The 115,343-nt window shown below is 68.0% G+C and carries 95 protein-coding genes, 2 tRNA genes and 1 pseudogene (1 of these 98 cut by a window edge); 58 read left to right on the plus strand and 40 right to left on the minus strand.

Annotated elements, in window-relative coordinates; all coding sequences use genetic code 11:
- Positions 1-90 precede the first annotated feature (90 nt).
- Together ppk2 and CGZ91_RS05190 are read left to right on the plus strand one after the other, a co-directional pair.
- Positions 91-987 carry a polyphosphate kinase 2 gene (gene ppk2 / locus CGZ91_RS05185; protein WP_094453180.1) on the plus strand — a complete coding sequence of 299 codons (897 nt, stop codon included), beginning with the start codon at positions 91-93 and terminating at the stop codon, positions 985-987.
- A gap of 110 nt (positions 988-1,097) precedes the next feature.
- Positions 1,098-1,535: a hypothetical protein gene (locus tag CGZ91_RS05190; RefSeq protein ID WP_094453182.1), complete on the plus strand. Its 438-nt coding sequence runs from the start codon at positions 1,098-1,100 to the stop codon at positions 1,533-1,535.
- Between the two features lies 1 nt (position 1,536).
- Here the strand turns inward: CGZ91_RS05190 and CGZ91_RS05195 are convergent, their stop codons facing one another.
- Complete coding sequence (locus tag CGZ91_RS05195; RefSeq protein ID WP_179229230.1) at positions 1,537-2,211, minus strand: TetR/AcrR family transcriptional regulator; 675 nt, start codon at positions 2,209-2,211, stop codon at positions 1,537-1,539.
- A gap of 147 nt (positions 2,212-2,358) precedes the next feature.
- Here CGZ91_RS05195 and CGZ91_RS05200 point away from each other — a divergent pair, with 147 nt between their 5' ends.
- Entirely contained in the window at positions 2,359-3,360 is a 1,002-nt protein-coding gene (locus tag CGZ91_RS05200) for an NAD-dependent epimerase/dehydratase family protein (protein ID WP_179229231.1), read from the plus strand.
- Between the two features lie 8 nt (positions 3,361-3,368).
- On the opposite strand, the gene CGZ91_RS05205 is transcribed toward CGZ91_RS05200, so the two are convergent.
- Together CGZ91_RS05205 and gndA are read right to left on the minus strand one after the other, a co-directional pair.
- Positions 3,369-4,091, minus strand: a complete 723-nt coding sequence (locus CGZ91_RS05205; RefSeq protein WP_094453188.1) for a class I SAM-dependent methyltransferase — start codon at positions 4,089-4,091, stop codon at positions 3,369-3,371.
- A 202-nt stretch (positions 4,092-4,293) separates the two neighbouring features.
- Entirely contained in the window at positions 4,294-5,727 is a 1,434-nt protein-coding gene (gene gndA, locus CGZ91_RS05210) for an NADP-dependent phosphogluconate dehydrogenase (RefSeq protein ID WP_094453190.1), read from the minus strand.
- Positions 5,728-5,883: 156 nt separating this feature from the next.
- Here gndA and CGZ91_RS05215 point away from each other — a divergent pair, with 156 nt between their 5' ends.
- The 4 genes from CGZ91_RS05215 to secA all read left to right on the plus strand — a co-directional run bounded on the left by CGZ91_RS05215 (position 5,884) and on the right by secA (position 12,798).
- Positions 5,884-7,266: a mannitol dehydrogenase family protein gene (locus CGZ91_RS05215; protein WP_094453192.1), complete on the plus strand. Its 1,383-nt coding sequence runs from the start codon at positions 5,884-5,886 to the stop codon at positions 7,264-7,266.
- A 35-nt stretch (positions 7,267-7,301) separates the two neighbouring features.
- A complete protein-coding gene (locus CGZ91_RS05220) occupies positions 7,302-8,375 on the plus strand; it encodes a sugar kinase (RefSeq protein WP_094453194.1) in 1,074 nt (357 codons plus the stop codon).
- A 119-nt stretch (positions 8,376-8,494) separates the two neighbouring features.
- Positions 8,495-9,619 carry a winged helix-turn-helix domain-containing protein gene (locus CGZ91_RS05225; RefSeq protein WP_229116445.1) on the plus strand — a complete coding sequence of 375 codons (1,125 nt, stop codon included), beginning with the start codon at positions 8,495-8,497 and terminating at the stop codon, positions 9,617-9,619.
- 164 nt (positions 9,620-9,783) lie between these two features.
- Positions 9,784-12,798 (plus strand): preprotein translocase subunit SecA, encoded by a 3,015-nt coding sequence (secA, locus tag CGZ91_RS05230; RefSeq protein ID WP_456095293.1) that lies wholly within the window; start codon positions 9,784-9,786, stop codon positions 12,796-12,798.
- A gap of 74 nt (positions 12,799-12,872) precedes the next feature.
- Here the strand turns inward: secA and CGZ91_RS05235 are convergent, their stop codons facing one another.
- Together CGZ91_RS05235 and CGZ91_RS05240 are read right to left on the minus strand one after the other, a co-directional pair.
- Complete coding sequence (locus CGZ91_RS05235) at positions 12,873-13,388, minus strand: hypothetical protein (RefSeq protein ID WP_094453196.1); 516 nt, start codon at positions 13,386-13,388, stop codon at positions 12,873-12,875.
- A gap of 31 nt (positions 13,389-13,419) precedes the next feature.
- Complete coding sequence (locus CGZ91_RS05240; protein WP_144276793.1) at positions 13,420-13,932, minus strand: Rv3235 family protein; 513 nt, start codon at positions 13,930-13,932, stop codon at positions 13,420-13,422.
- 292 nt (positions 13,933-14,224) lie between these two features.
- Here CGZ91_RS05240 and CGZ91_RS05245 point away from each other — a divergent pair, with 292 nt between their 5' ends.
- From CGZ91_RS05245 to ku, 4 genes are all read left to right on the plus strand, one after another.
- The gene (locus CGZ91_RS05245; RefSeq protein WP_229116446.1) at positions 14,225-14,890 is read left to right on the plus strand and encodes a class I SAM-dependent methyltransferase; all 666 of its coding nucleotides are present in this window, start codon (positions 14,225-14,227) and stop codon (positions 14,888-14,890) included.
- Positions 14,891-15,039: 149 nt separating this feature from the next.
- Positions 15,040-16,242, plus strand: a complete 1,203-nt coding sequence (locus tag CGZ91_RS05250; protein WP_144276794.1) for a wax ester/triacylglycerol synthase domain-containing protein — start codon at positions 15,040-15,042, stop codon at positions 16,240-16,242.
- 26 nt (positions 16,243-16,268) lie between these two features.
- Complete coding sequence (locus tag CGZ91_RS05255; protein ID WP_094453202.1) at positions 16,269-16,718, plus strand: DUF6912 family protein; 450 nt, start codon at positions 16,269-16,271, stop codon at positions 16,716-16,718.
- Positions 16,719-16,736: 18 nt separating this feature from the next.
- On the plus strand, positions 16,737-17,528 hold the full coding sequence (gene ku / locus CGZ91_RS05260; RefSeq protein WP_094453204.1) for a non-homologous end joining protein Ku: 792 nt from the start codon (positions 16,737-16,739) through the stop codon (positions 17,526-17,528).
- Positions 17,529-17,553: 25 nt separating this feature from the next.
- On the opposite strand, the gene CGZ91_RS05265 is transcribed toward ku, so the two are convergent.
- Complete coding sequence (locus CGZ91_RS05265) at positions 17,554-18,030, minus strand: DUF2505 domain-containing protein (protein WP_179229232.1); 477 nt, start codon at positions 18,028-18,030, stop codon at positions 17,554-17,556.
- Between the two features lie 121 nt (positions 18,031-18,151).
- Between CGZ91_RS05265 and CGZ91_RS05270 the strand changes: the two genes are divergently transcribed.
- The 3 genes from CGZ91_RS05270 to trpS all read left to right on the plus strand — a co-directional run bounded on the left by CGZ91_RS05270 (position 18,152) and on the right by trpS (position 25,152).
- Positions 18,152-23,017 carry an NAD-glutamate dehydrogenase gene (locus tag CGZ91_RS05270; RefSeq protein ID WP_094453207.1) on the plus strand — a complete coding sequence of 1,622 codons (4,866 nt, stop codon included), beginning with the start codon at positions 18,152-18,154 and terminating at the stop codon, positions 23,015-23,017.
- Positions 23,018-23,027: 10 nt separating this feature from the next.
- On the plus strand, positions 23,028-23,912 hold the full coding sequence (locus CGZ91_RS05275) for a PHP domain-containing protein (RefSeq protein WP_094453209.1): 885 nt from the start codon (positions 23,028-23,030) through the stop codon (positions 23,910-23,912).
- 133 nt (positions 23,913-24,045) lie between these two features.
- On the plus strand, positions 24,046-25,152 hold the full coding sequence (trpS, locus tag CGZ91_RS05280) for a tryptophan--tRNA ligase (protein WP_094453211.1): 1,107 nt from the start codon (positions 24,046-24,048) through the stop codon (positions 25,150-25,152).
- Positions 25,153-25,225: 73 nt separating this feature from the next.
- Here trpS and CGZ91_RS14760 read toward each other — a convergent pair whose 3' ends face one another.
- Positions 25,226-25,348, minus strand: coding sequence for a hypothetical protein (locus tag CGZ91_RS14760; RefSeq protein ID WP_267490230.1), 123 nt, complete (start codon positions 25,346-25,348; stop codon positions 25,226-25,228).
- A gap of 90 nt (positions 25,349-25,438) precedes the next feature.
- Here CGZ91_RS14760 and CGZ91_RS05285 point away from each other — a divergent pair, with 90 nt between their 5' ends.
- On the plus strand, positions 25,439-25,942 hold the full coding sequence (locus CGZ91_RS05285) for a hypothetical protein (protein WP_144276795.1): 504 nt from the start codon (positions 25,439-25,441) through the stop codon (positions 25,940-25,942).
- A 14-nt stretch (positions 25,943-25,956) separates the two neighbouring features.
- On the opposite strand, the gene CGZ91_RS05290 is transcribed toward CGZ91_RS05285, so the two are convergent.
- From CGZ91_RS05290 to CGZ91_RS05330, 9 genes and pseudogenes are all read right to left on the minus strand, one after another.
- The gene (locus CGZ91_RS05290) at positions 25,957-26,820 is read right to left on the minus strand and encodes an alpha/beta fold hydrolase (RefSeq protein WP_094453215.1); all 864 of its coding nucleotides are present in this window, start codon (positions 26,818-26,820) and stop codon (positions 25,957-25,959) included.
- Positions 26,821-26,844: 24 nt separating this feature from the next.
- Positions 26,845-28,254, minus strand: a pseudogene (locus CGZ91_RS05295) (DEAD/DEAH box helicase); the annotation flags it as partial.
- A 172-nt stretch (positions 28,255-28,426) separates the two neighbouring features.
- A complete protein-coding gene (locus CGZ91_RS05300) occupies positions 28,427-28,657 on the minus strand; it encodes a DUF3107 domain-containing protein (RefSeq protein WP_229116103.1) in 231 nt (76 codons plus the stop codon).
- Between the two features lie 36 nt (positions 28,658-28,693).
- A complete protein-coding gene (locus CGZ91_RS05305; protein ID WP_179229233.1) occupies positions 28,694-29,542 on the minus strand; it encodes a PP2C family protein-serine/threonine phosphatase in 849 nt (282 codons plus the stop codon).
- A 52-nt stretch (positions 29,543-29,594) separates the two neighbouring features.
- A complete protein-coding gene (locus tag CGZ91_RS05310) occupies positions 29,595-30,527 on the minus strand; it encodes a DNA polymerase domain-containing protein (RefSeq protein WP_094453221.1) in 933 nt (310 codons plus the stop codon).
- A 209-nt stretch (positions 30,528-30,736) separates the two neighbouring features.
- Entirely contained in the window at positions 30,737-34,162 is a 3,426-nt protein-coding gene (locus CGZ91_RS05315) for an error-prone DNA polymerase (RefSeq protein ID WP_094453223.1), read from the minus strand.
- Between the two features lie 92 nt (positions 34,163-34,254).
- Positions 34,255-35,931: a DNA polymerase Y family protein gene (locus CGZ91_RS05320; RefSeq protein WP_094453225.1), complete on the minus strand. Its 1,677-nt coding sequence runs from the start codon at positions 35,929-35,931 to the stop codon at positions 34,255-34,257.
- The gene (locus CGZ91_RS05325; protein WP_094453227.1) at positions 35,928-36,533 is read right to left on the minus strand and encodes a hypothetical protein; all 606 of its coding nucleotides are present in this window, start codon (positions 36,531-36,533) and stop codon (positions 35,928-35,930) included. The genes CGZ91_RS05320 and CGZ91_RS05325 overlap by 4 nt, the downstream gene beginning before the upstream one ends.
- 137 nt (positions 36,534-36,670) lie before the next feature.
- Positions 36,671-36,874, minus strand: a complete 204-nt coding sequence (locus tag CGZ91_RS05330) for a cold-shock protein (RefSeq protein WP_094451221.1) — start codon at positions 36,872-36,874, stop codon at positions 36,671-36,673.
- 207 nt (positions 36,875-37,081) lie between these two features.
- Between CGZ91_RS05330 and CGZ91_RS05335 the strand changes: the two genes are divergently transcribed.
- The 3 genes from CGZ91_RS05335 to nudC are packed head-to-tail and all read left to right on the plus strand — an operon-like array spanning position 37,082 to position 44,470.
- Positions 37,082-40,279: an ATP-dependent helicase gene (locus CGZ91_RS05335; protein ID WP_179229234.1), complete on the plus strand. Its 3,198-nt coding sequence runs from the start codon at positions 37,082-37,084 to the stop codon at positions 40,277-40,279.
- Entirely contained in the window at positions 40,276-43,557 is a 3,282-nt protein-coding gene (locus tag CGZ91_RS05340) for an ATP-dependent DNA helicase (RefSeq protein ID WP_094453231.1), read from the plus strand. Before CGZ91_RS05335 ends, CGZ91_RS05340 begins: the two co-directional genes overlap by 4 nt.
- A gap of 4 nt (positions 43,558-43,561) precedes the next feature.
- Entirely contained in the window at positions 43,562-44,470 is a 909-nt protein-coding gene (gene nudC / locus CGZ91_RS05345; protein WP_229116447.1) for an NAD(+) diphosphatase, read from the plus strand.
- A gap of 15 nt (positions 44,471-44,485) precedes the next feature.
- Here the strand turns inward: nudC and recD are convergent, their stop codons facing one another.
- The 3 genes from recD to CGZ91_RS05360 are packed head-to-tail and all read right to left on the minus strand — an operon-like array spanning position 44,486 to position 52,994.
- A complete protein-coding gene (gene recD / locus CGZ91_RS05350; protein WP_094453235.1) occupies positions 44,486-46,390 on the minus strand; it encodes an exodeoxyribonuclease V subunit alpha in 1,905 nt (634 codons plus the stop codon).
- Positions 46,387-49,725 carry a UvrD-helicase domain-containing protein gene (locus CGZ91_RS05355; RefSeq protein WP_094453237.1) on the minus strand — a complete coding sequence of 1,113 codons (3,339 nt, stop codon included), beginning with the start codon at positions 49,723-49,725 and terminating at the stop codon, positions 46,387-46,389. The genes recD and CGZ91_RS05355 overlap by 4 nt, the downstream gene beginning before the upstream one ends.
- On the minus strand, positions 49,722-52,994 hold the full coding sequence (locus CGZ91_RS05360) for an exodeoxyribonuclease V subunit gamma (protein ID WP_094453239.1): 3,273 nt from the start codon (positions 52,992-52,994) through the stop codon (positions 49,722-49,724). Before CGZ91_RS05360 ends, CGZ91_RS05355 begins: the two co-directional genes overlap by 4 nt.
- A 108-nt stretch (positions 52,995-53,102) precedes the next feature.
- Here CGZ91_RS05360 and CGZ91_RS05365 point away from each other — a divergent pair, with 108 nt between their 5' ends.
- From CGZ91_RS05365 to CGZ91_RS05375, 3 genes are all read left to right on the plus strand, one after another.
- Complete coding sequence (locus CGZ91_RS05365) at positions 53,103-55,172, plus strand: ATP-dependent DNA helicase UvrD2 (protein ID WP_144276796.1); 2,070 nt, start codon at positions 53,103-53,105, stop codon at positions 55,170-55,172.
- A 161-nt stretch (positions 55,173-55,333) separates the two neighbouring features.
- Positions 55,334-55,516 (plus strand): hypothetical protein, encoded by a 183-nt coding sequence (locus CGZ91_RS05370; RefSeq protein ID WP_144276797.1) that lies wholly within the window; start codon positions 55,334-55,336, stop codon positions 55,514-55,516.
- A 105-nt stretch (positions 55,517-55,621) separates the two neighbouring features.
- On the plus strand, positions 55,622-55,963 hold the full coding sequence (locus CGZ91_RS05375; RefSeq protein ID WP_094451213.1) for a WhiB family transcriptional regulator: 342 nt from the start codon (positions 55,622-55,624) through the stop codon (positions 55,961-55,963).
- 175 nt (positions 55,964-56,138) lie between these two features.
- Here CGZ91_RS05375 and CGZ91_RS05380 read toward each other — a convergent pair whose 3' ends face one another.
- The 3 genes from CGZ91_RS05380 to CGZ91_RS05390 form a co-directional block, all read right to left on the minus strand.
- Positions 56,139-57,479: an ABC1 kinase family protein gene (locus CGZ91_RS05380; RefSeq protein WP_094453243.1), complete on the minus strand. Its 1,341-nt coding sequence runs from the start codon at positions 57,477-57,479 to the stop codon at positions 56,139-56,141.
- A 76-nt stretch (positions 57,480-57,555) separates the two neighbouring features.
- Positions 57,556-58,281: a hypothetical protein gene (locus CGZ91_RS05385; RefSeq protein WP_144276798.1), complete on the minus strand. Its 726-nt coding sequence runs from the start codon at positions 58,279-58,281 to the stop codon at positions 57,556-57,558.
- 345 nt (positions 58,282-58,626) lie between these two features.
- Positions 58,627-60,015 (minus strand): zinc-dependent metalloprotease, encoded by a 1,389-nt coding sequence (locus tag CGZ91_RS05390; RefSeq protein ID WP_094453247.1) that lies wholly within the window; start codon positions 60,013-60,015, stop codon positions 58,627-58,629.
- 191 nt (positions 60,016-60,206) lie between these two features.
- Between CGZ91_RS05390 and CGZ91_RS05395 the strand changes: the two genes are divergently transcribed.
- Genes CGZ91_RS05395 through CGZ91_RS05405 form a run of 3 tightly spaced genes read left to right on the plus strand, consistent with a single transcriptional unit; the run spans position 60,207 to position 64,631 of the window.
- Positions 60,207-61,265 (plus strand): YlbL family protein, encoded by a 1,059-nt coding sequence (locus CGZ91_RS05395; RefSeq protein WP_144276799.1) that lies wholly within the window; start codon positions 60,207-60,209, stop codon positions 61,263-61,265.
- A complete protein-coding gene (locus CGZ91_RS05400; RefSeq protein WP_229116448.1) occupies positions 61,258-61,818 on the plus strand; it encodes a PPA1309 family protein in 561 nt (186 codons plus the stop codon). Before CGZ91_RS05395 ends, CGZ91_RS05400 begins: the two co-directional genes overlap by 8 nt.
- Before the next feature lie 2 nt (positions 61,819-61,820).
- On the plus strand, positions 61,821-64,631 hold the full coding sequence (locus CGZ91_RS05405) for a UPF0182 family membrane protein (protein ID WP_094453251.1): 2,811 nt from the start codon (positions 61,821-61,823) through the stop codon (positions 64,629-64,631).
- 74 nt (positions 64,632-64,705) lie between these two features.
- Here the strand turns inward: CGZ91_RS05405 and CGZ91_RS05410 are convergent, their stop codons facing one another.
- The 4 genes from CGZ91_RS05410 to CGZ91_RS05425 form a co-directional block, all read right to left on the minus strand.
- Positions 64,706-66,061, minus strand: coding sequence for a M16 family metallopeptidase (locus tag CGZ91_RS05410; protein WP_094453253.1), 1,356 nt, complete (start codon positions 66,059-66,061; stop codon positions 64,706-64,708).
- Positions 66,058-67,329 carry a M16 family metallopeptidase gene (locus CGZ91_RS05415; RefSeq protein WP_094454084.1) on the minus strand — a complete coding sequence of 424 codons (1,272 nt, stop codon included), beginning with the start codon at positions 67,327-67,329 and terminating at the stop codon, positions 66,058-66,060. Before CGZ91_RS05415 ends, CGZ91_RS05410 begins: the two co-directional genes overlap by 4 nt.
- 114 nt (positions 67,330-67,443) lie before the next feature.
- Positions 67,444-67,866 carry a VOC family protein gene (locus CGZ91_RS05420; protein ID WP_094453255.1) on the minus strand — a complete coding sequence of 141 codons (423 nt, stop codon included), beginning with the start codon at positions 67,864-67,866 and terminating at the stop codon, positions 67,444-67,446.
- Between the two features lie 190 nt (positions 67,867-68,056).
- Positions 68,057-68,130, minus strand: a tRNA-Met gene (locus CGZ91_RS05425).
- A gap of 147 nt (positions 68,131-68,277) precedes the next feature.
- On the opposite strand from CGZ91_RS05425, the gene CGZ91_RS05430 reads away from it, so the two are divergent.
- From CGZ91_RS05430 to serA, 7 genes are all read left to right on the plus strand, one after another.
- Positions 68,278-70,005, plus strand: a complete 1,728-nt coding sequence (locus CGZ91_RS05430; protein WP_094453257.1) for a hypothetical protein — start codon at positions 68,278-68,280, stop codon at positions 70,003-70,005.
- A gap of 204 nt (positions 70,006-70,209) precedes the next feature.
- The gene (locus tag CGZ91_RS05435; RefSeq protein WP_094454086.1) at positions 70,210-71,664 is read left to right on the plus strand and encodes an ABC transporter substrate-binding protein; all 1,455 of its coding nucleotides are present in this window, start codon (positions 70,210-70,212) and stop codon (positions 71,662-71,664) included.
- An 11-nt stretch (positions 71,665-71,675) separates the two neighbouring features.
- Positions 71,676-72,635 (plus strand): ABC transporter permease, encoded by a 960-nt coding sequence (locus tag CGZ91_RS05440; protein ID WP_094453259.1) that lies wholly within the window; start codon positions 71,676-71,678, stop codon positions 72,633-72,635.
- Complete coding sequence (locus CGZ91_RS05445; RefSeq protein WP_094451199.1) at positions 72,632-73,456, plus strand: ABC transporter permease; 825 nt, start codon at positions 72,632-72,634, stop codon at positions 73,454-73,456. Before CGZ91_RS05440 ends, CGZ91_RS05445 begins: the two co-directional genes overlap by 4 nt.
- A complete protein-coding gene (locus CGZ91_RS05450; RefSeq protein ID WP_094453261.1) occupies positions 73,453-74,322 on the plus strand; it encodes an ABC transporter ATP-binding protein in 870 nt (289 codons plus the stop codon). The genes CGZ91_RS05445 and CGZ91_RS05450 overlap by 4 nt, the downstream gene beginning before the upstream one ends.
- Positions 74,322-75,071: an ABC transporter ATP-binding protein gene (locus tag CGZ91_RS05455; RefSeq protein ID WP_094453263.1), complete on the plus strand. Its 750-nt coding sequence runs from the start codon at positions 74,322-74,324 to the stop codon at positions 75,069-75,071. The genes CGZ91_RS05450 and CGZ91_RS05455 overlap by 1 nt, the downstream gene beginning before the upstream one ends.
- Positions 75,072-75,125: 54 nt before the next feature.
- The gene (gene serA, locus CGZ91_RS05460) at positions 75,126-76,319 is read left to right on the plus strand and encodes a phosphoglycerate dehydrogenase (RefSeq protein ID WP_094453265.1); all 1,194 of its coding nucleotides are present in this window, start codon (positions 75,126-75,128) and stop codon (positions 76,317-76,319) included.
- A gap of 13 nt (positions 76,320-76,332) precedes the next feature.
- Here serA and CGZ91_RS05465 read toward each other — a convergent pair whose 3' ends face one another.
- The 5 genes from CGZ91_RS05465 to CGZ91_RS05485 all read right to left on the minus strand — a co-directional run bounded on the left by CGZ91_RS05465 (position 76,333) and on the right by CGZ91_RS05485 (position 81,021).
- The gene (locus tag CGZ91_RS05465) at positions 76,333-77,154 is read right to left on the minus strand and encodes an inositol monophosphatase family protein (RefSeq protein WP_094453267.1); all 822 of its coding nucleotides are present in this window, start codon (positions 77,152-77,154) and stop codon (positions 76,333-76,335) included.
- A gap of 63 nt (positions 77,155-77,217) precedes the next feature.
- Complete coding sequence (gene rsgA / locus CGZ91_RS05470; RefSeq protein ID WP_094453269.1) at positions 77,218-78,204, minus strand: ribosome small subunit-dependent GTPase A; 987 nt, start codon at positions 78,202-78,204, stop codon at positions 77,218-77,220.
- 10 nt (positions 78,205-78,214) lie between these two features.
- Positions 78,215-79,504 carry a 3-phosphoshikimate 1-carboxyvinyltransferase gene (aroA, locus tag CGZ91_RS05475; protein ID WP_094453271.1) on the minus strand — a complete coding sequence of 430 codons (1,290 nt, stop codon included), beginning with the start codon at positions 79,502-79,504 and terminating at the stop codon, positions 78,215-78,217.
- Complete coding sequence (locus CGZ91_RS05480) at positions 79,501-80,091, minus strand: DoxX family membrane protein (RefSeq protein WP_094451192.1); 591 nt, start codon at positions 80,089-80,091, stop codon at positions 79,501-79,503. Before CGZ91_RS05480 ends, aroA begins: the two co-directional genes overlap by 4 nt.
- A gap of 189 nt (positions 80,092-80,280) precedes the next feature.
- Positions 80,281-81,021, minus strand: a complete 741-nt coding sequence (locus CGZ91_RS05485) for an SOS response-associated peptidase (protein WP_094453273.1) — start codon at positions 81,019-81,021, stop codon at positions 80,281-80,283.
- 122 nt (positions 81,022-81,143) lie between these two features.
- Between CGZ91_RS05485 and CGZ91_RS05490 the strand changes: the two genes are divergently transcribed.
- Positions 81,144-81,845, plus strand: coding sequence for a sigma-70 family RNA polymerase sigma factor (locus tag CGZ91_RS05490; protein ID WP_407670847.1), 702 nt, complete (start codon positions 81,144-81,146; stop codon positions 81,843-81,845).
- 3 nt (positions 81,846-81,848) lie between these two features.
- Complete coding sequence (gene rsrA, locus CGZ91_RS05495) at positions 81,849-82,124, plus strand: mycothiol system anti-sigma-R factor (protein WP_094453275.1); 276 nt, start codon at positions 81,849-81,851, stop codon at positions 82,122-82,124.
- Positions 82,125-82,192: 68 nt separating this feature from the next.
- Here rsrA and CGZ91_RS14945 read toward each other — a convergent pair whose 3' ends face one another.
- The gene (locus tag CGZ91_RS14945) at positions 82,193-82,267 is read right to left on the minus strand and encodes a 50S ribosomal protein bL37 (RefSeq protein WP_373887156.1); all 75 of its coding nucleotides are present in this window, start codon (positions 82,265-82,267) and stop codon (positions 82,193-82,195) included.
- Between the two features lie 154 nt (positions 82,268-82,421).
- On the opposite strand from CGZ91_RS14945, the gene CGZ91_RS05500 reads away from it, so the two are divergent.
- Positions 82,422-83,990, plus strand: a complete 1,569-nt coding sequence (locus CGZ91_RS05500) for a sensor histidine kinase (protein WP_094453277.1) — start codon at positions 82,422-82,424, stop codon at positions 83,988-83,990.
- Between the two features lie 11 nt (positions 83,991-84,001).
- On the opposite strand, the gene CGZ91_RS05505 is transcribed toward CGZ91_RS05500, so the two are convergent.
- Positions 84,002-84,250, minus strand: coding sequence for a WhiB family transcriptional regulator (locus CGZ91_RS05505; protein WP_094451188.1), 249 nt, complete (start codon positions 84,248-84,250; stop codon positions 84,002-84,004).
- Positions 84,251-84,534: 284 nt separating this feature from the next.
- Here CGZ91_RS05505 and CGZ91_RS05510 point away from each other — a divergent pair, with 284 nt between their 5' ends.
- Positions 84,535-84,906 (plus strand): hypothetical protein, encoded by a 372-nt coding sequence (locus CGZ91_RS05510; RefSeq protein ID WP_094451187.1) that lies wholly within the window; start codon positions 84,535-84,537, stop codon positions 84,904-84,906.
- On the opposite strand, the gene galK is transcribed toward CGZ91_RS05510, so the two are convergent.
- The 4 genes from galK to CGZ91_RS05530 all read right to left on the minus strand — a co-directional run bounded on the left by galK (position 84,872) and on the right by CGZ91_RS05530 (position 91,458).
- Positions 84,872-86,038 (minus strand): galactokinase, encoded by a 1,167-nt coding sequence (gene galK / locus CGZ91_RS05515; RefSeq protein WP_229116450.1) that lies wholly within the window; start codon positions 86,036-86,038, stop codon positions 84,872-84,874. The two genes, CGZ91_RS05510 and galK, sit on opposite strands and share 35 nt — an antisense overlap.
- A 10-nt stretch (positions 86,039-86,048) precedes the next feature.
- The gene (locus CGZ91_RS05520; protein ID WP_094454092.1) at positions 86,049-89,894 is read right to left on the minus strand and encodes a multifunctional oxoglutarate decarboxylase/oxoglutarate dehydrogenase thiamine pyrophosphate-binding subunit/dihydrolipoyllysine-residue succinyltransferase subunit; all 3,846 of its coding nucleotides are present in this window, start codon (positions 89,892-89,894) and stop codon (positions 86,049-86,051) included.
- Between the two features lie 20 nt (positions 89,895-89,914).
- Positions 89,915-91,240: a glycosyltransferase family 87 protein gene (locus CGZ91_RS05525; protein WP_144276800.1), complete on the minus strand. Its 1,326-nt coding sequence runs from the start codon at positions 91,238-91,240 to the stop codon at positions 89,915-89,917.
- Positions 91,241-91,386: 146 nt separating this feature from the next.
- Positions 91,387-91,458: transfer RNA gene (locus CGZ91_RS05530), tRNA-Arg, on the minus strand.
- A 46-nt stretch (positions 91,459-91,504) separates the two neighbouring features.
- Here CGZ91_RS05530 and lysA point away from each other — a divergent pair.
- The 21 genes from lysA (at position 91,505) to CGZ91_RS05635 (ending at position 111,116) form a co-directional block, all read left to right on the plus strand.
- Positions 91,505-92,962 carry a diaminopimelate decarboxylase gene (gene lysA, locus CGZ91_RS05535; RefSeq protein ID WP_094453281.1) on the plus strand — a complete coding sequence of 486 codons (1,458 nt, stop codon included), beginning with the start codon at positions 91,505-91,507 and terminating at the stop codon, positions 92,960-92,962.
- A gap of 6 nt (positions 92,963-92,968) precedes the next feature.
- Positions 92,969-94,285 (plus strand): homoserine dehydrogenase, encoded by a 1,317-nt coding sequence (locus CGZ91_RS05540; RefSeq protein ID WP_094453283.1) that lies wholly within the window; start codon positions 92,969-92,971, stop codon positions 94,283-94,285.
- A complete protein-coding gene (gene thrB, locus CGZ91_RS05545) occupies positions 94,282-95,184 on the plus strand; it encodes a homoserine kinase (protein ID WP_094453285.1) in 903 nt (300 codons plus the stop codon). Before CGZ91_RS05540 ends, thrB begins: the two co-directional genes overlap by 4 nt.
- 379 nt (positions 95,185-95,563) lie before the next feature.
- Positions 95,564-97,561, plus strand: coding sequence for a transcription termination factor Rho (gene rho, locus CGZ91_RS05550; protein WP_179229236.1), 1,998 nt, complete (start codon positions 95,564-95,566; stop codon positions 97,559-97,561).
- A 170-nt stretch (positions 97,562-97,731) separates the two neighbouring features.
- Positions 97,732-97,938, plus strand: a complete 207-nt coding sequence (rpmE, locus tag CGZ91_RS05555) for a 50S ribosomal protein L31 (RefSeq protein WP_094451180.1) — start codon at positions 97,732-97,734, stop codon at positions 97,936-97,938.
- 81 nt (positions 97,939-98,019) lie between these two features.
- Complete coding sequence (gene prfA / locus CGZ91_RS05560) at positions 98,020-99,135, plus strand: peptide chain release factor 1 (RefSeq protein ID WP_094453289.1); 1,116 nt, start codon at positions 98,020-98,022, stop codon at positions 99,133-99,135.
- 101 nt (positions 99,136-99,236) lie between these two features.
- Entirely contained in the window at positions 99,237-99,614 is a 378-nt protein-coding gene (locus CGZ91_RS05565; RefSeq protein WP_094453291.1) for a hypothetical protein, read from the plus strand.
- Positions 99,611-100,465, plus strand: a complete 855-nt coding sequence (gene prmC, locus CGZ91_RS05570; protein ID WP_094453293.1) for a peptide chain release factor N(5)-glutamine methyltransferase — start codon at positions 99,611-99,613, stop codon at positions 100,463-100,465. Before CGZ91_RS05565 ends, prmC begins: the two co-directional genes overlap by 4 nt.
- 94 nt (positions 100,466-100,559) lie before the next feature.
- Positions 100,560-101,594, plus strand: coding sequence for an L-threonylcarbamoyladenylate synthase (locus CGZ91_RS05575; RefSeq protein ID WP_179229237.1), 1,035 nt, complete (start codon positions 100,560-100,562; stop codon positions 101,592-101,594).
- Between the two features lie 3 nt (positions 101,595-101,597).
- Positions 101,598-102,716, plus strand: coding sequence for an MraY family glycosyltransferase (locus CGZ91_RS05580; protein WP_094453297.1), 1,119 nt, complete (start codon positions 101,598-101,600; stop codon positions 102,714-102,716).
- 102 nt (positions 102,717-102,818) lie between these two features.
- The gene (locus CGZ91_RS05585; protein ID WP_094453299.1) at positions 102,819-103,319 is read left to right on the plus strand and encodes a hypothetical protein; all 501 of its coding nucleotides are present in this window, start codon (positions 102,819-102,821) and stop codon (positions 103,317-103,319) included.
- Entirely contained in the window at positions 103,316-103,630 is a 315-nt protein-coding gene (locus CGZ91_RS05590) for an AtpZ/AtpI family protein (protein WP_094453301.1), read from the plus strand. Before CGZ91_RS05585 ends, CGZ91_RS05590 begins: the two co-directional genes overlap by 4 nt.
- On the plus strand, positions 103,631-104,425 hold the full coding sequence (atpB, locus tag CGZ91_RS05595; protein WP_229116451.1) for a F0F1 ATP synthase subunit A: 795 nt from the start codon (positions 103,631-103,633) through the stop codon (positions 104,423-104,425).
- A gap of 78 nt (positions 104,426-104,503) precedes the next feature.
- A complete protein-coding gene (gene atpE, locus CGZ91_RS05600) occupies positions 104,504-104,740 on the plus strand; it encodes an ATP synthase F0 subunit C (RefSeq protein ID WP_094451171.1) in 237 nt (78 codons plus the stop codon).
- A gap of 20 nt (positions 104,741-104,760) precedes the next feature.
- Positions 104,761-105,288, plus strand: a complete 528-nt coding sequence (locus tag CGZ91_RS05605; RefSeq protein WP_407670848.1) for a F0F1 ATP synthase subunit B — start codon at positions 104,761-104,763, stop codon at positions 105,286-105,288.
- Positions 105,285-106,082, plus strand: coding sequence for a F0F1 ATP synthase subunit delta (locus tag CGZ91_RS05610; protein ID WP_094453303.1), 798 nt, complete (start codon positions 105,285-105,287; stop codon positions 106,080-106,082). Before CGZ91_RS05605 ends, CGZ91_RS05610 begins: the two co-directional genes overlap by 4 nt.
- A gap of 46 nt (positions 106,083-106,128) precedes the next feature.
- The gene (gene atpA / locus CGZ91_RS05615) at positions 106,129-107,766 is read left to right on the plus strand and encodes a F0F1 ATP synthase subunit alpha (RefSeq protein ID WP_094451168.1); all 1,638 of its coding nucleotides are present in this window, start codon (positions 106,129-106,131) and stop codon (positions 107,764-107,766) included.
- A 2-nt stretch (positions 107,767-107,768) separates the two neighbouring features.
- A complete protein-coding gene (locus tag CGZ91_RS05620) occupies positions 107,769-108,680 on the plus strand; it encodes a F0F1 ATP synthase subunit gamma (RefSeq protein ID WP_094453305.1) in 912 nt (303 codons plus the stop codon).
- Positions 108,681-108,695: 15 nt separating this feature from the next.
- Entirely contained in the window at positions 108,696-110,141 is a 1,446-nt protein-coding gene (gene atpD / locus CGZ91_RS05625; RefSeq protein WP_229116452.1) for a F0F1 ATP synthase subunit beta, read from the plus strand.
- A gap of 1 nt (position 110,142) precedes the next feature.
- Positions 110,143-110,541 (plus strand): F0F1 ATP synthase subunit epsilon, encoded by a 399-nt coding sequence (locus tag CGZ91_RS05630; RefSeq protein WP_094453307.1) that lies wholly within the window; start codon positions 110,143-110,145, stop codon positions 110,539-110,541.
- A gap of 68 nt (positions 110,542-110,609) precedes the next feature.
- Positions 110,610-111,116 (plus strand): DUF2550 family protein, encoded by a 507-nt coding sequence (locus CGZ91_RS05635; RefSeq protein WP_094453309.1) that lies wholly within the window; start codon positions 110,610-110,612, stop codon positions 111,114-111,116.
- Here CGZ91_RS05635 and CGZ91_RS05640 read toward each other — a convergent pair.
- Positions 111,053-111,763 carry a cob(I)yrinic acid a,c-diamide adenosyltransferase gene (locus CGZ91_RS05640; RefSeq protein WP_094453311.1) on the minus strand — a complete coding sequence of 237 codons (711 nt, stop codon included), beginning with the start codon at positions 111,761-111,763 and terminating at the stop codon, positions 111,053-111,055. The two genes, CGZ91_RS05635 and CGZ91_RS05640, sit on opposite strands and share 64 nt — an antisense overlap.
- Positions 111,764-111,829: 66 nt before the next feature.
- Between CGZ91_RS05640 and CGZ91_RS05645 the strand changes: the two genes are divergently transcribed.
- A complete protein-coding gene (locus CGZ91_RS05645) occupies positions 111,830-112,486 on the plus strand; it encodes a peptidylprolyl isomerase (RefSeq protein WP_229116453.1) in 657 nt (218 codons plus the stop codon).
- Between the two features lie 133 nt (positions 112,487-112,619).
- On the opposite strand, the gene CGZ91_RS05650 is transcribed toward CGZ91_RS05645, so the two are convergent.
- The gene (locus CGZ91_RS05650) at positions 112,620-113,396 is read right to left on the minus strand and encodes an alpha/beta fold hydrolase (RefSeq protein ID WP_094453313.1); all 777 of its coding nucleotides are present in this window, start codon (positions 113,394-113,396) and stop codon (positions 112,620-112,622) included.
- 272 nt (positions 113,397-113,668) lie between these two features.
- On the opposite strand from CGZ91_RS05650, the gene nucS reads away from it, so the two are divergent.
- Positions 113,669-114,373, plus strand: coding sequence for an endonuclease NucS (nucS, locus tag CGZ91_RS05660; protein ID WP_094453315.1), 705 nt, complete (start codon positions 113,669-113,671; stop codon positions 114,371-114,373).
- Positions 114,374-114,394: 21 nt separating this feature from the next.
- Here the strand turns inward: nucS and CGZ91_RS05665 are convergent, their stop codons facing one another.
- Positions 114,395-115,343: the 3' portion of an AI-2E family transporter gene (locus CGZ91_RS05665; protein WP_144276801.1), read on the minus strand. 101 nt of this gene lie beyond the right edge of the window; 949 of the gene's 1,050 nt are visible here — the last part of the coding sequence; its start codon lies off the right edge, out of view; the stop codon is at positions 114,395-114,397.

Below are 115,343 nucleotides of genomic sequence, written 5' to 3' on the forward strand. Positions count from 1 at the left end.
CGTGAGGGGGCCGCCGGCTGTGTGGCTCCGGCCCACAGTGTTTGCCGGTATGTCACCCAGCAGCCCGACAGGAACGGTAAGAATGGGGCCATGCCACAACGCATGAGCCTTCGCGAGTACATCGACCACCTCAAGGAGAGGGGCTATCGGATCTCCGGGGCCGAGAGCGAGGACCCGGTCCTCATCGCTCCTGATGGCAAGGCGTCGGAGACCTGGCGCGATGACTACCCCTACGACGAGCTCATGACCCGCGAGGAGTACGAACGCGAGAAGTACGCCCTGCAGGTCGAACTGCTGAAGTTCCAGTACTGGAGCCAGGACGTCGGCGCCAAGCACGTGATCGTCTTCGAGGGCCGCGACGCAGCGGGCAAGGGGAGCACCATCAAGCGGTTCGCCGAACACCTCAACCCGCGCGCCGCGCGTACGGTGGCGCTCGCCAAGCCCTCAGACACCGAGCGGGGCCAGTGGTACTTCCAGCGCTACATCCGGCACCTGCCCACCGACGGCGAGATCGTGATGTTCGACCGGTCCTGGTACAACCGGGCCGGCGTGGAGCGGGTGATGGGGTTCAGCACCGACGAGGAGTACGAGCTCTTCATCAAGCAGGCCCCGCAGTTCGAGCGGATGATCGTCGACGCCGGCATCTCGCTGACGAAGTTCTGGTTCTCCGTCACCCAGGACGAGCAGCGGACCCGCTTTGCGTTGCGCCAGATCGACCCCGTACGCCGGTGGAAGCTGTCGCCGATGGACCTCGAGTCGCTGGACCGCTGGGAGGCGTACACCGCCGCCAAGGAAGCGATGTTCGACCGGACCGACAAGACGTACGCCCCGTGGACCACGGTGAAGTCGAACGACAAGCGCCGGGCCCGGATCAATGCCATGCGGGCCTTCCTCAACCAGTTCGACTACGAGGACAAGGACCACAAGATCGTCCACGCTCCCGACCGCAAGATCGTGCGCCGCGCGAAGCACAGCACCGGCGACTGAGTGGCATCACCGAGGTATCATCCAGTCAGCTGTTCCACGCTGAAGGAATGTGCCCATGTACATCACTGCTTGCCCGCCGTTCACCGGAGATCTCCCAGGCGATTCCGCCAGTGCCCTCTGAGGCAACGTGGTATTCGCCCGAGCACCACTGGGCCGCGTGGATCCAGGATGAGAGCGCGTGGCTGCGGGTCCTGACGGCGACCGGTCTCTCGATTCACGGATCGTCCGAACAGAACATGCGGGGCCACGCCATGGACGACGGCCTGTCAGCGCTCATGGATGTCAGGGGCGCCAAGCTCGCGAACGACGAGTTGCATGCCCGGATTGATGCGGCTCGGGCGGCTGCCTGGGAGACGGTGACGATTCCGATTGACGGCCACCCGCACGAGTTCCGGGCCCACCTCGTGGGGCCCGGCGCGGACCAGAGCGGTGGCTTCCCGGAGGGACCCGTGTCCTGCGCGTACGCCGAGCTGGACCAGCACTGGGTCTACCTGGGGCTGTGCGGTGCCGACCTCGCCAGCCTGGAACTCGTCACCGTCGAGGACTGACTCAGCCGAAGAGCAGCCGCTCGGCGGTGTTGAAGGCGTGGTCGGCGATGGAGGCGGGGGCGTCGGCGCCGAGCTGGCCGAAGACCTCGGCGCTCACGGCGCCCAGCACCAGCAGCCAGACGGTGATCCCCGCCGCGATCGCCCCGGACGGCAGGCCCAGGTCGGCGAGCAGCGGATCGTTCGCCATCTCACCCAGATCGGCATCGTCGGGGAAGGCCACGGTCTCGCCGGCGGCGTACGCGTCGGACAGGGCTCCGAGCATCAGGGCCGACACGGCGGTGCCCGGGCCGGTGGTGCGGTCGCTGGGGGCGTGGTAGTCGGGGACCGGCGAGCCATAGAGCAGCGCCCAGTCGTGCGGGTGGTCCAGGGCCCAGGCCCGGACCGCCTCGACGATGGCCCGCACCCGTGCTCGCGGCTGAGGTCCGGCGGCGTCATGGGCGGCCCGCGCGGCGTCGTTGAGCTGTCCGTAGGACTCGACGATGAGGCGGGTGAGCAACTCGTCGCGGTCGGCGACATAGCGATAGATCGCCGATGAGGTCATGCCCAGGTCGCGGGCAATCCGGCGTACCGACAGCGAGGCGGCGCCCACCTCGGCCAGTTGTCGACGAGCCAGTACCGGGATCGCCTGCTCGACTTCGGCGCGGCGCCGCGCGCGCTTGCCCTCGGGTTGGTTCACCACTCCAGCGTGGGGTGGCCCGGAGCGGGTGTCAAGGACGCCGGCGAGAAACAGTGAGCAGCGCTCTTGTATTACGCGAGAGATGGTGTCATTCTAAAACGAGAGCGGTGCTCACACATGGCACCGCGAGACCCAGGAGAACCCACCATGAACAAGCACATCGTCATCGGAGCCGGACCCATCGGGCGCAGTGTCGCCGCCGAACTCGCCGCCCGCGACCAAGAGGTCGTCATCCTCTCCCGCCGCGGCCGGGACCCGCAGATCCCCGGCGTACGCGCCGCGGCAGTGGACGTCCTCGACGCTGCGGCGCTGGGTCGGGCCTGCCGGGGTGCCGACGTCCTGGTCAACGCCATGAATCCCGCGAAGTACTGGCGATGGCAGCGGGACTGGCCGCCGATGCTGGAGGCGATCATCGCCGCGGCACGGCAGGAGTGCGCGGCCATCGTCCAGATCGGCAACCTCTACTCCTACGGTCCCGTGACCGAACCCATGACCGAACAGACGCCCGAGCGTCCGGCGGGTGCCAAGGGCCGGGTCCGCGCGGCAATGTGGGCCAGGCTGCGTGACCTCAGCGACCAAGGCGTCATCCGCGCCACCGAGGTGCGGGCCAGCGACTACATCGGCGGCACCACCCTGGACTCGAGCGTGGCGGCCCAGATGGTGGTCGCCCCTGTGCTGAAGGGCGCCACCCCACGCCCGCCGACCGGTCGGGCGGATGTCGCCCACTCCTGGACCAATGGCGCTGACGTGGCGCGGCTGGCGGCGGCCATCGCGGCCAGCGACGACGACCAGGACTGGGGTCGGCTCTGGCACGTCCCCACCGCGCCGGCCGCGAGCATGCAGGAGCTGGCCGACCAGGCTGCCGACCTCGCCGAGGTGGACCGGCGTCGGGTACGGCCCCTGCCCGGCGGGGTCCTCAGGGTGGGCGGACTGGTGATGCCGCTGCTGCATGCGCTGCAGGAGACGGCCCATCAGTTCCAGTCGCCGTTCATCCTCGACTCCTTGCAGGCCCAGCAGCGCTTCGGCCTGGCGCCGACGCCGTGGGTCGAGACCGTGCGCAGCACCATCGAGGCGATTCGGGCACAGCGGGCGTCCGGCGCCAAGGCCGAGGGGGCGGCGGCATCGAGGGGGCCAGTGGCGGCTCCCTGAGCCGCGCGTCAGCGAACAGCGCGAAAAACCACAGTGCGATAGGGGAGGTCGATGCGGTCGGGGTCGCCGAGGTTGGGATGGTCGTGCACCAGCTCGGCGATCCCGGCCAGGATCGCCTTCCGCCGCTCCTCGGTTGCGGTGATGATCGGGCTGCGGGACTTCGCGAGCTCCAGCAGCCCGGCCAGCGAGGTGGGCGAGGTCCATTCGGTCTCGAACTTCTCCAGCTCGCCGAAGGGCGCGGCGACCGGCGGATCACCGGCGTCGAGCACCTCCTCGGAGCGGCTGGCACCCATGATCTCGGTGAGCGACGCCACCCAGTCAATCCGCTGGTCGCGCATGTTCCAGACCAGACCCAGAATCCCTTCGGGGCGCAGCACACGGTCCATCTCAGCACAGGCGGCAACCGGATCGACCCAGTGCCAGGACTGCCCGAAGACGCAGGCGTCCACGCTCGCATCGGGCAATCCGGTCGATTCGCCGGTGCCCACCAGGGTGGCCACGCCGGGCAGGTCCTGCCGCAGCACCGCCAGCATCGCCTCGTCGGGCTCAACGGCCGTCACCTGGTGGCCGGCAGCGACCAGCGCGGCGGTCAGCTTGCCGGTGCCGGCGCCGACATCGGCGACGGTGCGGGGCTCGTCACCGAGCAGCCACTGCACGGCCGCCGCGGGATAGTCGGGGCGGGCGGTGCGATACACGTCGGCGGCCTGGCCGAAGGAGCGAGACAGATCCATGCCCCGACCCTAGTGCGTCCGCCGCGCCGTGCATCAGCTCACACTCGATCGCGACAACGCGGGCTCAAGGTCGCCCGGACGAGATCGAGTGTGAGTTGATGCATGACCGCGACCCGACCAACGACGACCACGGGCGGGCCTCCCCGGAGGGAGACCCGCCCGTGGCGGCCGAATCTGAGACGAACTCAGTCCTGCTGTGAGCTCAGGCCTGCTGGGTCTGCGAACCGTCGGCGGTCCACTCGATGTGGAAGGTGCCGGGGCCGTCGACGCGCTGGTAGGTGTGCGCGCCGAAGTAGTCGCGCTGCGCCTGGATCAGCGCGGCGGGCAGCCGCTCGGCACGCACCGAGTCGTAGTAGCCCAGCGCCGCGGAGAAACCCGGGGTCGGGATGCCGGCTTGGACGGCCTGGGCAACCGTACGACGCCAGCCGTCCTGAGCTGCGCCCATGCCCTCGACGATGCTGGGAGCTTCCAGCAGCGTGGTGAGGTTGTTCTCGGCGTACTCGGAGCGGATCCGCTCCAGCAGCCGGGCCCGGATGATGCAGCCGGCGCGCCAGATCTTGGCCACCTCGGCGATGTTGATCTCCCAGCCGTACTCCTTGGCGGCGGTTCGGATCTGGTCCAGGCCCTGGGCGTAGGCGACGACCTTGGAGGCCCACAGGGCCTGGCGTACGTCCTCGACCAGCGTCGACTGCTCGGCGGTCAGGTCCCGGCTCGGGCCCGGCAGGTTGCGGCAGGCCTCGCGCAGGTCGGGGTGCGAGGAGGTGGAGCGGGCGAAGACCGACTCACCGATGGTGTTGACCGGTACACCGAGCTCCAGGGCGATCTGCACGGTCCAGCGGCCGGTGCCCTTCTGGCCGGCCTGGTCGAGGATGACGTCGACCAGCGGCTTCCCGGTGACCGGGTCGGCCTTGCGCAGCACCTTGGCGGTGATCTCGATCAGGAAGGAGTCGAGGTCGCCGGTGTTCCACTCGGCGAAGACGTCGGCGATCTGGGTGGTGTCCAGGCCAGCGGCGCGGAGCACGTCGTATGCCTCGGCGATGAACTGCATGTCGGCGTACTCGATGCCGTTGTGCACCATCTTCACGAAGTGGCCCGCACCGTCGGTGCCGATGTAGGCGCAGCAGGGCTCGCCGTCGTACTTGGCGGAGATGTTCTCCAGCAGCGGGCCGAGCGCGGCGTAGGACTCCGGCGAGCCGCCGGGCATGATCGAGGGGCCGTTGAGGGCACCTTCCTCGCCACCGGAGATGCCGGCGCCGACGAAGTGCAAGCCCTTGCCGCGCAGGTATTCCTCGCGGCGGCGGGTGTCGGCGTAGTGGGCGTTGCCGCCGTCCACGACGATGTCGCCCTCTTCGAGGTGGGGCAGCAGCGACTCGATGGTCTTGTCGGTGGCGTCGCCGGCCTTGACCATGATGATGATCCGACGGGGGCGCTCCAGGCTCGCGACGAACTCCTCCACGGTGGTGGCAGGACGGAAATCGCCGTCCTGGCCGTGGTCAGCCATCAGCTCGTCGGTACGCGCCTGGGTGCGGTTGAACAGTGCAACGGAATGGCCCTTGCTCGCGAAGTTGCGGGCCAGGTTGCTGCCCATCACAGCAAGGCCGACAACACCGACTTGGGCGAGATCAGAATTCGACATGGCCGCATTCTTCCACCTCCCTCGCTTCCTGCGCAGCCTCATCCACACCGGAGTTTCGCGGGACAACCCACCATCGCGCTCGGGGCCCCGGACTGGCAGACTGACCGCTACACCGTTGCCGTGGTGGCAGCGCCGGTCATCCAGGAGGGATCACCCGTGAGGTTGAGTCGCAAGGTCGAGAACGCCGGTCGTCCGGCCGCTCCGATTCGCATCGTCCACATCGGGTTGGGAAACTTCCATCGGGCCCATCAGGCCTTCTACACCGAACACGCCAGCGACGCTGACGAGTGGGGCATTGCCGCCTTCACCGGGCGCAGCGCCGGCGCCGCCGAGGAACTGGCACCCCAGGACGGACTGTTCACCCTGATCGTGCGCGGCCCCGAGGGCGACGCGCCCGAGGTGATCTCCAGCCTGTCGGCGGTGCACGCCGCGGCCGACCACGAGGCCTACCTGACCTACCTGGCCGATCCGCAGGTGGTCATCCTCACCTCGACGGTGACCGAGCACGGCTACTGCCGGGGCGCCGACGGCAACCTCGATCAGGACGCCGTCGCCGACGACGTGGCTGCGCTGAAGGCGGACCCGCGGCAGCGGGTCGCGAGCCTTCCGGCCCGGCTGGTGGCCGGTTTCCTGGCACGGCGGGAGACGCTCGGCGAGGGTGACCAGGCCCGCTTCACCGTGTTGCCGTGCGACAACCTGCCCAGCAACGGTGCGGTCACCGCGGCACTGGTGCGTGAGCTCGCCGAGCTGGTCGATCCCAGCTTGGTGGGTTGGATTGACGCCCATGTGGAGTTTGCAACCTGCATGGTGGACCGGATCACCCCGGCGACCACCGACGAGGACCGCGCCTCGGTCGAAGAGCAGTGCGGCTGGCAGGACATCTCGCCGGTGCCGACCGAACCCTTCACCGAATGGGTCATCGAGGGCGACTTCGCCGCTGGCCGACCTGACTGGGAATCGGCCGGTGTCGAGATCGTCGAGGACGTTGAACCCTTCGAACAGCGCAAGCTGTGGCTGCTCAACGGCTCCCACACCCTGATGGCGTACGCCGGCTCGGTGCTGGGGCATCGCACCATCGACGAGGCGATCGCCGACGAGCGGGTACGCGGCTGGGTGCAGGACTACTGGGCCGAGGCGTCGGCCCATCTGAGCCTGCCTGCCGATTCGGTGACCGCCTATCAGCTGGCCCTGCTGGAACGCTACGAAAACCCGCGGATCCGACACCTGCTGGCCCAGATCGCCCACGACGGTTCGGCCAAGTTGCCGATCCGGATCATCCCGACCGCCCGTGCCGAACGCGCCGCCGGGAACAGCGCCCAGGGCTGCCAGCGGGCGATCGCGGCGTGGGTGCTGCATCTGCGCGGTGTCGGCGCGCCGGTCAAGGACCCCGGTGCGCCGTTGGGGGCCGCCAACGACAAGCCCTTGGCCGACGCCGTCGCCGCTGTGGTGGCGAGCCTGGACGCCGAGCTCGGCGCCGATGAGGAGTTCGTCTCCGCCGTGGTCGCCGCTGCGGAAGAGTTGGAGACGCTTGCCGGCTGAGCCGGTGGCAACAGAAGAATCAGGAGAGGAAACACATGAAGCTGCGTGAAGACGCCCAGTGGTCGCTCGTGGTGCCGACGTCGATGGGCATCCGGATCACCCCGGAGAACCGTCAGCCGGTCCACGTCGCCGACCGGTTCACGATGCAGGTCACCTCCGCGGAGACCAACGTCGCCTCGGTGCCCAGCTACCTCGGCCTGCCGGTCAAGGTGCTGACGAACTTCGTCGAGGGATCGCCGATCTCGGCCATGATCAAGGCCAACCTTCGGGCCCGCAACATGGCCTACGAGGGTCCGGACGTTCCCCAGGGTGACCCGTGGGGTTACCGCCACCAGATCAACATCGCCGACTCCGGCTTCGGTGGCCGCGGCCCCCGCGTCTGGAATGACCGCGCCGGTGAGGTCGGGCGTACGCTCAAGGTCGAGGACTTCGACCTGGACCGCATCTTCGGCGAGGAGGGTGTGAAGATCCTCCACATCTCCGGGCTGGTCGCCGCCCTGTCGCCCGACACCAGTAAGTTCTGCGTGGAGCTGGCCCAAGCCGCCAAGAAGCACGGCACCCTGGTCTCGATGGACCTCAACTATCGCGCCTCCTTCTGGGAGGGTCGCCAGGAGGAGTTGTCGGCCGCCTTCCATGCCATCGCCAACGAGTGCAACATCCTGATCGGCAACGAGGAGGACTTCCAGCTCGCGCTCGGCATCGAGGGCCCGCCTGCCGGTGGTGCCGGCATCGACGCCAAGATCGAGGGCTTCAAGGAGATGATCGGCCGGATCCGGCAGGCCTTCCCGAATGCCGAGTTCTTCGCCACCACGCTGCGTGAGGTCGTCTCGGCCAATGAGCACGAGTGGGGCATGATCGTCTACGGCGACGGGGGCTTCCACGTCGCCGACCTCCGCCCGATCCAGGTGCTGGACCGCATCGGCGGCGGCGACGGCTCAGTCGGCGGCATGCTCTACGGCATCCTGCAGGGCTGGCCGGCCGAGAAGTGCATGCAGTTCGGCTGGGCGACCGGCGCGCTGGCAGCCACCTCGGCCACCGACTACGGCGCACCCGCCGACGAGGACCAGGTCTGGTCGATCTGGTCGGGCAATGCCCGAGTGAAGCGCTGACCGCTTCGCTGCAGCTCAGTTCCTCCCGCGCCCGCCGCATCGCGCTCGACGCCCAGTTCGTCGCGCGCGGTCGGCGGGCGCGGTCGTCTGCGGGCCCCGGCAACCGGCAGCTGCAGCAGGTGATCGACCGGCTGGCCCAGTTTCAGATCGACTCGATCAATGTGGTGCAGCGAGCCCACTACCTGCCGTTGTTCACCCGGTTGGGGGCTTACGACACTGGCTTGCTGGACCGGGCCCGCGACCGGGCGCCCCGACGGCTGTTCGAGTACTGGGGCCACGCCGCCAGCCTGATTGATGTGAAGCTGGCCCCGGCCTTGCGGTTTCGGATGGACAATGCCGCGGCCGAGGCGTGGGGGAGCATGCGGCGGATCGCCGAGGACAAGCCCGACATGCTGGACCGGCTCGTCGCCGACGTCGGGACCAACGGCCCCGCCACGGCTCGCGAGCTTGAGGTACGCCTGGAGCATGCCGACGAGCGCCGCCGCGACCACTGGGGCTGGAACTGGTCGGAGATCAAGACCGCCTGCGAATGGCTGCTGACCGCGGGCCGGCTGGCGTCGGCGCGCCGCAACGCCCAGTTCGAGCGGGTCTTCGACCTGCCCGAGCGGGTGTTTCCGCCGGCCGTGCGGGACCTGCCGCCGCTGGACGTCGAGGCGGCCCACGTGGCCCTGGTACGCCGCGCCGCGGCCGCGCTGGGCGTCGCCTCCGCTGGCTGCCTGGCCGACTACTTCCGCACCCGCCGGGACCGGACCCAACCCGCCATCGACACGCTGGTCGCGAGCGGGGAGTTGATGGCGGCGACCGTGGCCGGCTGGAAGGCGCCGGCGTACGTGTGGCACGAGTGGACCGACGGCACCCGAGCGGTGCCGCGCCAATCGGTGGCGAGCTGCCTCGTCAACCCGTTTGATCCGCTGATCTTCCACCGGCCGCGGGCCGCAGCCCTGTTCGGCTTCGACTACACCATCGAGATCTACGTCCCGGAGGCGAAACGTCGCCACGGTTACTATGTGCTGCCCTTCCTGCTGGGGGAGCAGTTCGCGGCACGAGTGGACCTCAAAGCCGATCGGTCCCAGGACCGGTTGGTGGTCCGGTCGGCGTGGCGGGAGGATCATCCGGCGCCCGAACCCACCATCGCGCAGGCACTCGCACAGGAGCTCGAGCTGTTGGCTGGGTGGCTGGGACTTGGCGGGGTTGAGGTGATCGACAAGGGTGATCTGGCGCCGCCGCTGGCGCGCTGTTGGTGAGCCGACCGCGGTGCCGGGCTCACAGACGTGCTGCGAGGTGGGCGCGAATGGAACTGGCCACCAACTGTGCCTAGGATGGAATTCGGTGCCGTGTCGGTGCCGCAGCCCGCTGTTGGATCTGGTGGGTCGTACTTGGAACCGTTGACAAGGGAGCACACGAGCTCGTGGGCGTACTGAACAAGATGCTTCATGTGGGCGAGGGGCGTACCCTCCGACGCCTGGAAAGCCTTGCCGCACAGGTCAATTCCATCGAAGAAGACTTCGAGGAGATGGACGACGACGAGCTCCGCGGCCAGACGGCGGACTTCAAGCAGCGGCTCGAGAACGGCGAACCCCTGGACGACCTGTTGCCCGAGGCCTTCGCGACCGTGCGTGAGGCCTCCTGGCGCGTTATCGGCAAGCGCCACTTCGACGTCCAGATGGTCGGCGCTGCCGCCCTCCACTTCGGCAACATCGCCGAGATGAAGACCGGTGAGGGCAAGACCCTCGTCGCAACCCCGGCCTCCTACCTCAATGCGCTGACCGGCAAGGGCGTCCACGTCGTCACCGTCAACGACTACCTGGTCAAGCTGCAGGCCGAACAGATGGGCCGCATCCACCGCTTCCTCGGTCTGGATGTCGGCACCATCCTCACCAACATGACCCCGGCCGAGCGACGCGAGGCGTACGCCGCCGACATCACCTACGGCACCAACAACGAGTTCGGCTTCGACTACCTGCGCGACAACATGGCGCTGACGTTGGATGCCACGGTGCAGCGCGGCCATCACTTCGCGATCGTCGACGAGGTCGACTCGATCCTGGTGGACGAGGCACGTACGCCGCTGATCATCTCCGGTCCCAGCGAGGACAGCCCCGAGTGGTATCCGGTCTTCGCCCAGTTGGTGAACCGGATGACCGTTGATCGCGACTATGACGTGGACGAGAAGAAGCGCACCGTCTCGGTGAAGGAGTCCGGCATCGAACTGGTCGAGGACCGGCTCGGCATCGAGAACCTCTACGAAGCTGCGAACACGCCGCTGATCTCCTACCTCAACAACGCGATCAAGGCCAAGGAACTCTTCAAGCGCGACAAGCAGTACGTCGTCATCGACGGCGAGGTCCTCATCGTCGACGAGCACACCGGGCGTACGCTGGCCGGTCGTCGCTACAACGAGGGGCTGCACCAGGCGCTGGAGGCCAAGGAGAAGGTCAAGATCCAGCAGGAATACCAGACGCTGGCCACGATCACGCTGCAGAACTACTTCCGCATGTACGACAAGTTGTCGGGCATGACCGGCACCGCCAAGACCGAGGAGTCGGAGTTCCAGAAGATCTACGGTCTGTCGGTCGTGGTGATTCCGACCAACAAGCCGATGGTTCGCGAGGACAAGTCCGACCTGATCTATCGCACCGAGAAGGCCAAGATCGAGGCGATTGTCAAGGACGTCGTCAAGCGTCACAAGAAGGGCCAGCCGGTCCTGATCGGTACCGCTTCGGTGACCAAGTCCGAGGTGATCAGCAAGGCGCTGACCCGGGCCGGAGTCACGCACGAGGTCCTCAACGCCAAGAACCACGAGCGCGAAGCGGCGATCGTTGCCGAGGCTGGTCGTAAGGGCAAGGTCACCGTCGCCACCAACATGGCCGGTCGAGGCACCGACATCATGCTCGGCGGCAACCCCGAATTCCTCGCCGAGCAGGAGTTGGCCCGTCGTGGGCTGGACCCGGTCGAGGACGAGGAGGCCTACCAGGCCGCTTGGGAGGAGGCCATCGAGGCCTTCGAGGCGCAGGTCGAGGACGAGCACGAAGAGGTCGTCGAGCTCGGTGGCCTTTACGTCATCGGCTCCGAGCGGCACGAGTCGCGCCGGATCGACAACCAGTTGCGTGGTCGTTCCGGCCGTCAGGGCGACCCGGGCGAATCCCGCTTCTATCTGTCGCTGGGCGATGACCTGATGCGGCTGTTCAAGTCCGAAATGGTCGAGTGGGTGCTGACCGCCCTCAAGATCCCCGACGACGAGCCCATCGAGATGAAGCGGGTCACCAAGTCGATCGCTTCGGCGCAGGAACAGGTCGAGGCGCAGAACTTCGAGACCCGTAAGAACGTGCTCCGCTATGACGACGTGATGAACCGGCAGCGGTTCGCGATCTACGGTGACCGGCGTCGGGTGCTGGAAGGCGTCGACGTCAGCGAGCAGCTGCGGCGTACCACTGAACGCGTCGTGGCCCAGACCGTCCGCGCCCACACCGAGGGCTTCTCCGAGGACTGGGACTGGCAGAAGATCTGGGACGAGGTCGGCCGGCTCTATCCGGTGGGCCTGGAGCTGGACGACTACGAGGGCACGGACATCCCGGTCGAAGACCTGGTCGAGGACTTCGTCGAGGACGCGCTGGAGGCGTACGACAACCGCGAGGAAGACCTCGGCGCCGACGTCATGCGCGACCTGGAACGTCAGGTGCTGCTGACGGTGCTGGACCGCAAGTGGCGCGAGCACCTCTACGAGATGGACTACCTGCGCGAAGGCATCGGCCTGCGCGCGATGGCGCAGCGCGACCCGCTGGTGGAATACCAGCGTGAGGGCGGCGAGATGTTCAACTCGATGATGGAGGCCTTCATGGAGGAGGTCGTCGAGTACCTCTTCCACATGGAAGCCCCGGACAAGCCGAAGTTCCAGCTGCTCGGCAAGGGTGCGTCATTGAAGCTGACCTCCGATGTCGATCCCACCGGCGACGGCGCTGCTGCCAAGGACGTCCCCGCCCCGGCGGTCGACGACGAGGACACTGAGGACGAGGCTGAGGCGGAGTCCGAGGAGGACGAGCCGGCTGCGAAGTCGACCCGACGCTCCCGGCGCGCCGCTGCTCGGGGCGGCAACTCCCGTACCGCGTCCAGCAAGGCGTCGGCGACCCTGGTGGTCGATGAGGCCGAGGACGAGGAGCCGGAGCCGGAGGCCAAGGCTTCCCGCCGGCCGCGACGCCGTGGCGGCGCCTCGCGTGGGCAGGGCAACCAGCGCAGCTCGACGATCGAGGGCCGCCAGCTGAGCTACTCGGCCCCCAGCGAGGACGGCGAGGCGGAGGAGCGCAAGGTCACCCCGACCCAGACCAAGAAGCGCGACGATCCGTACGCCGGTGTCGGCCGCAACGCCCAGTGCCCGTGTGGCTCGGGCAAGAAGTTCAAGTTCTGCCACGGCAAGGCGTCAGCCTGAGCCAACGACAGCCGCCCCGCACCTGACCGGTGCGGGGCGGCTGCGTATCTGGGATGTCCTGCTGAGCGCCGTGGTCAGCGCTGGGTCGCGCCCTTGTCCTCGCCCTGGCGGTAGCGCTGCAGCTGCTGCTTGGCGAGTTCCCCCACGGTGAGACCGGTCCAGGACTCGATCCTGGCCCAGATCTGTTCGCTGGGGGCGGCCTCGGCGTCGAGCTGGAGTATGCCATCAGCCTGAGCCACCTTGCCCTCGGCCATGGCAGACAGGCCGGTGAGCTTGCCGTCGGTGGCGACCCCCACCGCGTACGTCTGCGCGACGTCCATGTGCATGACCAGCATGAACTGACCCGGGATCTGGGCGGCCTTGCCGGCGCTCATCGCCTGGGCCATGGCAGCGGCGAGCTCCATGTCGATGAAGGCGAACGCTGACGTGGGCAGGCTCAGCACGTCCAGGGTGGCGCGGGGCCGCTTCGGGGACAGCGCGTCGACGAAGCTCACCTGCTCGGTTGCGGTGACCGGGCCGCCGGTGACCTTGGTCAGGTCTGCCTCGGTGATCGGTCGATCGAGCAGGAAGCCGGTGAAGTCGAAGGCCATGTCATTCCTCAACAGTCGGTGGTCGGTTCGGTCAGTCTAGGGATGCTCGGGGTCCCGATGGCCGTCCGGTTCCCTGCGGTTGGGGGCGGATCGGTCCCAACTCCCAGGCCGTGCACCACCAGCGCTGCCGGCGTCTGGTCAACCGGAAGGCCATCGGCACGCTGCGCTGCCCGATGCGCAGGTGGGCGTGAGCCTCGATGATGTGCTGATCGACGCTCTGGCCGCCCACCGAGACCAGTCGGAGCGCCGCGCGGTCGCGTCGTTGCGCCAGCAGTGCCTGCTGGACCCGCAGGTCGGCCTGGACCGAACCGGTGACCCAGCCGCCGAACTGCTCCGGGGTGCGCTGCCCGTTGATCACTTCAAGCAGCCGGTGCACCAACGCCGTCAAGGTGGTCAGATGAGCCGGGGTGAGTGGCATCGGCGCCGGGCCGCTGGCCACCTGGAGCCTGGGCATACCGAACAGCGCCGGTTGGGCGGTGAGGATCGGATCGGGCGTGCGGCCGAAGGCCAGCGGGGGCAACGATCTGGACGAGGTGGAGGTCATGACCTGAGCCTGCGTCGGCGAACTGGCCGATCGCCATGGTTGCGGCCCAGGTCCTGTGGACAACTCGGCGTACGGACAACACTTCAGCCAAACGGACAACACCGCGGCAGCATCGTTGGTTTCCGGCGGGTCCAGGGGGCGGCGTCCCGCCCACCTGCGCGGGCCCCGGCTCCGCCGGGTACCGCTCCGGTACGCCCGACCACACCCCGACGCCGCCCCCAGCACCCACCTTTGAGGCGCGGCGTACGCGCTGGGTCGTCGGCTAGGGTCGAGCCGACCCCAGGAGGCGTACATGACTGGTCCTGACCTCAGCACCCGCGCGCTGCTCGCCATGCACCGCCTGAACCAGCGCCATCCGTGGAGCCACAACGACCACTTCCATCCGTGGATTCTGGGCCGGTTGCCCGAGTTTCGGGGCCGCGCCCTGGATGTCGGCTGTGGTCGCGGCGAGTTGGTGGCGGCATTGGCGCCGCACTTCGCCTCGGTTGAGGGCATTGACCGGGATCCGGGCATGCGTCGGGTGGCCAGCGCCCGCTGTGCCGGTGTGGCGGAGGTCAGCATTGGCGATACACCGCTGGGCGCGCTGACCGGACCGTACGACCTCATCACGATGGTCGCCGTGCTGCATCACCTGCCGCTGGGGGAGACCTTCGGCCAGGTACGCCGGCTGCTGGCGCCGGGCGGCCGCTTCCTCGTGGTGGGGCTCGCGCAGTCGCGGAGCCGGAGCGACCTGGCATGGGAGGGCGTGTGCGCGCTCACCAACCCCCTCATCGGGCTGGTGAAACATCCCTGGCCCGCACCACCGGCTCCGCCCGCGACGGATGCTCGGCCGGAGATGCCGACCGCCGATCCGGTCGAGACCCTCGCCGAGATCGACGCTGCCGCGCGGCGCGTGCTGCCCGGCGTACGCCTGCATCGCCGCCTCGGTTTTCGCTACACGCTGGAGTGGACAGCCTGAGCGTGCAAAAGCGACGTGGATTCAGCGCGATCGGCACCTGAGGCGCTGTTCGCGACGAATCACCGTCGGTTCTGCACGGATGTCGCTCGCCGCCCGAGCCCCTCGGGGTGGCTCCTCCGGTTCGGCGTACGAGGCGTTAGTCTGGCGCCGTGGCTGAACGGGTGACGAGTGTGGAGATGGACCTGCTGGCGAGGTCCGCGCACCGTCCCGCCTCGGTGCTGACCGCCATGCTGCTCGACGAGATTCCCACCGACCTGACGCCGCGGATCAGTCAGCGGCTGGACTACGTGCCGCGTTATCGCCAACTGCCGCGTTCAGCGGGTTTGGGCGTACACCGGTGGCGCGACGATCCGGATTTCACCGTCTCCCGACAACTGCACCGCGCCGAGATCGGGACAGCGGAGGACCTGCGTACCGAACTGCAGGAGATGCTGGGCCGACCCTGGCCCACCGACCGGCCGCTGTGGCGCGCCGAAGTGGTCAAGGGCGAGGGAACCGCCGCGCTGGTGTTGGACAGCCACCCGGCGCTGGTGGACGGGCACGACACCGTCGAACTGAGCCAGGTGTTGCTGGAGACCGAACCGGCCCCGGGCGTCGCGATCCCGTCGGCCTGGGAGCCGGAGCCGATGCCGGAGGGGGAGACCGAGTTCACTGCTTCGCTGATCGGTGGCTGGCGCGACCCGGAGACCTTGATGGCCACCGCCGCGTCGGGGCTGCGTGGGCTGGCGGGCAGGCTCCGCGGCACTCCGCCGCCCGTCGCTGAGGTACGCCCGCGACTCAGCCTGGCCGGGGTGCCGAAGGCCACCCTCGCCGCGGCCTGCAAGGCGACCGGCGCCACCGCCGAACAGGTGTTGCTGGCCTCGGTGACTGCTGCCGGAGGTCGTGGCCGCAGACTGAACTTCCCGCGCAGCCACGCCGATGATGGCTCCACGAGCGCGCTCGGGCTCGACCTGGCTCCCCAGGTGGTGGTGCTGCCGGACGAATCAATGCCTCATGCCGCGCTGCGTCAGGTACGCCCACTGCGCCCGACCGGGATCGACGTCGATGCGCTCCGCGCGCTGCCCGGTTGCGTTGCCGGCACGGTGCACGCGATGGCACTGCGCAGCGATGTGACCGGACCCCGATCCGACATCCTGCTCAGTTGGGCGCCGTCCGGGGACGCCGAACGGTGGTACCTGGGCCGACAGAAGGTCCGCGCCATGTACGCCGCTCCGGTGGTCGGCGGGCGTACCGGGATCGGGATCTGCGAGGATCACCGCCGGCTCACCGTCACGGTGGTCTCCTCGGATGACATCGACCTGGAAGCCGACGACGTGGTCGCCGCGGTACGGCGACTGGCCGAACCCGAGTGACGCGACAGCCGACAGAGGAGAGTGGCATGAAGCAGATGGCGTTCTTTCCGGTGCTGGCCGAGGAGATTCGACAGATCCTCACTGGCACTGCGTGGACCGGGGTTGGTCATGCCGCCACGCCCGAGATGCGGGCAGGTTTCGGGTACGCCGACAACGAGGACGAGGAGGCCGATTGGGCTGCCCTGACCATCGCGTCGGTGGCGGGCCTGGCGATTCCGACCCGGATCATCCTGGCCGCAGAGGTGAGCGTGGATGTCGGTGCAGACACCGAGTTCGGTGAGGTGACCGCCACCGTGACGGCTGCCGACCTGCGGGCTGCCTTCCGAGCCGAACCGGCGCAGGGGGAGGGCGTACGCGCCGCTGCCGAGGCGGTGACAGGCAAGCGTCTGGCGGGGGCATGGGACCATCCGGCGGTCACGGCGTTGGTCGCGGACCAGGACTTGTTGTGGCATCTGCCCGAGGAGATTGCCGGCTGAGGCTCTAGACTTCGCCCCATGCCACGTTCCATCTGGAAGGGCGCCATCTCGTTCGGCCTGATCAGTATCCCGGTCAAGGTCTATGGCGCAACCGAGACCAAGGACCTCAGTTTTCGGCAGATCCACGCCGAGGATGAGGGGCGCATCCGTTACAAGCGGGTCTGTGAGAAGTGTGACAAGGAGATTCCCTACGGCGACATCGCCAAGGGCTACGAGGCCGCCGACGGGCGCTTGGCGATCCTGGAGAAGGGCGACTTCGACGACCTTCCGTTGACGACCACCAAGACCGTCGACATCCATCGCTTCATTGATGCTGCTGAGGTCGACCCGACCTACTTCGAGAAGACCTACGTGCTGGAGGCCGACGGCCCCGGCGCCAAGCCTTATGTGTTGCTGCGCGACGCCCTCATCAAGGAGGACCAGGCCGCGTTGGTGAAGGTGGCGTTGCGCAACCGCGAATCGCTGGCGCTGATCCGGGTGCGCGATGACGTGCTGTTGATGCACACCATGCTGTGGCCCGATGAGCTGCGGGACACCGGTTTTGCCGCGCCGCCGGCGGAGGTGACGGTCTCGGAGGAGGAGGTCACGATGGCGACCAGCTTCATCGAGCAACTGCACGGCGAGTTCGAGCCGGACACCTTCACCGACGCCTATCGGGATGCGCTGGAGGAAGTGGTGATGGCCAAGCTGGACGGCGCTGATCTCCCCGAGACCAGCAAGGAGCAGCCCAGCAAGGCCGACGTGGTCGACCTGGTGGCCGCGTTGCGGGCTTCGGTCGATGCCGCCAAGGCCAAACGCGAAGCGAGCTGAGCCAGCCGGCTCAGCTCGTGCCGTCTCAGGCGCGCTGGGCCAGCCAGTCGCGGCCCACGGTCTCCTGGATCTTGATGCCATCGACGATCGCTGGGGCGGCTGCCTGCTCCAGCTTCTTGCCGACGAAGGGGACGTTGACCTTCAGGTCGCCGGTCACCTCGACCACCGATGCGGCGTCGGTCCCGGTCAGCTTGGCGATGCCCTTGAGGGTCACCGGCTGGCCCGGGACGACGAGATTGAGGTCAGCCGTACGCTCGCCGTTTTGCTGAGCCGACCCCCATGCCATCGTCTGGACCAGGGTCAGGGTCGATCCGGCAAACTTCGCCGCCGCGCTGGGCGTGGCGACGGTGCGCGACATGGTGCTGGTGTCACCCGAAACCGACACCTCATACTGCAGGGCATCACTCGCCTCACAGACCTGGGCCAGGTAACCCTCATCGTTCATCATGGCCGCCACAGTGGCCGGGTCGGCAGGGAATTCGAGTCGCGCGCTGATGTCCATGGGCACCATGATGCACGATGCCGGCGCACCCCATGTACGGGCTCGATCAGCCGGGTCGCCCTGTTAGGCTCCTGAGTGTTGTTCAACGGACCAGTTGTCACACGAGGACGTGAGAATCGCAATGACCGACCTTGGCGGATGGAACTCCCCCGAACGCTCCATTGACGCTGCTGAACTGGTGTCCCGACTGGTTGCCACCGTGACCGACCTGCCGCCGGGTTTCTCCGCCGACGAGGTCTCCGCATTCGTGGCGCACTACTTCCTCCACGCCGACACGGTCGGAATCGCGAAGCGCCCCCCGGACGTGGTCGCCGGGGCAGTCCGGAACCACTTCGGGTTGGCACAGCACCGCGCCGCCGGGGTGCCCGCGATGACGATCGAACAGCCAGCAGGTGCTTGGGCCCAGCCCGGCCTGGTCGTGGTCCAGATCGTCACCGACGACATGCCCTTCCTGGTCGATTCGTTGACGCTGGAGGCCAATCGCCAGGGCTGGATGATCCGCGAACTCTTCCACCCGCAGTACGTGGTGGACCGCGAGGACGGTGACTTCGTCACGATCCGCCACCGCCGCGACGCCCTGCCGACTTCGGTCCCCGAGTCGTGGATCCACCTGGAGTTGCTGCCGGCGCCGGGCACCAGCGACATCCAGTCGCGCATCGACAGCCTCAAGCAGGGGCTGTTGCACGCACTGGACGACGTCCGGATCGCGGTGACGGACTGGCAGCCGATGCGCAACAAGACGCTGCAGGTGGCCGAGTTGTTGGGGGAGGGGACCGAGGAGGCTGCGCTGATGCAGTGGCTGGCCGAGGACCACTTCACCTTCCTGGCCTACGAACATCACCGGGTCGAGGGTGACATCTGGCATGACGTCAACGAGGCCGCGTTGGGTCTGTCGCGGGACCCGCAGCGGCGCAGTGGATTCGACGCCAAGCCGACCCGGTCGCCGGTGGACCGGCTCGTCATCACCAAGGAACCCATCCGCAGCACCGTCCACCGTGCGGGCTGGCGGGACTACATCGGCGTACGCGAGCTGGACGAGCAGGGCAACCTGGTCGCGGAGCACGCATTCCTGGGGCTGCTGTCGGATGCGGCGTATCGGTTGCCGGTCGGTGAGATCCCGGTGGCCCGCGCCAAGGCTGAGGCGATCCTGACCTCCTCCGGGCTGGACCCCAAGACCCACGGCGCCAGCCGGCTGGTGGCCGCCTTGGAGCAGCATCCCCGCGATGACCTCCTCGAGGCACCGGTGGCTGAGCTCGGTGCGGTTGTCACGGCGATCTCACAGTTGCGGGAGCGGCGCCAGATCCGGCTGTTTGCCAACGTCAGCCGCTATGGCCGATTCGCCTCGCTGCTGGTCTTCATGCCGCGGGAGCGTTACAGCACCGAGGTGCGCATCAAGATCTGCGACATCATCGCCAAGAAGCTCGGCCCCGACTCGATCCACTACGAACCCCGGCTCGGAGATTCGGTGCTGGCCCGGCTGCACCTGACCGTGGTGCGGCCCGCCGACGGTTCGAACGAACCGCTCGACATTCCCGCGTTGGAGCGGCAGATGACCGACGCGGTGCAGGGCTGGGACGACCGCTTCCACGACGCCATCGAGAAGCTGCCGGCTGAGCTGCGGGCAGTCGAGCTGCCCGAGGGTTACAAGGAATCCTTCACCCCGGCTCAGGCGGTGCTGGACCTGGCCGCGCTGCAACAGCTCAGCGGTGACGAGATGGCGACCGCGTTGTACCGGCCCGACATTCCCGGTTCGGCCGCGTGGCGGCTGAAGGTGTTGTCCTTCGGCGAGCCGATGACGCTGACCGAGGTGATGCCGCACCTGTCCAACCTCGGCGTCACCGTCGTGGACGAACGGCCCTACGTCTTCCCGGTGGGAGGCCGACAGGCGCTGGTCTATGACTTCGGTCTGGCGCTCACGCAGCGGCCGTACGCCGCCGAGTCTGCTGACGCCGGCCCTACCGGCACCGACCCCGACTCCGATGCGGCCGACGATGCCGGCATCAGCTGGCCGTTGTCGGACCGGGAGCGCTTCATGCGCGCGTTCGAGGCGTCCTACCGGGGCCAGTCCGATTCGGACCAGTTGAACACCCTGGTGTTGATTGCTGGTTTGCGCTGGACCCAGGTCACCCACCTGCGCGCCATCTCGCGCTATCTGCAGCAGGCGAACACGCCCTACTCGCAGGCCTACATCGCCGAGGCGTTGTGCGCCCATCCCGATCTTGCCCGCGGGGTGGCCGAGCTGTTCAGCACCAAGTTCGACCCGGACTACGACCTCGCCGCTGAGCAGCGGCCGGCCCGGGTGGCCGAGCTGCGGGACGAGGTGCTGGCGGGCCTGGACGCGGTCGACAGCCTCGACCACGACACCATTGTGCGGCAGTTCGTGACCGTCATCGACGCGGTGGTGCGCACCAATGCGTACACCGAGGACTCCCGCACCATCGGGGCGGTAGCGCTGAAGCTGGTGCCCAGTCAGATCGGTTTCCTGCCCGAGCCGCGGCCGGCGCACGAGATCTTTGTGGCGTCGCCGCGCTTCGAGGGTGTCCATCTGCGCTTCGGTGCGATCGCTCGCGGCGGGCTGCGCTGGTCGGACCGCGCTGAGGACTTCCGCACCGAGGTGTTGGGTCTGGTGAAGGCGCAGATGGTCAAGAACACCGTCATCGTGCCGGTTGGCGCCAAGGGGGGCTTCTATGCCAAGCAGTTGCCTGATCCGGCGGTGGACCGGGCGGCCTGGCAGGCCGAAGGTGTGGCCTGTTATCGCGGCTTCATCACGAGCCTACTGTCACTGACCGACAACATCGTCGACCAGCAGGTCATCACCCCCGACCGGGTGATCCGCTACGACGGCGACGATCCCTATCTGGTGGTGGCCGCTGACAAGGGCACCGCGACCTTCTCCGACGAGGCCAACGCCATTTCCGAGCAGCGGGGTTTCTGGCTCGCTGACGCCTTCGCCTCGGGTGGCTCGGTGGGCTATGACCACAAGGGGATGGGCATCACCGCCCGCGGCGCCTGGGAGTCCGTCAAGCGGCACTTCCGCGAGATGGGCCGCGACTGCCAGAGCGAGGACTTCACGTGCATCGGCATCGGTGACATGGCCGGTGACGTCTTCGGCAACGGCATGCTGTTGAGCCGACACATCCGGCTGGTGGCTGCCTTCAACCACCGCCACATCTTCCTGGATCCCAACCCCGACGCCGAAGCCAGCTGGCAGGAACGCAAGCGGCTCTTTGATCTGCCCCGGTCCAACTGGAGCGACTACAACACCGACCTGATCTCGGCGGGCGGCGGCGTCCATGAGCGCAGCGCCAAGAGCATCCCGATCACCGCTGAGGTACGCCAGGTGCTCGGGCTGCCCGAGGATGCCACCGAGATGGCACCCAACCAGCTGATCCACCATGTGCTGCAGGCGCCGGTGGATCTGCTGTGGAACGGCGGCATCGGCACCTATGTCAAGGCAACTGATGAGTCCCATGCCGACGTACGCGACAAGACCAACGACGCGCTGCGCGTCAATGGCAACCAGCTGCGCGCCAAGGCGGTTGGCGAGGGCGGCAACCTGGGTGTGACCCAGCGCGGCCGGATTGAGTACGCCCGCAACGGCGGCCGGATCAACGCTGACTTCATCGACAACTCCGCCGGCGTGGACACTTCCGACCACGAGGTCAACATCAAGATCCTGCTGGCGGCCGAGGTCGAGGCGGGACGGCTGGAACGAGCTGAGCGCGACGAGCTGCTGGCCAGCATGACCGATGCGGTGGCGGGGCTGGTGTTGGCGCACAACATCGACCAGAACCTTGCTCTGGCCAATGCCGTGTCTCATTCCGTCCAGGTCGCTGGTGCCCATGAGGAGTGGATGCGGGAGCTGGAGGCGCAGGGCTACCTGAATCGGCGCCTGGAGGAGATGCCCTCCAGCAAGGAGATGGCCCGTCGGATTGAGGCCGGTGAAGGGTTGGCGAGCCCGGAGCTGGCGATCCTGCTGGCGTACACCAAGATCATGCTGGAACGCGAGGTGTTGGCCTCCGATCTGCCCGAGGATCCCTATGTTGCGGCGCGATTGCCGCAGTATTTTCCGCAGGTGTTGCAGCAGCGGTACGCCGAGCAGATCCCGCAGCACCGGTTGGCCCGGGAGATCATCACCACGGTTGCGGTGAACCGGTTCGTCAATTCGGCCGGCATCAGTGCCTACAACCGGCTGCACGGGGAGACCAATGCGTCTCCGGCGGAGATCATCCGGGCACAGTTGGCGACCCGAGCGATCTTCCGGGTGGGCCGCCACGAAGTGACCTCGCGCTCGGGCGGCGAGTTGAGCGCCGACGCGCAGACCCGGATCCGGATGGATCTGCGGTTGGCCGTGGAACGGGGCACCCGCTGGATGCTGCTGCATTGGCACGGTCCGGTGGACATCAGCGCGGTGATAGCCGAATACGAACAGGACACCCACCGGGTCATCGAGCAGTTGCCCGAGCTGATCGGGGGTGGGGCTGCCGAACAGGTGGCCAAGAGCCAGGCCGAGCTCGAGGAGCTCGGCGTGGAGCCTGGATTCGCCGCACTGGTGGCCGGTTTCGACCACAGCTATCAGGCGTTGAGCATCGTCCACAACGCCCACCGGTTGGGGCAGGACACCATCGAAGTCGCCAAGGTGCACTTCCGGCTCGGTGAGGCGCTCGGGCTGGATCTGCTGCGGGAACGGGTCCGGGAGTTGCCGCGCAACGACCGCTGGGAGCTGCTGGCCCGGGCCGCGCTGCGCGACGAGCTCGCCAACCTGCGTGATGCGCTGGTGCGACGCGCCTGCGAGGCGAAGGGGGAGCAGGACATCTCGGCCGACGCTGCGGTGGAGGCCTGGTGTGCCTCGGTGCCGGGCGCGACCAGGCTGCGGGACCAGTTGGTCAGCCTGTGTGAGCAGGATGCGGCCGAAGGTGTGGCCGACCTGGCACGACTGTCGGTGGCGGTGGGCATGGTGCGCAGCCTGCTGGCGGCGCGGTCGTGAGGGCGGGGCGATGACGTCACGGTCCGCTGTGTCAGCAGGCTCGGGTTGGGACCTGCACACCCATTCCTTCATCTCGGACGGCACGGACGCACCAGCCGACGTGGTGGCGGCCGCCCAGGGCGCCGGTCTGGCGGGGCTGGCGCTGACCGACCACGACACCTTCGAGGGGCTGCCCGAGGCCGCGGCCGCCGCGGAACGGCTCGGGGTGGGTTTCCTGCCCGGGCTGGAGATGTCCTGCCAGCACAACGGCGTTTCGGTGCACCTGCTCGGCTACGGCTGCGACCCCGAGGATGCAGTACTGGGGGAGGAGCTCGCTCGGATCCGCGACGGTCGCGACGGCCGGCTGCCGGCCGTGTTGGCTAAGCTTGCCGACCTTGGCATGGAGTTGACCGCCGAGGAGGTACGCCAGCACGCTGGCGTCGCGCCGTCGCTGGGGCGGCCCCACATCGCCGATGCGATGGTGGCGCGCGGGTATGTCGCGAACCGGACCGAGGCCTTCGACCGGTATCTGCGTGACCACGGGCCCGCCCACGTGCCGCGGTATGCGCCGCCGGTGGAGGACGGCATCGCACTGGTGCGGGGCGCCGGCGGCGTGGCGGTGATTGCCCATCCGTGGGGTCGGGGTCGCCGCTCGAATCTGCCGCCGGTGTACCTGTCAGAGTTGGCCCGCGACCACGGGCTGGCCGGGATCGAGGTCGACCACCAGGACCACGACCGCCACACCCGTGCCGAGTTGCGCGCACTGGCCCGCGACGTGGGTCTGCTTGCCACCGGCTCCAGCGACTTCCACGGCACCGGCAAGGTCGACCACGACGTGGGCGTCAACACGACCGACGCGAGCGTGGTCGAGGAGATCCGGCGCCGACTGGGGCGTGCGGACGCTGGCATCGGCTAGGGTGCTGACATGCAGCAGTGGTGGTGGCCGTCCGCGTGACGGTTCGCCCTGCCCCAATTCAGTGGAAGCAACCGTCGACGACGGTTGCTGTGCTGTGCGGTGACCCGTCGACGGACGACATCAGGAGTACGACATGACCAACCCCGACGTTCCCGCCGATCAGACCAAGACCCCCGGAGACGCGAGCGCCACTTTGGCCAGCAGCGTCCAGCGCAGTGAGCAGGTGGAGGCCGACCTGGCCCAGCATCCCGAGCGCTATCGGATCCTCACCGGTGACCGCCCGACCGGGCACCTGCACATCGGGCACTACTTCGGTTCGCTTGCCAACCGGGTGCGCCTGCAGCAGCTCGGCATCCAGACCAATGTGCTGGTGGCCGACTACCAGGTCATCTACGACCGAGATGGCGTCGGCGCGCTCAAGGACAACGTCCTCAATGCTCTGGCCGACTACTTGGCCTGCGGCATCGACCCCGACCGGGGCATGATCTTCGCGCACTCGGCCGTGCCGGCGCTGAACCAGCTGATGCTGCCCTTCCTCTCCTTGGTGTCGGCCGCAGAGTTGGAGCGCAACCCCACCGTCAAGGAGGAGATGGAGGCTTCTGGGCGTGGTCTGGGCGGGCTGATGCTCACCTTCCCGGTGCATCAGGCGGCCGACATCCTCTTCTGCAAGGCCAACCTGGTGCCGGTCGGCAAGGACCAGCTGCCCCACATCGAACTGACCCGACTGCTGGCCCGCCGCTTCGACGAGCGCTACGGCCGGGTCGGGGACGAGCCGGTGTTTCCGCAGGCCGACGCGCTGCTCGGCAAGGCCCAGAACCTGCTCGGCATGGATGGCAAGAAGATGTCCAAGTCGCGCGGCAACGCGATCGAGATCGGTGCCAGCGCTGACGAGACCGCCAAGCTCATCAAGAAGGCCGTCACCGACGCCGACCGCCACATCAGCTACGACCCGCAGGCTCGCCCCGAGGTCGCCAACCTGCTCACCCTGGCCGGGCTGTGCACCGGGCGTACCCCCGAGGGCATCGCCGCCGAGATCGGCGACGGTGGTGGCGGCACCCTGAAGAAGTTCCTGACCGAGGCGGTCAATGAATACTTCGCGCCGATGCGGGAGAAGCGAACCGAACTGTTGGCCGAGCCGGCCGAACTGATGGCCGTCCTGCATCGGGGCAACGACCAGGCCAACGAGGTCGCCGAGCAGACCCTGGCCGAGGTACGCCAGGCGATGCAGATGGACTACTGAGGGCGTAGCCGCTGGGCCTGCGCAAGCTCAGGATGCTGTAGTTGTGCAGGTCCTCTTGGCGAATTCGCCTGCGTCACGACGGGATGATGTAGACACGCAGGCCCACCCGGTCGCGCTCGGCAGGGTTGATGCTGAAGCAGCCGTTCCCGGGCATGCCGGTTGCCACCAGGTGGCCGGGGGGGGGGGGTATGTTCATCGCAACCAACTCCATGGCGGCGTTGGTCTTGACTGGACATGTGCAAGGGAGACATGAATGGCCAGGTGGAAGCGAGGTACGCCCCAGCGCATGGGAAAGATGGCCGCAGTCATCCTCCTGACGACGCTGGTCGCCGGATGTGGTGGCGGACGGGAAGTGGCGCCTGATGGCCCTCCTCGAGTGGCAGACCTCTGCCCCGGCGAGACATCGGCGTATCAGCAGGGCGGTGGCGTACGCACGGAGCTCCCCGCCGACTTCGAGATTGTTGCGGTGACGTGGTGCTCACGGCCGCTGCCGGAGGGAAACCTGGTGGAGCGATTCACCACCGAGCCGGCGCCGCTGACAGACCTCATCGAGTCCTTCCCGGACACGCCGCCGCCAACCGAGACGCGTGACGGAGCGCTGCTGGCCTGCGACTCGCAACCCGGCAACCGGGAGATCGTCTACCTCTATCCGGCGGAGGGCGATCCGATCCTGTGGGACGTCCCGGCGGACACCAGCTGTGGCTATTCGCGAGACCGTCACGACGTCTTCGAGGTGCTCGAGAACGACGTGACGTGGACCTGGCAGGGAGACCCGGTAACGCTGGAGTAGGCCCGGCGGTGGCGTCAGTTCGGCGTGGGCTGGGCCAGCCGTTGCGCCAGCACATCGGCCAACGCGTCGACATTTTCCAGCTGCGGGTTGTGCATCGCCTCGGGAATCACGTCGACCTCAGCGCCCAGCCGCTCGGCGGTCTGACGCTGGGTCACCTGGGCCCAGGTGCCGTCTCGTTCCCCGAAGATCACGTGCGCCGGTACGCCGGTCGCCGCCACCTGGTGGATGACATCGGGGGCATGCCACAGCGCCTCGGTCGTGGCGAGCAGCGCGTCATGTCGACCGGCGACGAACCGTTCGGTGAGGAACTTGCCCAGCCCGACGTCGGGGTCGATGCCCTCGACGGCGGAGCGTTCCCGCCAGATCGCTTCCATGTCCTCGGTGCGGTTCATCGCCTCGACGAACTGATTCAGGCGGTCGCGGGTGATCTCGTTGTCGGGATGGGGATCCACGCCCAGACCCGCCGGTCCCGAACACAACAGGGTCAGGCTGGCGTACGCCTGCGGCTGCGCGATGACGGCGCGCTGCGCGATCAAGCCACCAAAGGAATGGCCGACCAGATGCAGCGGCACGCCGTCGCCGACGCGCTCGGAGGCGTACGCCGTGACTGCGGCCAGGTCGTTGACCGAGGACGCCAGATCGAAGGGCCCATCGGAACGTGACTGGTACCAGCCTCGCTGGTCGTAGCTGAAGCCGCCGATGCCGCGGCCGACCAGCTCGGGGATGAGGAAGCTGAAGTCCTCCTTCGATCCGCAGTAGCCGTGCACCAGCAGCACCGCCGCCGTGGGGGCATCGGGGATTCCTTCCAGCACCGCGAGGTCAGCGCCGGGGGCGCTGACCTCGGCGTTGGCGAGGACTCCGAACAGGTCGAAGATCACCGGTCAACCCTGGCTGGCAGCACCCGAACCGCCGCCCGGGCCGCCGGAACGGCGACGACGGCGACGACGCTTGCGGGGCGCATCGCCATTCTCGGAGGACTTGGCCTTGCGCTCGTGCTCGATGCGATGCTTGCGCGGCACCGAGCCGCGGGTCCCGGTGGGGATGCCGAGGTCGGCGTAGAAGTGCTCCGAGGAGGAGTAGGTCTCCGGCGGCTCGGGAAGCTCCAGCCCCAGGGTCTTGTTGATGACCTTCCAGCGGGTCAGGTCCGACCAGTCCACCAGCGTCACGGCGACACCGGAGGCGCCGGCGCGGCCGGTACGCCCGATGCGGTGCACATAAGTGGCGTCGTCGTCGGGGCACTCGTAGTTGATGACGTGGGAGACGCCGGTGACGTCGATGCCACGGGAGGCGACGTCAGTGGCGACCAGAGCCGTCACCGAACCCTCGCGGAACTTCTTCAGGGCCTGCTCGCGGGCGCCCTGACCGAGGTCGCCGTGCAGCGGGGCGGCCGGGAAGCCCCGGTCGACCAGGTCGTCGGAGAGTCGCTGCGCGGAGCGCTTGGTCCGGCAGAAAATCATCACCTTGTCCACATCGGTGGCCTGGAGGATCCGGGCAACCATCTCGGGCTTGTCGAGATCGTGGGCCTGGTAGACGAACTGGGTGGTGGCCGGGACCGTGGTCTTCTCACTGTCGGACTCGGCGCGGATGTTGACCGGCTGGTTCAGGTGCTGCCGGGCCAGCGACACGATTGCCGAGGGCATGGTCGCCGAGAACAGGAGGGTCTGCCGCGAGGTCGGGGTCTGGGCCAGCAGCCGTTCGATGTCGGGCAGGAAGCCCAAGTCGAGCATCTCGTCGGCCTCATCGAGCACCGCCACGCGGACCCGGTTGAGACGCAGCACCTTGCGCTGCACCAGATCCAGCAGCCGGCCCGGCGTACCGACGACGACGTCGCGGCCGCGTTCGAGCGCCTCCAGCTGCGGCTCGTAGGAGACGCCGCCATAGACGGTCATGATCTTGGAGGGGAGTTTCGCCGCGGCGCGGGTGAGGTCCTTGGAGACCTGGCCGGCAAGCTCACGGGTCGGTGCCACCACCAGCGCGCGGGGGTGGTGCGGTTCGTTGGCGCCCTCGGGATCAGCCAGCAGGCGCTGCAGCAGCACGGACCCGAAGGCCAGCGTCTTGCCGGTGCCGGTGCGGGCCTGACCGATCATGTCGGTGCCCTTGAGGGCGATCGGGATGGCCATCGCCTGGATCGGGAAGGGATGGACGATGCCCACCTCGGCGAGGGCATCGGTGATGAGCGGGTCCACACCGAGGTCGGCGAACGTCTGCTGGGTGGCCTCCGGCGTACGCGCTTGGGCGGGGGACTTGGCGTCCGCTGGTCCGGCCTGCGTCGGCTCAACAGTTTCATCGCCGGCAACGCTGGTCGCGGGCATGGATTCAGGATTGTTGCTGTTCAGGGGTCCTACCTCAGATCGGGGGCGCGCACACGATGGCTGCCCAGTGGCTCACGATGAGCCGAGATTCGGGCCCAGCAAGGACCCTCGTACGAGGACCACCCTATACCCGTACGCCGTCAGCGCCACCGGCCCGGGGCCGGCCGGAGCCTCAGATCGCGCCGAAACCGACCTTGCGGGGGTTCTCCTTGCCGAGCTCGACGTAGCCGATCGCGCCGCCGGGCACCAGCACCTGACCGCCCTTGGAATCGGTCAACTCGAGCAGGGTGTCGTCGCGCACCGCTGCCTCCACGGCTGCCTTGACGTCGTTGCTGCTCAGGTCAGTCTCCACGCTGACTTCGCGGGAAACCTGACGGATGCCGATCTTGACCTCCACGGCCATGTCCTCTCTTCGTGCTTACTTCGTTCGGTTGCCGGATCAGGCGATCCGGGCACACACCACAGTCACGTTATCTCGGCCACCCTGAGCATTGGCCCAGTCCACGAGATGGCGGGCCAACTCCAACGCGTCGCCGCTGGCCTCCCACGCCGCCTCCAACACCAGCCGTCCCAACTCCTCGGCGGTGGGGCAGTAGTTCCACAGGCCATCCGAACACAGCACCACCCAGCCGGGGCCGGTGATGTCGAGTTGGCCGACCTGCGCGTCGTCGGCGGCATCCTCACGGCCGACCCAGTTGGTGATGGTGTGGGAGCCGAACATGGCCTCGGCCTCGGTCTGGCTCATCCCCATCCCGACGGCTTGCTGCGCCATCGTGTCGTCGATGGTCGGCAGCACTGTCTCGCCGGACTCGGGCACCCAATAAAGGCGGGTGTCGCCGACGCTGACGAAGTCGAGTCGGCTTCCGTCGGTGACGGCGGCGACGAGCGTACACACCGGCGGGGTGCCGGAGAAGTCCGGTGGTGCGAGCGCGACCACCTCGGCGTTGACCTTGGTCAGGATCTCCAGCAGTGCCGCACCGGAGCCCTGCCGCTGGGGCTGGTCGGCGTCGGAATACCAGCCATGGACCTTGGATGCCGTCTGATCGGCTGCCAGCCGGGAGGCCAGATGCGCGTCGGTGGAGGCGGAAACTCCGTCACAGACCACCAGCACGGCGTGATTCTCGCCGACTTGGGCGGCCATCGCGTCCTCATTGGGATGGTGGACCCGTCCGACGTCGGAGACCCCTGCGACCCAGGTGGCCGGGCACAGCTCGGCGTGGTCGGGGACGGCGGCCAAGCCACCGTCGGGAACGCCCGGAACAGGCGCGGTTTCCTCAGGCTCTGGCACGGTCCCCATTGTGCACGTTCGCGGTGGCGATGTCGCCTCGGTTCCGCACCGATCAGGGTGACGGGGGCGCCGGGAGCGGGACCGTACCGGGGCGGAGCAGGTCCGCGGCCAAGTCACCGAATTGCGCTACTCGCTCCAGGACCTGTGCGGGTGAGAATCTCAACTCGGTACGCCCTTGGGCAGCCTCGGCAACCTCGTCCCAGCTGACCGGGGTGGTGCATTGAGGACGGGCGCCGGCTCGCAGGCTGTAGGGGCAGGCCATCGAGCGGCCGGTGGCGTTCTGTTCCTGGTCGACCCGGATCATGCCGTGCCGGTTCTTGGCACCCTTGAGGCTGGCGAACTGCCCCGGATTCTGCTCCGCCATCACGGCGCCGACGCCGGCGGCGTACGCCATCAGCTCGGCCCCCGAGGCAGGTGCGACGGGGGCGTACACATGGAGTCCCTTGCGCCCGCTGACGACCGGGACCGGGACCAGTCCGTCGCCGGCGACCACGGTCGCGGCCTGCAGTGCTGCGGTGGCGATGGTGGCCATGTCGACGCCTTCTCCGGGATCCAGATCGATCACCAGCAGTCCCGGCAGCACCGCCTCGGGCCCATCAACCCAGACCGGGTCGCGGCCCTCGAACCAGAACTGCGGTACGTGCAACTCCAGCGCAGCCAGGTTGGCGGCGTGCACCAGGGCGGCGCGCTCGTCGACGTGCGGATAGCGGGTCTGGTGTTCGCCACTGTGGACCGTGGTGGTGGTGAACCAGGACGGCGCATTGGGTGGAGGATTCTTCTCGAAGAAGTTCGGCCCGTCCGCTCCGTCGGGATAGCGGATCCGCGACACCGCCCGATCCCGCAGGTGCGGCAAGAGTGTGTCGGACACGGCCAGGTAGTACTCGATCACCTCGGCCTTGGTGGTGCCGTCAGGAAACAGCGGTTTGGTGAGATTGGTCAACCGCAACGTACGCCCGTCGAGTTCGGTGCGGACCTCCTCTGCCATGCTTCCCTCCTCAGGGCCGTCGTCGACTCAGCCTAGGTGAACCTCACCTTGGTGAGGTTGTCGGGGCGGATCGGCGTACGCGGCGAGCCCAGGCCCTGCAGAACTACAGCATCGCGTACCTGCGCAGGTGATTCGGCCGGTTTTGCCTGCACAACTACAGCATCGCGTGGTTGCGCACCAGTGGAGCCGCGGCTGCCCGTCACCCAAGCTCACTGGAAGTCTCGGGAGCCGACCTTGACCTTCAACGGCAGGTCGATGAGCTGGTCGGCAACGAGGGTGGTGACACCCTCGCGACGTTCCAGCAGGCCGCGCACCACCAGCGCCGCCGCGGTCCGGGCCACCCGGCGGTACCGCTGCCACAGTCCCGGGCTGACGACAACATTGAGGATGCCGGTCTCGTCCTCGAGGTTGAGGAAGGTGATCCCGCCTGCGGTGGCCGGCCGCTGCCGATGGGTGACCACCCCGCCCACCCGGATCCGGGTGCCGTCCTCGATGCTGGCCAGATCGGTGATCGCGACCACCCCGTCGGCGGACAGATCGGCACGCAGATGCCGGATCGGATGATCCCCGGTGGCGATCTTGGTGGCCTGCAGGTCATGGACCAACTCCTCACCCTCATCCATGAAGGGCAACATCGGCGGCTCCGACTCCACCTCGATGTCGAGCTGACCGGCCCGCGCGATCGCCGCTGGCCCCGAGCGCCACAACGCCGCCCGGCGGGAACCCGCCAGTGAGTCCAATGCACCCGACAGTGACAACGCCTCCAACTGGGCGGTGTCGAGGTCGGCACGTATCGCCAGATCCTGGATGCTGGTGAACGCCGCCTGCTCGCGGGCCTCGATGATCCTGGAGGCGGCCGTCTCACCCAGGGCGGTCACCTGTGCGAGCCCGAGCCGGAGCGCAAAACTCGCGTCCCGACGATGCTCGGTACTGTCGTCGGGGGCATCCGGATCGAACCTGCCGATCGTGTCCTCGGGGTGGTCGACCAGACAGTCCGTACGCCCGGTCGGACCACGGTCGCCGTCCGGGAGCAGCAACTCCAGACCCGGGTGGATTCCCGAGCGCAGCAGGTCGGGGCGGCGTACCTCCACCCCGTGCCGCCGGGCATCACCGACCAAGGTCTGGGGTGAGTAGAAGCCCATGGGTTGGGAGCGCAGCAGCCCCGCCAACAGCGCTGCCGGATAGTGCAGTTTGAGCCAGGAACTGGCGTACACGAGGACGGCGAAGCTGAGCGCATGGGACTCGGCGAAACCGAAGTGGGCAAAGGCCTCAATCCGGTTGTAGATCTCTTGGGCGGTGTCGGGGTCCAGACCGTTGGCCGCCATCCCCTCGAAGAGTTTGCTGCGCAGCGTCTCCACCCGCTCGATGCCACGCTTGGATCCCATCGCCCGCCGCAGCAGGTCCGCATCGGCCGGGCTGCAATTGCCCACGGCAACCGCCATCTGCATCAACTGCTCCTGGAAGAGCGGTACGCCCAAGGTCCGCGCCAGCACCGGCTCCAGCAGGGGATGGGCATAGGTGACAGGTTCCTTGCCGCTGCGGCGCCGGATGTAGGGATGGACCGCGCCGCCCTGGATCGGACCGGGACGGATCAGTCCGATCTCGACGGCCAGGTCATAGAAGGAACGGGGCTGCAGACGCGGCAGTGTCCCCATCTGGGCCCGGCTCTCGACCTGGAAGACACCGATCGAGTCGGCGCGGCACAACATGTCATAGACCCCTCTCTCACCCTTGGGGATCGTCTCCAGCCGCCAGGTCTCGCCGAGTTCGTCACTGATCAGGTCGAAGCTGTACTGGATCGCCGCCAACATTCCCAGCCCCAACAGGTCGAACTTCACCAACCCCATCCAGGCGCAGTCGTCCTTGTCCCACTGCAGGACGGTGCGGTCGACCATCCGCGCCGGTTCGATCGGGCAGACCTCGCCGACCGGCTCTGCGGTCAGCACCATGCCGCCGGAATGGATGCCCAGGTGACGCGGGAATCCCAACACCTGCTCGGCCAGTTCCGTGATCTGGGGTGGAATGTCGTGCTGATCCGTGCTCACCTCGGCACCCCATCGTTCGACCTGTTTGGCCCAGGCATCCTGTTGCCCGGTGGTCGCGCCGAGCGCCTTGGCCATGTCACGGACTGCGTTGCGAGGGCGATAGGTGATGACATTGGCGACCTGCGCGGCGTTGCGGCGGCCGTAGCGGCGATAGACGTACTGGATCACCTCCTCGCGGCGGTCGGAGTCGAAATCGATGTCGATGTCGGGGGCCTCGTCACGCAGTTCGGACAGGAACCGCTCGAACGGCAGCTGGTAGAAGATCGGGTCGACCACGGTGATGCCCAGTACGTAACAGACCGCCGACGCGGCCGCGGACCCGCGGCCCTGGCACAGGATGTGGCGCGACTTCGCAAACTCCACGATGTCGTGGACGATGAGGAAATAACCCGGGAAGTCCTTCGCCTCGATGACATTGAGTTCGCGCTCCAGCCTGGCCCGTACCTCATCGTTGAGGTCTGGATAGCGCTGCCGGGCGTGCCGCCAGGTCAGCTCCCGCAGCCAACTCATCGTGGTGTGACCCGCCGGCACCTCCTGCTTGGGCAGGTGTGGCGTCGCGGCGCGCAACTCGAAGGACAGGTCGGCGGCAATCTCGACCGTACGCTCGACGGCGCCGGGGAATCGAGTGAACCGATGGGCCATCTCGGCTCCACTGCGCAGATGCGCCAGGTCACTGCTCGGCAGCCAACCGTCGAGCTCGGTCAGGCTGCTGCGGGCCCGTACCGCCGACAGTGCGGTCCGCAGCCGGTGTTGCTGTGGGGTGGAGTAGTGGGCGGCGTTGGTGGCCACCACCTCGGTCCCAGTGGCGGCGGCAACCTCGGCGAGTTGGTCGCAGCGGCGGGCATCGGCGGGATAGCCGTGGTCGGTCAGTTCGACCAGCACGTTGTCGGGGCCGAAGAGTTCCTTGAGGTGCTCCAGCTCGCCAATGGCTGCCGGTACGCCGCCGCTGTCCAGGGCCTGAGGCACGCTGCCCTTGCGGCAGCCAGTCAGGACCAGCCACTGCCCCTGGGCATGGTCGGCGAGCCGGGCCAGGTCATAGACCGGGCGGCCCTTCTCCGCGTCCGGGTCCAGGTGCGCGTCGGTGAGGGCGCCGGCGAGTCTGCGATAACCCTCCCGGCCCCGCGCCAACACCAACAGATGCTGTCCCACCGGGTCCGGGACGCCGTTCTGCGGGGTGGGTAGATCCAGCGACAGCTCGGCGCCGTAGACGGTGGCAAGGCGGTGTTGGGCCGAGCCAGCGGCGTACGCCTCGGCCGCCTCGGCGAACCGGACCACCCCGTACAGGCCGTCATGATCGGTCAGCGCGAGCCCGGTGAGCCGATGCCGGACTGCCTCGCTGACCAAGTCTTCGGGGGAACTGGCGCCGTCGAGGAAGCTGTAGTGGGAATGAGCGTGCAGTTCGGCATAGGGCACCACTGGGCCGGTGGTCGTGGCCAGGTCGGCCGAGGGCCGGAATGGCGCCCGTTTGCGGCTGTACGCCGGCCCGTCACCGCCGTTGGCGGGACGCTTCGGGCGCGGTGCCGGTCGGGTGCCGTCGGAGAGCAACTGTTCCAGCTCTGACCAGGGGATCGGGGGATTGCTGAAGCCCATGTGCTCCCTTTCTGGTCGGAGTGGTCAGTGGTGCTGGATCGCGGTGTTCTGACGGATTGCGGTCAGGGTGGGTGTCGCTGGGGAGGGGGCTGTCAGTCGTAGCTGGCTTCGGCCCACCAGTCGCCGGCGCGGGTGAGGACCAGCCAGACCTGCTCCCCGGTTGGGCCGACATCAGGGGTCGCGATCAGCAACTGGAAACGGTGCAGCTCGCCGGCCTGGTGCCACCAGCGTTGCTGCAGCGGCCACGGGCCGGCCCAGGCCAGGATCCGGCTGAGATGGCCAGCCGGATCCTCGGGGGAGATGAACCAGACCGGTTCGGCGGACAGGTGGCTGCGCTCATCGACCCGGATGGACTGGTGATCCTCACCCAGCACCCCGACGGGCAGGGCTCGGGTGAACACTCGTGCCGGCGCTGGGCCGGGCACACTGCCGGGCCAGGGCTGGTCGACGCGGGCCTCCTGACTGGTCGGCAGTGCTTCGCCCCAAGGCCGCAGGATCCGCCGTTCAGCCAGCAGGCGGCCGCCGCCGACCCGGCTGATCTGGACCCCGTTGGGGCCGAGCCGGTGCTGGATCCGGGCCATCACCGCCGAAACGTGCTCATCGGGACGTTCCCCCAGCAGATCCGGGGCGTGATGGCCGGCGGCACTCACCCGGGTTGGGGTGACCCGCAACGAGCTGACGGCCGTGGTCGGTTCGGCCCCCGCGATCTGGTCGAGTTCGTCGCTGGCACCTTGGTGGCCCAGCTCGGCGAGCTGCCAACTGATCCGGTCGCGGATCTCGTCCGCGGTGAACTCCCACGGGTGGCGCCAGGTGCGTTCATCCCAGCCGCCGTCGGTGGTCCCGACGGCGATCCGGATCTCGTCGCAGCTCAGCCCGGACTGGCCCAACTCCTTCATCAACGCCTCGAGCGGTTCGGCGCAGCTGGCCAGCACCTGGGCGGCCGAGGCCAGCGGCGGTTCGTAGTCCTGACGCCAGCCCAGTTCGGTTGCCACCGGATCCGGTGCCAGCATCGGCACATCCAGACCACAGGCGAGCCGATGTGCCCGCAGGCCGGTGCTCCCAAAACGGGCGTGGATCTTCTCCGGCGGCAGGGCAGCCAGATCACCCAGGGTGTGCAATCCCAGCTGTGGCAGCACCGTCGCCAGCGAAGGATCACCGACCGCGACAGCAGCATCGGCGATCGGGAGCTGAGCCACGAAGGCCGCTGACTCCTCGGGCGGCAACAGTCGTAGCGGCGACTCCGCGGTGGTCCGCAGCGCGGCCTGCTCGGCGGCGAACAGTCCGTCGGCGATCGCCAGCCGGGGGTCGTGGACCAGGTCGACCACTTCCGCGAAGATGCGCTCGGCCAGTTCCTCATCACCCCCGTGGAATCGGCTCGCGCCCGCTGCCGGTGCGGCCGCGAGCCCCGGGCGTACCACCTGAATCTGGGGGACCACCGTGGTGAGGGCCTCCTGGATCGGCATGAAGTGGCGGCGCTGCCGATCCGGGTCGTGGGGGATGACGATGAGGTTGGCGCAGCGTTGCTGGGCCTGCCGCAGTCGCAGCCCGACGGTGACTCCCTCGGCCTCGGCGGCGGGGGAGCAGGTGTGGACCACGCCTCGGTCGATGATGGCGACCGGCTGCTCGGGCAACAGGTCATGACTGAGCGCCGCGACCTGGAGCGGCCACTGGGGGCACAACAGCACCAGCACCCGGACCGGGTCGCGCAGCAGCGGCGGCTCGGTGGTCCGACCTGGAGCGGAGCGAGGGCGAGGACGAGATCGACTCATGCCACCAGCACCTCGGCGTCCTGGGGTTGGTCGCGGCGACCGCTGACCTCGATGTGCAAGCGGCGTTCCACCAGGCAGCCGTGCCCTCGCGACAGCCCCTCCCAGCTGTGACCCCAGGCCCGGATCCGCGACAGTGGTCGAGGCCAGTCACCGACCACGACCACGGTGCTGCGGCGGTGTCGCAGCCGTGATTCCAGCCGTGTCACCTGACCTGCCGGCAACCGGGGCGGAGCGGCGGCAATGACAAGGTCAGTGGCCTCGACCACATCGGCGACGACGGTCAGCCACTGCTGTTGGACATCGGGGATGAGGACCAGCCGGTCCAGGCGTACGCCCCACTCCTGGGTTGCTTCGAGGTTGAGGTCGGGCAGGCCGACGGCGGCACACCAGGATCCGCGGCTGGTGGGTTCGGCCAGCAGGGCGCCCACCAGTGCCAGCGATCCGTGCAGAGTGTGGACGCCGCCGGATTCCAGTCCCCGCGGGAAGGCTGCGCGCAGGTCGGGGTGGAGCGACAGGAAAGGTGCCTGCTCGACGGGCGCGGTCCCGCTGGCCCGCAGTCGCTGCTGCAGGTCCGCCAGGCTCGGAATGGTGGTGGTCGTCACATCGCCAGTATCGAACAAGTGTTCGATACTGGCAAGAGGGGGTTCCTCTGGAGGTGCGCGGAGTTGTGTCAGGGCAACAAAAAACCGACCCCGGCGGGGTCGGCTTTCTGAATTGAGTCTGTGTCAGCTGTCGCTCATCACAGAGGGTGGACAGCGTCCGCCTGGGGACCCTTGGGTCCCTGGGTGGTCTCGAACTCGACACGCTGGCCCTCATCGAGAGAGCGGAAGCCGGACGAATCGATCGCCGAGTAGTGGACGAACACATCGGGTCCGCCACCGTCGACCTCGATGAAGCCGTATCCCTTTTCAGCGTTGAACCACTTGACGGTTCCTTGAGCCATGAAGCCTTCTCCTTGCATCCTGATGTCTCCGGGGGTTTCCGGGGCTGTGCACAACGCACGGGCGAGGAGCGACAGCATGCTTAGCTTTCCACACGGATCCCAGATCTCCAAGTCGACATTTCATTTGAGGTCAGATTTTTTGTCAGTGGGGTCTGGTTGCATGGGCACATGGCTACCCCGTCCTCCGCTGTCGTGCCGGCTTCTCGGGTGACTGATGTCACCCCGGACGAGCACCAGCGTCGTGTCATCGACCACGCCGGTCCGGCGGCCCTGGTGCTGGCCGGGGCTGGCACCGGAAAGACCACGACCGTGGCGTACACCGTCGCCGAGCGGATGCGACGGGACCACCTTCGTTCCGACCAGGTGCTGACATTGACCTTCAGCCGTCGGGCCGCCACCGACCTGGCCGGACAGATCGGCGGCCTGTTGCAGCAATCGGTGACCAACCCGTTGGCGATGACCTTCCATTCGTTGGCGCTGGCATTGGTGCGGCGGTTCTGGGACCGGCTGGACGACACGCGCAGTGAGCCGATGCGGTTGTTGACCGCGCCCCAGCAGACCGTCGTGCTGCGTGACCTGTTGGCTGAGGGGCGCACCGATTTCGGTGCCCGGTTCGCCCAGGCTCGCACCACCCGTGCGTTCAGCCGTGATGTCGGGGCGCTGCTCACCCGGGCCCGTCAGTTGGGCCTGGACCCGGACCACCTGATCGAGATCGGGGAGCGGGCGGACCGTCCGGACTGGCGTGCGGTGGGGGAGTTCTTCGAGGAATACCTCGACGTGCTCGATGCGATGCATCATCTCGACTACGCCGAATTGGTCCACCGGGCCCGGCTGCTGCTGGCCGATCCGGAGGTCGCTGGCGAGATCCACGACGAGCTCCGACTGATCTGCATCGATGAGTTGCAGGACTGCGACCCTGCCCAGGTCGCTCTGGTGCGGGAGTTGGCCGGACCGCGCTGTCAGGTGGTGGCTTTCGCCGACCCGGACCAGTCGATCTATGGCTTCCGCGGCGCCGGCCCCGGGATCCTGCGGAGCTTCTGGCAGTCCTTCACCCATGCCGGCCAGGAGCCCGCACTGCTGAGCCTGCAGACCAGCCACCGGGCCGGCGCCAACCTGCTGAGCGCCCTGTCGGGGGTGGCACGACGGCTGCCAGTGCCACCGGGCATCCCGGCGCTGACTCCCGCCTCCGAAGGCGCCGCGTCGGTGGTGTCGTATCGCTCCGCGCAGCCGGCGCCCGGACTGCCGGAGGGTGAGGTCCAGGTCTGGGAATGTTCCAGCGAGATGTCCCAGGCCCACCACATCGCCCAATTGTTGCGGCGCGCGCATCTGGTGGAGGGCCGGCCGTGGACCGACATGGCCGTCCTGGTCCGGTCCGGGCGGGCCAGCATCCCGGTGCTGTCCCGGGCGCTGATTGCTGCCGGCGTACCGGTGCGGGTCGCTGGTGACGAGGTGCCGTTGGCCTCGGAGCTGGCGGTACGCCCGCTGCTGGCCGGGCTGGAAGCTGTCGCCGAGGCGTGGCCGGACCTGGATGCCGACACCGCCGCTCGGTTGCTGACCTCGCCGCTGGGCGGACTGGACAGCGTCGGCCTGCGTCGCCTGGGCCGACAACTGCGTGCCAGTTGGACTCCCGACGGGGTGGACGGGGCCGACCAGGCCCCGCCGATGTCGACCGAACTGATCGCCAGGGTGCTGACCCGGCCCGAGATCCTGGGGCCGCATGCTGACGAATCGGCCGAGTTGCGCGCTCTCGTCTCGCTGCACCAGGTGTTGGCAGCGGCCCGGGAGAAGTTCGAGCAGCGGCGTCCGATCGCCGAGGTGTTGTGGTCGCTGTGGAGTGGCACCGACTGGCCGCAGCGGTTGCGGCGCCGAGCCACCGTGGCAGGCGAGCAGGGATTGGCGGCGGATCGTGACCTCGATGCGGTGCTGGCGTTGTTTGATCTGGCCAGACGCCATGACGAAGGTTCCCGCGGCCACGGCGTCACCTACTTTCTCGACGACGTCGCCGGTCAGCAGATCCCTGCCTCGACCGTACGCCCGGGTGGTCGGGAACGACCCGGCGTGGCATTGATGACGGCGCACCGCGCCAAGGGCGAGCAGTGGCCGCTGGTGGTCGTGGCCGGTGCCCAGGAAGGCACTTGGCCCGATCTGCGCCGACGCAGCGCCCTGCTGGAGCCGGCGCGGCTGGGACGCAACGGCATGGACGAGCCGCCCAGCACCGCCAGTCTGGTTGCGGAAGAACGCCGACTGTTTCTGGTTGCGTGCGCTCGAGCGGCCGAGCAGTTGGTGGTGTCGACGGTGCTGGGGACCGAGGGCGAGGGAGACGCTCCGTCACGTTTTGCCGCCGAGTTGGGGGTGCGGCCACAGCGGCTGGAAGGCCGCCCGGAGCGGCCGCTGTCGTTGTCGGTGTTCGTCGGCGAACTGCGCCGCTGCGCCGCCGACCCGGAGGCCAGCCCGGCACTGCGAGAGGCTGCCACCAAGCGGCTCGGTGAGATCGCCGCGGCACGCGACAGCGACGGCAATCTGTTGGTGCCGCACGCCGACCCGAACACTTGGTGGGGGATGACCCAGCCGGCCCCGACCAACACCCTGGACCTGCAACGGCTGACGCTGTCAGCAGGGGATGTGGAATCCCTGCTGACCTGCCCTCGCAGTTGGTTCCTCACCAAGAAAGCTCGTGCCCAACGGCCGGGCACGAATGCCACCAGCATCGGCAATCTGATCCACGTGCTTGCAGAGCGGATGGTCTCCCGCGGCTGGGGCCAGCTCGAGCTCGCCGATGCGCTGGACCGGTCTTGGCAGGCGGTGCCCTCAGAAGCGCCATGGCTGTCAGCGAGCCAGCGCGCGGAGGTGGAGAACGCTCTGGAGCGCTTGCACCTGTGGCACCAGCGGCAGGTGCGGGAAGTCATCGGGGTCGAGGTCGAGTTTGAGGTCAACGCCACCATCGAGGACCGGGAGGTCACCTGTCGAGGTCGCGTCGACCGACTGGAGCGGGACGTCAACGGCCGGCTGTGGGTGGTTGACTTCAAGACCGGCAGGACAGTGGCCAAGGCGGAGGAGAACATCCAGTTGGCCTTCTACCAGTGGGTGGTGGCTCAGGGAGGTTTCGACCGGCTGGTGCCGGACGCGCAGCCCGGCGGTGCCGAACTGGTCTTTCTCCGCGGCGAATCCAAGTACGAGACAGGGATGCCGATCGTCACCAGCCAGTTGTCGCTGCTCGAGAGGCCCTACCTCAGCAGTGATCCGGACGATCCGGACCGGGCGTACTCGTCGTGGGCCGAGGCCAGGGTCGCGCGGGCGGTGCGCACCATGGTGGCCGCCGAGTTCCCGGCGATATCCAACCCGGGTTGCCGGTGGTGTCCGTTCACCGCCAGTTGCCCCGCGAAGAGTGAGCAGGTGGTCGCATGACGCCGGCGTTGACCCGGCCCGAGGACGTCAAGGATGTGCTGGGCATTCCGTTCTCCGATGAGCAGCTCGAAGCCATCACCGCGCCGCTGGAACCGACGGTGATCATCGCCGGCGCCGGCACCGGCAAGACCACCGTGATGGCCGCCCGAGTGGTGTGGCTGGTCGGTTCGGGTCAGGTACGCCCGGAGCAGGTGTTGGGGCTGACCTTCACGCGCAAGGCCGCCAGCGAACTCTCCGACCGGGTCCGGACTGCACTCAAACGTGCTGGTGTCGTCGACACCAGCACCGTCGACGAGTCCGGCGAGCAGGTCGTCATGACCTATGACGCCTTCGCGGCGCGGCTGGTCAGCGAGCACGGCGCCCGGATCGGGGTCGAATCAGACGCAGTGATGATCAGCGGCGCGGCTCGATTCCGGCTCGCCTCTCGGGCCGTGATCGCTGCGGTGGGGCCATTCATCCATCTGCCGCGGCTGCGACCCGACACCGTCACCGAGCGAGTGCTGGCGTTGGACGCGCAGTTGCAGAGCAACCTGGTCGACGCCGGGGACATCCACGCACTCACCGATGCGTTGGCCAGCCACATCGAGAACGCGCCGCGCAATCGCCAAGGCAACGTCTATGCCTCCATCAAGGACATGACCGCGGCCAGTCACGAACGCATTGAGCTGGTTGATCTGGTGCAGGACTACCAGGCACTCAAGCGTCGGCTGGGTGTGGTGGAGTTCGCGGACCAGATGGCCACCGCGGCACGGCTGGTTGATGAGGCGCCCGAGGTGGCGGCGCTGGTACGCGACCAGTTCGCCGTGGTGCTGTTGGACGAATACCAGGACACCTCTTCGGCCCAGGCGCAGTTGCTGCGCGGCCTGTTCAGCGGGCCGGACCTCGATCACGGTCGTGGCCACCCGGTGACCGCTGTCGGGGACCCGTTCCAGGCCATCTATGGCTGGCGCGGCGCCGCGGCCAGCAACATCACCGCCTTCGCCCAGGACTTCCCCAAGACCGACGGCAACGCTGCCACTCGACAGGCACTGACCATCAACCGCCGCAGCGGACCGGCCATCCTCGACGTCGCCAACGCACTGGCCGAACCGTTGCGGGCCGACCCCGCCATGAGCGGGGTGGGCCGGAAGCTGGTGGCGCCACCGGGCACCCCGCCCGGCACCATCCGCGCGGCGAGTTTCTCGACCTGGCCTGAGGAGGTGGCGTGGATCACCGATCAGGTCGCTGCCGCACACCATCGCGGACCGCGGCGGACCGACCAGGCCCGTGAGACCGTGACCCGGTGGAGCGACATCGCGGTGCTGTCGCGCCGCAATGCCGACATCGCCACCATCTATGCCGCGCTGTCGGCGCGGGACATTCCTGCCGAGATCGTCGGCCTGGGCGGTCTGCTCGACCTGCCCGAGGTGGCCGACGTGGTCGCCACGCTGCGGTTGATCGACGATGTCACAGCCAACCCTGCTGTGGTGCGGCTGCTGAGTGGCTCCCGGTGGAGCCTGGACCCGGCCGACCTGGAACTGCTGGGCCGGCGTGCCCGCCAGCTCGCCGGCACCGGCACGGGAGTGCCGTTGTCGGAAGCCGACGAGATGGCCGTCGCCGCGATGGGCACCGATCCCGCCGACCTGATCTGCCTGATGGATGCGATCGATGATCCGGGTGATCTGGACTACAGCCCACGGGGTCGAGCCGTGATCGACCAGTTCGGCGCCGAACTGCGCCACTTGCGCCGGCTGGGTGATCAGACGGTGGTGGACCTGACCAGGCGAGTGATTACCACGTTGGGCTTGGAGCAGGAGATCCATGCCTCCCCGACCCTGTCCCGGGGCACCCGGGCCGAACAGCTGGCTGCCTTCGTGGATGCCGTTGCCGACTATGTCGACGTCGACGGGGACGGGTCGTTGGGGGGACTGCTGGCATACCTGGATGACGAACGCGAGCGTGGGGTCGGCCTCGAGCAGGCGCTGCCCACCGGGGAGGACTCGGTCAAGCTGCTCACCATTCACCGGGCCAAGGGCTTGGAATGGGAGATGGTCTTCTTGCCCTCGTTGACCGCCAAGACTTTCCCCAGTGATCGTGGGGCCAGCGTGTGGCCAACGTCGGCCGACACTTTGCCCGCGGTGCTGCGAGGGGATGCCGACGCGATCCCGCAGTTGACCGAGGTGAGCGACGCGGGCATCAAGAAATACAAGCAGGCCCTGTCGAAGGAGGACCGCCGATCGGAGGACCGGCTGGCCTACGTCGCGGTCACCCGGGCGCGGCGAGTCCTGATCGGCACCACCCACACCTGGCGTCCCGACACCCAGCGGCCCCGAGAGAGCTCTGATTATCTCGTCCCCATCTGGGCGGCTGCCGAGGCCGCCGACCAGCTGGGCGCGGTCGCCGCTGACCGGGCCGAGACGAATCCGCTGGTGACCCAGGATCGCCCGGCGCCCTGGCCTGACCAGTTCGATCCCGACGCGTACGCGCGGCGGGCTGCGGCTGCGGATGCAGTGCGCCGCCACCGGGACCAGATCAGTCGGGGCCAACCGGAGCCTGGCTGGTCCGACCCCGAGCTCAACCTCGACGAGTACGCCCTGGTGCAGGCATGGGATGCCGACGTGGAACGGCTCCTCACCGAAGCACGCCAGCAACGGGAGGAACCGGAGTTGGCGCCGTTGCCCGGTGTCATCGCGGCGACCTCGGTGGAACGGATCCTGCGCGACGAGGACGGCTATCGACGGGAGCTGCAGCGCCCGATGCCGCGGCCGCCCTCGGCGACGGCGCGGCTCGGCAACCTGTTCCACGCATGGATCGAACAGCAACTGGGGCAGGACCAGCTCGTTGACCCCGATGACCTGCCCGATCGGGTCGATCTTGACATCACCGACGAGGCCGACCTGCGTCATCTGCAGCAGCAGTTCCTCACCAGCAGTTATGCGCAGCGCAAGCCGTTGGCGGTCGAAATGCCCTTCCAGCTCCACTTGCCCGCACACCAGCAGCCGGGCGGGGACCTCATCCCGGGGCGCGTGATTCGGGGTCGGATCGATGCCGTGTACGCCGGCACCGACGGTCACCGGTTCCAGGTCGTCGACTGGAAGACCGGTGGCGGCGACCGGGCCGACCCCTACCAGCTGGCCATCTATCGGCTGGCGCTGGCGGACATGCACGAGGTGGCGGTCGATGAGGTGGATGCGGTGTTCCATTTCGTGCGGAGCGGCCGCACGATTCGGCCCGAGTCGTACGCCTCCCGCGAGGAACTGATCCAGATCCTCAGCGACCCGATCCATGGGCAACAATGAGTCGGTGACTTCGCCGAACGTCCCCAGTCCTGACCGATCCGCCGAGCAACCCGTACGCGCCAGTGAGCTGGTCCGACTGCCGGACCACCGCTTCGACGGACCGGGCTGGGAGCGGGCGCAGCTGGTGCAGGTACGGATGGTTGACCAGGGCGGGCGAGAGGTGCCGGCGATGGCAGCCGAGGGTGATCCGGTGCGGTTGGTGACCAGCACGCCGGAGCAGCCGTTCGATCCGGTCCGACACGTCGTGCTCGGCACGGTCGGAGAGGGAACCATCGTGCTCGACCTGCGCGGCGACGCCGAGCCCGGGCTGCCGGTGCGGGACCTGTTGCCGCAGCTGTCCAACGTTGAGCGAGACATCGCCAATGCGGCGGTGGCCCTGCACGCCTGGCACCAGCAGCGTCACTGCCGCCAATGCGGTGGGCCGACGGTGCCGACGTCGGGTGGCGCCCCGCAGCTGTGTCAGGAGTGCGGCGCGCTGGACTTCCCGCGTACCGACCCGGCCATCATCGTCGCGATCACCGACGAGCAGGATCGGCTGCTGTTGGGGCACCAGGGCACCTGGGACAACAACCGCTACTCCCTGCTGGCGGGTTTCGTCGAAGCCGGCGAGTCACTGGAGCAGGCCGTCTTCCGCGAGGTCTTCGAGGAGGCGGGCGTACGTCTGGATCGCGTCAGCTACGTGACCTCGCAGCCTTGGCCGTTCCCGCGTTCGCTGATGCTCGGTTTCACCGCGACAGCCCGCAGCCAGGACGTCGAGGTCGACGGTGAGGAGATCACCCACGCCGCGTTCTACACGCGCGAGGAGGTCAACCGGGCCGTCGCCGACGGCCGGATGAGCCTGCCCGGAGCTCCCTCCTTGGGACACGAGCTGATCCACCGCTGGCTGGCCGGCCGATTGCCCGCCACCAGCTGAGGCTGGAGTCGGCTGTTAGAGCCGGTCAGCCAGGCCGCTGGTGCGGTCGGTGGGTCGGGTCACCGCCGTACGCACCGCATCGGCCGTGGCAGCCAAGATGACTCCCTCCTTGGCGCGGGTGATGGCGGTGTAGAAGAGTTCCCGCGTCAGCAGCGGCGAGGCCGGGGGCAGCACGACACTGATCCGGTCGAACTGGCTGCCCTGGGCCTTGTGAACCGTGGACGTCCAGACCGTCTCGGCGCCGTCGAGACGATGGGGGGAATAGAGCCGCACCCGGCCCTTGACCCAGAACGCCACCTGGAGTTGACCATCCTGCTCGAGTGTGACGCCGGTGTCGCCGTTGTAGAGATCGAGATCGGCGCGGTTCTCCGACATCATCACGGGGCGACCGGCGTACCACTGACGCCCGCCACGGTCGAGCAACGGCGCGATCCACGCCTCGATGTGCCGGGACCACTGCGCCACCCCGTAGGGGCCACGGCGGTGGGCACACAGCAAGCGGTGCGAGCCGAGCGCCGTCAGGGCCCGTTCGGCGTCGCCGAGCCGGGCGGCCGCCACCAATTCGGCAGCTTGGCCGCGGACCGCCGCGCGCAACGGCGCCAACTCTGCCGCGTCGGGATCATGGGGGTCGCCGAGAAGCCAGTGGACGCCCTGACCGGGGCTCGCCCCCAACTCGCTGGCCAGGGCGGTCGGCACCCCGGTCCCGCCGACGGCAGTTGCCGGGTCGGCGGACTCAGCTCCGGCCGGGGCTGCCTGTGGAGCTTCCGCGCCGTTCAGCACCGCCACAGCCGTGTCCGCATCGCCGCTCTGGACGGCCCGCGCCAGCGCAGCGATGGCGCCGTCGAAGCGCCAGGTCCGCTCCAGCGTGACCACTCGGCCGCTGACGGCACTCTCGGGTCGGGCCGACGCGGCAACGGTGTGTGCCAGCACCGCACCGACGCCGACCGGGGTGAGTTGGTCCGGGTCGCCGATGAGGATCAGGCGGGCACTGGGGCGTACGGATGTCAACAGCTGTGCCAGCAGCGGGATGCTGACCATCGAGGTCTCGTCGACGACGACGATGTCGTGGGGAATCGGATTGTCGGGCCCGTGCACGAAGCTGTCGAACCGGCTCCCCAACAGCCGGTGGATGGTCTTGGCCGGCAACAGCTCCGGCAGGCCGGTCTGGACTGAGGCGGGCAGCCGGTCGCGAGCCTCCTCGACCGACTCCTGGAGCCGCGAGGCCGCCTTCCCGGTTGGGGCCGCCAGCGCGATCCGCCAGCGTGGGCCGGGGGAGGGAAGTTGCGTCAGCAACGCCAGGATCCTAGCCACGGTCGTCGTCTTGCCGGTGCCGGGGCCACCTGCCAGCACAGTCAGGTGGGACCGGACTGCGCGTTCGGCCGCTTCGGCCTGACGGTCCGGTTCTCCCGGAGCCAAGCCCCGGCCGTCGAAGAGTTCGGCGATCCGGGCTGGTAGGTCGAGGTCGGGCGGCAGTGTCAGCGACGTCTCAGCGCGTCGGGCCAGCTCCAGTCGGATCGCCTCCTCATCCAGCCAGAACCGCTGCAGGTGCAGCAGCTGCCCGTCGAGTCGTAGTGGCTTGCTGGGGTCATCCTCCGTGGCCACGAGCGGGCTCGCGGCCACCGCGTCACGCCACCGATCCGGCTGCGGCCACGGCAGATCGGACAGGTCCAACAACTGCTCCTCGTCATCGGCGAGGTCCCAGCGCTCGTGGATTCGGCTCAGGTCGATGCACACCGAACCGGCACGCAAAGCGCGCGACGTCAGTCCGATCGCCAGCGCCACGTCAGGATCGGGATCGTTGCCGAGGACGCCCAGCCGGGTCGCCAGGTGGACGTCGGCCACGGACAGCACGCCGGCTCGGTTGAAGTCGGCCAGGGCGCCCGTCGCGCCGTGGGCGATCAGTTGCCGGGTCTGGTTCATGCGGCACCTCCGGGATGAGCGGCCAACAGGTCAGAGATGCCGACAGCGATGCTCACCGGCGGCTGCCAGGACATCACCCCGGCAGGGAGTCCGTCCGCGGTCGGCGTGTCGGGCCCGGCCATGCCGCGTACGAACAGATAGAGCACCCCGCCCAGGTGACGCTCCGGGTCATAGTCGGGCAGCCGCCAGCGCAGGAACCGGTGCAGGGCGGCCTGGTAGAGCAGGGCCTGCAACGGATAGTGGGAGGACCGCATGGCCGTGGCCATGGCCGACATCGTGTAGTGCGCGAACGTGAGGTCGGTCCCGGGTGGGGCCAGACGGTTGGTCTTGTAGTCGGCGACCACGAACCGCCCGGTCGGCGTCCGCAGCACGATGTCGATCGAGCCTGTCAGGTAGCCGCGCAGGGCATCATCCGCGCCCGGCAGAGTTGCCAGGTCGTCGGCGTAGTGAACCAACGGATCCTGGGCCGGGAGTTCGCTGCGGAGCAGGTCGGCGATGGCCGCCAACGTGGCCGCCGGTGCTGGGGTCGATCCGTCGGGCCCACCCAACGGCATCTCGAAGTCGAGCTCGGCCAACCGGTCACGGCTGGTCACCTCGGCCAGACTGACACCTTCGGCGACGGGGCCGAGCGGCGTCCGCATCACCTGCAACAGCGGTGGAGCCAGCTCGTCGGCGGTGAGGTCGGCGATCGGGTGCCGGTGCAGGTGCGCAGTCACGGCCGCAGTCATCAGATCGGCCTGCTCGGTCGGGGTGGCAGCGGCGGACAGGTCGAGATGTTCGCAGATCTCGTGGACGATGAGGCCGAACTCGGTGCCGCCCGGCAGCTCGGCCATCGGCGAAGCCTCGTACCACGGCGCCGGCAGGTCCGGCCCGGCGGCGACGGAGGTCTCCGGTTCGTCCATGCCGCCGGAGCCGGGCTCTGCGACCGGGGCATCAACCACCGTCGGGACGTCGTGGTGAGCATCGGCGGTCAGACCGCTGTAGCTGGTGCGGCGCCAGGTGTGGTCGATCCAGCGAGTGAACGGACGGGCGTGCACCTCATGGTGCTCGCCCGAGGGCTCGTGGGAGCCGCCCAGCGACGTCGGCGCCGGCGGCCCGAGCGGGACGGAGCTGACCTCGGCCCACGCTTGGGCCTGCTGCAGCCGAGCGGGTGGGATCCCGGCGGCGTCGGCCGGGACGGGAACGGGACCATCCGGCTCGCGGGTGAGCAGGCGGTGGAGGGGAGAGCTACCGAGGTTCCCCGTCTGTGCCCACCACAGCACGACCTGGCTGCGGGCACGGGTGAGGGCCACGTACGCCTTCCGCAGCCGCTCGCCGTGATCCTCCTGCTGCGCCTGGGCTTGGTACTGCGCCGAGCGCTGTCCGCCGCCCAGGTCCATGACGCGGGTTCCTTCGACATGAACCTTGACGACCTTGGTGTCCTTGGCCTTGTCCCAGCCCCACCCCTCACACAGGTCTGGCAACAGCACAACCGGAAACTCCAGTCCCTTGCTGCGATGAATGGTCATCACGTTCACGCCGGGTGTGTCGTCGGACAACTGCGCCTTGATGCCATCCTCCACCTGTTTGCCGCGGTCGAGTCGGTCTCGCAGTTCGGCGGCGGTGCTGGCATGGTGGGTTTCCCCGCCAATGAGCTCGCTCGCCAACTGTTGGGCATCGGTGAACCATCGGGTGTCAGGATCGACGCGTTGCTCCAGCACGAGCTCGGCGTAGGGCCCATGGTGGGGCTGGAAGCGCTGGATGGCGTGCCACAGCCCTCCGATACCGGAACCGTGCAGGGCGGCGGCCCACTCCTGGACGGTGCTGGACAGCTCCGCCAGCGCCGCCTCGTCGGCGGTGGCCAGGTCCTGCCAACGCCAGCCGAAGAACGGCGTCATCGCCAGCGTCCGAACCGCGTTCGCCTGAGGATTCTCCAGCGCATCGATCAGCGTCCGCCAGTCCTCGGCGGCCGGTGATGTGAACGGACTGTCGGCGCCGAATTGGACGGCCGCGATCCCTGCGGCGGTCAAGGACCGCGTGATCGCGGTGGCGCGCTTGTTGCTCCCCACCAACACAGCGATGTCTTGAGGCTCCAAGGGTCGCTCGCGAGCGGAGTCGTCGGAGCCGGAAGTGAGGGTGTGGCCGGACAGCAGGCCGAGGATCTGCTCGACCACGTCAGCGTCGACGGCTCTTCTTGATGAATTGCCCTCAAGCGGACGATGGACCCGCAGCCGGACCGGTGCGGCATCGGCTTCCCCACGCTGCAGCCGGGAGGACGGCTGGGCAGCCTGGACGTGGCGTACCCGGATGCGGGAGTCACCCAGGTCCGCCCCGTTGAGGAAGGTGCCCAGCGCCGACACCAGCGCGGCATCGCTGCGCCAATTGGTGTCCAGTGTCGCGTGGCGTACGCCAGGCAACTGGGTCGCTTCCAGATAGGAGTTCACCTCGGCGCCACGGAAGGCGTAGATGGCCTGTTTCGGGTCGCCGATCAGTACCAACGTGCTGCGGCCGTGGAAGGCAGTCCGAAGGATGTCCCACTGCACCGGATCGGTGTCCTGGAATTCGTCGACCAGGACGACGGGGAAACGATCGGCGATGCGTTGCGCTGCGGCCTCCCCGATGGTCGGTGCCGCCAGAGTGGTCTGCAGGTCAAGCAGCAGGTCGTCGTAGCTCTGCAGGCCGGCCCGGCGACGCCGCGACTCCACCCGGGACCGGACGGCATTGACGAACCCCTCCCGCACCGGGTGCTGGCCGGGGGCCAATGCCACAGATCGAGCCTTGATTGCCTCGGCTGCAAGATGCCGCGCTGTCGCCACCGTGAAAGCCGGCAGGTCCGAGGAGTTGCCCCATCTCTGGAGGAAGAGGTCGTCAGCCGTGACCCGGGCCAACTCCGTCAGCTCCGCCGCCAGCGTGGACTGGGGGTCGGCGTCGGCGTACACGCCGAGCCCGCGCAGCATCCCCGAGCAGAAGCCATGGGTGGTCTCGATCGTGGCCCGATCGAAGGACGCCAGCGCCGCTCGGAGCCGGTCCAGCCGGCGCTGGCGCTCACCTGGATCGACGTCACACAGCAGCCGCGGCAATGGAGCTTCCGGCAGGCCATCGGCGGCAAGGTGGTGCTCCATCTCGCGCATGAGGGCGCGCACCCGATCACGCAGTTCGGAGGTGGCGGCCGTGGAGAAGGTCGCGATCATGATCTGCGGCAGCGTCGCCCGGCCCTCGGCGACGATCCTGGTGGCCAGCGCGGCGATGGCATACGTCTTCCCGGTGCCGGCGCTCGCCTCCAGCACCGTGGTGCCGGTCGGCAACTCTCCTGCGAGATCGAAGCTCGTCGGGTGCAACACGGGTGCGCTGGTCATCGATCCTCCATGAGGGGGAGCAGGGGGTGCCACAGTTCCCTGGCCAGGGCGATGAATGGCGAGTCGGAGAAACTGGAGGGCTGGCCGACCCGCCACGGCTCCGTGGTGCCGTACAGCAGCGACCAACTCTGAAACCCGTCCTTCTCGTAGGTCCAGGCCGCTTCGGCCGCGTTGCGGTTCTCGTTCCTGGCGGTGCGAAGGCTCGTCCTGGGTGGCAGCGGTAGCGGTTCGATCCGTGCCCGGGAGGCCAGCCGGACCAAGCCGGCAAGAATCTGCCGGGCTCGGTCCGGGGCAGGGGCGGTGACGCGAATCCCGTACTTCTGCGCGATCAACCGGCCCCCCTTGATCTGGGCGTTGCCTGCTGTGGCCAGGGCCAGCACCCTGATGGCCAGATCGAGGTAGGCCTTGGCCTTGCCCTTGGAGTAGGTGACATCCACGATGGCGTCGCCGTGGCTGACAGCGGAGCCCGTCAGGATGAAACCGGTCGCTCCGCCGACCGGTTCGCCGAAGTCTCCCCAGACCTCGATCTCGTGCTGGTCGCTCGGCTCAGTGAGAGGTTTCGTTGCCCTCTCGTGAAGGTCTGACACCGTCGCGGTGATCTTGCTGAGAATTTCATTGCCCAATGCTCCCGGAGGCAGCGAGCCGTCCAGCCATGCGGCACGGCGCGCTTCCTCGAACGAACTGCCGGCCAACACCGCGGTGAGCATGGCATCACCGATCTTCCACATCTGGAGCCCATCCAGGTCCAAGGGGATCTCGTCGCTGGGCGGATCCTCCTGCCGGCGCGGTGTCACTGCAGCTTGATGACGAAGGTATTCCGCGGGCGGGTCGGCCAGCGCCTTGACGACGTCAGCGACCGACCAAGCCAGCCGCCCATCGATGAGGTCGTCGGAGAAGCCGCCGACGGCGGGAGCGATCGGCGCTGCTGCAGGCAGCCAGGAGCGCGAAGCAACGAGTGCCGCCCGTGGATCGAAGCTCGCCGGCCGGGCATCGGTGCTGAAGTTCTCCGGGTTGCTGGCCCGCAGGCGATGCCGAGTGATCGTGGCCGCCGCGGCAGAGCCGAGCAGGTCGGTGAGGGCATCGCGCAGGTCGATCACCGGCACCGCGAAGGGACGCGGCTCGTTGGTGCTGCTGGTCCGGGTGGCCGTCACCAGGAGGAGGCGGTCCTGGGCCGACATCAGCGCGTCGAGCAGCATCCCGCGGCCATCAGCTCCGGCGCTCGGATCATGGGGGTGGGGATCAAGCTGCAGCAAGTCGTCGCCGTCGGGGCGATCTCGCTTCGGGAAGCTGCCTTCATCCAGGCCGAGCAGGCACACCACCTTGTGCGGGATGCCGCGCAGCGCGGATGGGCCACAGACCACCAGGTGCCCCGCCCCGTACGCCGCTCGTGGTGCCCGGCGGGCCGGATCGTCGTCGAGCAGTCGGATCAGGTCAGGCAGGCTCAACTGAGGTCCGCTGTCGCCGACGGCGGGGCCGCCTTCGTCGCTCAGCTGCGAAAGCACGCCATGGGCGTGGGCGGTCTGCCACGCCAGATCCCCGGCGGTGACGGTGAGATCGGTGATGATCGAGCGGCACAGCTCGACCCAGGCCTGCAACGGCCGCGGTCCCTGCGCTGATTCGACAAACGTGGCCAGACGAGCCACGAATTCGGTGAGCTGTCCCCAGTCGTCGAGATCCTCGCTGCGCACCGTTTCCAGCGGGGAGGCCATGCCCAGGGTGAGCGATTGCGCGGTTTGAGGCAGCGCGAAGCCGACGGCCATCCGGTCCAGCCCGGTCTGCCACATGTTCGTGCGGACACTCAGGCCGTGTTCCTCGCGCTGGCGTTCGGTGATGCCCCATCGGATGCCGGCCTGGTCGACCAGCTCCACCAGTCGGTCCTGGTTGCTGATCCCGAACTTCGTCGCGACCGGAGTGCTGGCGAGGAGGCCGAGCACCTCGCTCAACTCGCCACGCTGGTGGACCATCCGCAACACTCGCATCAGGACGTCCAGGACCGGATTGACTGCGCCCCGGTCCTCGTCGGCGATCCGGAGTCGGATCCCACGAGCCGGGTGATCCAGCGGGAGCGGGATCGTGCCGGGATCGAACGCCGCACGCAGGTGCGGGGCGTAGGTGTCCAGGTCGGTGCAGATCACGACGATGTCGCGCGGCTGCAGATCGGGATTGCGCTCCAGCGCATCACACAGGACGTCGCGCAACACCTCGACCTGACGGTCCGGGTCATGACTGCCATGGATGACGACCGAGTCGTCGACGGCGACGTCCGGGCAGGTCCGGCCGGTGACGACGGCAGCCTGGAGCGCGCCGAGCAGGGTGCGCGGGAAGTCCCTGCTGGAAGCGGCGGTGGCAGGCCGGTCCGCGTCCGTCATCTCGTCCGGGCACCACTGCTGCCAGGCGATGCGGTGCTGATCCCCCCAACGGGTCAGCAGCGGATGCGGCTCCTCGGCGCCCGGCTGAAGAGCCGGATGCACCACGAAGACCGTGACCTCGTGGTGGCGTGCCGCGCGAATCAGCTCGATGTCGGAGTCGGCCAAGGCACGCGGCGCAACGATGATGACGCGGTTGGCCAGGTCGGGGGCAGGCCGCTCGGCCAGGTCAGCGATCGCTTGAGCATGGCGTTCCACCAGGTCAGGCCCGGGTACGTCGAGGCGGATCCGTTGCCACAGCTCCGCTTGCCAGCCCGCCGTCCCGGCCGGCTCGGTCACCGGCCTGACCTCCGGATCCCCGGACCAGCCACGCAGGATGTCAGGCCGCCAGCGGGCGTACCGGGCGAAGATGTGGGCGATGCGCTTGGCGACATGGACGCGGCGACCGGGACGGTCCTCGGCGCCGCCGCCACCGGCGGGCCCGTGGATGTGGTGCCACAGCACCGCGCTCCACCCGTCCTCCTCCCGCAACCTGTCCAGTACGCCCAGGATGCGCCAACTCATCGCCTCGACGCTCCACGGATCCGGATCCGGGACCTGCAACAGGCGGCGGCGCAGCCCCTCGAAGCCGAGACCGTCGACCCGCGAGAAGATGCCGTCGTGGTGGCCGGGTCCGCTGGTCCCCAGCCGCAGCGCCAACTGCTGGCTCAGCCACCGCTGCACACCCTTGCTCGGGGTGACCAGCACGTCGCTGCTGAACGGATCAGTGCGGGGCGCGGCGAGGCTGTCCGCAATCGGCTCCACCACATCGGCCAGGCTGCGGACATGGCGTACGGCGATGCCGGTCCGAGGGGGCTGCGCGGCGCTCGGCACGGGCGCCGGTGTGATGGAAGAAGCAGGCATGGTTGCACCCTAGGGGAGGGCTCCGACAGAAACACGGGACGGCGACGAATGTCCGCCCTGAGGGCGGGCCTTTCTGATGGTGTCGGTGGCAGCGCCTAGGGTGAAACCGTGCCTCACACCGACCCTGAGAAGATCCTCGCCGCCCTCGACCCCGAGCAGCGAGAGGTCGCGCGTACGGTGACCGGCCCGGTCGTCGTGTTGGCCGGTGCTGGCACCGGCAAGACCCGTGCCATCACCCACCGGATTGCCTACGGCACCGCGATCGGCGCCTATCCGCCCAACAGTGTCCTCGCGCTGACCTTCACCACCCGGGCCGCCGGCGAGATGCGGGGTCGGCTGCACCGCCTCGGCGTCGAACAGGTGCAGGCCCGCACCTTCCATTCTGCCGCTTTGCGCCAGGCGCAGTACTTCTGGCCGCGCAGTCGCGGCGTCCAGCTGCCGCCGGTCGCCGACAACCGGTTCGGGATGGTGGCCGAGGCGGCGAACCGACTCCGCGTCGGCAACGACACGGCCCGGATCCGCGACTTGGTCCAGGAGGTGGGGTGGGCGAAGGTCTCCAACGTGACGCCCGAGGCGTACGCGAAACGCGCCGCCGAAGCCGGACGGTCGGTCAATGAGCTGCGACCTGAGGTGGTTGGCCGGGTGTTGGAGGCCTACGAGGACGTCAAGATCGAGCGGGGCGTGATCGACTTCGATGACATCCTGCTGTGCACCGCGGCCCTGCTCGACGAGGACCCGGCGGTCGCCGAGGAAGTTCGTTCGACCTACCGCCATCTCACCGTCGACGAGTTCCAGGACGTCTCCCCGTTGCAGCAGACTCTGTTGAACCTGTGGCTGGGGGACAGCCAGGAGTTGTGTGTTGTCGGCGACCCCGGGCAGACCATCCATTCCTTTGCGGGCGCCCGGGCCGACCATCTGTTGGCCCTGGCCCGCCAGCACCCCGATCGGACCATTCGACTCCACCGCGACTACCGGTCCAGCCCGCAGGTGGTCCAAGCCGCCAACAAGGTGTTGCCGACCCGGTTGGGCGGCTTGGAATTGACAGCGCAACAGCCCTCTGGCCCGGATCCGGTTTTCGTCTCCTGCAGTCGGGAGGCCGAGGAAGCCACCCAGATCGCGACCTGGCTGGAACACCTGCACGAGCAGGGCACGCCGTATTCGGAGATGGCGGTGCTGTTTCGCATCAACGCCCAGTCGCCGGCAGTGGAGGAAGCGCTGGGGGAGCGAGGCATTCCCTATCAGGTGAAGGGCGCCGAACGGTTCTACGAACGGGGTGAGGTGCGGCGGGCACTGGGCGTACTGAACCAGGCCGTGCGGCAGGACGGCGCGGTGCTGGGTCTGGAGGGCACCCGGTCGGCGTTGGCCAGCATCGGCTGGACTCCCGAAGCGCCGAGCGGCCAAGGTGCGGTGCGGGAGCGCTGGGAATCGTGGAACGCGCTGCTGAGCGTGGCTGAGGACATGGAGGAACAGCAGCCAGGTGTCTTGCTGCCCCAGGTGGTCGCGGAGTTCCAGCGGCGGGCCGAGTTGATGGAGGTCCCCACCAGCGACGCCGTCACCGTCTCCACGTTGCACCAGGCCAAGGGCCTGGAATGGGAAGCGGTGGCGCTGCTGGGGATCCACGAGGGCGGCGTACCTTTCGTCATGGCCACTGGCGATGACGAGATCGCTGAGGAGCGGCGGTTGCTGTACGTCGGCATCACCCGAGCCAAGAAGCACCTGCGCATCAGCTGGTCGGCTGCCCGCGGCCGCGCCGTGCGTCCGTCACGCTTCCTGGCCCCGATCCTGCCGGAGCAGTTTCAGGGCGGCCAACCGAGCCGAACCGCCGCCAAACCGGCCCGACGCGGAAGCATCGCTGCTGCCAAGTGTGAGAGCTGTCAGGGGTCGCTGGACACCGGCGCCGAACGCAAGATCGGACGCCACTTCGGCTGCGTGGAGGATCTCGATGTGGCACTGCTGGAACGCCTGCGGGAATGGCGCAAGGAAACTGCCAAGGCCGCCAGCCTGCCGGCCTTCTGCATCTTCACCGACGCCACCTTGGTGGCGGTCGCGCAGGACCGGCCGCGGGATGCTGCGGGCCTGCTACGGCTGCCGGGACTGGGCCGGGCGAAGGTCGACAAGTATGGCGCGGACATGCTGCGGCTCATCGACAGCCACGGCACCATCTCGGCCGACTCCTGAGCCAATGCCGCCCCGCCCGAGAACGTCCATCAAGAACGGCGCCAATCTTTCTCATTAAATAGGTTGCAGCCCTCACCACCACCCGCTTAGTGTGGAACCCGTTGCTGCACGGCGACCGGACTCAGGTCCGCAGACATCTCGATTGGAAGGAGGTACGCATCATGATCAACAACATCACCTTCGCGGAGCCCATCGGCTTGGCCAATGCCGCCAACCCGATCCATCGCGTCGACGCGTGCCTCCAGGTCTCCACGCGAGACAAGAACGCCCAGTTCGACGCCACCACTGTCGATTTTTACGTCGCCCATCCCTTGGTGACACCGCCTCGGAGTAGTTCAGCCTGACAGGCTGAGACCTCATCCGGGGCCGTGGATCCAAATGGATCCACGGCCCTCATTGTTTTCCGGGCCCGGATCCTCCGAAACACCATCAGGCCAGGAGAAAAACCCATGACCGCGCCACTGTTCGACCTGCTCGTGACCACCGGGCCAGCCGAACTGCCCTGCCAGGTCGCCGACCCCGAGATCTTCTTTGCGGAATCACCCCAGGTGATCGAGCAAGCCAAGCTTGTCTGCGCTGACTGCCCGATCCGGGTGCAGTGCCTCGAGGCTGCGCTCGAGCGCAAGGAGCCCCACGGCGTCTGGGGCGGTGAGCTGTTCGTCAACGGCATCGTCGTGGCCCGCAAGCGCCCCCGTGGGCGCCCCCGGAAGCACCCGCTTCCCGATGAACGTCCGACCCAGGCCCCTGCGGCAACGCAGGCGCCTGCTGCCTGTCGAGAGGAGGCAGCATGATCAAGTGGCTGCAGCGACTCTTCCGGCTCGGGACTCGTCCCGCGCTGGAGCGATATCGCATGGTTGAGTTCCTGTATCAGCATCGAGGCTGGATGTGAGGCGTACGCCTCCGCCAGACCTCACGGGGCCCGCAACGACATCCGTCGTTGCGGGCCCCGCTGCCGTGTGGCTGCGATCAGTCCTCGCTCCACCCCGGCAGGTATTGGTCCAGCACACTGCTGAACGGCGCCCGCACGTCGAGCTGGCTCAGCACGGCCACCCCGCCGAGCCACACCCGGTGGATCAGTACGTAGGAGGGCGGCAGGTTCAGCTTGGTGGTGATGCCGTCGCCCTTGGTGGCCCGCTGGACCCGCAGGAACTGCTCGCGCATCCAGTCGCGGGTGAAGTGGAAGGTCGGCACCTGGGCAGGTTCGATGAAGGGGGAGAGGTAGTCCAGCAGTTCCTCGGCGCCGACCGGCTGGGCGATGAAGCCCTCCCGACGCAGGCCGGCCAACATCTCGGTGGCCTCGCCGCGACTGGCGTGACGCAGCAGCTCGCCCATCGGGTAGGGCAACCCTTGGGGCAGCCGGTTCACCAGCCCGAAGTCGATGATGCCGAGTCGCCCGTCGGGCAACACCAAGAAGTTGCCCGGATGCGGGTCGCCATGCAGCAACCCGGACCGCGCCGGCCCCGCAAACAGAAATCGAACATACTGCAGCGCAATCCGGTTGCGTTCCTCCTCGGGCAGGTTCGCGACGGTGGACAGCGGTTGTCCTTCGATCCATTCGCTGACCATCACTCGGCTGCTGTGCGCCAGCACCCGCGGCACCACGAAGTCGGGATCACCGTGGAAGGCATCGGCTGCCTGCTGCTGGCTCGCCGCCTCGAGATCGTAGTCGACCTCTTCACTGGTGCGGGCCGCGAACTCACGGACCACCGGCACGATGTCGATGCCGCCAGTGAGCGACCCCATCGCCTGCGCCATCCGCTCCAGCTGCCTGAGGTCGGTGGTGAGCGCCTGATCGGCGCCCGGATACTGCACCTTCACCGCCACCGGTTGGCCGGTGGCCCGCCAGGTTGCCCGATGAACCTGACCGATGGAGGCAGCTGCGGCCGGGGTGGGGGAGAAGTCCGTGAGCAGGTCACGCCAGTCGGCCCCGAGTTCGCGGTTGAGGACGGTCAGCACCCGAGTCAGCGGCATCGGGGGCGCGGAGGCCTGCAGCTTGGCCAGCTGGATCCGGTAGGGCTCAGCGATGTCGTCGGGCAGCACGGTTTCGAACATGCTGAACATCTGGCCAATCTTCATGGCGCCACCCTTGAGCTCGCCGAGCACCGCAAACAATTGCTCGGCGGCCCGGTCGTGCTGGCGTTGCTTGACCTCTTCGGCGGAACTGCCGGTGAGCCGTTCCCGCCAACCGGCCGTACGCCGGGCGGCTGCCCCGAGCGGAAGCTTCAGCAACCGCGAGTTGCGCTGCCAGGCGCCGGTCGACAAACCGCCGGTCCGGTCCTGGCCGTTGTCAGACTCGTCGGAACTCATGCGCTCCAGTCTGCCGCGCCGACCAACCCAACGCCGTCAGGCTGGCGTGTGGCACGGCGATTTCCCGTGGAGAATCTCAGGCCGTCACCGCCTCCCCGCAGCCGCAGCCGGCTTGACGTCGCCACACCTCGGACCGGAGCCGGAATTCATGGGCGTACAACTCGAGGCTGTGTCCAACGGTGTCTGCGGATCCGGACTGCCACCAGGCATGCACCTGGCAGACGACGGTGCTCACAGCCCAGTCGGCGACCACCGGATCGGTCACCTTGCCGGTGCTTCTGGTCAGGTTCATCAGGTTCATCGGCCAGTCCGGATCAACTCTGGTCCGCTGCAGGTCGACGCAGCGTACGCAGGCGGCGTTCGCGGTCACCAGCGGCCCGACCCGGACCCCTGGGCGCCCAGCAGCCGACAGAGGTGTGACCAGCAGCATCGGCGCACCGGGCTCGGCCAAGTCCGCCAGTAGGCCACGGTCGGGCTCCAAGGTGCCCGAAATGACGATGATGAGATCGCCGGTCGGGTACGCCCCGGTCACGGTTTCCAGTCGCCCCACGTGTCGGCGGATCCGCCGTGGCCGGGGCAGCATCGGGAGGTGATCGGCCCGCACCTCCACCGGCAGCCCTTCCACTCGCAGCCGCTGGATCAGCTCGCCGACGAAGCTGGTCGGCACCACCTCCACGCCACCGCCGCACCACACGGTCACCAGGGGCGGTGCCGTCGAAGCAGCCGGTCGCGCAGCATCATGGAGTGCCGCGGTGGCGGCCGGCCGCGGTGAGGCAGCTGCTCCGGGGACAAGAGTCGTCATGCCCTGAGTCTGGTGCGACCGCCACCACGGTTGCCAGCGGATCAGGGGAGCGGACAACACCCAGCCAGTTCGGACAACACCGGGCTGGTCGGGAACAGTGCGGGCTGGTCAGGGAACAGTGCGGGCTGGTCAGGGAAAGACCGGGCTGGTCAGAGCTAGATGGGGGAGGAGATGCAGCACGGTCCTCGAGCCCCTCAGGCCTTCCCCTGCCTGTGGGTCTCGAGGACCGTTGCGCCAACGCTATTGGGCTGCGTTTGCGGGCGTCAAGTCAAACTTTCCGCAATCCGTCCACGGCCTGTGGACAAGTGTGTGGATTGCCTGTGTACGCCGTGTGCATTCAGCCGCTCACTCAGATTGGTCGGACCCGTCCTGGTGGGGATCGTCGCCGGCACCTGACTCACCCAGCAGCCGAGCCAGTTCGGCATCCATGTCATCGGAGGCTGAGGGCTGGTCCGGGGCGTGGGGCGTGTAACCCATCGGATCGTCCAGATCGCTGGCGGTGGGCAGCATGTCGGGATGGCGCCAGATCCCGTCGCGTTCCTCGGCGCCGGACCGGGACCGCAGCGCTCCCCACAGGGCCGCGGCATCGCGCACCCGACGGGGCCGCAGCTCCAGGCCGACCACGACCTTGAAGGTCTCCTCTGTTGGGCCGCTGGTGGCGCGGCGTCGGCGAACCGCCTCGGCCAACGGTTGAGCGTGAGGCATCCATCGTTCGGTGATCTGCGCCACCACGTCGTCGACCCAGCCCTCGATCAGTGCCAGCAGCACCTCGAGTCGGGCCACGATCTCTTCCTGCTCGGGGGTGCGTTCGGGCTTGAACAGCCGGCCGGCCATGTTCTGGCCGAGGTCGTCGAGTTTGGCGGCATCCATGGACGTCGGGTCCATCTCCTCCATCGCGTCCTCGATGGCACGGGGATCGATGCGGATCTCGCGGGCAAAGTGCTCGATCATCGCGCTCAGCTGTCCGCTGAGCCACGGCACCGAAGCAAACAACCGGTGCCGGACCAGCTCACGCAGCACCAGATACAGGGTGACGTCGCGCTGCTCCAGGCTGAGTCCCTCGCCGAACTTCTCCACGTTGACCGGCAACAGCGCCACCTCGTCGGGCTTGGTCAACGGGATGCCGACGTCGGTGCCGCTGACCACGTGGGTCGACAGCGTGCCCAACGCCTGACCGAGCTGGGTGGCGTACATCGAAGCGCCGACAGCCCGCATCATCGGGGCGAGCATTGCGGCCATCGGGTCGTCCTCGGCCTCATTCATCAGACTGCCGAGTGCCTGCGACAGTGAGGTGGCGACCGGGGTGACGATCTCCTGCCAGCGCGGCATGGTCTTTTCGACCCATTCGGCGCGGCTCCACACCTGAGCCGTCAGCGAGGCCGGTGCCGGGAAGGTTGTCGCCTCATCGATCCAGGTTTGCACCAGGTCAACGGCGTCGAGCAGTTCGCGGCGTTGCTGATGGTCCACCGACGGGTCGGGACCCTGCTGGGCGGTGAATCGCCGTGCGGTTTCCTTCGCGAGTGGCCAGTTGGTGCCGGACTCGCCGGCGTCGCCGACGGCGCTGCGCATCTGGTTCGACATCTGGCCCATGACCTGCCCCAGCTGGGACATCATCTGGTTCATGTCGACCTGACCGTCGGGGCTGGTGAGGCCGAGCTGACGGAGGAGTTCAATCAGCTGGGGCGGCAGCTCCGGGTTCTCCTGAGGGCCGGAGCCGGGGTTGTCTTCAGCCATCTGTCTGCAACTCTCCGTCTTGGGTCGACGCGGCGGCAGTTCCGCCGCCCTTTGGGCTCCCCATTCAACCGCATTGGTCCAAGCCCACGGGCACAGCCCACCGGCGATCGGCCAGAAGCGTCGGCGACCTCAGGTAGCATGCCGCGCATGGCATCACAGGGACGACGGCCAGGCCGCGCGGGGTGGTCCCGGTGACCCGTCAGACCTGGACGGCGATCACGTCCGCAGCGATGTTCCTGGTGTTGGTGGCGACAGTGGCGTTTGCGCCGATTCCCTTCGTGACGTGGACGCCGGGCTCCACAGTTGACGTGTTCGGCGCGGATGACGGCACCGATCGGCTTGCCATTGAAGGCGTCGAGACCTACCCGACCACCGGCGAGTTGCGGATGACGACGGTGTCGCGGACCCGCGCCGATGCCTGGTTGGGGTTGCCCGAAGCCATGTTGGCCTTCTGGTTGCCCAGTCGCGACGTGCTGCCGCGCGAATACGTCTATCCGCCGGGACAGTCCGCCGAACAGGCAGAGCAGCAAGCCCAGTTGCAGATGGACACCTCCAAGGAGGATGCGACTGTGGCGGCCTTCCTGGCCGCCGGGATGGACCTGCAGCGTCTGCCGCGGGTGCGGTCGGTCACCGTCGCCGGTCCTGCGGACGGCCGGCTGCAGCCCGGTGACCTGATCGAGTCGGTGGACAACCAGCCGGTCAGTAGCGCCGAACAGGTCATCGAGTTGGTGCAGTCGCGTGCGGTGGGCGACACCGTGTTGTTCGCGGTACGCCGCCCCAGCCAGAACAATGAACTGATCGAGGTGCCGGTGCCCACCGGCGCCGCCAATGACGATCCTCGGCGTCCGGTGGTGGGCGTCAGCGTCGACATCGGCTACCTTCGGCCCGGGCGGGTCAATTTCGGCATTGATCCCCGTATCGGTGGTCCCAGTGCCGGCCTGATCTTCTCGCTCGGTATCTATGACCGGATCACGCCCGGCGAGCTGATCGACCGGAGGATCGTGGCGGGCACTGGCACCATCTCCGACGGCGGTCAGGTCGGCCCAATCGGCGGCATCCAGGAGAAGATTGCCGGTGCCGAGGAAGCCGGCGCCACCATATTCTTGGTCCCGGCCGCCAACTGTGCCGACGTCGCCGGCGTCGAGACCGACATGGAGTTGGTCCGCGTCGGTAGCCTGCTGGATGCCATCCGTGCCCTGGAGGCGTTGAAGGATCCGAACCGTATCTCCGAGGTACCACGCTGTGAATGAGGACACCCACACCAGCTCCGGGATGGATGACGCCCTGGTGGCGGCCCTGATGGAGGTAGAGCGCCATGTCGGATCGGCAGGTTGGGGCCAGCCGGCCCGGCTGTTTGCGCTGGTGCCGACGGCCGAGTTGATCGCCGCCGAGCCCCACCTTGCCGAGCATCTGGGCGTGTCCGCCGCGACCGAACCGCAGCCCGGCGCGCTGACCCCGGTCGAGCAGGACCCCTGGCCAGGAGCGCGCGACGACCGGCCTTGGGAGGCACTCTCGCGGATCAGCTTCCCCGCCACCGTGCACGGCTGTGTGTTGAGCCTGGAACGGGCCTTCCTCAGCTCGACCCACGCGGCAGAGCTGTCCGACGATCCCGCCACCGCCGCCGAGCAGGTGGCCAACGACCCGCGCGCCCAGGAGATCCGAGCCGTGGTCGGGGTCACCCGCACCGGCGGACGCCACGGGGTGGCGAGGCTGAAGTCCCATCCAGATGACCTGTTGGGGGCAGCTGAACTGGTCCCCGGCCTGCCAGACCTGCTGGCCGCGACCTTGGAGGACGACGCGTGAGTATGCAAGGCATCCGGGGCAGGCGCCCCTTGCTGGTTCCGATCCTGGCCGGGGTCGCCGTCCTGGTGGTGGCATTCCTGCTGTTCACCGGGGTGTGGACCAACAAGCTGTGGTTCGCTTCGGTCGGCTTCGGGCAGGTCTATTCGACCCAGCTGTGGACCCAGATCGGGTTGTTCGTGGTCTTTGCGCTGATCGGCATCGGGATGGTGGTCGGCAGCGCCGCACTGGCCTTCCGGCTGCGCCCCAAGATCCGGTCCAGCCTGACCCGCAGTGCGATCCTGGAACGCTACCGGCAGTTGCTGGAGCGTCGCTTCTGGGTGGCCATGATCGCGCCCAGCCTCATCACCGGACTGGTCGCCGGCACTTCAGGTGTGGCGCAGTGGATGACCTACCTGTCGTGGCGGCACTCCACCCCGTTCGGCGAGGTGGATCCCGAATTCGGCATCGACATCGGCTTCTTCGTCTTCGAACTGCAGTGGTGGCGGTTCCTTGCCGGTTTCCTCACCACCGCCATCGGTTTCGCGATTGTCTTCGCGGTTGTCGTGCACTACGCGGTCGGCGCGATCTCGTTCAAGGGCACCAGCACGACGGTACGCCGACCCGCCCAGATCCAGATCGCGGTGCTGGTCGGACTGGGGCTGCTGGCGTACGCCGCCAGCGGCTGGCTGGACCGTTATGGGATGGCGATCCAGGACAACCAGATGTTCACCGGCCTGGGGTACACCGACGTCAACGCGCGGCTCGTCGCCCGACTGGTGCTGTCGGTCATTGCGGTGCTCTGTGCGGTTCTGTTCTTCGTCTCACCGATCGTGCGGCGGTGGGGTGTTCCGCTCGCTGCGGTGGTGCTGATGCTGGTCTCCGGTGTCGTGATCGGCATGATCTATCCGGCGATCGTGCAGGGCTTCACCGTGGAGCCGAACCGAAACGATGTCGAGCGGCCCTATGTGCAACGCCACATTGAAGCAACCCGGGAGGCTTTCGACGTCAACGATGTCACGATGGTCGACTACGACGCGACCGTCACCGCCGAGCCCGGTCAGCTGAGCGGAGCCGACGAATCGCTGCGCGGGATCCGGCTGCTGGACCCGGCGCGGATCGGGGCGACCTTCGACCGGACCCAGCGGGTCCGTGACTACTACGGCTTCCCGAACCTGCTCGACGTGGGTCGCTACGACCTGGACGGCCAGGAGAATGACGTGGTGCTGGCAGCCCGGGAGATCAACCCCGCTGGCGTCGACCAGTCCAACTGGAACAGCCGTCACACCGTCTACACCCACGGCTTCGGCCTGGTGGCTGCCTACGGCAACCGGGTCCAGCCCTCGGGCCAGCCGGACTGGATCATGCGTGACATTCCGCCGGTGGGGGAGTTGAGCGAGCACGAGCCGCGGATCTACTTCGGTGAGTCGATGACCGACTACGCGGTCGTGGGCGCGCCGGAGGGCACCGAGCCCTGGGAGCTCGACACGCCCGGTTCCGGTGGTGGCGCTGACCGGACCTACACCTACCGTGGCGAGGGCGGCGTACCGATCGGCGATCCGATGAGCCAGCTGCTCTATGCGGTCCGTTTCGCCGACATCAACCTGTTGCTGTCGGAGCGGGTCACCGACGAATCCAAGATCCTCTACAACCGGACCCCGCAGCAGCGGATCCAGTCGGTGGCGCCGTGGCTGCGCTTGGACACCAACGCCTTCCCGGCGATCGTGGACGGCCGGATCAAGTGGATCGTGGACGGTTACACCACCTCCTCGTCCTACCCGAACTCCCAGCTCTATTCACTCCAGCAGGGCACCGCTGACTCGCAGCGTCCGGGCATCTCGACCGGTCAGTTGATCTCGGATCGGGTCAACTACATGCGTAACTCGGTCAAGGCTGTCGTCGACGCCTATGACGGCACGGTTTCGCTGTACGCCTGGGATGAGGAAGACCCGGTGCTGCAGACCTGGCGCAAGGCCTATCCCGAGGCGGTGCTGGATCGCAGCGAGATTCCCGAGGACCTGCTCAACCATGTCCGCTACCCCGAGGACATGTTCAAGATGCAGCGTGAGGTGCTCTCGCGCTATCACGTGACCGATCCGGGCCAGTGGATCGAGGGCTCCAACGTGTGGCAGGTCCCGATGGACCCGGTGTCGGGCAACAACAAGGAGCCTGCCTACTACATGCAGGTCCAGATGCCCGAAGAGTCCGATGTGCAGTATCGGTTGACCGCGACGTTGGTGCCGCGTGATCGGCCCAACATGGCTGCGTACATGACGGTGGTGGCTGATGCGACCTCGCCGGACTACGGCCAACTGGTGGTGCTGCGGATGCCACCGAACTCGCCGGTGCCGGGAGTGGGTCAGGTGCAGAACAACATCGAGACCAATGAAGGCGTCGCCAATGCGCTGCGACCATTCCGCAACAACGACTCTGCTGAGGTCGTGACCGGCAACCTGCTGACGCTGCCAGTGGGCGGTGGGCTCTTGCACGTCCAGCCGGTCTACACGAGGCAGGCCACCGAGGACGGCTATCCGGTCCTGCAGTTCGTGGTGGCCAGCTTCGGCGAACGCATCGGCATCGGCGAGGACCTCGAGACGGCGCTGGACCAGGTCTTCGCGGGCGACGCGGGGGTCAACACCGACCCGTCTCCGGGCGGCTCGACGCCGACCGGACCGGCAGACAACCCGGCAGCGGTGCAGGCTCTGGAAGAAGCTGAACGGGCCTTTGAGGAGGCCGACGAGTTGCTGCGTCAGGGCGATCTGGCCGGCTATCAGCAGAAGATGGCGGAGGCCCGCGAAGCCACCGAACGTGCCCTGGCGGCACTGGGTCGGGGCTGAGCCGAGTCGCCAGTGGGGCCCGGTGGCGCTCCCGCAGGAACGCCACCGCCGCAGCGACTGAGCGCGCTGAGTCGTCAGTCGGCCGAAACCACCTCGACCTGGAAGCCGTGTTCGGTCAGCTGCGGTGCCACCTGGTCGGCATTGGCGACCAGCACCAGCGTGCTCAGCGCGACATGGTCGGCGTACGCCTGGCTGGCCGCCTCGGCTGTGGTAGCGCGGATCTGGTCCAGCTCGGTGCTGGTGGCATCGGGTGCCAGACCGAGACTGAGGTTGTGCAGCACCTCACCGGCGATGCCTTCGGCGGTGGCGTACTGCAACGGCGGCACTCCGGTCAGATAGGTGACGGCCTCGCTGACCTCGGTCGCGGAGAAGCCATCGGGACCGACGTCGAGCAACTCTCGGGCGGTGGCCAATGCGTCGCCGATGACTTCGCTGCGGAATGATCCGCCCAGGCTGACCAAGCCGCCGTGACGCAGCGGCTGCAATCCCAGGTGGATGCCGTAGGTGTAGCCCTTGTCCTCTCGCAGCACCTTGTTGAGGCGCGACAGGAACGCACCGCCCATGGCGTGGCTGGCCACCGACAACGCACCCCAGTCCGGGTGCTGCGGGTTGATGGTGTGGCCCGCCCAGCGCAGGTTGGCCTGGACCGCCTCGGGGCGGTCCACGACCACGGCCGAGCCGGGCAGCGGGGTGGCCGCCAGATGGGTCAGCTCGGTGCCGCCAGCCTGCGGGGTCTCCCAGTCACCGAAGGCCGCCTGGGCCACCGCGAGCGCGTCGATGTCGCTGAAGTCGCCGGCCAGCACCAACGTGGCGCGCTGCGGCGACAGCCAGCGGGCGTGGAAGTCGCGCACCTCATTCCTGCCGAGGTTGGCCACGGTGGCTGGTTCGCCGCCGGCCATCCGGGCCTCGCGGCTGTCGTCGGCAAAGCTGCGGCGTCGCAGTTCGATGCCGCAGCGATAACCCGGGTTGGCGAGCTGCTGGTCGATCGAGGACAGCCGCAGCACCCGATGCCGCTCCACGGTCCGTTCGGCCAGCTCGGGCGTACGAATGGCCTGGGCAAACAGGTCCATCGCCTCGCCGAGCCGGGGCACCGGCACGTCGAGGTGGCAGGCGAGCGAGGTGTAGGTGACACCGGCGCCAAACGCCGCACCATGGGATTCCAGCGCCTCGGCGTACGCCTCACCGGGCAGCTGTTCGGTGCCCTCGTCGAGGCAGTGCACCAGGATCGCGGCGACGCCCTCAGCCTCGCGCGGCTCCACCGACAGCGGCAGGTCAAAGGTGAGGCTGGCGGCGGCCACGTACTGCCCGGGCACGTTCAGCACCAGCACCCGTACGCCATTGCTCAGGGCCTGGTCGATGTCGGGGCTCGGGAAGCGGTACGCCGTGGCGGCCGACACCGAGGGACGGGCGGGACGGGGGAGCTGGTTCATCGGGTCTGCTTCCGGTAGGTCAGGGTCGCGGCATTCTCGGGGCGCAGCCAGTCGTTGGCCGCGGTGGCGATCTCCGCAGGGGTGATGGCGGCGTACTCCTCCAGCAGGGTGTTGACCCGGCCGGGGCCGCCCAACAGGGTGGTGGCTTCGCCGAAGTTGTCCGCACGCTGGTCGACCGAGGCGAGTTCGCTGAGCCAGTCGCGTTCCAACTGGGCGGTGGCGCGGGCGTACTCGGATTCGGTGGGGCCGTCGGCCAGGGCGGCCACGTCGCGTTGGAGGGCCTCACGCAGGTCGTCGGTGCTGACGCCATCGCGGGCCTGGGCGTAAGCGAAGACCAAGGACGTGCCGCCGGTCAGGCCCCAGGCGCTGATGCCGGCGCTGTCGGCCAGGTCCTGTTCGCGGACCAGGCTGCGGGCCAGCCGCGCCGACTGGCCCGAGCCGAGGATGTCGGTGCCGAGCTCGAGGGCGCGGAATCGCGGGTCGTCCTGGTGGGGTGCCCGCCAGCACAGGTAAACGGCCTCCCTGGGTACGTCCTCGGTCACCTCGCGGTGCTCGGGATCGGTGAGCTGTGGCAACGGGGTGGCATCCGGGTCGGAGCTGCGGGGATGGTCGGGAATCGCCGCGAAGTGGCGGTTCGCCAGATCCAGGGCATGTTCGACGGTGAGGTCGCCGACCAAGCTGAGGACAGCGTTGCCGGGGTGGTAGTGCCGGGTGAAGAAGGCAGTGACGTCGTCCGGGGTGGCCGCGTCGAGGTCGGCCATCGAGCCGATGGTCGTGTGGCCGTAGGGATGATCGGCTGGGAAGGTCAGCTCCAGCAGGTGGCGCAGCGTGTGGCCGTAGGGGACGTTGTCGTAGCGCTGGCGCTTCTCCTCCTTGACGACCTCGCGTTGGGTGTCGAGGTTGGTCTGGTCCAGCGCCTCGGGCAGCGTGGCGAGGCGGTCGGCCTCCAGCCACAGCGCCAGCTCGGCTGCGCCCACCGGCACGGTCTCGAAGTAGTTGGTGCGGTCCATCGACGTGGTGGCATTGCAGGAGCCGCCGGCCGCCTGGATGGAGCCGAGGTGTTCACCGCTGGCGACCCCGGCTGACCCCTGGAACATCAGGTGTTCGAAGAGGTGCGCAAAGCCGGTGCGGCCGGCCTGTTCGTGCCGGGAGCCGACGCCGTACCAGAGGTTGACCGCCACAATCGGCGCGTTGTGGTCGGGGCTGACGACAACCCGCAGGCCGTTGTCGAGGGTGGCCTCGTGGAACGGATAGGTGACCAAAGACATGCCTGCCATTCGACCACATGAGCGGCCGGTCCACACGCAGGTACGCCCGCCGGGACCAGACCGGTCCGGGCGGGCGTACGAAACAGGGAGAGGGGTGAGGGCGAGGTGAGCGCTTCAGCCCTGGGGCTGGGAGATGTTGACCTGCCACACGATCCCGAAGCGGTCGGTGAAGGTGCCGTAGACATCGCCCCACATCTGCTTCTCCAGCGGCATCGTGACCTGGCCGCCCTCGGAGAGCTTCTCGTACGCGCTGCGCAGCACCTGCTCGTCGTCGCCCATCAGGGACAGGGTGACGTTGGTGCCGGGGGTGTAGTCCGACATCCCCGGGATGACGTCGGAGACGTAAAGGCGGATCAGATCGGTGACTTCGAGGGAGCCGTGCATGATCTTGTCGGCGTTGGGGTCGTCGGCCGGGACGGCCTGCGACTCACCGAAGGTGAAGAACTGCGGTGTGCCCCCCAGCGCCTGACCGTAGAACTCGAACGCCTCGCGGGCGTTGCCATCGAAGTTGAGGTAGGGGTGCAGAGCTGCGGGCATGTTCGGTGCCTCCTCGGCTTCGGCAGTCGCTGGTGTGACTGCTCGGTTCGAGCCTACGGCGGCAGCTGGGCCGTGGGAAGACCCCCTGAGCGGGGGACAACGGCCAAATCTGGGGTGCACCGCGATCCGCTGCTCCAAAGCAAAAGGCCCCCCGGTCGGTGTTTCCACTGACCAGGGGGCCTCCATCGAGTAGCGGGGGCAGGATTTGAACCTGCGGCCTCTGGGTTATGAGCCCAGCGAGCTACCGAGCTGCTCCACCCCGCGGCGACCAGAAGAACATTACAGGTCGTGCACGCAGAGTTCAAGTCGGGGACGGAGTGCTCCAGACCGGGGGCTGCTGAGCAGCTTCGGGGAACCAAGCCTGCCCCCAGCCGCTCGTAGACTGGACCTGACTATTTGAGGGGGAAGCGCATGTCGCAGTATCCGAATGGCAGCCCAGGGCCGAACGGCCCGCAGGGTGGTCAGTGGCAACAGCCACAGCCCAACGGGCCTGAGTTCAACCCGGGTCAGCAGGCGCCATGGCAGAACCAGCAGGGCGGTCAGCCCGGCGGCTGGGGCCAGAGCAGTGGCGGCCAGCAGTTCGGCGACCAGCAGCAGTTCGGCCAGCAGGGCCAACAGCAGTTCGGCGGTCAGCAGTTTGGCAGCCAGCAGCAGGGTCAGCCATCCGGCAGCCAGCAGCAGTACGCCCAGGGCGGCCCCGGCATGGGAGCCGCCGCCACCGCGACCAAGAAGGGCATCCAGGGCAAGATCGGCGCCATGGTCGCCGGCGTCGTCGCACTGGCCGTGTTGGTCACCGGGTCCGTCTTCGCCGTGAACGCGCTGACCGGTGCCAAGGATCAGGCCGCGGCCAAGGCGCTGCCGGCCCAGACCGTGCTCTATCTCAACATTGATCTCGATCCAGCGATGGACCAGCAGACCCAGCTGCGTGACTTCGTGGCGAAGTTCCCGCAGCTGCAGGAGTACGAGAGCGAAGCCGACAACTACAAGCAGGCAATTGTCGAGTCCTTGCTGCGCTCCTCGCAGCAGGCCCCCGAGCAGTGGTCCGACTTCGAGCCCTGGCTGGGCGACTCGATCAGCTTCGCGCTGATTGACAACGGCGGCGAGGAGCCGCTGATCGCCTTCGTGTTCGCCTCCAAGGACGACGACAAGGCAAAGGAGCTTGCGCCGACGGCGTTCAACCGGATCATCGGCGAGGGCGAATTCGGGCTGACCGTCAAGGATGGCTTCGTCATCCTCGCCGAGAACCAGGCGAACGCCGACGCCGTGGTGAGTGGTGCAGAGAACTCCACCCTCGACGACAACGATGCCTTCACCGGCGACCTCGACGCCGTCGGGGACACGGGCCTGGGCGTGGTCTGGGTCGACACGCCGAAGCTGCAGGGCATGCTGCCCGAGTACAGCGAGGTGTCGGTCGCCCCGCGGATGGCCGCGGCGGTCCGCTTCGATGACAGCGTCCTGGAGATCGCCGGCGTCTATCGCGACTTCCCCGACGAGGTCCCCGACATCGAGGGGCTCGACTCGCTGGTGACCTCACTTCCGGAAGGCACCGTGATGGCCGGAGCCGTCTCCAACCCCGACAAGCAGATCCAGCAGGCGTTGGAGAGCCTCGAAGCCACGCCCGAGGGGGCCGACATCCTTGAAGGGATCCAGGAAGCGGCCTCGCAGTACGGGCTGACCTTCCCCGACGACCTGTACGCCCTACTCGGCTCGGAGGTGGTGTTCGCCGCCGACGGCAGCGTCGACGACAACCAGATGCCGACCTTCGGCATGGTGTCGCGTACCGACCCGGCCGCGGCCCAAGAGGTCATCGGCAAGCTGCCGCCCGAACTCGAACTCGCCAGCGCCAGTGGTGATGAGACCTTCGCCGTGGCGAGCAACCAGGCGTACGCCGAACAGCTCGCCGCCGGTGACGGCAAGCTGGGTGACTCGGACCAGTTCAAGCAAGCGGTGCCGGACGCCAAGGGTGCCACCAGCGTCATCTACTTCGACGCTGATCGGGCAGTCGAGCTGCTCAATACGACCGGCACGTCGGACGAGGAGACCGAATCGGTGCTCGGGCCGCTCACCTCGGTGGGCGCTTCGACGAGCCAGGTGGACTCCAAGAACGGTGAGTTCAGTGTGCGCATCGTGACCGACTGACAGCTGCAACAGCAAGGAAGCGCCGACCGGATCATCCGGTCGGCGCTTCTTGCGTGTGGCCGGTTGCGCCCCGGGACCGGTTTCCTTGTCTAAACTCAGACCGGTTCCCAACCGAGAGGAGTCAGCGTGGCCGCCTGTGCGAACCGACGCTCGACGCTCCCGCGCCTCACCACCGCCGTCCTCGGCGTGCTGCTGGCCTTGGCCATGGTCGTCCTGACCGCCTGCAGCCCGAATTCTGGCGAGGACGATCTTTCGCGCCTGAACATCGGCGCCACCGCCGCGCCACCCACGCTGGATCCGACCGCCAGCGACGCCGCCGCGATCCCGCAGGTGCTGCTCTACAACGTCTACGAGACGTTGGTGAAGCTCGACAGCACCGGTGAACTGATCCCGTTGCTGGCGCAGCGCTGGCAGGTGTCGCCGGACCGGCTCACCTACACCTTCGACCTGGATCCGCAGGCAACCTTCGCTTCCGGAGCGCCGCTGACCGCTGAATCGGTGGTCTGGAACATCGAGCGGATGACCAACGAGGACACGACCGCCGTGCTGGCTCAACAGATGTCGGTGGTCGAGTCGGCCACCGCCGTGGACGAGGACACGCTCACCGTCACCCTGAAGCAGCCCAGCAACAACTGGCTGTTCAACATGGCCTCCAGTGCCGGTGTGGTGATGGAGCCCGATGCCGCCGGTGACCGCGCCCAGACCCCGGCGGGTTCCGGCCCCTACACGGTGTCGACATTTGCGCCGGGCCAGCGGGTGGTGCTGTCGAAGTCGGAGCAGTACTGGGGCACCCCGCCGCGCTTCGACGAGGTGACCTTCCGTTACTTCGCCGACCCGAACGCGATGAACTCAGCGATGCTGTCGGGCCAGCTCGACATCATCTCCAACCTGCAGGCGCCACAGTCCATCGACCAGTTTGAGGACCCGGCCCGCTTCAGCATCGTGCGCGGCACCACCAACGGTGAGGTGGTGCTGTCCTACAACAACGAATCGCCGGCCCTCAGCGATCCCCGGGTACGCCAGGCGATCACGTTGGCCATCGACCGGGCCTCGCTGCTGCGCACCGTCTGGAACAACGAAGGCACGCTGATCGGCTCGATGGTGCCGCCCACCGACCCCTGGTACGAGGACCTGTCCGAGCGCTGGCCCTATGACCCGGACCGTGCCCGCGAGTTGCTGGCCGAAGCCGGCGCCACCGACCTGGTGTTGCGCCTGCGGGTGCCGACGCTGCCGTACGCGACGGCATCGGCCCGCACCATCGCCGCCCAACTGGCAGAGGTCGGCATTCGGGTGGAGGTTGACGAGCTGGAGTTTCCGGCGCGGTGGCTGGACGTGGTCCTCAGCCAGGCCGACTACGACATGTCGATCGTCTCCCACGTCGAGCCCCGCGACATCGTCAAGTTTGCCGACCCGGACTACTACTTCCGCTACGACAACCCCGAGTTCCAGCGGCTGATCGCCGAGGCCGACACTGCGGATGAGGCCACCCAGATCGAGTTGATGCGTCAGGCCGCGAAGCTCCTGGCCGACGACGCTGCCGCGAACTGGCTCTTCCTGCTGCCCAACCTGGTCATTGCCCGCGCCGGCATCACCGGCATCTCGCCGAACGCCACGAGTCTCAGTTTCGACCTCACCACGCTGGCTTCGGCCAGGAACTGACGACGCCAGCGATGAGGCTCGCGCGCACCATCGTCGGCAAGGTGGCCATCCTGCTGGCCAGCCTGGCAGCCGCCTCGGTGCTGGTGTTCGCGCTGTGTTCGTTGCTGCCCGGTGACGTCGCGCTGGTCCTGCTGGGGCAGAACGCCTCAGCGGACGATGTCGCGCGACTGCGCCAACAGCTCGGCCTGGACCGACCGTTCTGGCAGCGGTACGCCGACTGGGCCGGTGGTCTGGCGACCGGTGATCTGGGCCGGTCCCAGGTCAGCGGGATCCCGGTCGCCGACACGTTGGCGTACGCCGGACCGGTCACCGTCAGCCTGGTGCTGGGCGGCATGATTCTGGCGCTGGTGGTGGCGGTCCCGGCCGGGATGCACGCTGCCGTGCGTCGGCGCCACCTCGACGGCCTGGCCACCTCGATGCTGAGCCAGATCGGGTTGGCGTTGCCGGCGTTCTGGCTGGGCCTGATCCTGTCCATCCTGTTCGGGCCGGTGCTGCGATGGCTGCCGGCCAACGGCTACGTCCCGCTCAACGAAGACCCGGTGGCGTGGGCGCGACACCTGGTTTTGCCGGTGATCGCGCTCGGTGTGGTGCAGGGTGCGATCCTCACGCGCTACGTCCGGTCGGCCTTCTTGGAAGTGCTCCACGAGGACTACCTGCGAACAGCGTTGGCCGGTGGCTGGCGACTGGTGCCGGCGCTGCTGAGGCACGGGATGCGTAATGCAGCGCTGTCAGTGATGACGATCCTGGGCCTGCAGCTGGCAACCCTGCTGGTCGGCGCCATCGTCGTCGAACAGGTCTTCGTGATGCCGGGCCTGGGCAGCCAATTGTTGTTGGCGGTGCAACAGCGTGACCTGATCTCGGTGCAGAGCCTGGTGATGGTGCTGGTTGCCTGCGTCCTGGTGCTGATGACGGTGGTGGATCTGGCGCAGTTGGTGCTGGATCCCCGGCAGCGGGATCGGAGGCCGGCATGAAGCAGCTGAGTTTCTGGCTCGGCGCCGCCCTGATCGGCCTGGTCACGCTGACCGCACTGGTGTCGCTGGTGTGGACGCCGTGGGGACTCAACGAGATCGACCCGGGCGCTGAAGGGCAGGGGCCGAGTGCAGTGCACTGGTTCGGCACCGACCGGCTCGGCTTCGACCTGGCCTCCGGTGTGATGGCCGGCGCCCAGACCGGGCTGCTGGTGGGGGTCGTGGCGGTCGGGATCGCCGCCCTGATCGGTGTGCCGCTGGGGCTGCTGGCAGGCATTCGGGGCGGCTGGCTGGACAGTGTCATCATGCGCCTCAACGACCTGCTGTTTGCCTTTCCTGCGGTCCTGCTCGCGATCCTGTTGGCCGCCGTCGCGGGGCACGGCTCCACCTGGACGGCGATGAGCGCCATCGGGCTGGCTGGCATCCCGGCGTTTGCGCGCACCACCCGAGCCGGCACTCGTCGATTCATGGCTGCCGACTTCGTGGCTGCTGCCCGGGTCAGCGGGGTGTCCGACACCGAGATCGCGTGGCGACACGTGCTGCCCAGTACCGCTCCGGTGATCGGCGTACAGGCGTCGGTGTCGTTTGCGATGGCGATCCTGGCCGAGGCCGCCCTGAGTTATCTGGGACTCGGCAGCCCACCCACCTCACCGAGCTGGGGCCGAATGCTGCGCGACGCACAGGCCGAAATCTTCACCCAGCCACTGCAGGGCCTGTGGCCTGGCCTGGCGATCGCGGTGACCGTGCTCGGCTTCAACATGCTGGGCGACGGGCTGCGGGACCGGCTCGATCCGCGACTGCGGGAGGTGCGACCGACCTCATGACTGAGACGCGAGAGACGGCCCCGCCACTGCTGATAGCACGCGATCTACAGGTGAACTTCGGCCCCACCGTGGCGGTGGAGCGGATCAGCTTCGAGGTACGCCCGGGCGAGCGGGTCGGCCTGATCGGTGAGTCCGGGTCGGGAAAGTCAGTGACGGCGTTGGCGGCGATCGGGCTGTTGCCGGCCACCGCGGCCGTCGCCGGCGACCTGCGCTGGAACGGTGTCGGCGACTCGTCCCGCAGCACCGACCTGGTGCGCGCACCCGAGAGTGACCGAGCCCCACTGCGGGGCGCCGAGCTGGCGATGGTGCACCAGGAACCGATGACGGCCCTCGATCCGACCATGCGGATCCGACGTCAGGTGGGGGAGTTGGTCCGGCTCCACGCCCAGCGGCGCCCCTCCCGGTCAGCCGTCACCGAGCGGGTGATCGCGGCGTTGGCGGAGGTCGGCTTCGACGACCCCGCGCGGATCGGGGCGGCGTACCCACATCAGCTCTCGGGTGGTCAACGGCAGCGGATCCTGCTGGCGATGGCGCTGATCAACGAGCCGGCGCTGCTGATCTGTGACGAGCCGACCACCGCGTTGGACGCGGTCACCCAACTGCGGGTGCTGGACCTGATCGATGCACGATTGGCGGCCTCCGGGGCGGCCTGCCTGTTCATCTCCCACGACCTCGCGGTGGTCGCTCGGATGGCGGAGCGGCTGCTGGTGATGCGTGACGGCGTGATTGTCGAGGACGGTCCCCGCGACCGACTGCTGGCCGAACCGCAGCACCCCTACACCGCGGATCTGGTGCGGATTGCCCGACACCGCGGCGGGTTCCCTTTGCCGACATTGGGGCAGGGCACTGATGGTCAGGGGAACTGATGTATGAACTCAGCGCGGTCACCCGCGATTTCGGCCCGCTGCGGGCACTGGACCAGATCGATCTCACCATCACCGAGGGCGTACACCTGGGCCTGGTTGGTGGCTCCGGGTCGGGCAAGACCACCTTGGTACGCCTGCTGGCCGGCCTGGACCGCCCCACCAGCGGCGAGTTGTGGTTCACCGATGCCGCCGGCGTACGCCATGACCTGACGCGGAGATCGAAGCCGCTGCGAGGCGAGGTGCAGTACGTCTTCCAGGATCCGCGCTCCAGCCTGGATCCGTTGATGACGATCGCCGACACGGTCGCCGAACCATTGCGCGTGCTGCGGATGCCGGCCCCCGAGCGGGCTTCGCGGGTGGCGGAGGTGCTGGACGCCGTCGGGCTGCCGTCGACCGCTGGTGCCCGCCATCCGCACGAGTTCTCCGGTGGCCAGCGGCAGCGGATCGCGATCGCGCGGGCGTTGGCGCCCAGGCCTCGGGTGCTGATCGCGGACGAGCCGGTGTCGGCGCTCGACGTGTCGGTCCGCAATCAGGTCCTCAACCTGCTGCACGAGTTGGTCGAGGCCACCGACCACCAGCTCACCCTCATCACCGTCAGTCATGACTTGGCGGTGGTCGAACTGTTGTCGCAGCAGGTGGCGGTCCTTCACGAGGGCGTTCTGGTCGACCATGGCAGCACGGCAGCGGTACTGGCCGATCCGAGCCCGACCACCCGGGCGTTGTTCGATGCCCGGCTGAGGTTGGACTGAACAGGGCTGGACTGACCTGCAGCGGGTGGGGAATCGGCGCATAGAATCAGGGCCGTGAAGGCACTGCTTCTGGAGAACATCCATTCCGACGCGTACGACGCTCTGGTCGCTGCCGGCCATCAGGTCGAGACCCGCTCCGGCGCGCTCGACGAGGCTGACCTGATCGAGGCCCTCGATGGCGTCGAGCTGCTCGGCATCCGGTCCAAGACCCAGGTCACCTCCGAGGTGCTTGCCGCGGCCCCGTCGCTGCTGGCGGTCGGAGCATTCTGCATCGGCACCAACCAGATCGATCTGGACGACGCCGCCGCCCGAGGCGTCGCCGCCTTCAACGCACCGTTCTCCAACACCCGAAGCGTGGTGGAGCTGGCGATGGGTGAGATCATCGCGATGGCGCGCCACCTGACCGACAAGAACGCCAAGATGCACGCCGGCGACTGGGACAAGTCCGCCGCCGGCGCCCATGAGGTACGCGGCCGCACCCTGGGCATTGTCGGCTACGGCAACATCGGTTCCCAGCTGTCGGTGCTCGCTGAGGCCTTTGGGATGCGCGTCAGCTACTACGACATCGCCGACCGGCTCGCGTTGGGCAATGCGCACCGCTGCGAGTCGCTGGAGGAGTTGCTGGAGACCTGCGAGACGGTCTCGCTGCACGTCGACGGTCGGGCCGGCAACGCTGGCTTCTTCGGCGCCGAGGAGTTCGCCCGGATGAAGCCGCGCAGCCTCTTCCTCAACCTGTGCCGCGGCTTCGTGCTCGACCAGGAAGCACTGCGTGAGGCGCTCGTGTCGGGCCACATCGCCGGTGCCGCGATCGACGTCTTCCCCGAGGAGCCGAAGTCGCAGGGAGACAAGTTCGTGTCCCCGCTGCAGGGCCTGCCGAACGTGATTCTCACTCCCCACGTGGGCGGGTCGACGCTGGAGGCACAGCAGGACATCGGTCGTTTCGTCTCCGCCAAGCTGATCGACTACGCCGAGCGCGGTGCTACCCAGATGAGCGTCAACCTGCCTCAGGTGGTCAGCCAGGCGGGCGGCGTACAGATCTCCCACCTGCACCGCAACGTGCCCGGTGTGCTGGGTCGGCTCAACAGCCTGTTGGCCGATCACGGCGTCAACATCGACGGGCAGACATTGGCCACCCGCGGCGAGTTCGGCTACGTGACGCTGTCGGTCACCGGCACCGTGTCGGATGCGGTGATCGAGGACCTGCGCGCCCTGCCCGAGACGGTCAAGGTACGCGTACTTCCGTCCTGATCGGACCCGACGATCAGGACTCCGTCGGGTCCCCGCCCTGCTCGGCGGCGGGCGAGCCGAGCCGCTTCAGCAGTTCGTCGTGCAGCTTGCCGTTGGTGGCCAGCGCCCCCGGCCCAACTGGGCCGTCCTCGCCGGCCAGGTTGGTGAAGCGGCCGCCGGCCTCGGTCACCACGATCGCGCAGGCAGCCATGTCGTGCAGCGCGAGGTCCGGTTCGGCTGCGATGTCCACGGTGCCCTCGGCCAGCAGGACGTAGGACCAGAAGTCCCCATAGGCACGGGTACGCCAGCAGTCCCGGAGCAGGTCAACGAACCCCTGCCCGGATCCGGAGTCGATCCATTCGCCGACTTCGGAGTAGGACAGCGAAGCGTCCGAGACCTCACCGACGTCGCTGACGTGGATCGGCTTGGCCTGGTGCAGCGACTTCCCGGCGTACGATCCGGACCCCTTGCTGGCCCACCAGCGGCGGCCCAGCGCCGGCGCTGACACGACCCCCGCGACCACCTCAGGGCCTTCCATCAGCGCGATCAGTGTCGCCCACACCGGCACCCCGCGGACGTAGTTGGCGGTGCCGTCGATCGGGTCGATCACCCAGCGGCGCGGACCCCAGCCGGTGTCGGCCATCTCCTCGCCGTGGACGGCGTCGCGGGGCCGAGCCCGGGAGAGGGTGGCGCGGATGGATTCCTCCGCGGCGGTGTCGGCCTCGGTGACATGGGTCATGTCCGGCTTGGAGCGGACCTGGAGGTCGGCGGCGCGGAACCGGCTCATGGTGATCGAGTCGGCGTTGTCGGCCAACGAATGGGCCAGTCGGAGGTCATCGGTGTAGCTGTCGGCCATGTCGCCAACCCTAGTGGTCCCGGCACCCCAGCGGGCGGACCGGCTCAACTCGCCGGTCCGGGCTCAGTGCGCTGACAACTCGATGCGACGGAAGGACACCAGCCGGGAGGCGGAGATCTCGCCGCGCTGGACGGCCCCGTCCAACGCGCATTCGGGGCTGTGGTCCTGATGTTCGCAGCCGCGCGGACAGTCGACGGTGACCGCAGCGAGGTCAGGGAACGCGGCGATCAGGTTGTCGGGGGTGACATGGCTGAGCCCGAAGGAACGTACGCCGGGCGTGTCGATCACCCAGCCGTCGCCGTCGGGCAGGGGCAGTGCGACCGCCGAGGTGGAGGTGTGCCGGCCCCGGCCGGTGGCGGCATTGACGTGGCCGACAGCCCGGTCGATCCCGGGCACCAGCCGGTTGACCAGGGTGGACTTGCCCACTCCGCTGTGGCCGACCAGCACGCTGACCCGATCCCGCAGCTGGGCTTGGAGGGCGTCGATGTCGCCATCGGGCCGGGTGGGGAAGACCGGGATGTCCAAGCCCTCGTACAGCGCCAACAGTTCGGCAGGGTCGGCCAGGTCGGCCTTGGTCAGGCAGAGCAGCGGCGTGACGCCGGCCTCGTAGGCGGCGACCAGGATCCGGTCGATCATGCCGGTCCGCGGTGGCGGGTCGGCCAACGCCGTGACGATCACCAACTGGTCGGCATTGGCGACGATCGGGCGTTCATAGGGGTCGGTGTCGTCGGCGGTGCGCCGCAACACCGTACGTCGTTCCGTCACCTCGACGATCCGCGCCAAGGTGCCCTCGTCACCGCTGACGTCCCCGTCCAGGCGTACCTCGTCACCGACGATCACGCCGGTACGCCCGAGACGGCGCGCCTTGGTGCAGGTGAGGTCGGTGCCGTCGGCCAGCGAGCGGACTTGGTAGCGGCCCCGGTCGATGCCGACCACCCGACCCAGCGGGGCATCGCTGTAGTCGGGCCGGTCCTTGGTGCGGGGGCGACTGCGTTTCCCCGGACGATCGAAGCCGGAGTGGTCGTCGCGCTCCCCGCGCCGTGAAGCCATCAGCAGCTGATCACGACTGGGCGGTCGCGATCAGATCGGTCCACAGCTGCGGGAAGGTCGGCATGGTCTTCGAGGTGCACGAGACGTCGTCCAGGCTCACCTGAGGCAACCGCAACCCCACGATCGCCCCGGCGTGAGCCATCCGGTGGTCGGCGTAGGTGGCGAAGGTGCCGCCGTCGCCAGGCGGATTCGATCCGACACCGGTGATGGTCAATGCATCGGACTCTTCCTCGACACCGATCCCGAGCCGTCCGAACTCAGTCGCGAGTGCGGCGAGTCGGTCGGTCTCGTGGCCGCGGATGTGGCCGATGTTGCGCAGTCGCGATTCACCCGAGGCCAGCGCAGCCAACGCGGCCACGACCGGGGTGAGTTCGCTGGCTGGATGAAGATCGACGTCGATGCCATGGAGCACGCCGGTGCCGCGGACTCGCAGGCCGGCATCGGTGAAGTCCACCTCAGCACCCATCTTGGCGAGGATGTCGCGGATCAGGTCACCGGGCTGGTCGGTCTCGGTGGGCCAGCCTGGAACGGTGACCTCGCCCCCGGTGACGGCGGCCGCAGCAAGGAAAACGGCAGCATTGGTCAGGTCCGGCTCGACTCGTGCCTCGCGGGCGGCGATCGGACCGGGCTGCACCCGCCAGCGCCGCGGCACCGCATCGTCGACGACGACACCGGCGTCGCGCAGCCAAGCCACCGTCATCCCGATGTGGGGGAGTGAGGGCAGCGTGTCGCCGACATGTTCCACAGTCAGGCCCTGCGGTAGCCGAGGGGCCACCAGGAGCAGACCGGAGATGTACTGGCTGGTCGCCGACGAGTCGACCTCGAGGATCCTCGTGGTGGCGCCCAGATCAGGGTTGCCGGTGAGCGTGAACGGCAATGAATCGCCGTCGACGCCGGCGCCGAGGTCACGCAGCGCCTGGAGCAGCCCGGCCATGGGGCGTTCCTTGGCGTGGGTGTCACCGGTGAAGTCGACAGTGCCCGGCGCGAGTGCCGCCACCGGCGGCACGAACCTCATCACCGTGCCGGCCAGACCGCAGTCGATGGTCGCGCCCGCAGTCACCTCGTCGATCGGGGTGATCCGCCACAGCAGCGGATCCGAGTCGTCGATCTTGGCTCCCAGTGCGGTCAATGCATCGCGCATCAACTGGGTGTCGCGTGCTTCCAGAGCGCCGGACAGCGTGCCCGGTCCGTCGGCGAGCGCAGCCAGCACCAACGCCCGGTTGGTCTCGGATTTCGAGCCGGGCACCTGCACCGTGCCACCGACAGCGCCGGTGGCCACGGGCGTACTCCATGCAGTCACGCGAGCTTCTTGGCCTGCTTCTCGGCCTTCTTGGCGGCCTTGGATGCCTTCTTCTCCAGATTCTTGCGGGCCTTCTCGGCCTTGCGGCTGATGTCCTTGCGGGACTGCTCGGCCTTCAGGCCCAACTGCTTGGTGGTGTGGTCGGCACGCCACGCCAGACCGGGCTTGCCCTGGGTGTCCTGGCTGGCGAGGACGGTGGCGCCGAGCAGGGAGAGGTTGCGCAGGAAGTGGCCGCGGTTGGCGGCCTTCTCCTCGGTGGTGGTGCCGGTGAGCGGGTTCACCGCGGCAACGTGGGCCAGCTGGACGACGCTGAGCACGGTGGCGCCGAAGCGGCGACCGATCCCGGTGGCCAGGGCCGCGCCACCGACGACCTGAGCGGCGCCGCTGATGCGCACCCAGGTGTCAGCCCGCTCCGGGATGTATCCGGTGAACTGGGCAGGCGCGACCCGCTTGGCCAGCGGAACGGCCATGTCGGTGAGGGGCTCTGCGTCCGGGGCCAGCGAGCTCGGGTCCTTGACGGCATTGATGCCCTGGTACACGAAGTGCGCGGCCAGCATCCAGCGGCCTGCGGTATGCAGAAGACTCATGGTCCTTTTCTACCGTGTCCGTTGCTGGGCGCCAACAGCGGGGGTGCGTGTCGCGGGCACGGGCAGTGCTGCCGGTAGGGATTGGGGGCGGCGTCCCGCCCACCTCCGCGCGCCCCGGCTGCCGCCGGGTCCCGCTCCGGTACGCCCGACCACACCCCGACACCGCCCGCAACCCTCACCTTTGGAGTGTCAGTCAGCCAGCGGCTCGATCAGTCCCGGCCCTTGGGCGGCAACGTTGCCCACGGCGGTGCCGACCTCGTACGCCTGGAGCCGTTCGGCCTGGGTGACCGCCAGCAGCGGCCAGATGTCCTCGGGCTCGGTCAGATCGGGGGAGAGCCAGTCCTGCCAGCCATCGGCCTCGATCACCATCGGCATCCGGTCGTGCAGGTGCCCGACCGAGTCGGCGGCGGCGGTGGTGATGATGGTGCAGCTGCCCAGCCACCCCGGTTCACCGTCCGGGGTGGCGATGCCGGCGTCGTCATGCCACCACTCGTACAGGCCGGCCATCGCCAGCAGCCGACCGTCGTCGCGGTGGATGAAGTGGGGCCGCTTGCGTACCTTTCCCTGCTCGTCGGTCTGGCGATACCACTCGTAGTAACCCGACGCCGGCAGCAGACACCGACGGGTGCGGAACGCCTTGCGGAAGGACGGCTTCTCCGCCACCGTTTCGGAGCGGGCGTTGATCATCCGGGAACCGATCGTTGGATCCCTGGCCCAACTTGGCACCAGCCCCCAGCGCAGTGCCGTCATCGTCCGCTGACCGGACAGATCGCCCCGCTGCGCCACCACGATCGCCGGCACCGGATCAGTCGGCGCGATGTTGTACCGCGGTGGTCGGTGGTCAGCGATCCAGTCGGGCAGGGCGGACTCCACGTCAAACTCGGTGGCCAACTCCCCGTCGTTGCTGCCGATCACATAGCGCCCACACATGGCAGCCACTGTGCCAGTCGGGTCTGTCCATGACACCCAAGACCCACGTGCCGCTGCCGCGCCAGCCCGGGAATGTCGCACCAGCCCGGGAATGTTCTGCCCGATTCCGCGTTGACACTGACATGGCAGTCATGGTCGAAGAACGAGTCGGGTACGCCCGCGGGGCGGCGGTGACCCACGGGCTAGACTGGCCGGTGATGAGTGAGACCGAGACAGGCCTCCCCGAAGATGCGGTCGACCGCACCGAGGCCGGTGAGCCCGAACGCGACGAAACGCCGGAGGAGCGCAGCGAACGCTTCGTCGCGGAGGCGATGGAATACGTCGACCAGCTGTACGGCGCCGCCATGCGGATGACCCGCAACCCCACCGACGCCGAAGACCTGGTCCAGGAGACCTACACCAAAGCGTTCGCGGCCTTCCACCAGTTCAAGCCGGGCACCAACCTCAAGGCTTGGCTCTATCGGATCCTCACCAACGCCTACATCAGCACTTACCGCAAGCAGCAGCGGCAACCACAGTTCTCCGACTCCTCCGATGTCGAGGACTGGCAGTTGCACAGTGCGGCCGGGCACACCTCGTCTGGGCTGCCCTCAGCCGAGACGGAAGCAATGCGGCTGATCCCCGACACCGTCATCACCGACGCCTTGGATTCGCTGCCGCCCGAAAGGCGACTGGCGGTGCTGTTGGCCGACGTGGAGGGTTTCTCGTACAAGCAGATCGCCGAGATCATGGGCACGCCGATCGGCACCGTGATGTCACGCCTCAACCGTGGCCGCCGCCAGCTGCGTGAACTGCTGGCCGGGCACCAGCCGGCAGGGGTGTGAGTGATGACGACACCTGATCCCCGCCGCCTCCAGGCCGACATCCCGGCCCATGTGGACGCCTGCGCCGACGCGCTGACCAACATGTTCACGTTCCTGGACGACGAACTCCAGGCGATGCACGCCGACGACATCCGGCTCCACTTGGCAGCGTGCGAACCGTGCATGGATGCCTTCGAGCTGGAGACGGCGATCCGGGAAGCCGTACGCCGCTCCTGCGCCGCGCAGGCGCCGAAGTCGCTGCGCGTCCGGATCACCCAGATCCGCATCCAGACCGACTGAGGCCCATCCGGGCCCGGAAACACGAAACCCCCGCACCGCATGCGGGGGTCGTGGTGTGTGGCAGGCGCTCAGGCGTTGGGGCGCTTGCCGTGGTTTGCGTTCTTCTTGCGCCGAGCGCGGCGCTTGCGACCGGTCTTGCCCATGGCAGCCTCCTGTTAGACGAAGCCCCCATTTTGCCACGGATGACAGCCGCGGCGCCAACCTGACCGAACCGCCTGACCACCGAAACGATCCGAACCCACTCGGATCGCCGGTCAGCCATTTGCATCTGACGCCCCGGTGCCCTAGCAATGAGCCATGGCGATCAACATGCCCGAAGGCTCTGGCTCCTGGGTTTCGAAGCAGCAGCTGGCGTGGTTGGAGCGGCTCACCGAGGAATGGCATCTGCTCGCCGACCTGTCCTTCTCCGACCTGGTGCTGTGGGTCCCCGAGGAGGACGACAACATCTTCCAAGCGATCGCCCAGGTCCGCCCCACCACCGGTCCGACCGCGCTCGAGGACGACGCGGTCGGCGAGGAGATCGGCTACGACCCCGAACACCTGGTCACCGTCGCCTATCAGACCGGGGTCATCTGCGACACCACCGACCACCAGTTGCAGGCCGGCATCCCCGTCGATGTCGCGGCCATCCCGATCGTGCGCGACAGCCGCGTCATCGCTGTCGTGGAGCGGCACACCAATCGCATGGGGATCCGGGCCACCGGCGCTCTGGAGGATGCCTACCTGGAGACCGCACAGCGGCTCGAGACGATGCTGTGGCACGGCTGGTTTCCGCCCGCCCAGCGCACCACCCGCCCCTCACCGCGGGTCGGCGACGGCGTCATCACGCTCGGGCCGACCGGCGACGTCAGCTATGCCAGTCCCAATGCGGTCAGCATCTTTCGGAGGATGGGCCTGGCCACCGATCTGATCGATGAGAACTTCTTCGAGATCGGCCTCAACGCCACCGTCCTCAAGGAACACACCGTCCAGGAACTGCAGGCGGCCGCCCTGGCCGATGCGGAACTGACCGTCGGCAACAGCGCCGCGCAGTTGCGGGTGCTCAAGCTGCGCGGTGACGACGGCCGCCCAGTTGGCTCGTTGGTGCTGTGCCGCGACACCACCGAGGTGCGCCGACACGAACGCCAGCTCGTCACCAAGGACGCCACCATCCGTGAGATTCATCACCGGGTGAAGAACAATCTGCAGACCGTGGCGGCGTTGCTGCGGCTGCAGTCTCGGCGGATCTCCTCGGAGGAGGGCCGCGTGGCGCTGCGCAGCGCCATGGGTCGGGTGGCGTCGATTGCCGTGGTCCACGAGATCCTGTCCCAGAACTACGACGAGATCGTCGCCTTCGACCAGGTCTGCGACCAGATCCTCAAGATGGTCGGCGATGTCGCTGCCACCGGTGGCACCGTCATCGGCACCCGCCACGCGAGCTTCGGGCTGGTGCCCGGCACCGTGGCGACCAGCCTGTCCCTGGTGCTGACCGAGCTGTGTCAGAACGCCGTTGAGCACGGACTGCGTCAGGGTGACGGTGTGGTGGACGTCCATCCGCACCGGGAGCCGAGCTGGCTGACCGTCGAGGTGTTGGACCGGGGGACCGGACTGCCCGACGACTTCGATCTCGGCTCGACCAGCAGCCTGGGGCTGTCCATCGTCAAGAGTCTGGTCTCCGACCTGAATGGTCGGTTCTCCTTGCAGAGCAACGACGACGGGCCCGGCAGCTGCGCCCGGATCGAGCTTCCGATTCCGGACCTGGGCGACCCGACGATCGGTCGGATCACTGCCAACGGAGCGCGTACGTTGACCTTCCAGGACTTGCTCGACGACACCCCTGACGAGGAACCCATGGACGATCTGGGGCCGGACTTCCCGGCCGAGTGAAGGGGACGAGGTCAGCTGCGAACGCGGGAACGGGCAGCGCGGCGCTTCATCGCCCGACGCTCATCCTCGGAGAGGCCGCCCCAGACACCGTGGTCCTGTCCGGCCTCGAGCGCCCAGGCCAGACAGCGCTCCGTCACCGGGCAGCGCTGGCAGACCTTCTTGGCCTCCTCGATCTGAAGCAGGGCCGGGCCGGTGTTCCCAATCGGGAAGAACAGCTCGGGGTCCTCTTCGAGACAGGCAGCCTCGTGGCGCCAATCCATGCGTACACATCTCCTTCTGCCGGGCAGCGACCGTGGCCGCTGGCCACAAGCGTGGCAAGTCTAGGACGGTCAGGCAAGACCCCGTTCAGTTTCCATGGTCAGACTCGTCACCCCGACTTGAGGGTTTGAAACCCGCAGGCCCGGCAACTGGCGGACCGGCTCAGGGCGCAGTCCGGCGCAGCAACACCGGCGATGGGAGGACGGAACGTGGGGAACTCGTTAGCATGACGTCCGTGAACGCCCAGCCTACGAGCAAGTCCCCCCACAGGGCAAGACCTTCCATTGTGATCTGGATCGCTTCGATCGCTCTTGCGCTGATCGGCGTCACGTTGGCGGTGGTGGGGGTGCTCGACGTGGTGTGGGGCGCCCGCGACGCGATGGGCTGGCTGATTGCGGCCGTCACCCTCGGGTACGCCGTGTTCCTGCTCATCACTGCCCGTGGGCTGCTGCGGCTGCGCGGCTGGGCCCGGGGGCCCGCAGTGGCCGCGAGCATCATCCATCTTGCGGTCGGTGCCAGTTTTCTGGGTGGCGCCACCGTGGCGGTGGGCATCGCCGTGATCGCCGTCAGCCTGCTGGTGATTGTCCTGCTGGTACTGCCGCAGACCACCGCCGAACTCGGCCTCAGTTCACCCTACGGGCCCCCGGGCCAGGGGTGACGCTGAACCAATCCGGTGCCGTCCACCCTTCCCGGGCGAACCGGTCGGCCACCGCTGCCCCGATCCGGTCGGACTCGCCGGCCCGGCACAGAGCAATGATGCAGCCGCCGAAACCACCCCCGGTCATCCGGGCGCCCAAGGCGCCGGCTTCGCGTGACGTCTCCACGGCCGCGTCGACGGTGGCAACGGTGATCCGGTAGTCCTGTCGCATCGACACGTGTGAGGCATCCAGCAGCGGGCCGAGCGCGGCGAAGTCGGCATCGCGGCCCGCCGTCACGGCCTGCAGCACCCGGTCGTTCTCGGTGAGGACATGGCGGGCATACCGGTGCAGTCGATCGTCGTCGGCGAGGTCCGCCAATGCCTGTTCCGGGTCGGTGACCTGCCGCAACGTCGGTACGCCGAGGCGGCGCGCGGCCTCCTCACAGCCGGCGCGGCGTTCGGCGTACTCGCCGTCGACGTGGCTGTGGGGAGTGTTGGTGTCGAGCACCAGGATCTCGTGGCCCCGCTGCGCCAATGGCAGCGGGATGTTCTCTCCGGTCAGCGAGTCGCAGTCGAAGAAAAGCATGTGCCCTTCGGTGCACAGCGTCGAGGCAGCCTGGTCCAACAGGCCGGTCGGAGCGCCGACGTAGGCGTTCTCGGCGCGCTGGGCGAGCTTGGCCCGGGTCAGCCCATCCAGCTCCAGACCGGACAGGTCTGCCAGCGCACCGAGCGCGGCGCACTCGATCGCAGCAGAGGACGAGAGACCCGCCCCCACCGGCACGTCCGAGCGCAGCGTCAGCGCAGCTGGGACCACGTCGTGGCCGGCCTCCCGCAGGGCCCACACCACACCGAACAGGTACGCCTGCCAGCCCCCGGTGCCGGGCTGCAGTTGGTCGGCCCCCAGATGGTGCCGTTCGCCGGTCAGCTCGGAGGCGACAGTCCACCCCGACGCCTGCGGACTGGCCACGACGACCGCGGACTGGCGCAACGCGAACGGCATCACGAAACCACCGTTGTAGTCGGTGTGTTCGCCGATCAAGTTGACCCGGCCGGGCGCCGCCCACACCACGACAGGGTCACGGCCGTGGTGGTGACGGTGCAGTTCGGCCAGAGCGTCGACCTTGTGCTCGGTCACGGGACTGTACTCGCTCACCCCTCCCGCCTCAGGCGAGATCGGAGTAGGCGCGCTCCATCAGCTCCTGCTGCTCGACCTGGTGCACCTTGATCGATCCCACCGACGGCGCGGCCGAAGCCGGCCGGGTCACGCCGCGGATCTCGAGTTCACGCTTGAGGCCCTGGTTGAGCAGCGGGAAGAGGTTCTGCCGCAGGAAGATGTACGGCCCCTGGTTCTCCGGCTCGTCCTGGACCCACCGCACGTCGGTGACGTGGTCGTAGTCGGACAGGATCGCCACGAGTTCCTGGTGAGCCAGCGGGTAGAGCCGCTCGACCGCCACGATGGCGACCTGCTCATCCAGACTCCGCTTCTCCCGCTCGGCGACCAAGTCCCAGCGGACCTTGCCCGAGCACAGCATCACGGTGCGGACCTTGCTGGGGTCGCTGATGGTGGGATCCGCCAGGGCCGGCTGCCACTTGCCGCTGGTGAACTCCTCGGGCTGCGAGGCAGCCCGCTTGTTACGCAGCATCGACTTCGGGGTCGCCACGACCAGCGGGCGGTGCCAGTTGACGTAGGCGTGCTGACGCAGCAGGTGGAAGTAGTTGGCCGGCGTCGAGGGCTGGCACACGGCCATGTTGTCCTCGGCGACCAGCTGCAGCCACCGCTCGATCCGGGCCGAGGAGTGGTCAGGTCCCTGACCCTCGTAACCGTGCGGCAACAGCAGCACGATGCCGGATTTCTGCTGCCATTTGGCCTGACCCGCGGCGAGGAACTCGTCGGCGATGATCTGGGCGCCGTTGACGAAGTCGCCGAACTGGGCTTCCCACAGCACCAGGGCGTCGGGGCGTGCCACGGAGTAGCCGTACTCGAAGCCGAGTGCAGCGTACTCACTGAGCAGCGAGTCGAAGACGAAGAACTTCTCCTGCTCCGGCCCCAGATGCTTCAGCGGCACCCAGGCATCGCCGGTCTCCCGGTCGGTGACGGCGGCGAACCGCTGTGAGAAGGTGCCGCGGCGGCTGTCCTGACCGGTCAACCGGACCGGACGACCCTCGAGCAGCAGAGTGCCGAAGGCGGTGATCTCGGCGGTGGCCCAGTCGATCGGGCCCTCCAGGATCGACTTCGCACGGCGCTCGAGCTGCGGGCGTACCTTCGGGTGCACCTCGAAATTCTCCGGCGGCGTCAGGTACGCATCCGAGACGGCCCGCAGCAGGGATTCCGGCACGGCCGTGGTGCGCTCGGCACTGTTGGGCTTGACCGGATAGATCGGCACCGTGTGGTAGTCGGTCGGCTGCGCCTTCTCGGCCCGAGTCTCCGCGAACAGCTGCTCCAGCCGCTCCCGGAAGTGGTTGAGCGCCTCCTCGGCGTCGCTGACGGAAATGTCACCGCGGCCGATCAGCGCCTCGGTGTAGAGCTTGCGAGTGCTGCGCTTCTGGTCGATCAGGTCATACATCAGCGGCTGGGTGAAGCTCGGGTCGTCGCCCTCGTTGTGACCGCGGCGGCGGTAGCACACCAGGTCGATGACGACGTCCTTGTTGAACTCCTGCCGGAAGGCGTACGCCAGCTTGGCGACCTCGACGCAGGCCTCCGGGTCGTCGCCGTTCACGTGGAAGATCGGGGCCTGGACAGCCTTGGCGACGTCGGTGGCGTACACGCCCGAACGGGACTCAGTCGGCGAGGTGGTGAAGCCGACCTGGTTGTTGACGACGATGTGGATGGTGCCGCCGGTGCGGTAACCCCGCAGCTGCGACATCTGCATCGTCTCGAACACCACGCCCTGGCCGGCGAAGGCCGCGTCACCGTGCAGCAGCACCGGCAGCACCGGGAACTCGTAGCCCCGGTCCAGGAAGTCCTGCTTGGCGCGGGTGATGCCCTCCAGCACCGGGTTGACCGCCTCCAGGTGTGACGGGTTCGCCGCCACCGAGGTGCGGATGTAGCGACCCGAGCTGGCCTGGAACTCGCCCTCGGCGCCCAGGTGGTACTTCACATCACCGGATCCCTGGACGGTCCGCGGGTCGATGTTGCCCTCGAACTCCTGGAAGATCTGGCTGTAAGACTTGCCGACGATGTTGGCCAGCACATTGAGGCGGCCACGGTGCGGCATACCGATCGCGACCTCTTCGAGCTCGTCGTCGGCAGCCAGCTCGCAGATCTCGTCCAGCAGCACGATGGTCGACTCGGCGCCCTCCAGGCTGAACCGCTTCTGACCCACGAACTTGGTCTGCAGGAAGGTCTCGAAGACCTCGGCTTCGCTGAGCTTGTCGAGGATCCGCAGGTGCTCCTCGCGAGGGAGGGCGACGTGCGGACGCTCCACCCGACGCTGGATCCAGCGGCGCTGCTCCGGATCGGACATGTGCATGTACTCGATGCCGACATTGCGGCAGTAGGAGTCACGCAGCAGCCCGAGGATGTCGCGCATCTTCATGGTGCGACGGTCGCCGCCGAAGTCGCCGACCGGGAACTCCCGATCCAGGTCCCACAGCGTCAGGCCGTGGGTGAGGACGTCGAGGTCGGGATGGGAACGCATCCGGTACTCGAGCGGATCGGTGTCGGCCATCAGGTGGCCCAAGGTCCGGTACGCCGCGATCAGGTCCCGGATCCGAGCCCCCTTGGAGACCTCGTCGTCGTGGCGCACCGCGACGTCGGTGGCCCACCGGATCGGCTCGTAGGGGATCCGCAACGAGCGGAAGATGTCGTCGTAGAAGTTGTCCGCGCCGAGCAACAGCTCGTGGATCTTCTTGAGAAACTCACCGCTCTGCGCGCCCTGGATGACCCGATGGTCATAGGTCGAGGTGAGGGTGAGCAGCTTCGAGACGCCCATCTCGTTGAGGCGGGCCTCGCTGGTGCCCTGGAACTCGGCCGGGTAGTCGATCGAGCCGACGCCCAGGATGGTGCCCTGACCGGGCATCAGCCGCGGCACCGAGTGGTTGGTGCCGATGCCGCCCGGGTTGGTCAAGGACGCGGTGGTCCCCGCAAAGTCGTCCAGAGTCAGCTTGTTGTTGCGAGCCTTGGCGACCAGATCCTCGTACGCCGCCCAGAACTGCGCGAAGTCGAGGTGCTCACAGCCCTTGATGCTGGGGACCAGCAACTGTCGGGTGCCGTCAGGCTTGGGCAGGTCGATGGCCAGGCCGAGGTTGATCGTGTTCGGCTCGACCAGGTGGGGCTTGCCGTCGATCTCTTCGTAGCTGTTGTTCATCGCCGGCACCGACTTCAGCGCCCGGATCATCGCATACCCGATGAGGTGGGTGAAGGAGACCTTGCCGCCGCGGGAACGACGCAGGTGGTTGTTCATCACGATCCGCTGGTCGATGACCAACTTCATCGGCACCGCACGCACGCTGGTCGCGGTCGGCAGTTCGAGCGACAACTCCATGTTCTGGGCGGTCCGCATCGGCGCGCCGCGCAGCTTGGTCTTGGTCGGTTCCGGGGCCTCGGGTGCCTGCACCACCGTCGGGTTGGGCGGATCAGCGGGCAGGCTGCCCACCCGACCGGGCTTGCTGGGCCGGGCGTCACGGACCTCATTGGGCTGTTCCACCCCGGACCGGGGGCTGGGAGCTTTCTTGGCCGGCTTGGCGGCAGGCTTCTTCTTGGCAGCCGGCTCCGGCTTCTTGGGCTCAGCCTGGGCTGCCGCGACGGGCTTGGCGGTCGGCTCGGCCTTCGTTGCCGCCGGCTGCTGCTGCCCGGCAGGCTTGGCAGCGGGCCGCTTCTGGTCGGGCTTGGGGGGTTCGGCCTCGGACGCGGGGGCCCCGGCGCCCTGCGTCTCCCCGCGCGATTCGAAGAACGCTCGCCACGTTCCATCGACCGACTGGGGGTCCTCCTTGTACTGGTCGTACATGTCCTCGATCAGCCAATCGTTGGCGCCGAAGTCGTTGGAGTTGTCTGGCACGGTGGCCACAATCGCCTTCTTCCCGTTCGCAGCTAAGCGGTTTCTGTTCCGATGGTATCTGGTCCCGACCCAGTGATCCCGGGTGTGTCGGCCGTGTCGGGCTGGCTGTTGGTGACCGGCCGGTCGCGGCCGCCGGTCGGGGCGCTGAGGGTACGCCACAGGGTGCGGCCCAGCGAGACCGCGAAGACCACCAGCAGCACGTTGCGGACAGCCAGGATCGCGGCAGCCACCCCAGTGAGTGGGTGGTCGTGGACCAGCCAGGAATAGGTCAGTGGATACACCAGCTGGGTGAGTGCGGTGATGAGGAGCACCTGCATCGCCAGACTGCGCAAGGCTGCGCCGTGCTCGGCGGCATCCTCCCCGTCGGCCCAGTAGTGAGGCTGGCCGCGCAGCGCCAACGCGGCTGCCAGTGGGGCACCGAGCCAGATCATGTACTGCGGGCTGAGCGCCTTGTTGCCGACCACCAACACTGTCACCACGGCCAGTAGTAGCAGTACGCCGGGGAGGCTGCCGCGGCCCCGGCGTACCCACACCACTGCACCCGCCACGATCAGCGCGAAGCCGACCACTGTAACGATGCTGCTGAGGGTGAGCATTGGCCCGGTGAGCGGGCCGAACACCTCGTACGCGTTGAAGGCCATGCCGATCTGGTGGTCCCCGAAGAAGATCCGCGACAGCATGGCCGGGGTCGCCGCGACCGACTCGACCTGCAGGCCGCGGTCGGACTGCCAGCCCAGCGGGGAGATCAGCCGGTCCCAACCGCCGAAGATGAGGCTCAGCGCCACCAACGCCGCGCCGGTGCCCAGCGCACCGGCCAGACTGCGCATGATCCGGTTGCCGTCGCCGGTCCACTGGGTGGGCAGCAGCGCGGCGGGCCACAGTTTGGTGGCTGCGCCCCAACCGAGCAGGGACCCGGCCAGTGCGGGCCGGGTCGCATTGACCAGGATCGCCGCGCCCACCAGCACCGAGGGCAACACGTCGAAGCGCATGTAGAGCAGCGGCCCCATCAACAGGACGAAGACCAGCCACATCCGCAGCGCTTCCACGCGGTGTTCGCCACCGGTGCGCCACAGCGCGATCGCGAAGGCCGCGTCCAACAGCCAGGTCATCAGGATGAAGCCGAACAGGTAGCTGTACTGGGCGCCCGGAATCATCAGCGGCAGCATCAGGATCCACACCACCGGGGTCGGATATTCGACCAGGGTCTCCGACAGGGGAGTGCCGGCCCAATGGGCCGAGGTGTGGTTGTAGTAGTACATGACATCGCCCTGGATGCCCAGGCCGGCGGCCGTCCACAGCGCCATGTGAATGGCCTTGACGGCCAACCACGATCCGAAGGCCCACTTCCATGAAGGCATCGACCACAGACGACGCACGATCGACACTCCGGAGACCTCCTGGTCGGGCCGCGCGTTTCAGCGCCCCAGTGGATTGTCAGGTCATGGCCCGAGCCAAGTCCGGCCTTGCTGCTTCGCGCTCGTGGGCCACATCTCACCATGGCCAGCGCCCCCGCGAGGATTCGAACCTCGGCTCCCGCCTCCGGAGGGCGGTGCTCTATCCCCTGAGCTACGGGGGCTGAACAGCGTCGAACAGCCTAGCAGGATTCTGGCAAGCTTGCGTCCATGACTCACAGCCATGTAGCCGGTGCAATCCATGCCGATGCCCAGTCGCTGCGACCATCGTGGCTGTCGGTCCCCGACGACGTGAACGTGCTGGTTGCGCCGCTGTGGAGTTCGTCGGTACACCGACTGCCCGACGGTGAAGTGGAGGTCGGCGGGATCCGCGTCAGCGAGCTGGCAGCGGAGGTGGACACTCCCGCGTACGTGCTGGACGAGGACGACCTGCGGCAGCGAGCTCGCGCCTTCCGTGATGCGTTCGCGGGCTGGTCGGTCTATTACGCCGGCAAGTCCTTCCTGTGCCGGGCGGTGGTGGAGTGGCTGGTCGCCGATGGTCTCAACATCGACGTCTGCACCGGCGGTGAGCTCGAGATCGCCCTGGCCGGAGGTGCCGACCCGGCCCGACTGGCGCTGCACGGCAACAACAAGTCGGTCGCCGAGCTGCGCCGGGCCCTCGAGGTCGGCGTCGGGCGGATTGTGGTCGACTCCTTCGACGAGATCGATCGGTTGGAGCAGCTGGCCGCCGAGCTGTCAGTACGCCCGCAGGTGATGCTGCGTGTCACCACCGGTATCGAGGCCCACACCCACAACTACATTGCGACTGCCCACGAGGACCAGAAGTTCGGCTTCTCGCTGGCCGTCAACAGCACGGGTCGGTCGCCGGCTGAGCGCGCCCTGGACCGCTGCGAGGAGTCCGCCGCGTTGGACCTGATCGGCATCCACTCCCACATCGGTTCCCAGATCTTCGAGGTGGCCGGCTTCGAGCAGGCTGCCCGGCGCACCTTGCGGGCGCTGGCCGACTTCCGGGACCGCCACGGCCGGGAACTGGCCGAGTTGGACCTCGGTGGCGGCTTCGGGATCGCGTACACCACCCAGGACAGCCCAGCCGACCCCGCCGATCTGGCAGCAGGCATCCGCAGGATCGTGGAGCTGGAATCTGCCGCGCTCGGGCTGGCGGTGCCGGCGATGTCGGTGGAGCCGGGTCGCGCCATCAGCGGCCCCTCGACCCTGCTGCTCTATCAGGTCGGCACCGTGAAGCCGGTCGAACTGGACGGCGGCAAGCTGCGCCACTACGTCTCGGTCGACGGCGGCATGAGCGACAACATCCGCCCCGCCCTGTACGCCGCTGCGTACTCCTGCACCCTGGCATCGCGTACCTCGGATGCCGAGCCGGTGCTGGCGCGGGTGGTCGGCAAGCACTGTGAGGGTGGCGACATCGTCGTCCATGACGAGTTTGTCCCGGCGGACATCGCTCCGGGGGACCTGCTGGCGGTGCCGGGCGCGGGAGCGTACAGCCGATCGATGGCCAGCAACTACAACCATGTCCCACGGCCGCCGGTGGTGGCGGTCAAGCACGGGCAGTGGCGCACGCTGGTGCGGCGTGAGACTGTTGCTGATCTACTCGCCCTCGAGGTGGACGAGCCCTACCGCCGCCAGACCGATGCCCAACCCAAGAACAACTGAGGTGACATGACCCCCCATCGCCGTATCGATGAGGCCTCGCCCGTCCGCATTGCCCTGCTGGGCTGTGGCACGGTCGGATCGGCCGTGGCGCGGCTGCTGACCGAGCAGGCCGAGGACCTGCGGGTCCGCGCCGGACGCCGCCTGGAACTGGTCGGCATCGCGGTCCGGGACACCACCCGGGAGCGCCCCGGCATCGACTCCAGCCTGCTCACCGACGACCCGCTGGCACTGGTGACGGCCGAGGAGGTCGACCTGGTGGTCGAGCTGATCGGCGGCATCGAACCGGCTCGTGAACTCGTGCTGGCAGCCCTGGACCGTGGCGCCTCGGTGGTGACCGCCAACAAGGCCCTGCTGGCCACTCACGGCGCGAAGATCTTCGAGACTGCCGAACGCAACGGCCGTGACGTCTACTTCGAGGCCGCTGTCGCCGGCGCCATCCCGATCATTCGGCCGCTGCGGGAGTCGCTGGTCGGTGACGAGATCACCAGCATCATCGGCATCGTCAACGGCACTACCAATTACATCCTCGACAAGATGCACAGCGACAAGCAGACCTTCGAGTCCGCACTCACCGAGGCGCAGGAGTTGGGGTACGCCGAGGCGGATCCGACGGCCGACGTCGCCGGGCACGATGCGGCCGCGAAGGCCGCGATCCTGGCCGGCTTGGCCTTCCACTGCCGGGTGCGCGCCGAGGAGGTCTTCTGCGAGGGCATCACCGAGGTGACGCCGGAGGACATTGCTGCCGCTGAGTCGATGGATTCGGTGATGAAGCTGCTGGCGATCTGTCAGGTCAACCCCGAGGACGAGACCGTCGCGGTGCGGGTGCACCCGACCATGGTGCCCCGCAAGCATCCGTTGGCTTCGGTGGACGGGGCGTACAACGCGATCTTCATCGAGTCCCAGTCCGCCGGGCGGCTGATGTTCTACGGCCCCGGTGCTGGTGGCAGCCCGACCGCCAGCGCGGTGATGGGTGACCTGGTCACGGTCGCCCGCAACCTGGTGCGTGGCGCGACCGGGCCGGGGGAGTCGAGCTATCGCGGTCTGGCCGTGGCCGATGCCGGGGCGATCCGCACGGCGTACCACATCCGACTGCAGGTGGCCGATGTGGCCGGCACGCTGGAGAGCGTGGCGGCCTGCTTCGCTCGCAACCACGTCTCGGTGCGTGCCGTACGTCAGGAGGCGCAGGGCGCGGTCGGCGAGGCCGTGGAGTTGGTCATCGTCACCCATGTCGCGCGCACCCAGGATCTCGATGCCGCTGTGGCCGAACTGCGGCTGCTGGACCAGGTCACCGGACCGGTCCGCCCGATGCGGGTCGAGGGATGAGCTCCGGCGTCAGCCCGCTGCCGGTCGGTCGGGTCGGTGCCGTGTCGGTGCCGGCAACCTCAGCCAATCTGGGGGCCGGCTTCGACTGCTTGGGGCTCGCCCTGGACTGGCGCGACCAGATGAGCGTGACGGTCGCACCGACCACGACGGTGACCGTCACGGGAGAGGGCGCCGAGGACATTCCTCGCGACGAGTCCCACCTGGTCCTGGCCTCCATCAAGCGGGGGCTGGCCGAGCTGGGCCACACCGCCCCGGGATTCGACTTCGTTGCCCACAACACCATCCCGCACGGCCGCGGCATCGGATCCTCGGCCGCCGCGATCATCGCCGGGTTGGCGCTGGCATGGCAGCTGGCCCGCCCCGACCTGGAGCTGGGACTCGACTTCGTCCTGGAGCTGGGGATCCGGATCGAGGGACACGCCGACAATGCCGCCCCGGCCGTGCTCGGCGGTGCGGTGCTGGGCGTCGGGGAACGGGCCGCCCCGCAGCTCGTGAGTCTGGACCTGGCTCCGCAGTGGCGTTGTGTGGTGGACGTGCCGACCGTGGTGGTGCCGACCAGCACCGCTCGGAAGGTGCTGCCGGACTCGCGGGCAGTGGGGGAGAGCATCGCCGAATCCTCCCGACTGGCGCTGACGACGCTGGCGCTGGCGGGTGCCGTCGGCCCGGAACAGCTGCTGGCCGCCACCGAGGACCCGTGGCACCAACGCCATCGCGGCGACCTGATGCCGCAGACCCGGGACTGGATCGCGGCCCTGCGGGCCGAGGGATTCCCGGCCGTGGTGTCGGGAGCGGGCCCGACGGTGCTGACGCTGATCGCCGACGACCAGGAACCGCCGACCCATGAGGGATTTGCCCGGCACGTGTTGGTGCCCGGCGCGGGGGTCAGGTCGGCGCTGTAGTTCCGGGCGGGTTCCGACGTACGCCGGCAGCGGAGTCGTGCGTGTCGCCGGCGGTGTGCTTTGGTCGGCGGTGCAGTGCTCTGGTACCGTGTGGGTGCAGCCCGCAGGATTCGGGCTTGCATCCCGATCCGATCGCCGGCTGGGCAGGTTTGTGAAGCTGCGCACGCTTCCGGTGTCGAGGATCACACACATCATTTGCCTCATTCGTGGTTGGTGCCCGCGCGGTCGTTGACCTGCATCAGGACAGGCTTCGAACACCGGCACCACTGGTCCGCAGCATCTCCGCGTGAGTACGCCGGGGAGCCGCCAGGAAGGACCGGTGGTCCCGAGTGCGGGACACCGTGACCGAGGATGAGGATTCCCGTTGGGAAGGACACACGTGACAGACACCACGAACGGTGGGACCGAGGGTCGGTCGGCACAGAAGAAGGGTCTGGAAGCAATGCTGCTTCCGGAGCTTCGACAGTTGGCGGGCTCGATCGGTCTGCGAGGACTCACGGGCATGCGCAAGGCCGATCTGATCTCGGCGATCCGCGCCCGACAGGCCGACCAGGCGAGCGCCAACAACGCGCCCGCGGCAAGCCCGAGCCACCAGCCGACCGCCGATGCGGGGGCCCAGACGGCACCGCGGACCCGGCGCGCCGAGCGGCCGGCCGGACCAGCCAGCACCAACGACCAGGCGGGCTCCGAGAGCCGCTCCGAAGGTCAGCGCTCCGAGAATCAGGGCGCTGGGAATCAGGGCAGTGGGAATCAGGGCACTGAGTCCCGGACCCGTCGCCCCCGCACCGATGAAGCGCGCACGGAGGACCGCTCCGGCGCCGAGCAGCCCAGCCTCGACCTGAACGGTGAGGACCAGGCGCGACGCTCGGGCGACCAGGACCAGCGTCGGCGCCGGCGGCGTACCGATGACCAGCCCAGCCGTCCCGACGGGGGCTCGCGTCAGGAGTCCTCCGGCGGCGACGAGGGCAGCGACTCGATCGCGGCCCGACTGGCCGAGCTGCGTGGCTCCCACCAGGGCGAGCAGTCCCGCAACGACCAGGACCATGCCGACAACGGAGGCACCACGAGCACCAACGACAACCGTTCGCATGACCGCGGCAACGACCGTGGGAATGACCGCAACAACGACCGGGACGACAGTCGTCGTGGCCGTCGCCGGCGGCAACGCGACCGCAACCGGCGCGGCGGCCGCAGCAACGAGCGGCTCGAGGCCGAGCCCACCGTGTCCGATGACGACGTCCTGGTGCCGGTGGCCGGCATCCTCGACGTGCTCGACAACTACGCCTGTGTGCGGACCTCGGGCTACCTGCCCGGACCCAACGACGCGTACCTGTCCTTGCAGATGGTCCGCAAGTACGGGCTGCGCAAGGGTGACGTCATCACCGGCCAGCTGCGTCAGGCTCGGGACGGGGAGCGGCGCGAGAAGCTGAGCCCGCTGGTCCGGGTCGACACCGTCAACAACGGCGCCCCCGAGGCGGCACTGGACCGCCCCGAATTCGGCAAGCTGACCCCGCTCTATCCGCAGGAGACGCTGCGGCTGGAGACCACGCCCAACCAGATGACCGGTCGCATCATCGACCTGGTCGCCCCGGTCGGCAAGGGGCAGCGTGGCCTGATCGTCTCGCCGCCCAAGGCGGGCAAGACCTTCGTGATGCAGGCGATCGCCAATGCGATCACCGTCAACAACCCCGAGGTGCACCTGATGGTGGTCCTGGTGGACGAGCGGCCCGAGGAGGTCACCGACTTCCAGCGCACCGTGCAGGGCGAGGTGATCGCCTCCACCTTCGACCGGCCGGCCTCGGACCACACCATCGTCGCTGAGCTCGCCATCGAGCGCGCCAAGCGTCTGGTCGAGATGGGTCACGACGTGGTGGTGCTGCTGGACGGCATCACCCGACTGGGGCGGGCCTACAACCTGGCCGCCCCTGCGTCTGGACGGATCCTGTCCGGCGGTGTCGACTCGGCGGCGTTGTATCCGCCGAAGAAGTTCTTCGGTGCGGCCCGCAACATCGAGAACGGCGGCTCGCTGACGATCCTGGCGACCGCGCTGATCGAGACCGGCTCCAAGATGGACGACGTCATCTTCGAGGAGTTCAAGGGCACCGGCAACATGGAGCTGCGGCTGCGCCGTGAGCTGGCCGACAAGCGGATCTTCCCCGCCATCGACGTCGACCAGTCCGGCACCCGGCGCGAGGAGTTGCTGCTGGGCCGCGACGAGTTGCACATCATCTGGAAGCTGCGGCGCGTGTTGTCGGGCCTGGAGAACCAGCAGGCGTTGGAGATGCTGCTGTCGCGGATGCGCAAGGCTCAGAACAACTCCGAATTCCTCATCCAGATCCAGAAGACCACGCCGAATCGTCCCGGCGACGGCGACTGATCCCGGCGTCGGCCCCGGATTTGGCATCCGGGTCCGGCGCGGGAATAATAGGGCGTCGGTGCCGGTTCACGTCTATGCAGCTCGCAGCAGTTCACGCTGCGATGTGGGTGCGGATCTCGCGATGAGGTCTCGTCACGGACGACCCGGCGTACCCCCGAACAAGGAGCATCATGAAGGCTGACATCCATCCCGAGTACGTGGAGACCCAGGTGACCTGCACCTGTGGCAACTCCTTCACGACCAAGAGCACTTCGAAGGACGGCGTCATTCGCGCCGAGGTGTGCTCGGCGTGCCACCCGTTCTACACCGGCAAGCAGAAGATTCTTGACACCGGTGGTCGCGTGGCCCGCTTCCAGCGTCGCTACCAGAAGAACTGAGCCTGACCCCAATCAGGTACGCCAAGCGCCGGGCCCGGTCAGGGCCCGGCGCTTGCGTGTCCGCAGCCCTCGGAGGTGTCCATGAGTGAGCACGACGGTGTCGAGGTCGACATCGCCGCCGCGGCGCCGCTGCGGGAGGAGTATGCCGCCCTCGAGGCTGAGCTCGCTGACCCGGCCACCCATGCCGATGCTCACAAGTCCCGACGGGTGGGGCGCCGTTACGCCGAGTTGACCCCGGTGGTGCGACAGCTGGATCGCCACGAACAACTCCTCGACGATCACCAGGCGGCCGCCGAACTGGCCGACGAGGATCCCGGCTTTGCTGCCGAGACGGCCGAACTGGAGGCCCAACTGCGGGTCTCGAGCGAGAAGCTGGCGGCCCTGTTGGCGCCACGCGACCCACACGACTCGGCCGACTGTCTGCTGGAGATCAAGTCCGGCGAGGGCGGCGAGGAGTCGGCCCTGTTCGCCGGCGACCTGCTACGGATGTACACCCGCTATGCCGAGACGGTCGGCTGGAGTGTCGAGATGCTCGACAGCCAGCAGACCGACCTGGGTGGGTACAAGTCGGTCACCCTGGCGGTCAAGGCCGGTAGCGGATCCCCGAGCCCGGACGCTGAACCGGCGCCGATGCCCTACGGCGTCCTGAAGTTTGAGGCGGGCGTACACCGGGTGCAGCGGGTGCCCGTCACCGAGTCGCAGGGCCGGGTCCACACGTCGGCCGCCGGCGTTCTGGCGATGCCCGACGTCGATGCCTCTGATGTGGAGATCGCCGACCACGACTTGCGCATCGATGTCTATCGCAGTTCCGGTCCGGGTGGACAGGGCGTCAACACCACCGACTCCGCGGTGCGCATCACCCATCTGCCGACGGGCATCGTCGTGTCCTGCCAGAACGAGCGCTCCCAGCTGCAGAACAAGGAGCAGGCCATGCGGATGCTGCGCGCCAAGCTGGTCGCCCGCGCGGAGGAGGAGGCAGCTTCGGCGGCCGCCGAGGCCCGCCGCTGCCAGGTGCGCACGGTGGACCGCAGTGAACGGATCCGCACCTACAACTTCCCCGAGAATCGGATCGCCGACCACCGGATCGGTTTCAAGGCCCACAATCTCGACCAGGTGCTGGGGGGCGACCTGGCCGACCTGGTCGCGGCGCTGCAGCAGGCCGACCTGGCCGCACGACTGGCGCGTCCGACCGGCTGAGGGCGAACGCACCGCTGGCCACTGTCGCGACCTTGGCGCGCGCCCTATCCTTCGAGTGTGGTGGCCATCGAGGTGAGCTTCGGCGCGGTGACGGGAGGGGCATGAGCGGACGACTGGCGGACGCCTTTGCCGCCTTCGACGACGGTGCGGAGCCGGCCGAGGATACGGGCCGGACCAGGGCGCAGCAGTCAGAGCCGATCTGCGTGCAGGTGAGCCAGGACGGTGTACGGATCTCACTCACGGACTCGGCCCTGCAGCTGGGTCCCCAGCAGCTGGGCGAGCAGCTCAGCGCGGCGGTCACGGCCGCCCTGGCCCAGCCCTCGGCTGCCCCGGCCGAACCGGCCGAACAGACCAGCCCGGCATCGCCGGCGACGCCTGCGAGCCCGATCTCACCCGAGCGTGACACGCCCCAGCAGTTCGACAGCTTGGCGGCCATGAATGCGTACTTCACCAAACTCATCGAGGACCGCCTGACATGACCACGATCGACGCCGCATTGGCCGCCGGCGCCAGCCGACTCACCGACGCGGCATCGCCCGAGGCCGACGCTCGGCTGCTGTTGTCCCACGCCTGGCAGCTCCCGTTGGGTCGGCTCGGCGTGGAACAGGCGCTCGGCACTGAACTGCCCGACGAGATCGCAAAGGCGTACGCCGACCTGCTCGACCGGCGAGCAGCGGGGCTGCCGGTGCAACGGATCATCGGTGCGACTGACTTCTGCGGGGTGTCGCTGGAGGTCGGCCCCGACGTCTTCGTGCCCCGCCCGGAGACCGAGTCGTTGGTGGCATGGGGAGTGCAACAGCTGTCCGGACTGCGCGCACCGGTGGTGGTTGACCTGTGCACCGGTTCGGGGGCGATCGCCGCTGCGGTCGCGCACCTGGTGCCCGACGCCCGGGTGTACGCCACCGAGCTCAGCCCGCAGGCCCACGACCTGGCCCGGCGCAACCTGTCCGAACGAGTCGAGCTGGAGCTGGCGGACCTGCGTGATGCCTGGCCGTCCCTGGACGGCCACGTGGATCTGGTGCTGTGCAATCCGCCCTACATCCCGCTGACGGCCTGGGAGGGCGTACCTGCGGAGGTGCGCGACCACGACCCGGAGCTGGCGCTGTTCTCCGGGGACGACGGGCTCGAGGCGATGCGGGCGCTGGCGCCGGTCGCGGCCCGACTGTTGAAACCGGGCGGCTGGCTGGGAGCCGAACATGCCGAGGTGCAGCATGAGTCCGCCCCGGCGATCTTTGTGGCATCGGAGGCCTTCGACCGGGTCCAGGATCGCTTCGACCTGACCGGTCGCCCGCGGTTCGTCACCGCCCGGCGGCGCCGCGCCAGCAGCTGAGCAGGGCCCACGACCGACCGCGTGAGCTCGGTGAAGGGCGGGCGCGCCGGTCACGGACCGATGGAGGCGGCTCGGTGCGCCTAGGATGGCCCGCGTGAGTGAACAGCACGACGCCGAGCCCCTCGACGCGACCAGCCCCACCGCGGGTGAGGTCACGACCGAGGTCGAGCAGGCCCAGCCAGAGTCGGCCACCGAGCCTGTCGTCGACGCCGAGGGAGAGCCGGGCGGCTCCGAGGAGACTGCGGAGGAGTCTGCCTCAGAGGTGACTGCTGACGTCGCCGACGCCGACGCCGAGCCGGAGCCGGACCCCGAACCGGTCGTCGAGATCATCGACGCCGTCACCGATCCCGAGGGCGGCATCGCCCGGGCAGCGGAACTGTTGGCCGAGGGGCACGTCGTGGTGATCCCCACCGACACCGTCTATGGCGTGGCCGCGGATGCCTTCAACCGCAAGGCGGTCAACGCGCTGCTGGAGGCCAAGGGGCGTGGCCGTGACAAGCCGCCGCCGGTCCTGATCTCGGATGCCCCGATGCTGCAGGCGTTGGGGGACAAGGTGCCCAGCTATGCCCGCAAGCTGGTCGACAAGTACTGGCCCGGCCCGATGACCGTGGTGGTCAAGGCCCAGGACGGACTGCGGATGGAGCTGGGGGAGACCAAGGGCACCATCGGGTTGCGGGTGCCCGACCACGATCTGACCCGGTCACTGCTGCGGCGGACCGGTGCTCTGGCCGTGTCGAGCGCGAACCGCACCGAGCAGCCGCCGGCCCATTCGGTCGCCGAAGCCGTCGAGCAGCTCGAGGGCCACGTCAGCTACTTCCTGGACGCCGGTCCGGTCGCCGACGGCCCCTCCTCGACCATGGTCAACTTCAGCTCCGGTCACTACGGCGAGTTGCTCCGGCTGGGCCCGCACAGCTTGGCCGAACTGCAGGAGACCTGCCCCTTCCTCAAGGATCCGATGGGACTCGCTCCAGAACCGGAGCCCGAGCCCGCGGACGAGACGGACGCGGATGACGCGACGACCGAGGCTGAGGCGACCGACGCCGAGGCCACGACTGACACCACGACCGACAGTGGGGCCGAGGCCGAGGCAGAACCCGTCGCTCCGCCGCCGGGGTACAGCCCCAACTGATCCATGCGCGCGTACCTGCTGGTGATGTTGGTGGCTGCGGCCACCACCTTTCTGCTGTGTTCGGTGTGTCGCCAGCTGGCGCTGCGCACCGGCGCGGTGGCCCAGGTGCGCGACCGGGACGTCCACACCATCGCGATGCCCTACTTGGGAGGACTGGCGATGCTGTTCGGCGTCGGCGCGGCCTTCCTGGTGGCGCTGCAGCAGCCCTTCCTTGGCTCACAGGAACTGGTGCGCCATGACGCCGTCGGCATCCTCATGGCAGCGGCGGTGATCTGTGGCGTCGGCGTCCTTGATGACATGTTCGACCTGAACGCGCTGGCGAAACTGGCCGGTCAGGTGTTGGCCGCCGGTGTCGCGGTGGTCAACGGCGTCAAGATGTTGTGGATCCCGCTGCCCAACTCGATCTATTCCTTGGATGATGCCGCCGCCATCGCCATCACGGTCTTCTTCATCGTGCTGTGCGTGAACGCGATCAACTTCGCCGACGGCCTGGATGGCCTGGCCGCTGGGGTGGTCGGGATCGGGGCCACCGCGTATTTCGGATACGCCTACATGCTCACCGTCGAGCAGGAACTGGTCCGTGCCACCACCTCCAGCCTCATCACCGTCACCATCGTGGGGGTCTGCCTGGGCTTCCTCCCGCACAACTTCTTCCCCGCCCGGATGTTCATGGGGGATTCCGGCGCGATGCTGCTGGGGCTGCTGATGGCCACCTCGACCATCTCGTTGACCGGCCAGATCGACCCGGGCCAACTCCAGGCCGACTCTGGTGGCCTGATCCCTGCATACCTGCCGTTGGTGTTACCGGTGGCGGTGTTGGCGTTGCCGTTTGCCGATCTGGTGCTGGCCTATGTCAGGCGGACCGTGTCGGGCGGGCTGTGGTTCATGCCCGACAAGCAGCACCTGCACCACCGACTCCTCGAGCGGGGGCACAGCCACCGGCGTGCCGTGATCCTCATGTACGTGTGGACCGCGGTGATCTCCTTCGGCGTGATCGCCATCGGCTTCACCCAGACCTGGATCACCGTCGGCGTCCTGCTGGTGGTGATCGCGGCGCTGACGATCATCACGGTGCGCCGGGCGGGCCGGCGTCGAGCCGCCGAGGAGCACCTGCAACCGTGATCGCGATGACAGCCCGCGGGACTTTGTGCTAGTTTTCACAAGCGTGCCGAGAGAAGTCGGCACGCACGCTTGGACACGCCACGGACTCCCGTCAGGAACCCCATGTCAATTGACCTGCCCGGCGCAGCCCACGACACCGACGCCGGTGTTCGGGCGGCTCTGCGACCGGTCCGGGGCATGCGGGAACGTCTCACCACCCTCTTCAAGGCCGGACTCATCGGTGGCCACGCGATGGGCATCATGGCCGTCGGGCTGAGCATGGTGATCTGGGGCGGCCACGGGCTGGCCAGCGCCGGCCTGGCCGCGGCGACGACCGTCCTGTTCTTCACCATCGGTCACCTGGTCCAACTCCTCTTCGTGAACGCCGACCCGCGCACCCAGATGGTGGCCGGATTGTCTGGCTACGGGATCCGGGTTGGTGGCCTCGCGATTGCCTTCATCGCCTACCAGAATCTCGGCTCGGAGATCCTCGCCCCGTACGCCGTCGCGCTCGGCGCGGTCGCGACTGCGATCGGCTGGGTGACCACCGAGGTGCTGGCCTTCCGGCAGCTCCGGATTCCGGCCTACGACGAGTACCTCGAGGATGGGGAGGTGGCCCGATGAGCAGCGATGTGACCAACACCGATCCGGTTGCTAAAGTCCCCGACAGCAAGCCGACGGATCTCCCGACAGTGCTGCGGAATGGCTATTCTGAGGGCTACACGGCCCTCGGCTATGTCATCGCCGGGCCGCTGTTCTATGGCGGTCTCGGCTGGCTGGCAGACCGGTACCTGTTCGACACCGGACTGTTGCTCCCCGCCGGCATCATCGTCGGCTTTGTCGCCTCGATCTACCTGATCGCCCGGCGTTACCGACACGATGACCACCCCTCGAGCGACCAGCGGTCGATCGACTCAAGCCCAAAGGAGTCATGAGTGGGCCCCCTTGTTCCCATGGCAGGCGAGACCTACGAGCCGCCGGGCGTGCACAGCTTCGAGCCGCGACTGCTGTTCCCTGATGTTCCGTGGTTGTTCTGGCTGAACAACTTCGTCGCCCAGGCGATCATCTCGGTCATCATCATCCTGGCCTTCTGGCTGTGGGTCTCGAACAAGGCCAAGATCGTCCCCAGCAAGCGGCAGTTCATCGGCGAGTTCGCCTATGACATGGTCCGCAACGGCATCGGCCGCGAAGCGCTGGGGCCCGAGTACCGGCGGTACACCCCTTACTTGGTGGCGCTGTTCTCGTTCCTGCTGGTCAACAACTTGTTCGGGCAGTTCTTCCTGTTCATGTTGCCGACCTTCTCCCAGATCGGCTTCGCCTACGGTTTGGCGTTGCTGTCCTATCTGCTGTTCATCGGCGCAGGCCTGGCCCGCCACGGCATCAAGTACTTCAAGATCGCCCTGATCCCCTCGGGGGTGCCGTGGTGGTTGATCCCACTGATCCTGCCGCTGGAGCTCATCTCGAACTTCATCGTCCGGCCGCTCACCCTGGCACTGCGTCTGTTCGCCAACCTGTTCGCCGGCCACCTGGTGATCCTGGTGTTCGTCGCCGGCGGTGGCTGGCTGATCCAGTACGCCGACACCACGTTCAACCGGTTCGCCGGTGGTATCTCGATCCTGTTCGGCTTCCCTGTGTTCGCCCTGGAGCTCCTCGTCGGAACCCTGCAGGCGTACATCTTCACCGTCTTGACCGCGCAGTACGTTGCCTCGGCAGTAGCTGAGGATCACTGACCCCCCAACCAGTCGTGTGAGGGCAACCCGGCCCGATCACCTCAAGCGTCCGACCGGACACTTCCCGAAAGGAAAACCATGACCCCCATGGAAATCAGTGGCTCGATCAACATGATCGGCTACGCCCTGGCGACTCTGGGCCCCGCGATCGGTGTGGCCTGGATCTTCTCCTCGGTCATCAACGGCACCGCCCGCAACCCTGAGGCCCGTGGCTCCATGATGGGCACCGCCTGGATCGGCTTCGCCGTGGTCGAGGCTCTCGCCATCATCGGTATCGCGCTGGCGTTCGTCCTGACCGGCGCGCTGACGGCCTGAGGCCCGGATCCATGATCCCTATGGAAGGCGGACCGCTCGGGCCGCTCCTCCCTCACGATCTGACGGAGTTCATCGTCGGCATCGTGCTGTTCATCATCATCTTCGTGGTCATCCTCAAGGTGGTTGCTCCCCGGTTCGAGGCGATGTACGCCGCGCGCACCGAGGCAATCGAGGGTGGCCTGGAGAAGGCTGAGACCGCCCAGAAGGAGGCTGAGGAGGCGCTCGCGAAGTACAACGAGCAGCTCTCCCACGCCCGTGAAGAGGCGGCTCGGATTCGCGAGGAAGCCAAGAACCAAGGCGCCCAGATCCTCAGCGAGATGCGTGAACAGGCCAATCAGGAGTACGCCCGAATCATCGCCAGCGGTCAGACTCAGATCGAAGCCGAGCGGCAGCAGGCTGCCGTCTCGTTGCGCAACGAGATCGGTGGCATGGCCACCACCCTGGCCGGCCGTATCGTCGGCGAGACGCTCGACGACGATGAGCGGGCACGACGCACGGTCGACCGGTTCCTGGCCGACCTGGAATCCCAAGGAGCCACGCAGGCATGAGTGCCATGACCACCACCGACGCTCAGCATCAGCAGCTCGACCAGGCAGTCGACCAGCTGCCGGTGACCGCCACGGTCGCCGGGGAACTGTTCGCGGTTGCCGACGCGCTGTTGGCGCAGCCCGCCTTGCGACGGTCGCTCTCCGACCCGAGCACGGTCGCCGAACGCCGTGCCGATCTGGCGCGGACGCTGTTCGGCGGCAAGGTGGACGACCTCACGCGTGAGGTGGTGGCAACGGCGGCCACCGGTCGCTGGAGCGACCGGGGGCTCACCCGGGCGATCGAACGCCAGGGTGTTCGTGCCTGGTTCCGTGTTTCCCAGGCCGAAGGGCAGCTCGCAACCGTCGAGGACGAACTGTTCCGATTTGGTCGCGTCGTTGCCGGTGACCCCGAACTGGAGCTGACGCTGGTCAACCCCGGCGCTGCACTGGATCGTCGGCGCGGCATCGTCGAACGGCTGCTCACCGGGCGTACGCATCCGGCAACCGTGGCCCTCGCGGTCCGCGCTGTCGGTGTGGAGCACGGCGGCTACCCGGACCAGATCGAGCGCTATCTCGAGCTCTCGGCAGCTGCCCAACAGCAGTCGATCGCCACCGTCACGGTGGCGCGACCGCTGGACCAGGACCAGGAGGCGCGGCTGCGCGCCGGCCTCATCAAGCAGACCGGACAGGCGATCGTGCTGCATGTCGTCGTCGACCCCAGCGTCGTCGGCGGCATCAAGGTCGAGCTCGGTGACGAGGTCATCGACGGCACCGTCGGTGGCCGGATCCACCAGCTGCGGCAGCGTTTCAGCTGACAGCCCTCCCAGAACTCAACCGTTGAACACACAGACAGGACCAACGATGGCGGAACTCACCATTCGCCCGGAAGAGATCCGGGCAGCGCTGGATCAATTCGTGAGCGACTACACCCCCGAGGCTGCCTCCCGCGAGGAGGTCGGCACCGTCGTCACCTCCGGCGACGGCATCGCCCAGGTGCAGGGCCTTCCCTCGGCCATGGCGAACGAACTGCTGCAGTTCGCCAACGGTGAGCTGGGCATCGCACTGAACCTCGACAGCCGCGAGATCGGCGTCGTCGTGCTGGGCGACTCCGAAGGCATCGAGGAGGGCTCCCAGGTGCGCGGCACCGGCGAGATCCTCTCGGTCCCGGTCGGCGACGGCTACCTGGGTCGCGTGGTCGACGCCATGGGCAACCCGATTGATGGTCTGGGCGAGCTGCAGAACATGGTTGGGCGCCGTGCGCTCGAGCTGCAGGCTGCCGGGGTGATGGACCGCCAGGAGGTCCGCGAGCCGATGCAGACCGGTCTCAAGGCGATCGACGCGATGACCCCGATCGGTCGTGGTCAGCGTCAGCTCATCATCGGCGACCGCAAGACCGGCAAGACCGCCATCGCGATCGACACGATCATCAACCAGAAGGCCAACTGGGAGTCGGGCGACCCGACCAAGCAGGTCCGCTGCATCTACGTCGCGATCGGCCAGAAGGGCTCCACGATCGCTGAGGTCAAGGGCTCGCTGGAGAAGGCCGGCGCGATGGAGTACACCACCATCGTGCATGCGCCCGCCTCCGACCCGGCTGGCTTCAAGTACATCGCTCCGTACGCCGGCTCGGCCATCGGTCAGCACTGGATGTACGAGGGCAAGCACGTCCTGATCGTCTTCGACGACCTCACCAAGCAGGCCGAGGCCTACCGCGCCATGTCGCTGCTGCTGCGTCGTCCGCCGGGCCGCGAGGCGTACCCCGGTGACGTCTTCTACCTCCACTCCCGGTTGCTGGAGCGTTGCGCCAAGCTCTCCGACGAGCTGGGCGGTGGCTCGATGACCGGTCTGCCGATCATCGAGACCAAGGCCAATGACGTGTCGGCCTACATCCCGACCAACGTGATCTCGATCACCGACGGCCAGATCTTCCTGCAGTCCGACCTCTTCAACGCCAACCAGCGGCCCGCCATCGATGTCGGTGTGTCGGTGTCGCGAGTCGGCGGCGCCGCTCAGGTGAAGTCGATGAAGAAGGTGTCCGGCACCCTCAAGATCTCGCTGGCGCAGTATCGCGACATGCAGGCCTTCGCGATGTTCGCCTCCGACCTCGACCCCACCTCACGTCGGCAGCTGGAGCGGGGCGCTCGCCTCACTGAGCTGCTGCGTCAGCCGGCGTTCAGCCCCTACCCGGTGGCCGAGCAGGTCATCTCGGTGTGGGCCGGCAGCGACGGCCTGATGGACAACGTCCCGGTCGCCGACATCCTCCGCTTCGAGCAGGAGCTGTTGGAGCAGCTGCGGCACTCCTCGGCCACCTACAAGGAGCTCGCCGAGACCAACCAGTGGTCCGATGACATCGCGAACGCCTTGCGGTCCGAGATTGAGGACTTCAAGTCCCACTTCAAGACCTCCGACGGCACCCTGCTGGGCAGCGCCGAGCAGGCCGACGCGTTGGAGGACGACGAGGTCGGCCAGGAGCAGATCAAGACGAAGAAGCGGGGCTGATCGTGGCAGCCAGTCTGCGAGAACTCCGCAGTCGACGCCGCTCCGTCGCCAGTACCCAGAAGATCACCCGGGCGATGGAGCTGATCGCGGCTTCGCGCATCATCAAGGCACAGGGCCAGGCCCGGGCGGCAGCGCCGTACGCCAACGAGCTCACCAAAGCGGTGAGCGAGGTGGCGTCCTCGACCGACATCGACCATCCTCTGACCACCGAGGTGGAGAACCCACGTCGCGCGGCGATGCTGGTGATCACCTCTGATCGTGGTCAGGCCGGTGCTTACACCGCCAACGCGGTCAAGACGGCCGAGGGCCTCCGCCAGCATCTGCTGGAGGAGGACAAGGAGATCGACCTCTATCTGACCGGACGCAAGGGCAAGGCGTACTACGACTTCCGCAATCGCGAGATCGCGCAGTCGTGGACCGGCTTCTCCGAGGCGCCGAGCTATGAGGAGGCGTACGCGATCGCGGTTCAGCTGCTCGACACCTTCAGCCGGGAGACTGAGGAGGGCGGCGTCGATGAGATCCATGTGGTCTTCACCCGCTTCGTCTCGATGATCAACCAGCGGCCCGAGGCCTTCCGGCTGCTTCCGTTGGAGGTCGTCGAGGACGATGCAGAGGGGACTGAGCAGGGCGGGGAGTACCGGCCGCTGTTCACCTTCGAGCCTGACGCCGAGACGGTGCTGGACGAGCTGCTGCCGCTGTACGTGGCCAGCCGCATCCACTACTGCCTGCTGCAGGCCGCCGCTTCCGAGCTGGCGAGCCGTCAGCGTGCCATGAAGGCCGCCACGGACAACGCCGAGGAAATCATCCAGCAGCTCACCCGTGAAGCGAACCAGGCCCGCCAGGCGGGCATCACCCAGGAAATTACTGAGATCGTTGGCGGCGCAAGCGCGCTCGCCGAGTCCGGAAGCGAGTGATCCATGAGTGCCACCATGACTGACCAGGCCGCCAGCGGCTCCCGTAACCCCGGGGTGGGGCGTATCACCCGAGTGATCGGCCCCGTCGTCGACGTGGAGTTCCCCGCCGACCAGATGCCCAACATCATGAACGCCCTGACCGTCGACGTGACGATCGGTGACGACACCCGCAGCATGACCCTCGAGGTCGAACTGCATGTGGGCGACAACCAGGTCCGCGCCATTGCGCTGAAGCCGACCGACGGCCTTCGTCGCGGCCAGGAGGTGCGCGACACTGGCGCTCCGATCAGCGTTCCGGTGGGCGACGTCACCAAGGGCCACGTCTGGAACGTGACCGGTGAGGTCCTCAACGTCGACCCGAGCACCATCGAGGTGACTGAGCGCTGGCCGATCCACCGCGATCCGCCCGCCTTCGACGCCCTCGAGTCCAAGACCGAGATGCTGGAGACCGGCATCAAGGTGCTGGACCTGCTGACCCCCTACGTCAAGGGCGGCAAGATCGGCCTGTTCGGTGGCGCCGGCGTCGGCAAGACGGTGCTCATCCAGGAGATGATCTTCCGTATCGCCCACAACCACTCCGGCACCTCGGTGTTCGCAGGTGTGGGTGAGCGCACCCGTGAGGGCAACGACCTGATCTTCGAGATGGACGAGGCCGGCGTGCTCAAGGACACCGCCTTGGTCTTCGGTCAGATGGACGAGCCCCCGGGCACCCGTCTGCGGGTGGCGCTGTCGGCGCTGACGATGGCGGAGTACTTCCGCGATGTCCAGAGCCAGGACGTGTTGCTCTTCATCGACAACATTTTCCGCTTCACCCAGGCCGGTTCCGAGGTCTCCACGCTGCTGGGCCGGATGCCCTCCGCCGTGGGTTACCAGCCCAACCTGGCCGACGAGATGGGCCAGCTGCAGGAGCGGATCACCTCCACCCGCGGCCACTCCATCACCTCGATGCAGGCCATCTACGTGCCCGCCGACGACTACACCGACCCGGCGCCGGCGACCACCTTCGCGCACTTGGACGCCACCACCGAGCTGAGCCGTGAGATTGCCTCGCGTGGCCTCTACCCGGCCGTGGATCCGCTCACCTCGACCTCGCGCATCCTGGACCCGCAGTACATCAGCCAGGAGCACTACGACACTGCGGTCGAGGTCAAGCAGATCCTGCAGCGCAACAAGGAACTGCAGGACATCATCGCGATCCTCGGCGTCGACGAGCTGTCCGAAGAGGACAAGATTGTCGTGTCGCGGGCACGTCGCATCCAGCAGTTCCTCAGCCAGAACACCTACACCGCCGAGAAGTTCACGGGTGTGGTGGGCTCGAACGTGCCGATCGCTGACACCGTTGAGGGCTTCCGGATGATCTGCGACGGTCAGGTCGACCACATCCCCGAGCAGGCGTTCTTCAATGTCGGTGGCATGGACATGGTGATGGAGAACTGGGACAAGATGCAGAAGGAAGGCTGAGATGGCTGATCTCCTGCATGTGGAGGTCGTCTCGGCCGACCGTACGGTGTGGAGCGGCGACGCGCAGATGGTCGTCGCCCGCACCGTCGAGGGTGACATCGGCATCCTGCCGCGGCACGAGCCGATCATGGCGGTGCTGGTGCCCGGCGCCGCGGTCATCACGGGCAGCGATGGCGCCCGACAGGTGATCGCAGTCGACGGCGGCTTCATCTCGGTGGCGCAGAACCAGGTCTCGATCCTGAGCCAGTTCGCGCAGCTGGGCGAGGAGGTCGACCTCGACAAGGCCAAGGCCGACTTCACCGAAGCCCAGGAACTCATTGCCGGCGGCGACGATTCGTTGGCCACCAAGGAGCGGTTGGACCGCGCCCGGGGGCAGCTGAAGATCGCTGACCGCAGCTGAGGTCACAACTGGCTTCCATTCTGCGCGAGCGACTGGCTGAGTCGCTCGCGCAGCTGTAGGTTTGCGCCATGCGTGACTGGGCGTTGGCGATCATGGTTGTCATCGTCGTTGCCGGCGCCTTGTTGCTGCTGGTTTGGTGGGTGCGGCTGCGGTGGCTCAATGGCCTCAGTGGCCGTTTTGAATGCGCCCTGAAGGTGGGCGGCGCCGAGGACGCATGGGCGCTGGGAGTGGGCCGCTACTACGGCGAGCAACTCCAGTGGTATCGCGCGTTCTCGCTGGCGTTTCGGCCCCGTCACGCCTGGCGGCGTACGGAGGTGATCCTCAGCGACAGCCGACGCCCCTCCGTCATGGAGGCGTCGGCCTTGTATGACGACCAGCAGATCATCACCCTGCAACTGCGTTCGGGAGCTGAAGCCCGCGGTCTGGGTCGGTCCTGGCAGGTGGCCGTCCCGATCGCCGCCGTGACCGGACTGCTGAGCTGGCTCGAGGCGGCTGCCCCCGGCGAGGGGGACTACCGGCTGTCGGCCGGCCCCGCCGAACCGGGCGCGGAGTGGCGCCGGCCTGAATCGTCCTGATCCGAGCGTTCCTGCGCGCCGCTCGCCGTGCTCGCGATGATGCGGTCCCGGTTGCGTCGGGCCCGGGCATCGGGCGGCGTACGGTCGGCGCCGGGCACCCACAGCCGCTCACCGTGACTCTGACCGACGCTGCGTGCCAGCACGAAGAGCAGGTCTGAAAGCCGATTCAGGTAGGTCACTGTCAGAGGGTTCATGCTGTCGCCGTGTGCGGCGACCGCGGCCCATGCGGTCCGCTCGGCGCGACGAGCCACCGTACGCGCGTGGTGCAGCGCAGCACTGGCCCGGTTGCCCCCGGGCAGGATGAAGGATCTCAGCGTCGGCAATTCCTCGCTGAACTCGTCACACCAGGCTTCCAAGCGGCTGATGGCGGCCTGGTCGATCCGCAGCGGCGGATGAGCCGGGTCAGGCACCACCGGGGTGGCGAGGTCCGCACCCAGGTCGAAGAGCTCGTTCTGGACCTGCGCCAGGATCTCGCCGACCACCTCAGGAAGGTCCTCGACCAGGGCGGTGCCGAGCACCGAATTGACCTCGTCGGCGTCGCCACAGGCCGCGATACGCGCATCCGTCTTGGGGATCCGGGACATGTCAGCGAGGTGGGTGTGGCCGGTGTCGCCGCCACCGGTCCAGACTCGGGAGATCACGATCATGTGTCGAGCATAGGAGGTCGCTGCTGACGGGCAGGACCAGGTGACAACCTGTGGCAGACTCGTCCTGTGGGCAGCTTCATGCGATGGATGTTGGTGGCATTTGCCACGGTGGTCGTGGTTCCTCTGACGGCATGTGGGGTGGTCCCCAATGTCGAGGAGCCACAGGCTCAGATCGACTGTGAGTACCGCGCCGCCGGCGAGCCGGCTCGCCCGGTGGATCCGCCGCCCAGCAGCGGCGTACGCATGACCGGACAGTCGGTGGTGGCCCTCGAGATGAGCATGGGCACCCTCAGCATCATCATGGACCGGCAGCACGCGCCGTGCGCGGTCAATTCCTTCGACTCGTTGGCCCAGCAGGGCTTCTACGACAACACCGAATGCCACCGACTCGTCAACGAAGGCATCTTCATCCTGCAGTGCGGCGACCCGACCGGCACTGGCACCGGGGGACCGGGCTACGAGTTCGATGACGAGCTGACCGGTGACGAGACCTACCCCGCCGGCACTGTGGCGATGGCCAATGGTGGCCCCGACACCAATGGCTCCCAGTTCTTCCTGGTCTTCGAGGATTCTCCGCTGCCGCCCAACTACGTGGTGCTGGGCCAGATGGACCAGGGCTCGGTGGCGGCGCTGTACCGGATGATCTACGCCGGTCATGAGGGCGATGGTGGCGAGGGCCGACCGATCAACCCGGTGCAGATCCTTTCGGTGACCGCAGGTTGAGCGGAGCGAACGTCAGGTGTGTTGAGCGGAGCGAACGTCAGGTGAGCGGAGCGAACGTCAGGTGTGTTGAGCGGAGCGAACGTCGGGTGTGTTGAGCGGAGCGAACGTCGGGTGTTGTTGAGCGCAGTCCGGTTCAGACTTCACTGAGGAAGGCCCGCAACACCTGCACGAAGATCGCCGGCTGTTCCGAGTGCACCCAGTGGCCGGCCTGCTTGATGGTGGTCAATCGGACCGCTGGGAACAGTGCCTCCATCGGCTCCCGGTCCGCCTCGGTGATGTAGTCCGACTGATCGCCGGCCACCCACAGCACCGGACCCGGGTAGCTGCCGTCGGTGGCAGGCCAATCGCCGATCTGGTCCAGGGACCCGCCCAGCAGGTCGAGATTCTGCTGCCAGCGCCATCCCTGGCCCTCCCGGCGCAGGTTCTGCAGCAGGAAGCCACGGACGGTCGCCGACGGCACCAGCTCCGCCATCGCCTGATCGGCCTCGCCGCGGGAGGTGATCGCCGTCAGGTCGATGCTCCGCATGGCCTCAACGTAGACGTCGAAGCTGGACGTGGCGCAGCTGGGGGAGATGTCGACCACGACCAGCGCCCGGACCAGGTCGGGGTGGCGCAGCGCCAACTGCATGGCGACCTTGCCGCCCATCGAATGGCCCACCACCACGACCGGTCCGGTGGTCTTGGCCCGGATCGTCTCGGCGGTCTGGTCGGCCATCTGGAGATAGCTGAAGTCCTCGGTCCAGGGCGAAAGCCCATGGTTGGGCAGGTCGATCATCAGGCCGCGCCAGCCGCTCGGCAGCTGCTTGGCGATCTCGTTCCAGTTGCGTCCTTGGCCGAACAGGCCGTGCAGGAACACAACCGTGGCGGCGTCGTCGTCGCCGACCGTACGCGTGTGGAGCAGGTCGCTCATGGTGTCCTCCAACATCCTTCGTGCCAGTGTTTGCGGGACCGTACCCCGGCCGGTTCGCCCCATTGTGGCTGACGCGGCCAGACCACCAGGTGGGCCTCGCCGGGCTCGATCAGGCGGCGGCAGCCCGGGCAGGTGTAGCTCTTGTCATTGCCGGCGTTGGCTCGCACGATCCACTCCGATGTGCTGCGTCCTTCGGCCCAATGCGTTGACAGTGGTCGCGGCTGTTGGGCGTACTTGTTGCGTCGGCGAACCACCCGCCCTACTGTACGCGGGTGCGCTTGGTCATTGCTCGTTGTCAGGTTGACTACACCGGACGTCTGACGGCCCATCTACCGATGGCCACCCGGCTGATCCTGGTGAAGGCCGACGGCTCGGTCTCGGTGCATGCCGACGACCGGGCGTACAAGCCGCTGAACTGGATGAGTCCGCCATGCAGCCTCGAGGTCGTTGACGACCCCGAGCGAGTGGAGGCGGTGGTGGCCGGGGTGCCGATCGAGCAGCTGTGGCAGGTCACCGGTCGCGACGGTGACCAGTTGCAGATCGCCATCAGTGAGGTGCTGCATGACAGTAGCCACGACCTGGGTGTCGATCCGGGACTGCAGAAGGACGGCGTCGAGGCGCACCTGCAGGAGCTGCTGGCCGACCATCCGGAGGTGCTGGCCGAGGGGCTGACCCTGGTGCGCCGGGAATATCCGACTGCGATCGGACCAGTGGATCTGATGTGCCGGGATGCGGCTGGCCGGTATGTCGCGATCGAGGTGAAGCGGCGCGGCGAGATCGACGGGGTCGAGCAACTCACTCGCTATCTGGAGCTGCTCAACCGGGATCCGCTGTTGGGTGAGGTGCGTGGCGTGTTCGCGGCCCAGCAGATCAAGCCGCAGGCCAAGGTGCTGGCCGGGGATCGCGGCATCTCCTGTGTCACCCTGGACTATGACGGCATGCGGGGCATGGACGACAGCGAGGACCGACTCTTCTGAGCCCGACCTCGACGTCGGGGCTCAGCTGTGGTCCAGCCGGGGCAGCAGCACCTCGCGATAGAGCAGCAACAGCACCGCAGCAGAGGGAATCGCCAGTACCGCGCCGATGACGCCGAGCAGGCTGCCGCCCACCAGAGCGGCGATGACGACCACGGCACCCGGCACGTTGACCGAGCGCTGGAACACCCGGGGGATGATCCCGTACGCCTCGATCTGCTGGTAGATCAGGAAGTAGATCAGACAGAAGATGCCGGTGGTGATGCCTTGGGTGAGAGCAACCAGGGTCACGATGATCATGCTGACCGGGTTGCCGATCAGCGGGATGAAGGCGAGCGCCGCCACCACGCAGGCCAGCGCCAGGGCGTACTCGCCCATGCCCACGAAGTTGAGAAAGATGAACGAGCAGACCCCCGACAGGCTGGCCACGAAGAACATGCCGCTCAGGTAGCTGCCGATCCGTTCGAACATCTGATCGGCCAGGTAGCGACCCCGGGGCCGCTTGGAGGCGGGGGAGAGCCGGTACGCCTGCTGCTTGATGGCCGGCAATGAGGTGAGGAAGTACAGCGTCAGCACGATCGTGATGACCGTGCTGAAGACGGTGTCGAACAGGATCCGGCCGGCGCCGACGAGGCCACCGAACAGGACATCGGGTCGCAAACTCTGGGTTGCTGCGGTGGTGGCCATCGAGATGATCCCGTAGCGCGCCTCGAGCTCGGCGAAGGCCGGGTTGGACTGCAGGTTCTGGATGTAGCCGGGCACGTTGACGATCAGGGCGTCGACCTGGTCGGCGACGATCGGGATCAGCGACCAGATGATGGCGGCCACGATGGCGAGGAAGGCCACCGAGACCATCAGCACGCCGACCAGCCGGGGCAGACCCCGCCTGGTCACGAACTCCACCGCCGGGTTCATGCCCAGAGCCAGGAACAGCGACAGGATGATCGTCACCACGATTGAGCTGATCTGGAGC

Origin of the sequence: Parenemella sanctibonifatiensis (assembly GCF_002250565.1) — a bacterium.
GTDB lineage: Bacteria > Actinomycetota > Actinomycetes > Propionibacteriales > Propionibacteriaceae > Parenemella > Parenemella sanctibonifatiensis.

Coding starts and splice junctions, on each gene's coding strand:
- ppk2 (WP_094453180.1), top strand. CDS start 91: ATGCCACAACGCATGAGCCTTCGCGAGTACATCGACCACCTCAAGGAG.
- CGZ91_RS05200 (WP_179229231.1), top strand. CDS start 2,359: ATGAACAAGCACATCGTCATCGGAGCCGGACCCATCGGGCGCAGTGTC.
- CGZ91_RS05205 (WP_094453188.1), bottom strand. CDS start 4,091: ATGGATCTGTCTCGCTCCTTCGGCCAGGCCGCCGACGTGTATCGCACC.
- gndA (WP_094453190.1), bottom strand. CDS start 5,727: ATGTCGAATTCTGATCTCGCCCAAGTCGGTGTTGTCGGCCTTGCTGTG.
- CGZ91_RS05220 (WP_094453194.1), top strand. CDS start 7,302: ATGAAGCTGCGTGAAGACGCCCAGTGGTCGCTCGTGGTGCCGACGTCG.
- CGZ91_RS05235 (WP_094453196.1), bottom strand. CDS start 13,388: ATGGCCTTCGACTTCACCGGCTTCCTGCTCGATCGACCGATCACCGAG.
- CGZ91_RS05240 (WP_144276793.1), bottom strand. CDS start 13,932: ATGACCTCCACCTCGTCCAGATCGTTGCCCCCGCTGGCCTTCGGCCGC.
- CGZ91_RS05245 (WP_229116446.1), top strand. CDS start 14,225: ATGACTGGTCCTGACCTCAGCACCCGCGCGCTGCTCGCCATGCACCGC.
- CGZ91_RS05255 (WP_094453202.1), top strand. CDS start 16,269: ATGAAGCAGATGGCGTTCTTTCCGGTGCTGGCCGAGGAGATTCGACAG.
- ku (WP_094453204.1), top strand. CDS start 16,737: ATGCCACGTTCCATCTGGAAGGGCGCCATCTCGTTCGGCCTGATCAGT.
- CGZ91_RS05265 (WP_179229232.1), bottom strand. CDS start 18,030: ATGGACATCAGCGCGCGACTCGAATTCCCTGCCGACCCGGCCACTGTG.
- CGZ91_RS05270 (WP_094453207.1), top strand. CDS start 18,152: ATGACCGACCTTGGCGGATGGAACTCCCCCGAACGCTCCATTGACGCT.
- CGZ91_RS05275 (WP_094453209.1), top strand. CDS start 23,028: ATGACGTCACGGTCCGCTGTGTCAGCAGGCTCGGGTTGGGACCTGCAC.
- trpS (WP_094453211.1), top strand. CDS start 24,046: ATGACCAACCCCGACGTTCCCGCCGATCAGACCAAGACCCCCGGAGAC.
- CGZ91_RS14760 (WP_267490230.1), bottom strand. CDS start 25,348: ATGAACATACCCCCCCCCCCCGGCCACCTGGTGGCAACCGGCATGCCC.
- CGZ91_RS05285 (WP_144276795.1), top strand. CDS start 25,439: ATGGGAAAGATGGCCGCAGTCATCCTCCTGACGACGCTGGTCGCCGGA.
- CGZ91_RS05300 (WP_229116103.1), bottom strand. CDS start 28,657: ATGGCCGTGGAGGTCAAGATCGGCATCCGTCAGGTTTCCCGCGAAGTC.
- CGZ91_RS05310 (WP_094453221.1), bottom strand. CDS start 30,527: ATGGCAGAGGAGGTCCGCACCGAACTCGACGGGCGTACGTTGCGGTTG.
- CGZ91_RS05315 (WP_094453223.1), bottom strand. CDS start 34,162: ATGGGCTTCAGCAATCCCCCGATCCCCTGGTCAGAGCTGGAACAGTTG.
- CGZ91_RS05320 (WP_094453225.1), bottom strand. CDS start 35,931: ATGAGTCGATCTCGTCCTCGCCCTCGCTCCGCTCCAGGTCGGACCACC.
- CGZ91_RS05330 (WP_094451221.1), bottom strand. CDS start 36,874: ATGGCTCAAGGAACCGTCAAGTGGTTCAACGCTGAAAAGGGATACGGC.
- CGZ91_RS05340 (WP_094453231.1), top strand. CDS start 40,276: ATGACGCCGGCGTTGACCCGGCCCGAGGACGTCAAGGATGTGCTGGGC.
- recD (WP_094453235.1), bottom strand. CDS start 46,390: ATGAACCAGACCCGGCAACTGATCGCCCACGGCGCGACGGGCGCCCTG.
- CGZ91_RS05355 (WP_094453237.1), bottom strand. CDS start 49,725: ATGACCAGCGCACCCGTGTTGCACCCGACGAGCTTCGATCTCGCAGGA.
- CGZ91_RS05360 (WP_094453239.1), bottom strand. CDS start 52,994: ATGCCTGCTTCTTCCATCACACCGGCGCCCGTGCCGAGCGCCGCGCAG.
- CGZ91_RS05370 (WP_144276797.1), top strand. CDS start 55,334: ATGATCAACAACATCACCTTCGCGGAGCCCATCGGCTTGGCCAATGCC.
- CGZ91_RS05375 (WP_094451213.1), top strand. CDS start 55,622: ATGACCGCGCCACTGTTCGACCTGCTCGTGACCACCGGGCCAGCCGAA.
- CGZ91_RS05380 (WP_094453243.1), bottom strand. CDS start 57,479: ATGAGTTCCGACGAGTCTGACAACGGCCAGGACCGGACCGGCGGTTTG.
- CGZ91_RS05385 (WP_144276798.1), bottom strand. CDS start 58,281: ATGACGACTCTTGTCCCCGGAGCAGCTGCCTCACCGCGGCCGGCCGCC.
- CGZ91_RS05390 (WP_094453247.1), bottom strand. CDS start 60,015: ATGGCTGAAGACAACCCCGGCTCCGGCCCTCAGGAGAACCCGGAGCTG.
- CGZ91_RS05405 (WP_094453251.1), top strand. CDS start 61,821: ATGCAAGGCATCCGGGGCAGGCGCCCCTTGCTGGTTCCGATCCTGGCC.
- CGZ91_RS05410 (WP_094453253.1), bottom strand. CDS start 66,061: ATGAACCAGCTCCCCCGTCCCGCCCGTCCCTCGGTGTCGGCCGCCACG.
- CGZ91_RS05415 (WP_094454084.1), bottom strand. CDS start 67,329: ATGTCTTTGGTCACCTATCCGTTCCACGAGGCCACCCTCGACAACGGC.
- CGZ91_RS05420 (WP_094453255.1), bottom strand. CDS start 67,866: ATGCCCGCAGCTCTGCACCCCTACCTCAACTTCGATGGCAACGCCCGC.
- CGZ91_RS05430 (WP_094453257.1), top strand. CDS start 68,278: ATGTCGCAGTATCCGAATGGCAGCCCAGGGCCGAACGGCCCGCAGGGT.
- CGZ91_RS05435 (WP_094454086.1), top strand. CDS start 70,210: ATGGTCGTCCTGACCGCCTGCAGCCCGAATTCTGGCGAGGACGATCTT.
- CGZ91_RS05440 (WP_094453259.1), top strand. CDS start 71,676: ATGAGGCTCGCGCGCACCATCGTCGGCAAGGTGGCCATCCTGCTGGCC.
- CGZ91_RS05445 (WP_094451199.1), top strand. CDS start 72,632: ATGAAGCAGCTGAGTTTCTGGCTCGGCGCCGCCCTGATCGGCCTGGTC.
- CGZ91_RS05450 (WP_094453261.1), top strand. CDS start 73,453: ATGACTGAGACGCGAGAGACGGCCCCGCCACTGCTGATAGCACGCGAT.
- CGZ91_RS05455 (WP_094453263.1), top strand. CDS start 74,322: ATGTATGAACTCAGCGCGGTCACCCGCGATTTCGGCCCGCTGCGGGCA.
- CGZ91_RS05465 (WP_094453267.1), bottom strand. CDS start 77,154: ATGGCCGACAGCTACACCGATGACCTCCGACTGGCCCATTCGTTGGCC.
- rsgA (WP_094453269.1), bottom strand. CDS start 78,204: ATGGCTTCACGGCGCGGGGAGCGCGACGACCACTCCGGCTTCGATCGT.
- CGZ91_RS05480 (WP_094451192.1), bottom strand. CDS start 80,091: ATGAGTCTTCTGCATACCGCAGGCCGCTGGATGCTGGCCGCGCACTTC.
- CGZ91_RS05485 (WP_094453273.1), bottom strand. CDS start 81,021: ATGTGTGGGCGCTATGTGATCGGCAGCAACGACGGGGAGTTGGCCACC.
- CGZ91_RS05490 (WP_407670847.1), top strand. CDS start 81,144: ATGGCAGTCATGGTCGAAGAACGAGTCGGGTACGCCCGCGGGGCGGCG.
- rsrA (WP_094453275.1), top strand. CDS start 81,849: ATGACGACACCTGATCCCCGCCGCCTCCAGGCCGACATCCCGGCCCAT.
- CGZ91_RS05500 (WP_094453277.1), top strand. CDS start 82,422: ATGGCGATCAACATGCCCGAAGGCTCTGGCTCCTGGGTTTCGAAGCAG.
- CGZ91_RS05505 (WP_094451188.1), bottom strand. CDS start 84,250: ATGGATTGGCGCCACGAGGCTGCCTGTCTCGAAGAGGACCCCGAGCTG.
- CGZ91_RS05525 (WP_144276800.1), bottom strand. CDS start 91,240: ATGCCTTCATGGAAGTGGGCCTTCGGATCGTGGTTGGCCGTCAAGGCC.
- lysA (WP_094453281.1), top strand. CDS start 91,505: ATGACTCACAGCCATGTAGCCGGTGCAATCCATGCCGATGCCCAGTCG.
- CGZ91_RS05540 (WP_094453283.1), top strand. CDS start 92,969: ATGACCCCCCATCGCCGTATCGATGAGGCCTCGCCCGTCCGCATTGCC.
- thrB (WP_094453285.1), top strand. CDS start 94,282: ATGAGCTCCGGCGTCAGCCCGCTGCCGGTCGGTCGGGTCGGTGCCGTG.
- rpmE (WP_094451180.1), top strand. CDS start 97,732: ATGAAGGCTGACATCCATCCCGAGTACGTGGAGACCCAGGTGACCTGC.
- prfA (WP_094453289.1), top strand. CDS start 98,020: ATGAGTGAGCACGACGGTGTCGAGGTCGACATCGCCGCCGCGGCGCCG.
- CGZ91_RS05565 (WP_094453291.1), top strand. CDS start 99,237: ATGAGCGGACGACTGGCGGACGCCTTTGCCGCCTTCGACGACGGTGCG.
- prmC (WP_094453293.1), top strand. CDS start 99,611: ATGACCACGATCGACGCCGCATTGGCCGCCGGCGCCAGCCGACTCACC.
- CGZ91_RS05580 (WP_094453297.1), top strand. CDS start 101,598: ATGCGCGCGTACCTGCTGGTGATGTTGGTGGCTGCGGCCACCACCTTT.
- CGZ91_RS05585 (WP_094453299.1), top strand. CDS start 102,819: ATGTCAATTGACCTGCCCGGCGCAGCCCACGACACCGACGCCGGTGTT.
- CGZ91_RS05590 (WP_094453301.1), top strand. CDS start 103,316: ATGAGCAGCGATGTGACCAACACCGATCCGGTTGCTAAAGTCCCCGAC.
- atpE (WP_094451171.1), top strand. CDS start 104,504: ATGACCCCCATGGAAATCAGTGGCTCGATCAACATGATCGGCTACGCC.
- CGZ91_RS05605 (WP_407670848.1), top strand. CDS start 104,761: ATGGAAGGCGGACCGCTCGGGCCGCTCCTCCCTCACGATCTGACGGAG.
- CGZ91_RS05610 (WP_094453303.1), top strand. CDS start 105,285: ATGAGTGCCATGACCACCACCGACGCTCAGCATCAGCAGCTCGACCAG.
- atpA (WP_094451168.1), top strand. CDS start 106,129: ATGGCGGAACTCACCATTCGCCCGGAAGAGATCCGGGCAGCGCTGGAT.
- atpD (WP_229116452.1), top strand. CDS start 108,696: ATGACTGACCAGGCCGCCAGCGGCTCCCGTAACCCCGGGGTGGGGCGT.
- CGZ91_RS05630 (WP_094453307.1), top strand. CDS start 110,143: ATGGCTGATCTCCTGCATGTGGAGGTCGTCTCGGCCGACCGTACGGTG.
- CGZ91_RS05635 (WP_094453309.1), top strand. CDS start 110,610: ATGCGTGACTGGGCGTTGGCGATCATGGTTGTCATCGTCGTTGCCGGC.
- CGZ91_RS05640 (WP_094453311.1), bottom strand. CDS start 111,763: ATGATCGTGATCTCCCGAGTCTGGACCGGTGGCGGCGACACCGGCCAC.
- CGZ91_RS05650 (WP_094453313.1), bottom strand. CDS start 113,396: ATGAGCGACCTGCTCCACACGCGTACGGTCGGCGACGACGACGCCGCC.